The following is a 115,343-nucleotide window of genomic DNA, read 5'->3' on the forward strand; positions in this document are numbered from 1 at the left end:
CTTTGCCGGCTTCAACGAGAAGATCCGCGTGCCGGGCGGCTTCCGCCTGCGCAACACCGCATCCGAACGGGTGTGGAGCACGCCGTCGGGCAAGGCGGAATTCCACACGCACGCCGTGCCGACCGACACGCCAGTCCATCGCGCCCGCGAGCGCCATGCGGATACGACGGTCTTCACGCTGGCCACAATCCGCTCGCACGACCAGTACAACACCACGATCTACGGCATGGACGACCGCTACCGCGGCGTGTTCGGCCAGCGCCGCGTTGTCTTCATCAACAAGGAAGACCTGCACACGATCCGCATGAAAGACGGCGAGTGGGTCGACATGGTGACGCTGTCAGACGACGGCACCACGCGCCGCGCCGATGGCTTCCGTCTGGTGGCGTACGACATTCCGCGCGGGTGTCTGGCGGCGTATTACCCCGAAACCAACCCGCTGGTGCCGCTCTCTTCCGTCGCTGACCAGGCTCGCACGCCGACTTCAAAGTCGATTCCGGTGATGCTGGCGCCGGCCAGGCGCTAAATGCACTGGTCAATTGGACTCCAAGCGATTGGATAGATTGTGTCTCTCTTGTTTGTCTGCCGTTAGCTTAATGGCGACTCAATAGCGCGATCGCTTTATTAAATCGCTTGGTGCACTGAATGAAGAATGCTTCATGGCGGTGAGGCGCGCGTTGTTCAAATAATCTCATCAACGTTCGTTGGCAGGCGATGATCCAATAAACTGATCCGTAGCCATGATTCACGTGCCTCCGTGAAGAGCGGTCAAGAAGCCCCGGGGCGGTTACAAGCGCCTTGGGGCTTTCTTTTTCTTTTTCGATAGGGCGAAAACGAAACAGAATCAGGTGGTGGGTACGCCGTACATTTACTGGCTGGGTGCGACGTTGCGGATCAGGTTATTTGCTTGGTCGGCGATGTACAGATTGCCGTTGGTGTCGACCGCAATCCCGGAGGGCTGATTGAACATCGCGGTGGTGCCAGCGCCGTCGGCGCTTCCAGGGTTGAGGGAACCCGCCAAGGTGGCAACCACGCCCGCCGGGGTCACCATGCGGATCAAGTTGTTGCCGTCGTCGGCGACATAAAGCACGCCGTTGGTACCGATCGCGATGCCCACCGGTAGGGCGAACGTTGCCGCAGTACCCACTCCATCATCACTGCCAGTCGCGCCGGAGCCCGCCAGTGTCGTGACAACACCTGACGATGAGATCTGCCGGATATCGCTGTTGAACCACTCCGTCACATACAGCGTGCCAGACGGAGAGCGCGCGATGCCCGAAGGGCCATTGAAGGTGGCGAGCGCAGCCGCGCCATTGTCGCTGCCAGCTGTTGTTGTGCCGGCCAGCGTGGTCACCACGCCGGCTGGCGTGATCTTGCGGATCATGTTGTTGCTGTAATCCGCCACGTAGACGTTTTCGTTGGCATCCACCGCGATGCCCAGCGGGTTGTTGAACGAAGCGCTTGCGCCGATGCCGTCGGCGCTGCCCGCAGTTGCCGAACCGGCAAGCGTCGTCACGATGCCGCCTGGCGTGATCTTGCGAATATCGTTGCCGTAGAACTCCGACACATAGAGGTTGCCGCTGGCTGCCACCGCAATGCCGACCGGAGTCGCGAACTTGGCACTGCCCGCCATGCCATCGACGTGGCCCGGGCTTCCTGTGCCTGCCAGGGTCGTGACCACGCCGCCCGGTGCGATTTTGCGGATGACGTGGTTGCCGAAATCCGCCACATAAAGGTTGCCTGAGGCGTCTCGCGCAATACCGCTCGGCTGTCGGAACGAGGCCGCCGATCCAGTGCCGTTGACATACCCCGCCGTGGTGGAACCGGCGATGGTGGACACCATTGACTGAGCGACCGCGCAGTTCACGCTCACGTTATTGACGTTACCGTTGGCCAGCCCGCTGCCGTTTGCAACGGAGCAGGATTGCCAAAGCGGTTGGGCGTTGACGGAGACAGCGTAGGCACTGCCCGCCGCTACAGAAATGGAAAAGCTGAAGCTGCCGTCGGCGGCTTGGACGATCGGATCTGCGCCGTTGTTAAGCAGCGTGAGGCTGCCGTAATCGAGCAAGCCCGAGACCGTTCCCGCAATGGTGTAAGTGGCCGGAGCCGTTGGGGCCACCGGGCCGACCGGTGCTCCGATCGGCGCACTCGGCTGCGTTGCACTGGGGGGCGGCGTGGTGGCCGTATCGCCGCCACCGCCGCATGCGGTCAGGATCAGGCAAATCGGGATGGCTTTCAGAAGCGGAGGGCACGCGGAGAACATGGCTTGGTGCTGGGCAAACGTCGATCAGGTTGGATTGGGCCATCGACTCCAGCGATCGGGGGCGCGGCATGTGCCTTTTGCGCCGCCGTATAGACCAGCTCTGATATGACGCCAGACCGGGCGAGGTTGACGCTTCGCTGGAAATGTAAGGGCTCGCCTTAAATCGGCACGTCCTCGTGGAGGTGTAGCGGCGCCTCGAAAAGAAAACGTTTGCGTGCGGGTTTTCACTGCTTAGGCGCCGAATGAGAAAACGCGCCATACATACGATCCTGCACTTGCCGGCCCGCGCAGGCTCGGACATGCGGCAAGTGGCGCAGCCGTAACGGGCTCACGGCGCGCTCGTCTTGCTGCTGAACTTCCTCGCCGTCATCGCTCTACCGTGGTGACACAGTCTGGCTATTGCGCGGGGCGCGAGGGCCGCGCTCGGTCAGCGGATCCGCGTGATCGTGGAATTGGGTATAGATCGCGGCCAGTGCGGACTGCACCTTGCGCATGCGAATGCGGTAGAACATCAACCCGGCCGATAGCACAGCCAGCAGGACGCCTAAGACTGGGCCCATGACGTCGGCGCGCTTCCAGAGCGCTGCATGGTCGGCGGGCGCCGGGCTACGGCTTTCGACCTCGTCCCCTGACGGTGCCGTCGCGGGGGCTGCGGCAGTCTGTGGAGGCACATTCTCCAACGCCGCAAGCCGCCGCATATCGGCCAGATTCCGCTCAACCTGCGCAAGGCGCGATTCGAGTTCACGGATCGCCTGCCTGGCCGCAACCAACTCCTCGTTGAGCTGCTCGACTTTGGCCTGCTCTTGCGCACCCGTGGCGGAAAGGCGCAGCGTGTCCTTGTCCGATGCATTGGCTGGCGCCGAACGCGGCCTGCTGCCGGCGACGGCGTTGGCATTTGCCTCGGGAACAGGCGGCGTGCGGTCGGTAGCGACGGCCTGCGTCAGCATGCGGATCTGGCGTTCGGCCTCACCTCTTGCCACCGCGGTTATTTCGTCTGCCGCTGGCACACGCAACGTTGCGCCGACGCGCAGGCTGTTGATGTTTCCGGCAATAAAGGCGTGCGGATTGCTCCGGTAAAGTGCCAGCGCCGCCTGTGCAGCAGAGGCATCCGCCCGATTCCGCACGGTGCCGAACGCGATCTGTGAGAGGTTGTCGCCCGCTTTGACGGTATAGGGCGCTGCGGCGCGCTCGTCGTCTTCACCCGCAGACGAGGTGGTTGCCGCCGCCGATGGACGCACGCCGTCCGGCTGACTGCTGGCGGTCGCGTTTGCCGCCGGAGTGGAAGCGCCTGCCGCTGCAGGCGTCTGCACCCGTGGTGCCGACGCACCGCTGGACGCCGACACTGCGGAAGCAGGCGCCGGTTTGCGTTGCGTCTGCAGGAACGTGGTGGGGGCGCTTGCCGCGCCTGGCGGGCTGAGCAGCACCGTATATGCCGCCAGCGTGTTTCCACCAGGCCCCGCAAGGCGCACGACGATATCCGCAATGGAGTCCACTTGCGGAACGGTCGAGTACACGCGAACGACATAGCCGCCGTCTTGCCGCTGCACCAGGGTCGTACGCAGCGAAGGCGCGCTTGCGCCGTAAGGCACGCCAGCGGCAAGGTAGCTTTCGCGGTTGCCGGGCTGCAGCACCAGCGCTTGGGCATCGTGGGGCCGCAACCCCGTCAAATCGATTTCCGCATCAAGCGGCTGGCCGATGTTCGAATGCAGATGTAGCACGCCCAGTTCGACTGCATGCCCGGCCGGCATGAATGCCCACAGGGCTGCCGCGGCCGCCGCAGCCAGTGACCTGCGCGCGGGCCGATGCGCAATTCCTCCAGGAAATCGCTTTTTCATGTTGAATGCTCCCCTTGTATTGCTGACACCCGATTTATTGTTTTGGGGGTGGTCGGGAAGGATAGAGCGTTTCGTCAGCGGATCGCCAATGACGACAGGGCAGTTGAGAAAAATTCAGAGTTCGAGCGTCGTGCCTGTTCGGGCCCCGCAATCAATCGATGGCGCGCGGTCTTACCGGCTGAACCGATCCCGCAGGCTTGCACTCTGGTTCAGGCTGGTCAGCATGGCATCGAGCCAGTGTTCATCTCCACCTGCCGTCGGCACGTTCGATGCACGTACATCGTGCTCGGGGGGGCGATCTGCTGCGTGCTTGAGAACGACGGGGCGCATGGGTTTGGCGCCATCCTGCATGGGTTGCGGCGCCGGCTCTTGTGCACGCGTTTGCCCGGCAATCGGCAGGGGCGCGCGTGCTGCAAGCTTGCGGTTGAGAATGCCCTCTACGGCCCGGGCATAGATGCCGTTTTCCCCGGGAGACTCCGAGTGATACGCCCCGATGGCATGCCAGCTGTTGCCGTGCAGTTGCACCTTGCGCGCAAGATGCCACGCAGCCACGTAGGCGCTGACGCACGGGTCATAGAGCATCTGGCGGCCGATACCGTAGCGCGACAGTTCCGGGAGGTGGATGGTGTTGATCTGGAACATGCCCAGGTCTTCACTGCCGTTGCGGTTCCGGTTGTGCGCTTGCGGGTTCAGGTGCGATTCCTGATAGCCGATGGCACGCAGAACCTGGGCATTGACGCCGTGGTATGCGGCGGCATCGTCGATGCAATCGGCCAGGGCTGCAGCAGGCAGGCAGCCCAGCAGTGCAATGGCGAAAACCAGCGCCCGCCGCAGCGCCGCAGCGTACCGGTCACGCCCGCGCATGCTCTTGCCTGCCGGCGCAGGCGCGCGTCATGGGGTGCCGTTGCTGCAGGCGTTGCTGCTGCCAGGTGTGATGCGTTTCGCGGCGCGTGGGCGGTACTGTATGGGTGGCTGCGCGACGCTCCCGCGCAGCCATGATGCGAGACGATGGGGCATGCATTGCGGATCTCCGGTAACGAGCATGCGCGCATCATAGAAATGCGTGCCGGGCGTTGCGCACGCACAGTGCGAATTTGCCTGCCTCGCAGCGAAACCGTATCGACAGCGTGCATGGGCATGACGGTTCGCCGCGGGCGCAACGGGTTCGTCCTGCCACAGGTCATGTTGCGCGGTGGTCCATACGATCAGCAAACAGGCGGAAAGGGCGCGTTGCCCGCCGCCTATTGCCACTTCATCTTCTCTTGGGCCCATCATGCAATCACATTACGGTAGTGCCTCCACGCTGCCCGGTACCGTCGCGCAGAGCCATGCCGACCGGGGTGCGGCGGATGCAGGTGTCTCGGTGACAAACAAGCTGTCGCGCGCATTGCGGCGCGTGCTGCAGCGTGTGCGGACCGGGCACGCCGAGGCGTCGCCGGCCGCCAATCGATTTCACATGCCGCTCTCGCATCACGACCGACAGGCAGCGCCGACGTCTTCGCGCGCACAGCATCAGCAGCGTGCAGGTGCGGCGCGCGATGCATTGCGCATCCAGCAAGCCATGCCACAGGGCCACGGCCTACGAGCCCTCATTCCGCCCACCGATGCCAGCCGCTGGCTGGCCGTATGCGAGGCGGTGGCGGGTTGGCAGCAGGAGATGGCGCGCCGCCTGCACCGCTACAGCGGCCCGTTGCTGACCGACACCGCACGGCCCACGGAGCAAGGCTTGGCCCTGGCGGCCACGCGCATGCTGCTGGCCATGCAGCAGAAAAGCCGACACCTCGTGCTCGACGGTATTCCTGTGATGCGCCTGCCTGCGGCCCTGTGCCTGGCCGAAGAGCTGGAGCGGCTGACCGTCCATGATTGCGATCTCTTTGAGTGGCCGGCGTCCGGTGGTTTGCCGGTCAACCTGAGCGCGCTGCATTTCGCGCGCAACCCGCGGTTGTCAGCGTTGCCGGGGCGGATCGGCAAGCTGTTGCAGTTGCAGGAAATTGTCGTGCTGGATTCGCCGCTGCGCGCGCTGCCGTCATCGTTGTCTCAACTGCCGAAGCTGGAGCGCCTGGTTCTGCAGGGCACGGATCTGCGCATCGTGCCCGTTGAGCTTGGCACGCTGGCCGCATTGCAAACGCTGACGCTGGCATCCAACAAGTTGCTCAGCCAACTGCCGATCAGCCTGGGCCAGCTTGCGCAACTGCGCGAGCTTCACCTGCGCGGCAATCCGCTGCTCTCTGTGTTGCCCGACACGCTGGGCAACCTGGCCGAACTGGAGCGGCTGGACCTGCGCGAGAACACTGCCATGACGACGCTGCCCGGGTCGCTCGGGCGACTGCGCAAGCTGCGTCATCTTGACGTCTCTGGCATGTCGAACCTCGTAGCCGTGCCGGAGGGCATTGGCCATTGCGTGCAACTCCGCACGCTGCGCCTGCGCGATTGCGGATCACTGCGCAGCTTGCCAGCGTCGGTTGGCGACCTGAAGCAGCTGACGCACCTGGATTTGCGCGGCTGCTACGCCTTGGCAGGCCTGCCTGATACGCTGCGCGATCTGCCGCCAGCGTGCCGTGTCGATGTGCCGGCGCACCTGTCTGCTCGGCTGGCTGAGTTGCGGCCCATAGCCGGCGCCATCGCGACGGCCGGTTCTGCCATCGCACCGGATTGGATCGCGCTGCGCCAGGGCTGGCGCGCACGCCTGCAGCCCTATGACGCCGAATATGGCAGCGATGCCTTGTGCATCTGGATGGAGCGCTATATCAACGCCATCGCACCCGACGCCTTGCGTGCATACCGCGATAGCCGCCGTCTCGGCCTGCTGGTGGATGGCCTGTGCGAATTGCCAGCGCTGCGCAGCGCCGTCTTTCAGCGAGCCCAAGAGCGTTATGCGCTCGGTTGCCTGGACGAAGAGGCGCTGTCGCTTGATGCGCTGATGGCGATGCTCCTGAGCGAGCGCCTGCGCGAGCCCGGGTTGCCGGAAGACGCTGCCGCACGGATGGTGCGTGGCGAGGCCTTTGCAGCGTTGCTCGAATATGGCGCCGCGGGTGGGGCGATTGACGAGGTTGTTCAGAAATTCGCAGCTTGGCCGCCGCTGCAGAGTTACGTCGCACGCTACGTCAGGGCTGGCGACGGCCTCGCACAGCGGCACGTTGCTGTCGCGCGCGACTGGCTGCACGCTGGCTAGCACGGCCGTTCAATCGTGTTTCCCATGGGCCGGCTTGATGCCGGCCTTTGTTTTGCCCAATGCAACACGGCCAAAGACGCTTGGAAGCAGGCAAAAAAAGGCCAGCCCGGGCGCTCCTGGGCTGGTGTCAAGGGCGTGAAGTCTGAGGAGACTTATGTCGGCGATTGACTTTCGTCGGCTGGGAAAGCGTTACCAAGCAGCGCTTTGCGGCGCTGAATCTCCTGCTGTGCCTGCTGGCTGATCGGCAGGTTCATGGCAGCGAGTTGCTGCAGATTCGCCAGGTTGGCCTGCTTGATCGATGCTTTGGTCGGTTCCAGGCGTGTGCGCAATTGGCCAATGGTGCCGGACGGTTGCGGCTTGCCGTGCAGGGCGGCCTGGGTTTGGTCGTTCTCGCGTTGCAGCGCCTTCGGGTTGCGCACCAGCGACTGGATGCCGATGTTGCGCTCCTCGGTATGGAACAGCGCAGCCGAGTTGATGGCGCGCGTGTTGCCAATGATCTTCGAGAACGCATCGAGCAGCGGACGGCCCTGGTTGGAGTCGCACAGATAGTCGGCGCGTTCCTCGATGGTCGTCATGGCTTGCAGGCGTGCACGCATCGCCTCCACGTCGAGGTGGCTTACGTCGATCGGCTTGGCCAGCGGTTCGGCAAGCTTGAATAGCTGTTCGCCATTGGCGGTCGAACCCGGAGCGTGCGCAGCCACCTGCGTCGACACCTGTGCCGCACGTGCGAACGGGGTTGCCGCGTGATAGCGCACGAACTCGTTCTTGATTTGGACGGGGCGGTTCTCGGCCGCCGCGGCGTTGATCTCTTGCGTCGCCGCTGCGTACTTGGCCACCACATCGGCCATCAGGTTCGGATTGGCGAGGTAGCGATCGCGTTGCACCGGATTTGCATCGAACGCTTGCCGTAGCGCGGCGTCTTCGCCATGGGCTTCCGCGTCGACGATCTTGGCGAGGAAGGGATGCTGCATGATGAGGTAGCTCGTGTCGGAGCCCATCACCTCGCCCGCGTAGCTCTGTGTGCTGTCCGTATGCGAGACCGACGGCGTGAACGTGCCGTGCGGCGTCGGCACCGTCAACGACAGGCTCATGCCGCTGTTCTTGTTGCGCAGGACGCGCGCATATTGCAGCTCCATCGGGGCGTTCTCCACGTCAGGCGCCTGGCGCAACTTGACGACCAGGCTGGTGCCGTCGGTCACGTTGAGCAGCAGCCCCTGCGTTTGGCGGATCAACTCTTGCGGATCGAACTTGTCGTCCTGCAGCCGCATGTTCGGCGCGAATTTTTCCACGGCCGCTGCAATTGCCTGGTTGAGTATCACGCCGGTAATGGGCGCACCGCCCTGCGAGGTGAACGTGAACTGCCAGAACTTGCCCGTACGGCTGGGGTTGACCTGATGATTGGCGTTCATCAGGCGCGCCTCAGCGGTGAGCGAGACTTGCCCTGCGCTATTGCCCACCGAGATGGAACCCGTGAACGGGCCCAGTTGCACTTTGCTGGTAGACCGGCCGAAGCGGTTGAGGATCGCGTTGAGCGCACTGCTTTGCGCGCCGCCGGAAACCGTCGCCTTCAGTGCCGTATCCCAGCGCTGCCACAGCGATTTGTCTTTCAACGGACCGTTCTTCTGCACGTCGTAGTTCTTGAGCGGCAGGTACGTCTTGTCCAGCATTCCGCGCGCAGTCTTGTACATCGAATCGGCCGTCAGGATGGCTTCGGCGGCGGCCGTGCCGTGCTCCTCACGCTGCGCCATCTGCTGCTTCACGACAGAAATATGCGCGCCCACGCAGCCCAGCGCCAAGCTGATCGCAGCATGGCTCTTTGCCACGAACGCCTCGGGGTTGGCGAGTGCATCCTTTTGCGGATAGCGGCCATGCCACACGGTCGGGTTGATCTGTGCGAAGGCCGCTTCGCGATGCTGGTTCAGCGTATCGCGCTCTTTGGCGGGCATGAACCGATCGTTCCTGGCGAGCACGGCGCCCGCGTGATCCGCAAATTGCAGATAGGTGCCGATGAGATGCTCCAGTTGGTCCGTCGCGTGATTAAGCTGCTCGGGGCTGGCGTGTGTGATGGCGTTGCGGAACTGCGCGGGGATGTTGGCTTCCTCGCCATAGTGCAGGCGCTCGGCGTCGGTGAAGGGCTGCGCAGGGCCCGCATGCAGTTCGTGCGTCAGCGCCTTGCGTGTCTCGTTGTACAGGTGGAGCTGCGCGGGCGGCGGTTCGGCACAGGCTGCATCGAGCTGCTGATGCAGCTTGAACGTGGACTGGTAATCCTTGTGATAGCCCGGGTCCAGCAGCGTGTGCGGTGCGGCCGCGCTTTCCGTGAAGAACTGCGCCACGTTGCCGCGCACGTTCACATCAAAGCTGCCGCCGGCTTCCAGATTGGTGCTGCCATGGGTTTCGTTGCCGACGGTGGCATCTACGCTGCCGGTCACCTGGCGGTAGGCCAGGAAGCGGTCGCCATACGCCACGGAATCGGGCACGTCGCGTCGCGGTTGCGCCGGCATGGGCTGCCCGCTGCCGATGCGATCGGTCAGCACGTCGGCGATTGGCGGGTATGCGGCTTTCATCAGCGTGCCGAAGCGGTCTCCGCCCACTTTCTGGTCGATTGCGCCGGCCAGCAGCGTCATCTTCAAGGTGTTGAAACCCTTGGCAATCTTGACGTCGTTCAGGAAGTAAGGCTTGCCCGGGGCTTCCGTGTAGTTGCGGCCGATGGCGTGAGACACCAGATTGGCCAACGATTCCAACTGCTGCTTCACCTGGCGCGCATGCGGCCCGGCAGACTTGACCCAGGCGCGGTTGGCATCGTGGTTGGCAACGAGCTTGACGAGTTGGCGCAAGTCATCATGTTCGAGGTAGACATTGCCGCCGGACAGGTCCAACCGGCCCGTCAGCTTGGCGGCCCACTCGCCCAGCTTGCCGCCCAGCGCAACTTTGGCGAAGGCCTGTGCCGAGGGCCAGTAGTCGACGTCACCGTCGTCATCGGCAAAGTACAGCCGGCCCTTGCCGCCACCCGCTTCCACCGACACGTGGGCACCCGCATAGCGGTTAGTGGGAAAGCCTGAGATTGACACGCTGCCCGACGTGCCCGTGCTCACGTTGGAGCCGGGCTTGGCCGTGCTGATACCCGGCGCTTTGGCTTCGAGGTTGGCGGTTTCCTTCTCGGCGTAGTGGCTCATGACGTCGTGCGCGCTGCCGCTCAGGTGCGTGCGCTTGAGTTCGTTGAGCAGCGCGGCGATCCCTTTGTAGGCGTCGGCCGGATCATGGTTGCCCAACGATTTGGCAAGCTGGCGCGCGGTCTTGGCCGCCGATGCAAATGCATCACGCACCGCCATGCCAACCTCGTGCGGAGCCTTGCGGGTGTTGTCCGCGGCAATCGTCTGGAGGGTGCCTAACTGATGCTGAAGCTTGGCGCGCAGCCCGTCACTGTGCGGGTGCGAGCGCGTGAGCGCCATCGGCACCGTGGGGAGCGCATCTTTCAGTGCAAGCGCCATCTGGCGCAACTGGGGCTTGTTGAGCGCGCCGGTATCCGGATCGAACACGGGCGCATTCGGCGGCGTGTGGCGGCCTTGCGCGTGCGCGCTGGACGAGGGAGACAACGGCGGCGAGGTGGGTGAGGGCGGCTGCAGCACGATGGCAAGCTCGTGCTGCGTGCCGTGCTCCGCGCTGTGCGTGTGAGCCGTCCCAGACGATTCGGCATGGGGCGGCTCCGTGGGTGCCGGGTTCGGGTTCGCTTGCGTCGGGTTTGCTTGAGCGTGTGAGGTGTGAGCCGGCATAGCGGCTGAACTGCTGGCGTGCCCCTGTGCCTGTGCCTGGGGCGCAGCAGTTTGCGGTTGCGCGGGCTGTTGCGGCGGCCACTGCAGTTTGCCCTCGCGAATACGCTTCTTGGCTTCCCGGTGCACAGCGCGCGTTCCACGCCCGCTCAAGTTGGTATTCGACAGCTCAATCTTGAGCTGTGCGTTGCTGAGCGATTTCGCAGATTCCCTTTGCCGGCCCCCAACCGCCATGTCGGCAAGAGCACGCAGGCCGCTTGGCAACTGCGAAGTCTTGCGCACGCTTGGCATCGATGGCTGCGCGGATTGCGATGCCGGTGCACTGGACGACGTCTGCGCCGGAGGCGTCGCGCTGGAGTGGCGAGAAAATATCTTCATCTTCATGATGGGCGAGGGCTCCGAGGTTGGCATGCCGGGGCAACGCGGTTTCGCCCGAGCACAATTGAACCTTGCAAGCGTAGCCAGCCTCTGTCGGCGAACTTCACGCGTGCCGAAGTGCTGCGTCGGCATCCGAAGCCTCCGCTTTGGCGGCTCAGTACCGCGTGGGCGCGCCGCCGCCGTCCAGCTCCGCCGTGAGCGCAGCGATGGCATCGAGCAAATCGGTCGCTTCGGGGTCGTCGTCCAACGCATAGCGGAAGCGATAGATCATCTGGCCGGTCTGCGGGTGTCGCACGACACTGCCGCGTGCGGCACCGTCCACTTCCAGACAAAGACCGAGCAGCAGGTTGAGCGTCAGCGCGACGTCCAACGTCTCGCGCGGCCCAAGTTCGACGTACGCCGTGAGCATGTCGGGTTCGGCGTAGCTGTCATAAGCCAGCCAGATGTTGCGGGTGCCGATGCGCAGGGCATGCGCGGGCAATGCGTCGACGTCAAACGGGGGGTGGGGCAGTTCTTCGGGGGGCATGGGGGGGCGCCGTGGCGGTTGTCGCTGCAACGAATTGCAGCAACCGGGTTGCACCGCTGAACGATGACAGCAGAGGCATCTGGATGTAGCGGGTCTGCCGAAAAACTGCGATAAAAGCCGAAAAAATGCTCACCTGAAATATCAGCGGTGGTTAGAATCTCGACATCTGGGTGGGGGCTTTCTCAACACCGGATCGGGCCGTTTGCCGGGGAACGGCCAGCACAGATTTTCGCGGAGGGTACCGTGACGCAAACCTGCCAGCCAGTTACCGAACTGGCCTCTGACTGGTTCCGACAACACTATGCATGGCTCGCCCGTCGTATGGGCGGCAAGACGGGCTGTCGCTTTGGCGCTGAAGACATTGCGGCGGAGGCGTTTGTGCAATTGCTGCAAAGGCCCGGGTGGCAAGACATCCGCGAGCCGCGCGCCTTGCTGACAACGATTGCGCAGCGTTTGCTCTATGACCTCTGGCGCCGTCGTGATCTGGAAGACGCCTATATGGCGTGGGCCGCCACGCAACCGCAAGCAACGCTGCCATCCCCGGAAGACCGCGCGTTGATCCTCGAGACCCTCACCTCCATCGATCGTATGCTCGATGGGCTTTCCGCCAAGGCGCGCGCCGCTTTTCTCTACAGCCAGTTGGATGGCCTCACATACCCTGAGATTGCCGAGCGCCTGCAGGTCTCCGTTCGCATGGTGCAGAAATACATGACGCAGGCCATGCGCCTGTGCTATCTGGCCGAATCATCGTGAAGCACGCGCTGGATGATCGGATCGCCGAGCAGGCGATCCAGTGGCTGGTCGTACTGCGCTCGGGCACGGCTTCGGAGATGGAGCGCCAGCGCTTTGCCGCTTGGCAGGAAGCCGATCCCGCGCATGCCGCTGCCGTGCAGCGTTTGCAAGGCGCGTTGGGTTCGATGGCACTGCCGCCCGTGGCAGACCCGCACCGTCGCGCCGCGCGGCGGCTTCTCGATACGCCGTCTTCGCCGACACGGCATGTGCGCCGCGCGCTCATCTTCAGCGGGCTGGGTCTGGGTGTTGCTGCCCTCGTTGACAGAGAGATCCCGCTATCCGACCTGGTTGCCGACATGCGCACGGTCACCTCGGAGCGCCGCGACTTCGCGCTGGCCGGCGGCTATCAACTACGCCTGAACGCGCGCAGCGCGGTGGATGCCTCTGTGGGTGCGCGCGGTTACGACGTGCGACTGCGCAGCGGCAGCGTGCTGGCTGTGGCAGGGTCGCCGTCGGGCCAGTTGCGGTTGTGGTCTGCGGCGGGCACGGTGGAATGCACGGGTGGCATGATTTGCGCAACGCTGGAGCCCAGTGGCGCGATGACGGTTGCCGTGCTCGAAGGCAGCGCGGCGTTGTCGACGCCGACCGGTGCCGTTTCCACGGCGCATGCGGGCGAGGTACGGCGTCTGGGCGACGGTGGCATCGAAAAACTGACGTTGATGGCGCGCAACGTGGCCGCCTGGACGCGCGGCATGGTCGAAGTCGAACACCAGCCGCTGGCGGATGTGATCGACGCATTGCGCCCCTACCACCGTAGCCTGATCGAGCTGCACCCCGAGGTGGCCGACCTGCGCGTGACGGGGCGGTTCCCACTGGAGGGACGTCGAGCCCTTCACATGCTGGCCGAAACGCTGCCTATCCAGGTGAAGGAGCTTGGCGGCGTGTGGGTGCGCATCGGCCCACGCTGAGCGCACGTCGGCCGCGAAATTTTTTCTCGATCGGGGTTCCGGTTTTTCTCCCTCGTTGCACAGAGAGAGTAAGAGGCTGTCGCGGAACCCCATCCGCGCGCGCCACTGCATCCAGATGCATAGCTTCCACAAGAGCGAAGGACGACATGAACGCCCGGGCCCAGAACGACGTGCTGCTACACGCAGACGACAACACGCGAGAAAGCCGGTATTTCTCCCCGCTTCCTGTAGCTGCCGCTTGGCGGGCGCCGGCGGTGCTACCTGTCACGATCACGGTTCGACAGGTGACACGCGCATCCAACGGTGTGATCCTGGTCGACCTGACCGAGCTTGCCGAGGCCGCTGGCGAAGACCCGCCAGCTCAGCCGGTCACGCTGGAGCAGGCGCACGCGATGCTCGGGCGGATGCTGGAATCCACGCGGAAGGCGCCTGTCCCTCCGTCGGACAGAGGGGCTGTGCTCTCCGTGCTGACACCACGGCAGTGCGACATCCTGCGTGAGGCGGCCTCAGGAAAATCCAATGTGGAGATCGCACAGGCGCTGCATATCGGCGTAGAAACCGTGAAATCGCATGTGCGTCAAATCCTGATGCGTTTACAAGCACGCAATCGGACCGAATTGGCAGCGTTATATCAGCAATGTGTGGGTGACGGTCGATCGCGCGAAAGTCATTAACGCGATAACCAATGGCAGGACAGTATGTTTTAAACCGGCACTGAATTTATTAAGCCGGTACTGAAATATATGCCCTGAAGATTTTCATTAAGAAACGCTAAAAAAATTCGCTGTAGGCAGTCGGCCTTACAGCGCGCAATCGTTTGCGCAAAAAGGCCGCTTAAGCGGCCAGAACGGCGTGCGCGTGCGGGCCTGCCGGCTCGTTGCTGGCGACTTGCACGGCCAGCTGATAGCCGCGTGCATAGACGGTCTTGAGTTCCACGCCGGTCTCGGAGCCAAACTGAAGTTTCTTGCGCAGCTTGTAGATGTGCTGCTCGATCGAGCGCTCGACGATGCTGGCGTCTGCGCCCCACACGGCGGATGCGATCTGCTGACGTGACAGGAAAGAGCCTGGCGAAGAGAACAGCAGCCATGCCGTCGCAAACTCCCGAGCGGTCATGCGAACAGGGATGCTGTTGACCGTCGCCGTGCGGGTCAGGCGGCAAAGGCGATACGGCCCCACCACGACGTCGATACCGGCATTCTGTCGCACCGGCTCGGCACGCCGCAATGCCCGTTGCACGCGGGCTTGCAGCTCTTCGGCGCTGAAGTGACCGGTCAACACATCGTCCACCCCGGCATCGAAGGCTGACGCCATGTCCCCCCGGTCGACAAACTGCCCGAACACCAGGGTGGGCCAGCACATGTCGGCATTGCACTCCCGCCACGACAGCACGAGTTGCCCTGCTGTACGGAAGTGCTGAGCGTCGATCATCAACAGATCAAACGTTTCCGTGCGGCGCGCACGCAGCAGCGACAGGGCGTCGTCAAAGCGGACGCACTCCGCCTCTTGCGTGGATAGGCAGCTTGCCACGTAGGCAAAGCTGGACGGGTTGGAGGTCAGTACGGCGAACTTCATAGCGCTTCCCCATTTCAAGCCATCGCGCAGAGGAATCTTTGCAGATGGCGCTTCAAACTGGGGCCAAGCATAACGTTCACAATTTGCTCACACATCCCTATAAAGAGTGAAATCGCGTTTAGATCTGATTGAGTTTTTTTTGTTGAGTCAGCAATCGTCATTTGAGCATGCGAATGCCGCATTCTGTGTGAACGATTATGCGCATATGCACATAAAAAAACCGGCGAAACTGTTAATTCGCCGGCTTATCTGACAACCTGATGAATTGATCTTCAACCGAACTTGATGGCGGCGAGTTCGCGCGTGCCTTCCGCTTCCTTGCTGGCACGTAGCTGTAGCGCGCTGGTCAGGCCACGGCTGCGGCTGGTGGACACCTGTTCGACGATGGCAAGCTTTTCCGGCACGCGGGACGTGGGCGCTTCCAGCAGCGCCTGCGCCAGCGCTTCGGAGGCTTGCGCGTCGGCAGAATTCGGGTCGATGCTTCGGTGCAGGTCCGCCAAGGCCAGGTGGCCCTCGATCTCGCGAGCGACAGACGGCCGAAGCCGATGCCGGTGCAGGTAGCGCTGGTTGGGGCGGGCGTGCTTTTCGACGGTCTCGCAGTAGGCTTCGAACTCGCGTGCGGCTTTTTCCGGCGTGCCGCCGGGCTTGTGGGCAAGCATGTTGATCCACGCATCGCGCTCGCTGCGCACGACAGCCAGGTATTCGCGCACGCTGCGGTATTCGGTGTCGAAGTAGCTGACGCGATCGGCAATCTTGCCGTTCTGGTAAGCCATCTTCACCTTCGTCGTGTGGCCGCCTTCCGACAGCTTCCAGTTGAACCCCAGCGGCATGCCGCCGGTAAACGACTGTGTGAACTTGCCGCTCTCGCCGGCCTTGGCCGAGGCATTGTCGTCGGGGGCTGCCGTGTAGAAGGTACGGCCCACCGAGAATGCCAGGCCGGCGCGCGCGGTCACCTTGTGCCCCGTGGCGACGCTGAACTGCTCGACGCGCATCGTGCCGGTCTTCTCCTGCAGGGTGGCCGTGTTGCTGAGCGTCTTCTCGCCGCGCAGCCGTGCCGACGGGCCGATGCGCACCGGCGTGTGCGGGCTGCTCACACGTACGTTCATGCCAACGCTCGCGTCCATCGACGCGCGCCAGCGCTTCTTGGTCTGGTCGACCCAGCTGATGGAAATGCCGCCGCTGCCACCGCTTTCGCCGCAGTGCTGCGCCAGCGTGTTCCACAGCGTATCGGCATCGGGCCGGTGTTCGGGCGCGGCAGACGCCTGCTCGAACAGCAGGTTGGTGGCCTTGACGATGGCATCCGCCGCGGCTTTGTCGTCGTACTTGATGGGTTCCCAGTCGTCGTGGCCTTCTACGGGGCGCTGCGTGGGCCGTGTGGCACGGATGACCACGCCGCGCGGCTCACCTGTCTCCACATCGAAGGGCGTGACCTTGACGGCGAGCAGATTGGCGCGCAAGCGCTTGCCCCACGTTTTGAGGTCGTAGCCAACAGAGGCACCCACGCCGACCGAGGCGCGCATCGTGCGATCGGTGCCGACGAACACGTCGCGCCCGTGTGCACTGCGCCCGATTTCCACCACGGCCTGGCGGCCTCTGCCGTAATTGGCGTCCAACTGTACAGACACGGGCACCGGCAGCGCCTTGCCGACGTGCGACAAGCCTGTCGATACGCCGGCCGTGCTGCCGCCAATCCAGCCGCCGTTGGACAGGCGCACCTTGTTGCCTGATTCCATGGACGTGAGCAGCGTCTCGATGGTCTTGCGGGCGTCTTCGATGGTGGGCGCCTGCATCTTGAGGTCTTCCGGGTGCTCGAGCTTGTCAGCACGCTCGAGCGCGCTACGGAACGCGGGCGCCTCGGCGGCCTCGCCCGCGTGGGCACTCCAGTAGCGCAACAGCGTGGCCGATGGCTGCAGCCCCACCAGGTATTCCGGCGGCTCGCCCACGAGGCCGGCATGGTCGATGAGCTGCGCCACGTGGGCCTGCGCGGCGTTGACCTGCGGCAGGGTTAGCGTGTTCAACCGGTTTTGCGCCCAGGCCCGGCTGTCTGCATCGTCGGTCAGTCCGGTCAGGGCCACGAATTGCGCGAATTCCTGGTGGGCCGGTGAGCTGCCCGGCGTGCGGGCGACGGCGGTTGGCTCGGCGTTCTCGCGCTGCATGCGGCTGACAGCTGCGCCGACTTCCGGCTGCAGCGCACGCAGCTTCTCTGCCGTGAGTGCGTAGTCGCTCAACGGCGCGTTGGCGGCTGTCAGCTCGGCCCAATGCGCGAGGATCGTGCCGCGCCAAAGATCGCCCGGGTGCGCGATGGTGTGCAGCGAAGGCGTATTGCCAGCCTGCGCGAGCGTGTCGATCATCGTCCGCAGCGCCGCCGTATAGGTGTCCATTTCCTTGACGAGCCCAGGCCGCTGTGCGCCGTGCATGCCAAGCGCAGCCGATGACAGCGGCGATTTCTTCTTGCCGATCATCTGCCAGAAATGGCTGCCCGTGGTTTGCTTTTCCACCCGCGGAATGGTGCGCCCGACAAACTTCGCCAGGCGTGCCTTGGTGTTGGCCAGATCCGAGCCCGGACCGTCTTCACGAAAGCCTTGGTGCCACGCAAAAAGGACACCGGCCTGTTGCGCGCCGACGGGCTCCCCGCGCAGCTTGAGCGCAGCGGCGTGCATGACGTTGACGGCGAGTGACTCGGCCTGGGTGCCGCCGCCAGCCGGGTGGGCGTGCAACAGGGCGGTGGGGTCGGCCGCCGTGGTGGCGGCCGTATGCACATGGTCGGCCGCTTGCAAGAAGGCGCGTGCGGTGTGCGCCTGCTCCGGTGTGGGCGGGGTTTGCATCAGGCCGGTCAGCGCTTCAAAGCCGTGATAGCTGCGCGAGAGCAACTGCGCCGTGCGCCAGGCCGCGCTTGCCACGCCCGCATCGCTCATGCCTTGCGGCATTGGCGGGACCGTCAGGCTGCGTGAAGAACCACCGGAGCCGCTTGAGCCGTACTGGGCCGACAGGCTGGATTGCCGGGAGAGCGAACGCGGGCTTTCCTGATCAACCGTCCCGCTACCGCTGGCTTCGGCACCATGTGCCGACGTTTCGTCCGCACCGAACAGATGCGACAAGCCCAGGTCAGACGCGCTGGAGCGGTGCGACGACGTTGCCGATTCGGCCTCGTTGAACAGGCGGCCCATGCCCAACGAAGAGCTGCCCGTGGAATGTGTTGAGCCGTCATGGCTCGGTGTCGGTACAGGTGTGGCAAAGGCGGCAGCGTCGAAGTGCACCGCATGCGAAACGTGCTGCAGCACCCGCAGCGCATCGGCTGCATTGCCGCCGCTGGTGGCCGCCAGCGCGCGTGCCGCCAACATCGGCCCAATGTAGTTGCCTGCTGCGGACGATGTGCCCTGCGCTGGAGCCGCCAAGACGCCGAGCCGATCGGCCAGCAGCTCACGTTCGCTTGCGCTGCCCGCCGTGCGGAACAACTGCGCAATGCTCTGGCGGAACGCTTCGGCCGTGGCCGGAACCGTCAGCGCAGCGGTCGATGTTGCCGCTTGGGGCGTCGGCGGCTTTCCGCGTTGGCGCAGGCGCTGCGCACCCTGTTCGGCGCGCTGCATCATGGTCGAAGTCTTGCGCTGGGAACGTGCCGCGCGGCGCGTCTCGTGATGTTCCGGAACCTGCGGTGTGGCAGGGTGCGGTGTGCCTTCGGCCGCCTGCGGTGTTGCCTCGGGCGTGGTCGTCAACGTGCCGCGCGTGGGCGCCTTGTAGTTGTCCACCGTATTGAACGACGCGCCGGAGCGCTTGCGGTCGCTTAGCAACGTGGCCAGTTCTGTCTCGTCGCTCTTGGGCAGCTTCTCGCGCACGCGCGATTTCAGGTTGCCGAGCCAGCCACCTTTCTTGCGAGGCTGCGGAGCAGCGCTGCCCTCAGGCGGGGGCGATGGTGTGCGCGCAGCGAAGTCGTGGAGTGTCTCGTACTCCGACGGCGATGTCGGCACGTTGACGGGCAACAGGCGTGAAGGTGGCATGGCTCGGAATGCTCAGGCACTGGCGTGGTCAATCGGCATACCACTTTGATGCGGCCGAATGACAAACACGTGTGCAATGCGAACGGGGTGTGACGGTGGCGAAGTTGCATGCCACCGGCCCACGCGCAATCCGTCAGTGCACCGACCACTTTGAGACCGATATGGCAGATGCTGCAAGCCCGCTCATTGCGTCAACCAGCAGAGCGCCCGTCGGGTCTTCGTGAAGCGTGTAAGGAAAGCGATAGACCAGCGTACCGGTGTGCGCCTGCTGCGCCACCACGCCCCGCGACGAAGCAGGCAGGCCGAGGCAGAGCCCGAGGATCACGTGCAGTGCTTCGTCAACGTTGATCTCGAGCGGCTTGCCGAGGTCGATACAAACCGTGACCGACTCAGGGTCGGCGTCTGCATCACACGTGAACCAGAGCTGATATGTGCCGATGTGGATGGGGTGCGCAGCGAACGGGAAGAACTCATCGGCGCGCAGAAGCGGGACGTCTAGGGGCGGAAGATACGGTGTGCGTGAGGCAGACATGAACGTGGATTGGCGATGCCCAGGCAGCCGACGCGTCAGCTTCAACGAGCACCTTCGCAGGTAATGCCGCGAGCGTACGGCGTTATATGACAGCGGACGTTCGCGTTCACGAAATCATCACGGACGCTGCGAAGCCGCTCGGGTGGAAGCGTTGTCGTTCGCCTCACGCATTGCGCGTTACGCACGAATCCACACGTAAGTACCGTTCGAGAGGTTCTCGAACATGTCGTCGGTCGTCTGCAGGATGTTGTCGCGCCAGTATCGGCCGTGCTCGGCATAGTGGCCCAGCAGTTCGGCCAGCTGTTCACCGTCGATGTCGGGGTCGTACGCCACGCGCACGATCAAGATGATGCCGCCCGTATCGCCATCCAGCCCGAGCTGGGCATGGTCTTGCGCATAGATGGTGACGTTGGCTTCGAGCATGAGGCGGAACACGCGCAGCGTGCGGCCGCCTGTGACGATGCCGTAGTCGAAGTTCAGGTAGAACGCATCGAGGTCCTCCTCGACCGCATCGATGATGACTTCGAAGCCCTCCACCGTGAGCCTGCCGGCGGCGATGATGGCATCGGCATCCGGAATCTGCAGATGCATGCACATGTCGCGGATGAGGCTGTCGCGCCGTTCGATGCTCATGCTTTACACCAGCAGGTCTTTGGCCGCTTTCGGGCCGGCTTCCATCAGCTTGGCGAATGCTTGCGTGCGGTTCAGTACATCTTCCAGATGGGCTGCGTTCAGCATGTCTTGCGTGCCGGCGGATACCACGGCTTGCAACGTGCCGGATGCGCGCGCACCTGTATGGGCGTGTACAGGGCGCGATGCGGATTGGTCCGGCGCAGGGGTTGCAGGCGCTGCGGAAACGTTGCGGTGGATCGGTGTCATGTCGGGATCGCGGTAGCAGGTCGGATTCAGTGAATCGGGCGGCGGCGCGATGGGCCGAGTACAGAGAACAGCAGAAGCGCGCGGTGCGGTGTGTTGAAAAACCGCTCGGGAACGGCGCGGCCCCGTTCCCGAACGTTGGCGGCACAAGGTGTGCCGTCCAGAACCGACCATTACGAGATCAGGTCCTTGGCGGCCTTCGGGCCCGCTTCCATCAGCTTGGCGAACATGTTGGTGCGGTTCAGTTCGTTTTGCAGCTTGGCTGCGTTCAGCATGTCTTGCTCGCCTTCCTTGGTGATGGCTTCGTTTTGAGCGTTGAACGACACGTCGCTAGCGGCATCGCGCACGCCTGCGGTAACGGTTTGAACGGTCATGGCAAACTCCTTTTCAGTGGATGAGTGGTCTCGGGTGAGAGCCGGGTTTTTCAACAACACCCCGGTATGGGATGTCGCTGATTCGGTTTAGCGAACGTGCTGCTGTTGTGTTCGCCGTGAAGTCATCATCGTGGATTTCGCTGCGCTGGACTGGCGAAGAGGCGAAATGTGATGTCGTCTCGCGAAGCCCGTCTGCGCGGTGCGCGTGTTATGCCGGGATCAACCCCGAGCACACTTGTGCCGCGCTGGAAAAACCATGCGACAGCACGCGAAGCTGCTCGCGGTTGTTGACGTCCGTCGCACGAATGGCGCGCTGTTCCATATCCATGGCGGTGTGTTTGAGCGCGTCGATGGCCTTGTTCAGCGGGCCGAAATCCTTTGGTCCTTCCTGCTTGGCAAAAGCCTGAATGCCGTCAAACGTTTCGATGATGTCGAGCGTGAAGTGGTCAAACATGGGTGTCTCCAGAAGAGGGGAATGGCAAGAACGTACAGGCGCCTTAACGCCGCGCAGCGAGAAAATCTTTGGTGCCGTCGGAGCTTTCGATGTAGCTCAGTTCATCCACCGAAAGTGCGGACGTGGCATCGGCTTTGGGGTCACGCACGCGTGCCTGCGTGATATCCAGGGCGATGTCCTTGATGTTGCCGCCCAGGTCGCTGCGCACATGGTCCGCCGTTGCACGAACCCGTTCCGGGTGCATGGCTGGCCCTGTGATGGAGAACCGGTTGCTGCCCAGATAGCTGATGCGCAGCCCCGGTTCCTGCAGCGATTCACGCAGGTTTTCAATGACCTCCTGCGCGATTGAAAGATCGGTGTGGACGGACGCTGACACCGCGCGCAGATCGCGCAGTGTGGCGAGCTCTTCGGCGGCTGAAGTCACGATGCCGTGCACGACGATCTCGTTATCGTGCTGCTCGATCTGCAAGCCGTCGATACGGTGCAGCGCTAGGCATGTGCGCACACGTTCCAGCAGCGGTATCGGTGCCGTGGCTGCGGAATGCGCGGCGGAGGATGTTTCGCGCGTCGATGCCAGCAGAAGTGCGCACGGTGTCAGCAGCGCGACTGCCGTCACGCCCATCCAGCCTTTGCGTGCACGGGGCCGGGCGGGCGTAGGTGTGTCGGAAGCAGGAGCTTGCGCGGCGGCAACGCTGTGAGTGCCAGCCTCTGCGGCTGCGGGCGATAGCACGCGCTCCAGCAATGCAAGGTCGGATGGCCATGCCTCACCGGCCGGTCCGACGCACAGAATGATCTCGCCAAAGCGGCGGGGGGTCAGGTCGGCCCAGGTGCTGCCGCCATCGTCGGATTCGATCAGGACGCCGTGTTCTGTATCGACAAGCAGCGCGAGCGGATCGCCCGCCCAATCAGAGATGCGGATGCTGGCTTGTGCGTCGGGGCCTACCGTCCAGCGGCCCGGAGTCAGGTCGAGGCATGCGCCGGCATGCGCGCCTGCCAACACGCGAATGTGCTTGTTCATGGTGATTGCGGGGAAGGATCAGGAAGCGGAGGCAGGGCCAGACCCAGCCCCGCCCGGTAAGACCAGATTTCAGTTGTCCAGCGGCGCGCGACGGCGCTGCTGCGTGCGATGCTTTCGCCGCGCCCGCGGCCAATGCGCGGCCGCGATGGACTCAGCAGCAAGAGCGGAAACAGCAGGTTGAATGTCTTTTCGCGGTCGGTCAGTGCGCTGGCGGCTGCGTGTTGTGGCGTGGTGGTTGCCAGCAGCCGGTCTTTCACGGCGGCCAGCGTGCCTGGCATGCCTTCAATAGGCGCTTGTTTCAGATAGCTGCGCAGGATGTCGAACGCCATGCGCAGCGGCATCGGGTGGCCCGTATGCATGGCGTGCCGTACGGCAAGCAACTCCTGTTCAAGCCGCTGGTAGCTGGACGACTCCAGCTCGGACAGCGGCGTGTCGGCCGGTAACGCGCCGGTCGCGGCGGCCCCGGCTTTCTGCGGGGAGGCGGAATCGGTCTCGGCGGCTTGTTCCTGCAAGTACTGCAGCAACAGGGCACGGCGGCCCTGGGCGCTGCGGTGGTCTCGCGACTGTTCGTCATCGCCGTCGCGCTGGTCCTGCCGGGATGACAGCCCAATCACCATGGGCTCGACCTTGCGCGCATGCTCCTCCAGCATCAGGAGCAATTCTTCGAACGTGCTGTCGGTGATCGGCTCTTCGGGCGAGCCCGCACCGCTGCGCTTGCCCGTGCGGGGCCGGCGCACGCGTTTTGCGACCTGCGCGATGTGCTTGTGATGGTGCAGTTGCTCTTCGACCAACTGCTCGGCCGCATGGTGGTGTCCATGCACGCCATGCCGATGGTGCTTGCGATGGTGCGGAGCAGCCGTGTTCGGCGGTTGTGCCGGTGCCGGATCGGGCAGAGAGAAAACGTTGGGCGTCGAAGCGGAGATACGTGTCATGACATCCCCTATTGGAAGAGCGATTGCAGGATCGTGTTGCCGAACTGCAGGATCGACGCCGCTCCCCAGGGCGCAGCCACCACAATCACCACCGATACGATGATGAGCTTCAGACCGTGCGAGATGCTGCTGTCCTGCAGCGAGGTCACGGCCTGCACGAACGAAATCAGCAGCCCGGCAATGGCGGACACCGCCACGGCGGGCAAAGACACCAGCAGGCACAGCATGAGCGCCGTGCTGGTCAGACGCGTGATGTTGTCGTAGTCCATGGCGGCCCCATTAACGATACGTGTTGACCAGGCCGTGAATCAGCACAGACCAGCCGTCCATCACCACGAAGAGCAGCAGCTTGAACGGAATGGCGACGTTGCTGGGCGTCACCTGCGAGAGCCCCAGCGCCATCAGCAGGTTGGCGATCACGAGGTCGATCACGATGAAGACCAGATACAGCAGGAAGCCGATGCGAAACGCCGCCGTCAGCTCCGTCAGCGTGAAGGCGGGCGCGAGGATGATGAGGTCGTCTTCCTTGAGCTGCGCGGCTTTGGCGGGGGGCCACAGCTGCTGCGCAGAGCGCATGAAGAACGCTTTCTCGCGTGCGTTGGTGTGCTTGTCCAGGAACTGCCGGAACGGCTCGCGCGCTGCGTCGAGCAGCGGCATGACCTGGCTGACGTTCGCGCTGGAATCATTGAGCTGCATGTGGGCGCGCTGCATCGCCTCCATGCCGACCGGGGCCATCACGAAGCACGACACGATCATCGCAATGCCGTTGAGCACCATGCTGGGCGGCACCTGTTGCACGCCCAGCGCGTTGCGCAGCAGGCCGAGCACGACCACGATCTTGGTGTACGACGTGACCACCATGGCGGCAAACGGCAACAGTGCAATGGCAACCGCCGCAATGATGAGCGAGGCGAATTCAATGTTCTGCATGGCGCGCGCTCATGGCGGAGATCTGCAAGCCGAGGTGTTCGCCCACTGCCACGAGCTGGCCGTGGCCCAGCGTCTGGCCATGGCAGACCAGGCGTACCGTGGCATCCCGCAGCAGGACGGGCAACTGCAAGACATGGCTGGGTGCCAGCGCAGCCAGCTCGGCCAGCGGCAGGCTCATCACGGCCACCTCAAGATGTACCGGCACTTCCAATGCTCCTACTGCGATGCCGTCAGTGCTGTCGGGTGTGGTGTCGTGCGCGGCGATGGTGTCGTCGTCAGCGAGCGTGGGAACATCGAGGATCGTCACGGTGCCTTCCTTGTAGTGACCATGGGCAGTGAAGTGGGCGCGTCGGCTGTCGCCGCATGTCAGGCGTACGGCGCCTGCATCGGTGTCGGGGCAATAGGCGTGCTGTCCCCAGCCGAGCAGAACGTCGCCGGCTGCAAGCGAAGAGAGGGTGTGCGTTGCGCATCGACGGCTGGCGATACGCACGCCCACCGGCAGACCGACAACACCAAGTTGCGCAATCACAGCGTTGCGATCGGCCATGGGTGGTGCGGGCGGGGCGGCATGCCAATCCAGCGTGGCGATGCGGCATGGCGTTTCACCATGTGGCCCATCCAGCCGCATCGGCAGTTCAGGCCGATCGCTACGTTGCGCATCGTTGTGTTCGGGTGCGAACGTCGCGAGGGCGGCATCTCCCAACCCGGCGGCAGACAGCGTGTCGAGCATCGGCGTCAGCCAAAGCCCGGCAAGCGCCGCGCGGCGTTGCGCATCGGCTTCGTGCGCGATGGCGTGGAGCGCGGGGTGGTTGGCGCCTTCAACCACAACGTCGACCGCGCACAGCGATGAGCGGATGCCCATTCGCACGGGCGCCTGCATGGGCGGCGCGTTTTCTACGGCGCGCAGTTGCCAGTGGCGACCATCGTCATCCGGAAACGGCGTGCCGATCAGCCGTGTCAACGCGGCCTGGGCTGGCGTGAAGGCACGCAGATGCGCATCGAGCGGGGATGGCGTAAGCCCGGTGTCCATAGCGAGTCGGCGGGAGGTGTCGGGTGGGGTGTGGCAACGGTCACCACACTTCGAGTTCGATATCGATGCGCTGCTCCAGCAAAACGTGGATGCGTTGGCGCAGCGCATCGCCATGCTCGGAGAGTAAGTCGCGCGCCCGTGGGTGTGCCGCCAGGAAGCGAAGCCATAGCGTGTGGGGCGAAAGGCGCAGGGTGAGGCGGGTGTCAGGCAGCACACGGGGGTCGAGATCGAGCGTGACTTCCCAGCATTCGCTGTTGGCTTTCACAACGCGGGAGCCGCAGAACCTGGAGAGCAGCTGCGCGAGATGCTCCGTCACGGTGCTCCCCACGCTGATCTCGGAGCACGTGCGCACCAGGCGGCTGGCCATGGCCGAGGTGTGCAGCGGCGGGGTCTCGGGCTGCGCTTCATCGGGCTGCGCGTCGGCGTGGTCTTGCGTGGGCGGTTCGTGCTCGGCGGTGTCTTCGCATGCAGCGTCGCCGTACGCATCGAGCGGTATCCAGCTGGCACTTTCAACCGCGCAGGGTTCGGCCGGTATGCCGGCGCGCCCGTCTGCGCTGCGTTGCGCTGCGGGCCGCCGGACGGGCGTGGTCGGGTGGACGATGGGTGGGGCTCGCCACAGGCGTACGGGCGTGGTCATGGCGGCTTACAGCGTGAGCTTGCCCACGGGCTGCAGATCAACGTACGCGCCCAGCTCCTGGAACGAATACACGTTCAGCGCCTGCAATCGCGGCTCGATCATGCGGCGGACATAGCGGCGGATGTCCATGGACGTGACGATGGCAAGCGCCCCCGCAGGCGTTGCTCCCGATTGTGGCGCGCTGCGGCTCATGTGTTCCAGCCGCGTGACGATGGTGTCGACCTGCTGCGGATCGAGCGTCAGGAAGTTCCCTGCTGGCGTGGGTTTGATCGCCTGGCGCACCGTCTGCTCCACCGATTGGTCCAGCAGAATGGCGGGCATCTTGCGTGAGCCACACGTGGCCTGGTGCGCGATCTGCCGCCCCAGATCGCCGCGCACGTACTCCACCAGCATCAACGTGTCTTTTTCTTTCGGGCCCCAGATGACAAGGCTTTCCAGGATGGCGCGCATGTTGCGGATGGGCACCTGCTCTTCCAGCAGGCGGCGCAGCACGTCGGCCATACGCTGTGCGGGCACGGCCTTCTGCGCCTCAGTGACCAGGCCGGGGTATTCGGTGGTCACGCGTTCCATGATCCACTGTGTTTCCTGCAGGCCGATGAACAGATGCGCGTGCTTGCGCAGCACGTGCACGACGTGGTCTGCAATCACCTGTTCAGCGTGGGGCGCGGTATCGGGGGCCGCCTCCAGTTGTGCGCGCATTGGTTCCGGCAGGTCGGATACCGATACCTTGCCGTCGGACACCGCCACCGGCTGGCCCGGGATGTCGTGCACCAGCACTTCATAGGCATCTTCGGGTTGCGCGGCGCTTTTCCATACGGCAATGCCGGGGAAGGGCAGGCCTAGCTCTTCAGCCAATGCGTGCCGCCCGCTTTGGAATGCAGCATCGAGTTTGGGAATGTCGAGTCCCTCTGCCAGCCGCGTGCCCAGACGAACCCCCAGGGGCGCCGTGAACGACGGGGCCTTGTCGGCAATCGTCGGTGCTTTGTCTTTCGACCCCTCGCGCAGCAGCGCGGGCAGGGTATCGCTGTCGGTCGTGCTCCCGGTGTTCAGGCGCTTGCGCAGCGTGTAGCCAAAGGCGAAGACCGCACCTGCCAGCGCGACAAACAGAAACGACGGAAACCCCGGCACCAGCGCAAAGCCGGCCAGCAACGCGCTGGCGGTGAACATGGCCCGCGCGCTGGTTGAAAGCTGCCGCACGATCTCCTTGCCGAGCGAGCTTGGCTTGGCGCCGTGGTCATCGTCAGACACGCGCGTGATCATCACGCCGGCCGCGACCGAGATCAGCAGTGACGGAATTTGCGACACCATGGCGTCGCCGATCGACAGCACGGCAAAGCGGTTGGCAGCTTCACCGGCCGTCATGCCGTGATACGTGATCCCGATCACGATGCCGGCCAGGATGTTGACCAGCGTGATGACCAAGCCGGCAATCGCATCGCCCTTGACGAACTTCATGGCGCCGTCCATGCCGCCGTGCAACTGGCTTTCCATGGCAAGCAGCGCGCGGCGCTTGCGGGCTTCGTCTGCGCTCAGGTGGCCGGCGCGCAGGTCGGCGTCAATGCTCATCTGCTTGCCGGGCATGGCATCGAGCGTGAAACGCGCACCGACTTCGGCCACACGCTCCGAGCCCTTGGCAATCACGATGAACTGCACAGTGGTGATGATCAGGAATACCACCATACCCACCACCAGGTTGCCGCCCACCACGAGCTTGCCGAAGCTCTCGATGATGTGGCCGGCGTCTGCATGCAGCAGGATCGATTTGGTCGACGCGATGTTCAGCGAGAGCCGCAGCAGTGTGGTGAATAAAAGCAACGATGGAAATGCCGACAGCGATGTCGCCGCAGGGATGTACATAGTCACCATCAGCAGCACGACCGACAGCGTGATGTTCAGCCCCAGCAGTGAATCGATCAGGACGGTGGGCAGCGGCAGCACCATCAACGCGATGACGGCAACCACCAACGCGGCGATGCCGATTTCGCCGCTGAATTCAGAGACGGCGGTCTTCTTGGCCATATCGGATGCCTCAGTTCAAGATGGAAGGGCTTGCGCCGGTGTGTCTGGCGCTGGTGTCTTTCGCGCCGATCTCGCCCACCCAGGCCAGCACCTCGGCCACGGTTTCGAACAGCGCTTCGGGCACGGGGTCGTTCAGCTTCACGAGGTACAGGGCACGTGCCAGCGGTGGGTTGCCGATGATCGGAATGCCCAGCGCCTGCGCTTCTTCGCGCAACCTCAGGGCTTCGTCGTCGACGCCCTTGGCGGTGATGCACGGCAGGCCGCACTCTTCAGGTGCGTAGCGAATTGCGACGGCGTAGTGCGTGGGGTTGACGATCACGGCTTGCGCGCCGGCCACGCTCTGTTTGGGCTTGGCCTCGTCCACCATCTGGCGTGCCAGCTGCTTGCGCTGGCCCTTGATGTGCGGATCGCCTTCGCTGTTCTTGTGCTCGCGCTTGACTTCGTCCTTGCTCATGCGGTGGTCGCGGATGAAGAGCCAGCGCTGGATGCCAAAGTCCACCGCGCCGAGCAGCAGGAACAGCAGACCGCCTGCGCCCAGCAGCTTCACCAGCATCGACATGCCAATCTGCGCGATATCCATGACTGGCTGATACGGCGTGCCTACGATGGTTGGCAGCAGCATCAGGACCAGCTTCCACAGCGCGGCCCCAACGGCGAGCGCTTTCACCAGCATCTTGAGCAGGTCGATCATCGAGCGCATGGAGAAGATGCGTTTCAGACCCGACGCGGGGTTGATGGCGCTCATCTTTAGTTCGAGCGGCTTGGTCGAGAGCACGATGCCCGTCTGCCCCCAAGTGGCAATCCATGCGACCAGCGCAAACACCAGGCTCAGCGGCAGCGTCATCAGCGCCAGCTGAAGCGCGACGTGGCCGAGTGTCTGTTTGAGCGTCATGGCCGGGTGCCGGCTGTTGTTCACATCCAGCGCAAGTTCGACCAGCGCGCGCCAGCGGTCGCCCAGCAGCGATGCCGTCATGGCAAGCAGCAGGCAGCCCGCCAGCAGCACGACGGCGGCGATCAGGTCGGCGCTCTTGGCGGTTTCGCCGTCTCTGTGCGCATCTCTGAGTTTCTTGTCTGTGGGCTCTTCGGTTTTTTCGTCCGACATGGCGGTGCCCTGGGTGTCGACGGAGGAGGCCGCGGCGTACGGTGCCGTAGCGATGCGACGCATTGTGCAGATGCGGGCGCGACGCGCTTGGCCGCTGAGCGAAGGCGGATGCGTCGTTCCGAAACCAGGGAAAGGACAAGGAGGAGGGCAAGGGCGGGGCGAGGCGAAAGTCGGCGGTCTTGCGTTGTGCGTACTGACGCACAGGGCCTGGCTAACTTCGGGGTCGGGCGCTCTTTTTCGGGGCGGCTGGCCGGCGCGCGGCATGCGGGCGTCTATGGTTCCACCCGAGGTCGGCCGGTGCACCCATGCCGGCATCGACATGACCCGACACGGAGAACCCTGCGATATGGAACCGATTCAATGTAGCAACCGCCTGCTGGGCGGGCTGCTCGAAGTCCTGATGTATGCAACGCGCAGCGGCCAGTTCGACAACGCGCAAACGCTGCTGACTGCGCTGCGCACGCTGCGCCCGAATTTTCGCGAACTCGACTTGGTGGAAGGCTGGCTGCTGGTGGGCCGCCATCAATACGCCGACGCCGCACGCATCCTGCGTGAACTGCACAACGGCGAGCGCGCCGAGAGCGTGGTGCCGTTTGCCTCGGCCATGATGGCCCTGTGTCTGAATGCCCTGGGCGATCAGGAGTGGCACGTATATGCCAACGAGGTGCTCGCGCGCGACGAAGACCCCGATTCCGTCGCGCTGGTGCGCACGCTGATCGGTGTGCAGGAAGAAATGGATGCCGGCACGTTCGGCACCCCCACCGCGGCGCCCGCCGCAGAGAGTGTGGATTTGAGCGCTTACCACAGCGCGCATTACTTCACCCGCGCCTAACCATCCTCCCGGAGTCCACCATGATCCAAGGTCCGACCGCCATTCCGCCGGTGACTGCCGGCACGCCGGGTACCGGCATCGCCCCGGCTGAAGCTGCCACGCCAGCGCCCGAGCTTGTCGCTCGCTTCGAATCCATGCTGCAGAACGCCAAGCACGGCCAGCACCACAGCAAGGCGCCTTCGGCCGTGGGCGAACTGGTCAAAAAGGAAGATGCCGCCGTGCAGGCGTCGATGGCGCGTGTGGAGGCCATGACCGAGGCCGAACGCGGCATGTCGGTGCAGGAAGTGGTGGCCGAAGGCGTGCGCGTGCAAATGGAGTGCGCGGCCACCATGACGAAGATCCATCTGGGCAGCACCATTGCGCATTCCGGCAAGAACGCCGTGCAGACCTTGATGCGGAACCAATGATGCGGACCGCGCTTCCATCCGGCCGCATGCGGCGCGGCGCGCTGGCACTGCTGTTTGTGCTGACTGCGTTGCTGGCGGGCTGCAACAAGCAGCTCTTTGCGCAGCTGAGCGAGGCTGACGCCAACGACATGCTGACCGTGCTGCTGCAGGCCGGCATCGACGCGCAAAAAAATTCGCCCGACGACGGCAAGACCTGGACGGTGATGGTCGACCAGGATGCCTTCGCCCGCGCGATGGAAGTCCTGCACAGCCACGGCCTGCCGCATGAAAAGTACGCGAGCCTGGGCGACATCTTCAAGAAGGACGGGCTCATCTCTACGCCCACGGAAGAGCGGGTGCGCTTCATTTACGGCGTATCACAGCAGCTTTCGCAAACGCTCTCGCGCATTGATGGCGTGGCCGTGGCCAACGTACAGATCGTGCTGCCCAACAACGATCCGTTGGCCACCGTGGTCAAGCCTTCCAGCGCGTCGGTGTTCATCAAATACCGCCCGAGCGCCAACGTATCTTCGCTGGTCCCCAGCATCAAGAACCTGGTCGTGCACAGCGTGGAGGGGCTCACCTATGAGAACGTCAGTGTCACGCTGGTGCCAGGCACCGTAGATGCGCCTAGCACCGATGCCGCCAGCCGCGCGCCTGCCGGCGTGTCGTGGGCCACGCTCGCGGCCGTGGTGGGTGCGCTGGGCGTGATCGTCCTGCTGTGGCGTGCCGCGACCCGGCTGTCTGCTGTGCGGACACGGCTTGACGCAGCGCGCGCGCGCTTGGAAGACAAGTTGCCGGCACGCTGGAAGAAGCGCGCGACAGCATGAACCGCACGAACGCCGCACCCGATCCGGCCGCCGCCATGATCCTGCGCATGTTGCACGCGTATCAAGAGCGGCTGCATGGGCTTGCGCACGTGCGCGATGCATCGGTGCTGGCCGTGCAAGGAGCCGATGTGCCGGCGGCAGCAGCCAAAGACTGGCGCCAGGTGTGCATCGCGCTGGGTGTGGGCCAGGTGGGCTTGCCGACATTGCTTTCGCATGCGCATCGCCTGGCGGTGCTGGAGAAGGACGATCTCCAGCGCGTGCTGGCTGCCCGCATGCTGATCGGCCGGCGCGCCGCGTTGGCGCGATGCATCGACGGTGCCTACCTCGCCGGCCTTGCCGGTCTGTTGGGGGAGGCAGCCCTCACCGCTTTGACGCAACGCGAGCACTGGGCGCCAGACGCCGGTGGGCCGCTGCCGGCGCTCGACTTGGCGCAGCTTGCCGAAGCGGGCCTGCATGCCCTGATTGCCGACGGTACGGTGTCGGATCCGTCGCTCGCGCAATTGATGCGCCTGACGATCGGCATGCAAGCGCCGGTACCGCCGTGCGCCGGCACTCCCACCGCTGAAACGCAAGCCGAAGCCTTCATGGCAACGTTGCCCGTTCTCTTTCCGGAGTTGTCATGGTTATTTGGTTGAGGCGCGATGCCCCGCTCGGCGTCAGCTCGGACGTGATCCGTGCGGAAGACTACGGGCACGTGGTCGAGCTGGATGCCGCGTGGCGGGCCGTGGAAGAGGCGCGCGAGGCCGCATTGGCGCAGGCTCACGCCCAGGCTGAAGCCGTCGTCGCACAAGCCCAGGCCAATGCCGACGAGTTGCTCAGGCAAGCCGAACAGCGCGCGCAGCGCAGCGCCAAGCTTGGCTATGCCGCCGGCCAGCGGCGTGCGTTGGAGGATTTTCACGCGACCATGGCCGCGCGCGCGTACGACGATGACGAGGCCACGCGCCGCGAGGAAGACCGCCTGATCGCCACGGTCATGCAGGCGGTCGAGCATGTGGTGCTGGAATCCGATCGCCAGGCGTTGTTCGCGCGCGTGGCCGCCACGCTCGGCCGCGTGCTGCAAAGCCAGGCGCGCCTGACGGTGCGCGTGTGCTCAGACGAGATCGAACCGGCTCGCGCCGCCTTCGCCAAGGCCGTGCAGACGGGCTCGCTCAACGCTGCCTTCGAGGTGCTGGGCGACGACCGCGCGGAGCCCGGGCATTGCCAATGCGAATGGGACCACGGCGTGGCCGACGCGAGCCTGCGTGTGCAATTGGCGGCGCTGCGACAGGCGCTTTCAGCGCGCAGGCGCAAGCCTCTCGAACATGCCGATCCGCACGCAGGCTTCGCAGATGACGACGGCGGCTTTGACGAGGATGCGGCATGACCAAGGCCGCGCTGATCGACGCCATGGACGAGGCGATCCGTAGCGTGGCGCCCGTCCAGCGGCTAGGCAAGGTCGTGGAAGTGACGGGCACGCTCCTGCGTGTGGGCGGCGTGGACGTCAAGCTTGGCGAACTGTGCACGTTGACCACACCGGATGGCACGGAGCTTCAGCAAGGCGAGGTGGTCGGCTTTAGCGAGCACTTTGCACTGCTGGCGCCCTTTGGCGGCGTGGTGGGCTTATCGCGCTCGACCCGCGTGGTGCCCAGCGGGCGCACGCTTTCGGTCGGAATCGGGCCTGGCTTGCTCGGCCGCGTCCTCGATGGCCTGGGCCGACCGGCCGACGGCGGCCCGCCACTGGATGTGTACGACTACGTGCCGGTGTTTGCGCAGGCGCCTGACCCGATGTCGCGCCGCTTGGTGGAGCAGTCGCTGGCCACTGGTGTGCGCGTGATCGACGGATTGGCCACCTTGGCGGAAGGGCAGCGCATGGGCATCTTTGCGCCGGCCGGTGTGGGTAAGAGCACGCTGCTCGGCATGCTGGCGCGCGGCACCGAATGCGACGTCAACGTGATTGTGCTGATTGGCGAGCGCGGCCGCGAGGTGCGCGAATTCATCGAGCAGATCCTGGGCGAGGAAGGCATGCGCCGCTCCGTGCTGGTGTGTGCAACGTCCGATCGATCGTCCGTGGAGCGCGCCAAGGCTGCGCATGTGGGCACCGCCATCGCCGAGTATTTCCGCGACCAGGGCCTGCGTGTGCTGCTGATGATGGACTCGCTCACGCGCTTTGCCCGCGCACAGCGCGAGATCGGCCTTGCCGCGGGCGAGCCGCCCACGCGGCGCGGCTTTCCGCCGTCGGTGTTTGCCGAGTTGCCGCGCCTGCTCGAGCGGGCCGGCATGAGCGCCACGGGTTCCATCACCGCGCTGTACACCGTGCTGGCCGAAGACGAATCCGGTAACGACCCCGTGGCCGAAGAAGTGCGGGGCATTCTGGATGGCCACTTGATCCTGTCGCGCGACATTGCGGCGCGCAATCGCTATCCGGCCATCGACATCTTGAACAGCCTGAGCCGTGTGATGACGCAAGTCGCGCCGGCCGACCATTGCGCCTCTGCTGGCCGCATGCGCCAATTGCTCGCCAAGTACAACGAAGTCGAGACCCTGCTGCAGATGGGCGAGTACAAGGAAGGCAGCGATGCCGTGGCCGACACCGCCGTGCAATGGAACGGATGGATGGAAGACTTCCTGCGCCAACGCACCGACGAGTGGTGCAGCCCCGATGAGACATATCGGCTGCTGAGTGAGGTGGGCCAGACATGAAGCGCAAGCGCTCCGCGGTATGGCACACGCTGATCGAAGCCAAAACGCGCCAGCGCCGTCGTGTCGAAGCGGAAATCGCTATCGCACAGCAAGCCGTGGCGGATGCACAAGCCGCCGCGCAAGACAGCGAAGCCGCGTGCGAGCGCGCGCACGAGCGGCTGCGCGGCCATATCGGCCGCATGGATGAGCTGATTGCCGCCCCCGTGCTGCTGGCCGACGCATACCTGCGCTACGACGCGTTTCGCGGCGAGCTGGACGACGCGGTCGTGCAGGCCGAGCACGACGTGGCGGCCGCGCACGCCGCCGTAGCCGAACGCGAAGCCGAACTCAAGGCGCGCCGCCAGGCCCTGGCGCGGCTCGATGCCATGCTCGACCAATGCCGCAAGACCGCAGAGCGGATCGACCAGCAGGAAGCCACCGAGCGCGAGCTTGCCACCGAGGAAGAGGCCGTGGAGGCCATCCTGGCGCGTCCGCGCCCACGCGCAGCGGCTTGATGACGAAACATTCTGACGATATTCACGCCCGCATATGGAAGCCATCGATACCGTTCTGCACGCCTGGTTTGATCTTGATGAAAGCGCGGAGGTCATCCTTGCGCTGCTCGCGCTGTCGTGCGTGCGCATCATGACCATCTTCGCGATCCTGCCGGCCACGAGCGATCAGTCTGTGCCCGGCACCGCACGCAATGGCGTGGTCTACACGCTCGCCATCATCGTGGCGACGGCGCAGCCACCCGCCGTGGCGGAACATTTGAGCGCGGCCCGGTGGTTCCTGCTGGCGGGCAAGGAGATTTTCCTGGGCGCGTGCTTAGGCTACGCGGCGTCCACGGTGTTCTGGGTTGCGCAGACGGCAGGCACGATCGTCGACAACATGGCGGGTTTCAACAACGTGCAGATGAGCAACCCGTTGCAGGGTGATCAGAACACGCCCATCGGCAACACATTGCTGAATCTGGCCGTGACGTTGTTCTATGCAGCGGGTGGCATGCTGTTTCTGCTGGGCGTGGTGTTCGAGTCGTTCCACTGGTGGCCGCTGGGCGCGACGCTGCCTGACATGAGCGCGGTGGCCGAGAGTTTTCTGCTGCAGCAAACCGATTCCATCTTCTCTACGGCCGTCAAGCTGGCCGCGCCGGTGATGATGACGTTGTTCCTCATCGACGCTGGCATCGGGCTGCTTTCGCGCGCGGCAGACAAGCTCGAGCCCGCGTCGCTGGGCCAGCCCATCAAGGGCGCGGTGGCCATCCTCATGGTCACGGCGCTGGTGGTGGCGATGTCCAGCCAGGTGCGGGACACGCTCACATACAGCCAGTTGCTGCAGCGGGTCAAGAACGGACTGGTGGGCGACGGCACGTCGCCAAAACCGAAAAATCTGCAGTGAGTATTGTTCAGCGCCTGACGAAGCTTTGTTGAGATTGTCGGTGCAGCGATTTCTTAGGATGTCCTTAGGAAATCAACACCAAGCGGCCCGCCCCTCGCGAGCTGCAATCTCTGACACGGGAGCGTCGACATGCTGGGAAACATCTACTTTGCTTTGGCCTCCGGATTGGCAGCACGCGAGCGCCTGCCGGACTATGCGAAGGCCGTCTTCGCGGAGGATTTCGACCGCGCGTATCAACTGGTCGATGAGCATGGCGGCCTGCACGGCAAGGAGGCGGGGGACTACGCCGGGGTGCTGGCCATGGCCGATGCATCGATGCTGCTGGAGTGCGATGAAGACGCCGAAGAAGCGTTCCGCACCGCGCAGCGTCTGATCCGCCATTCGGATGATCAACTGCGCGTGGTCTCGTGCCGCAACATGGGCTGGCAATCGCTGCTGCGCGATCGATATTCGGCCGCGGCAGGCTGCTTCTCCCGAATGGCCGACGATGACGGCGCGACATGGCTGCAGCGCGTCGAAGGCATGATGGGCCTGGCCCTTGTGCATCACCAGCTTGGTCAGCAGGACGCAGCAGACGAGGCGCTGCAATCGGCTCGCGCCATTGCAACGGAGCGTAATGATGCCGGCTGGCTTGCTACGCTGGATCTTGTCGTGTACGAGTTTGCGGTGCAGGCGGGCATCCGCTGCTCCAACCGCCTGCTGGAACACGCGTTCTGGCAGTCCGCCGAAGTGGGCGCCGCGATGCTGCACCACCAGGGCGGGCGCGACGGGTGGCCCGCCAACGGCAAGCACGATGCGAATGTGCCCGCGATGATCCATCGCCGCGCCGAGTACCTGAGCCTGCTGCGTCGCATCGCCGATGGCGATCGTGCGGCAATCGACCCGCTCATGGCGATCATCGGGCAATCGCGCCGCATGGGAAGTCGCCTGTTGATGCAGACGAAGGTGGAGGTTGTGCTGGCAGCGCTCAGCGGAGAGCAGCACGACGTGGCCGGCAAGGTGTATGACCAGATCTGCAATCGCGATACGTCTTTCGGCGCGCGCCGCTGGAATTTCGACTACCTCTACTGCCGCGCCAAGATGGCCGCGCAGCGTGGCGACGCAGCCGGCGCGCTCAAGTACTACACCGCCTATATGCAGGACGCCTTGCGCTGCCTGCGCACCGAATCGCCCGGCGTGCGCCGCGTCAGCCAGACCACGCCCGCCGCGTCACGTGCATCGGATGACGTGAGCGCGCGGCTGTCTGCCAAGTACCGCCGCGCCTATCACTACATCCTCGACAACATTGAGCGCTGTGACCTGACCACGCGTGAGGTGGCCGCGCACATCAACGTGACCGAGCGCGCGCTGCAGCTCGCGTTCAAGAGCGCGGTAGGCATGTCGCCCAGCTCGGTTATCCGGCGCCTGCGTCTGGAGGGCATCCGCTCCGATTTGCTGGACGAGGGGCGCGGGCCATCGAACATCATCGATACGGCATCGCGTTGGGGCATTCGCAGCCGCTCCGCGCTGGTCAAGGGGTATCGCAAGCAGTTCAACGAAGCGCCATCGGAAACCATCTGGCGTTAAGCCGCGGGCGCTGTATCGCCTGACCGCGCGCCGGTGCGGTCTGTCTTCTTCATTCTCACGAGTGCAACCATGCATCTGACTCGAATTGCGGGCCGGAAGGGGCGCGTGCTGGCCGCTTGCCGGTGCTTGATGGCTGCGGCCATCGCGGTGCTGTCGCTGGCCGGAAGTGCGGCTGCGGCGGTGATCCCGTGGCAGTCGCAAAAATTTGAATACGTGGCCGACCGCAAAGACGTGAAGGATGTCTTGCGAGACCTCGGCGCCAGCCAGCATGTCATGACCTGGATTTCGCCGCAGGTCGAGGGCAGCGTGACGGGCAACTTCAATGAAACGCCGCAGCGGTTTCTCGATCGCATGGCTGCCACGTTCGGCTTTGCCTGGTACTACGACGGCGCCGTGCTGCGTGTGACGGGCGCCAACGAAGCGCAGAGCGCCACCATCGCGCTGCAGCGCGCGTCCACCGCGCAGGTCAAGCGTGCGCTGACGCGCCTGGGCGTGACCGACCCGCGTTTTCCGGTGCTGTACGACGACGAAACGGGCAGCGTAGTCGTATCCGGGCCGCCGCGCCTGGTCGAGCTCGTGCAGGACATCGCACGCCTGATCGATCGTGGCCGCGAGGATGCCAACCGCACCGTCGTGCGTACCTTCCCGCTGCGCTATGCCTGGGCCACGGATCACACCATGCTGGTGGACGGCCAGTCCATCACCATTCGTGGTGTCGCATCCATCCTGAACAGTATGTACGGCAACAACGCACCGAGCACGGAGAACACGCCGCAGCGCGGCGGTGACCGCCGTGTCGACAGCGTCGCCCCTGGCGAGGCCAACGCAGGCCGTGGTGGTACGCGCGCGCTTTCAGGCCTGGGCGGCACGGATCGCAGTGGCGGCAAAGCGCCGCTGCCGCCAGGCGGTATCGGCCAATATGCCGGCGGCGGTTCTGTGGCGCCCCTGCCCAGCGGCGAAGGCCGCGGCCGCACGGATGCCTTCCAGGAAGACGGCGGCAGCGCCCCGATCATCCATGCAGACCCACGCAGCAATTCGGTGCTCGTGCGAGACCGCGCAGACCGCATGGCGGCCCATCAATCGTTGATTGAATCGCTGGACACGCGCCCGGCTGTGCTGGAGATCAGCGCCAGCATCATCGAGATCAGTGAGAGCGCATTGGAAGACCTCGGTGTCGACTGGCGTCTGCACAACAGCCACGTCGACATGCAAACCGGTTACGGCACCAACACGCAATTGGCCAATCCGGGCTCGCTCGATGCGGTATCCACAACAGCCAACGCCGCCGCCGCCATTGCCGCTACGCCGACGGGTGGTGTGTTGACCGCCGTGATCGGTGGGGCATCGCGTTACCTGATGGCGCGTATCAGCGCGCTGCAGCAGACCAACCAGGCGCACATTACCGCGAGCCCCAAGGTGGCCACACTCGACAACACCGAGGCCATCATGGACAGCAAGCAGAATTTCTACGTGCCGGTTGCGGGGTATCAGTCGGCGGATCTGTACAGCATTTCGGCGGGCGTGTCGCTGCGCGTGTTGCCGATGGTGGTGACCGATGGCGGCACCTCGCGCATTCGCATGAACATCCATATTGAGGATGGCCAGATCACCAGTCAGATGGTCGGCAACCTGCCGGTGGTCAACAAGAGCGAGATCAACACACAGGCGCTCATCAACGAAGGCGAAAGCCTGCTGATTGCCGGCTACTCGGTAGACCAGCAGACCAAGGGTGTGGATGCGGTGCCCGGGCTTTCGAAGATCCCGTTGTTGGGGGCGCTGTTCCGGCATGACCAGACGACGGGCCAGCGGTTTCAGCGGCTGTTTCTGCTGACACCGCGTGTGGTGGCGCTGTAGCGCTTTTGCCAATGTAGTCACGACAAGGCCTCCGTACGGGAGGCCTTGTCGTTCGTGCTCGCCGGCAATCCGGTCAGCGGCGGTTTGACAGCCCGGTGGCGTCTTACTGCACAAACGTATCCCACTCTGGTGCTGTGCGATGGGAAGCCGGTTGGGTCGTGCGCAATCCGCGTGGCCAATTGCGCCAGAAGACGCCTGTGCGTACCCGTTCCCTTGGCGCTCTCCGCCATCTTGCTGAGGTCCAACTCGAATCTGTGGCCGGCCCCTGACGCCAGCCGCGGTTTCAGTTCACTGTGCAGCGGTCCACAACTGCTGAACGCGCAGGCGTCTGCGAAGGGCGGCGGAATGGGTGGATCGAAGAGATTGAAGTTCGAGGCGAGGGGTGCACGACGGTGGCATCGCACCGACAGTGGAAAACAACGGCCCCACGCAAACATCGCGCGGGGCCGAGGTGAAACAAACGCAAGCAGTGGCTTATGCAGCCTTCTTATGCGTCGACGTGCTGGCGTGGGTGCCGGCGCTGACGCTAGCGTTCACCTGGCTCGAGCCGGAGGACTGCGGCGCCGATACGGGGGCCTTGGAGGTGACGTCGTCGCCATCGTCATCATCGTCGTCGTTGCCGTTCGACTTGATGGCGTTCAGCATGCGTTGATGCGCGGACTGCTGTTGCAGGAGTTGCAGCTCCAGAAGCGCATCCTGCCCGGTGGGGTCGGCGCCGTTGGGTTGAGCCTTGTTGTTGCCGTTGCCGTTGCCGTTGCCGTTGCTGGAGTCGACTTCGGCCTCGTGCTTCTTCTTGCCCTTGCGGCTCGCGTCTTCGTGGCCTTCCGCGACGGCTTGATGTTGCGTGCCGGTGTGGTGGGCTTCGGGTTGCGTAGCGTGACGTGTCTTGCGCGACGCGTGGAAATCTCCTGCTACGCCAGCGCCCGCAGCAGCAGCGCCGAGCAGCATGCCGCCGGTGCCATTGCCATCGCCGTTGCCGCTCACCTTGTCGAACAGTTTCTGTGCCTGTACGCCGGCCTCGGCCTTGGTGCCTTCCTTGGCAGCAAGCTTGACCGCATCCTTCAGGCCGCTGCGGCCGCCGGTCAGGGCGCCTTCCACCACAGAGTCGACCACCGTACCGCCCAGGTGCGTCTTCTGCAGTGTTGCCACGGCGGCGCTGGCAGCGAGGCCCTCGGGTGTCAGATCCGAGGCCAACTGGGCGGCGTTGCCAGCGGCTGAGCCGATATCGCCCAGCGCTTCACCAAAGCGACCATGCGCAGCCGCTTTGGCGGCGGCAATGCTGCTGTCCGCGAAACCGTTGACGCTGTCACCGATGCCCTTGACCGTGCGGTCGGCGATGTCGTTGACGAAACCGCGGGCCTTGTCGACCTTGCTCAGGGCCTTGTCCAGCCCCTTGCTCAGATGGGCGTTTTCCAGCGATTTTTCAGCCACGTCGAAGGCCGCGGTATTCAGATCCCGCAGGCCCTTGAAGGTGGCTTCGCCAACGCCCACGGCGTCGTGCAGCGCTTTTTGAATGCGCAGATGCACCAAGTCGTTGGTCAGGGCTGCGGTTTGCTTGGCGACGGCTTCCACGTCGTGGACGAGGTTCTTGCCTACGCTCTCGGCGGCGTGGGCGATGCCCTTGCCGACCTTGGCGATGTCATCGCCCAAGTGCTGAAAGGCGTGCTTGATTTTGCTGAAGATACTCATGGTGAGTCTCCTTGCTTGGGATAGCAAAAATGACGGCCGTTGCCGGCCGTTGGATTGACGAGCCTGGCCTTAGGCGCCTTGCACGTGGTTTTGCTGCTGTTGCGCGCCGCCGGCCTTTTGGGCTTGCAGTTGCTCCAGCACCTTGATCATGTCTTTGAGCAGTGTCTCGAGCTGGGCCATGGGGCTGTTGGCGCCATTGCTGGTGCCGTCTGCGCCGTTTGCGCCATCCGTCGCGGAGGTGTTCGGCGTGCCGGATGCACCGGACGCGCCGTTTGCCCCGCCGGCTGCCGTGCCGCCCGCTGCGCCACCTGCACCGTTTGCACCACCGGCCGCACCAGCGTTGCCTGCGCCACCCACACCAGCGCCGCCGCCTTGCGTTTGGTCACCGCCAAGCGCCTGTTGCTGTTGTTGGGCCAGCATCTTCAGTAGATCGTCCAACACCTTCAGGAGTTGTTCGATCATGGAGTCGTTGCTCTTCTGGCCACTGGCCTCGGCACCATTGGCGTTGTCTGCACCCGATGCGCCATCGGCTGCGCTGGAGCCGTCGGCGCCGTTTGCACCGCTGGCATCGCCCGTGCTGTCAGCGCCGTCTGCGCCACCGGCATCGCCTGCGCTGGTGGAGCCGTCAGCACCACTGGCATCGCCCGTGCTGTCGGAGCCGTTAGCGCCGCCGGCATCGCCTGTGCTGTTGGAGCCGTCGGCACCACCAGCGTCGCCGGCACCGGCGCCAGCATCAGCGCCACCTGCTGCGCCTGCGCCGGCACCGCCATCAGCCCCGCCGAACGCGTTCGACATCATCTGCTGCTGCATCAGTTGCAACGCGTCGTCGAGCATCTGGAGCATGTCGTCCATATTGAGGCCCTTGCCGCCGTTGGCACCACCTGCGCCGTCGACGCCCTTGGCGCCTTCGCCGGTGTCGAGCGTGTGCTGCATCTGCTCGCTGAGCTTCATGAACTTCAGCAGGTCTTCCAGCAGCTTCATGAGCGCTTGCATCGGGTCTTGGCTGCTGGAGTCGTCCCCGTTGTCATCGCCAACTTGCTGACCCTTGCTGGCACCCTGCGCGCCTTGCGAACCTTGGGCGCCTTGCGCACCTTGGCTTGCAGAAGGGCCATGCGCAGCACCCGCGCCCTGGGCGCCACCGCCGGCTGCGCCACCCGAGCCGCCGCCCGCACCCGCATTGGCGCCGCCTTGTGCGGTGGCGTTGCGCAGCATGGCTTCAAGCACCTTCAGGATGTCTTGAACGAGATGCTGCAGCGGGCTTTCGGCCTGGTTCTGTTTGCCGGGCTGATCCAGTTGGAGCTGGGTCGAGATATTCAGTGAAGCGTTGTCTTGGACCTTCATATTCATGTGTCACCTCAGTGGGCAGGCGTGATGCATGGCACCGTCCAGGCCGCTGACTGGACGCATGCCGATACAGAGAGGAGAGAAACGCCGCGCGACCGACGTCTGCAGACAAACGCCGGCACGGCAATCGCTTCCGATTCCGGTTCGGGTCGCGGGGCCGACATGGCCTGCGCGTTCTGCCCGTGCCGGGCCGCGCAGCCCTGGGCAGCCGCGTGCCGGCACGCCGATCGCAAAGCGAAATGGCATGTCGGGCGACTTTGGTGGAACGTTAGGGAATGTCGGCCATCAGACGATGCAGCAAGGCCGAAGCGCTGATCACCGAGACGAAATCGCAGGCCAGATGAAGGCCCACCGAAGCAAATTCACGTGCGCGCCGCCGTGTCAGGTCATGCGCCGAGTGAATCGAAGTCGGACATCAGAAGTTGTGCGTGAGGCGCAGCGCGAGCGTGCGGCCGGGCAGGATCGGGATGTAGCTGCTGCTGAGCGTGTTGCCGTACGTGTGCACGTTGAAGAGGTTGCGGGCAAAGAGGTCGATGCGCCAGCGCTTCCGGTGCCAGAAGAGGCTGCTGTCGACGCGCACGGCGCCGGGCACCCGAAACGACACATCACCATGCGCGTCGGCTCGGCCCTGCGCGCTGATGCCAAGCCCCACGCCGGCGCCTGCGAGCACGCCGCTTTGTATGGTGTACGTTGTCCAGAGCGCGGCGTTTCGGGCTGGCACGCCTGGTACGTAGCCGCCCGGTAGCCTCGCCGACATGCGAGAGGCCGACAACCACAACGACGCCTCCCAGCCGCGCACCACCGTGCCCTGCATCGACAGTTCCACGCCCTGGTTGGTTTGTTCGGCCAGTTGCGTGTAGTAGCCCGGGTGCGACACGTCTGCCAGGCTCACGTTCTTTGCGTCGATCCGGTAGAGCGCTGCCTGTGCCGTCAGCGTGTGGTGGGCGTTTTCCCACCGCAGGCCGGTTTCGACCTGGCGGCTGCGCTCGGGTTGCATGCCGGTGCCGTCATAGAAGTATCCCGTGTTGATCTGGAAGCCGCGCATGTAGTCGGCAAACCACGCTGTGCTTGGGGTGAGTTTGTAAAGCACGCCCACGGCAGGCGTCCAGACCACCCCTTTCAGTTGCGTATGAGGCAGCACAGCGACGTAGTTGTTCGCGCGGATGGAACCTGACACCTCCCACCGATCGCTAATGGAGACATGATCGCGCAGCCGGAAGATCGATTGCCTCAACGTTTGCGACAACCGGTTGCCCGGAATGAATGTCGCCGCTGGCAGCGGTACGGGCGCAAACGGGTCTTGCGTGGCTTGTGCGATGAACCCCGGCTTGGTCAGGTTCTGCCGCTCCTGGATCTCTTCCCAGCCGAGGGTGAATGTGTGGCGCACCGCGTTGTGCGACAGGCTGCCCGTCAGCTCGTTCGACATGGCCCAGAGGTGGCTCTCTGTTTGGCGTAGCCCGCAGATCGTGTTGTTGGGCATGGCGTTATATGACGAAGCCGAGCCGAGGTCCCACTGGGCGGATTCCTCTCTTACAGATTCATAGCTCGCCCGCGAATGGATGGCCCAGTCATCGCTCAGGTTGCGCGAGGCCGTGTAGTAGACCCGCGTGCCGCTGCCTTCCACGCGGTCGTCTACGTTGCCGAAGGGAAGCTGCATGGGCACGCGGGCAGGTGCGCCGCCCAGCGCGAACGTGGCGGGCGGCACGGGCTGCCGGCTGGTGAGCGATTCGATGCCGGCGATAATGCTTGTTGCGCTGTCGTTCCAGCCCAGCGCGGCGTGGACGTAGCTGACGCGGTGGCCCGCGTATCCGGCATCGCTGTCGGCCGTCGTGTCATTGAGCCCAACGAAGCGGTAAGACAACCCGTTGCCTCCGAAACCGCCGGCCAGGTCGGCTACCACCTTACGCCCGGTGTGCGAGCTGATCTCCATGGCGATGCTGCGCTGCGCGACGGCGGTTGGCGCCTTCAGGCTGGCATTGATGGCGCCGCCAGCCATGGTGACGCTCGCCACGTCTGCATTCGGCCCTTTGATGACGTCGATCTCTTCCAGTGCGTCTACCGGCCGCAGCGAAGCAAGCTTGTCGGGCAAGCCATCCACCGAAATTGTGTTGGTCAGATAGCCGCGGATGGCGTAGAGGGGCGGTGCCGTCGGGTCAGCCAATACCGATGCCACGCCAGCCTGCGCCAGCGCTGCATTCAGTGAGGGCGGCTGTTGGCTGGCCAAGAGCCCGCGCGTGACTGTATTGATGGCGTGCGGCATGCTCGTCATCGGCATTTCAACGCGGGTGATGGCACTGCTGGAGAGCACCGCGAACCCTGTATCGCCAACGCCATGGACTTCCGATGGTGGCAGCGCGCCGATGTCGCGCGGCTGCGCGTCGGGGGTGCCAGCGCTGCCGGCCGCCACGACGGTGAGCGTGCCGTCGGGCAGCACGGAGAGCGCGAGCCCGCTGTTTTGCAGCGCCAGCCGGGCAGCGTCTGCTGCCGTCATCGTGCCGTCGATGGGGCCCGCCCAGCGGTCTTTCACGAGACTGGATGCGAATGACACCGGCTGGCCGCTCAACCGCGTGATTTCCATCAGGACATGCTCGAGCGTCGATCGCTCGATATGCAATCGCTGGGGCTCGTCCGCAGCCACGGCATGCGCCTGCTGCGCCATCGACAGCACGATCAGCACGGCAGCCAGGCCAAGAGGGCGGGGCAAGGCACAAGGCGAGGATGTTATGAGGGACAGCGCTGTCACCGTACGACGAAGGTCTGGAGAAACGGGAACAAAAGTTTCCAAGGCGTTCTGCTGCTTCGCAGGAACGGGCGGACCTGACGGCTAAGCGAACTCCCGAGGGCAGTGGTCCACCGCCGACCCGTTGCGTTTGATGCTCAAGGCGCCACGATGGATGCGCAAGCCGTCGAGCAGGCCATCGCAGCTCGGGTCACGGCTCTACCGCGATTTGCTTGGAAAGAAGTTTTGGATTGAGCGAGGCCCGCCCGCGGTGTTGCTAGGCGTGTGCGTCAGACAATGGCCGGCACGGATCCGGAGGTCGAAGATGCGTACTCCGACTTGCGTGCTGTGCCAGTACACCCATGCCGAACTGGCGCTCGCATTTCGCTAGCGCGATCGACGGGATCCGCTTCTCGTTCATACCCCACCCGTATTTTTATTGTCGTGAAACGAGCGCTGATTACGCAGGAACCGTGCCATGTTTCCCCTCTGGAGTAGGGGGTGGATTTCTTCCGCGCCACTTGACGGAGTTACTCGGCACAGCCCAACGCTGTGACAGATCGGACGAGCTTTTTCTTTTGCGAAAGGAATTCGATTGGCGAGACCCGCTTCGCCTTGCAACGGCTCGTTTCGCCCTGTGGCACCGCCTTGCAGCGGCCGCCCGCTATGGTTATCGCCGTACGTGACTCGTTCTTCCGCCGTGGTGCTTATGCTGTCCTCAACGTCTTGCTTTGCCGATGCGCTGGTCGATCGTATTCGCTTGTCGCTCCAGCGGGCAGCCGAGACGAGCGGACTCGCAGCGCGGCACGAACGCTTTTACGAAGCCGCTCAGGCGCTGCGCTCCGAAATTCTGGAATTGGTGTCCGAAGAACCGGACGATCGCGCCGTGCTGAAGTGTGCTCAGGCCTTTCGAGAAGAGACGCAGGCATTCAAGCAGGCGCATGCCATTGTGCGACTCACGTATTCGCCCGAGGTCGATCAGCGCTATCCGTTTCGCGATGAAATGGAGCAGCCCATTCTCATCACCACGCTGGAGCCGACCGGGCGCGCCAGAGACCGCTTCGAGCGTTACCCGTCGGACGCCGTATGGCCGTATCTGCAAGCCGATGTGGCGCCCAGGGTGCGTGGCGCGCTGTACCAACACACGCTTGTGTGCCGGCGGCTGCTGCGCGCTGATCTACGTGACATGCACGAGGAAGCGCTCATTGGCGAGCGCGGCGTATTTGCCGCGCGGGACATTGCCGTGGGCGAATGCCTCGGCGTCTACGGCGGCCGGCTTCTGACGCCCGCCACTTATTACACCTGCCTGGACGATTCGTTCGTGCTGAGCACCAGCGCCGGCGGTATCGATTCGTGGGTCGACGGTGAAAACATCCTGGCGATGGCCAATACCATCTTTACCTACGAACGTGGAGAGGCCGATCGGCAGGCGGAGTCCGGCTACAACATGGAGGCCGCAGTGTTTGAGGCGACGTCACGTTGCGGACGACGCTTTTCCATCCGCGCCTTCTTTGCGACCGAGCGCGTGGCCGCCGGTGCCGAGTTGCGCTGGAACTATCGATATGCTCCGGAGCTGATTCGCCAACGGTTTGGTGGCCAGGCTGCGGTTTAGACGCTCCACGAATGTGTGTCCGAGCTGACGCACGGCCAGGCGTTCGAATTCAACGCGCGCAGCAGATCGCAGCTCGATAACCAAGCTGATCCCCATCTGCATACGAGACTTAAAATAATTTCAGATCGGAAATTTTTGCGCCGCCAAGATTCAAAAAAGCTCAAATCTGGTGCGCCTTCATTCGCTTCGTTTTGATCAGATGTGCCGCCACGCCAGTCCTGGCGCCATACGGCTCATGAGCGGCAACGTGTGCACGCGGTCGCATGCACAGGTTTGAAGCACGCTGCGGCATCTGCGTCGCATTCAAGATTCCTTGTGTGATGCCGTCATTTTCCGTCGAAGCAGCCTGGGCAATCTTGTAGCGCGACGGCTTTGAAGATCGGTCAACGACAGCCGCACATGTCTTCAAGATTCTCCTGCTTCAACGCATGCACCTGAGCGCATCGCCAGTTGGCCCCGGCGATGGCGTTGCGCAGGTCATGACGTCTCTCTCTGACGCCGCTGAAACAGGAATGAAGCAAATGAGACTCTCGGATATGAAGATCGGGGTGCGCCTCGGTGCAGCGTTCGCACTTGTCGTGGCGCTGCTGATCGGGACTGCCGCGGTCGGCATCCAACGGCTGGACGACAACAACACGAAGATGGGCCGGATCGTCAGCGAGCGCTATTCGCTCATCGCGCTGAGCAATCAGATCAAGAACAACGGCTACAAGGCCAACGGGATCCTCAGCAATCTGCTGCTGGCAACGTCGGCCGACCAGAAAGCGAAGTACATGAGCGACTACGCGGCCATCCGCCAAGCCAACGGACAAGCGTATGGGCGGCTGGAGAAGATGCTGAAGACCGATGCGGGCAAGGCGCTCTTCAAGGAACAGTTCGACGCGCGATCGGCTTACGGTGCCGGCGTGCGCAAGTTCTTCGAGCTGGTCGATGCCAACAAGCCCGAAGATGCACGCGTTCTGTACCAGGGTGACATGAGCCGCCTGCAAGACCAGTACTACGTGCTGGTCGACAAGATGGTGGACCACCAAGCCAGCGAGATGGAACACGACGTGGGCGAAGCCGCCGCGCAAGGCGCCAACGCGAAGATCCAGATGATCGTGCTGGCCGTGCTGGCCACCCTGCTTGCCATTGCCACCGGTGGTTTCATTACCCGCACGATCACCGGCCCGATCAACCGTGCCGTACATCTGGCCGAAGCCGTGGCGCAGGGCAACCTGACGCATCGTCTGGAGGTTGGCGCGCAAGACGAGATCGGCCGTTTGCTGGCCGCGCTCAAGCGCATGACCGAGAACCTGCACGGGATCGTCGGCCGTGTGCGAGTCGGTACGGACACCATCGCGCGCGCATCGCGCGAGGTGGCCAGCGGCAACATCGATCTCTCCAGCCGGACCGAGCAACAGGCCAGCTCACTGGAAGAAACGGCGGCGGCCATGGAGCAGCTCACCTCCACCGTCAAGCAGAACGCCGACAACGCGCATGAAGCCAGCCGGCTGGCATCCAATGCATCGCTGGTGGCCAGCAAGGGCGGCGATGCCGTTGGCGAGGCGATCGAAACCATGAGCACCATCAATGCGTCGTCACGCAAGATCGTCGACATCATCGGCGTGATCGACAGCATCGCGTTTCAGACGAACATCCTCGCGCTCAATGCCGCGGTGGAAGCTGCCCGCGCCGGCGAGCAGGGCCGAGGCTTTGCCGTGGTGGCCGGCGAGGTGCGCAGCCTGGCGCAGCGTAGCGCGGCAGCGGCCAAGGAGATCAAGGCGCTGATCGAAGACTCGGTCAGCCATGTCGGCACCGGCACCGCCAAGGTGGAAGAGGCCGGCCAGATCATCCGCGACGTGGTGGCGGGTATCCAGAACGTGACGAACATCGTTTCCGAGATCAGCGCATCGAGCCGCGAGCAGAGCGAAGGCATCGAGCAGATCAACGAGGCCATCACCCAGATGGACAAGGTCACGCAGGAAAACGCGTCGCTGGTGGAGGAAAGCGCGACATCGGCGCAGGCGCTGCAGGACCAGGCCGATCAGCTGGCCGATATGGTCAGCGCCTTCACGCTGCATGGCGACATGCAGGGCCCAGCGCATGGCACGCAGGCCGACGCGGCGCCCCTGGCACATGCTGGCTGGGCGCGAACACAAACACTTTCGTAACTCGTCGTTGTCGTTGTTGTTGTCGCAGTGATGTTGCAGTCAGCAGTCCAACGGAGGAGGCACGGGCCGTCGCCAGACGGCTCGTCACAGAAGGAATCGACGTAGCGCCTGCCTTGGCGTTTCGAACGGTCCCGCCATTTGCCGAACAGGTGTCTGCTGCGCAACCGCTGTGCTGGTCGGGGGATTGCGCGCGCGTGCGCCGGAGTGCCGATGGCGGGGTCAACCCACGGTGTCTCTTATCTCCTGAAAAACCATGTCTTCGCACGCTCCTCAAATGGCCGACCCGGGTTCGGCCGCAGCGTTTGACCCATCTAACACGTTGACTGGCACTGCCGCGGCGGCGCCCCCAACCACCCCTGTCACGCAGTTGATCGATGCCTATCGCGAGCACGGGCACCGTCGCGCGCGCCTGGACCCGCTCGCACGCGTGCCCCTGCCCGAAGTGCCCGAGCTTCGCCTGCGGTTTCACGGCCTGGACCCTGCGCAGAAGCGCGAGCCGGCAAGCACGGTCCTGCCCACTGCGGCGACGATGCAGGCGCTCGAATGGCAGCTCAAGCGCGTGTACTGCGGAACGATCGGTCTCGATTGCAGCAGCGTGCGCAAGCGCCAGCGCCGCGCGTGGCTCTATGCCCGCATGGAGGCGGAATTGCTGGCGCCGCCGCTTGCCCCGGACCAGAAGCGTTGGCTGCTGCGCAGGCTGGTGGCGGCAGAGATGTGGGAGCGTCTTGCTGCCGGCACGTTCGCGCATGCCAAGCGCTTCTCTCTTGAGGGCTGCGAGAGCCTGGTGCCGCTGCTCGATACGCTGGTTGAGGCGGGCGCCGGACATGGCGTGCGGCAGGTATTTCTCGGCTTGCCGCATCGTGGACGCTTGAACACGCTCGTCAACGTGATGGGCGTAGATGCGCGGGGCATGCTCGATCGGCTCGATCCGGATTCGGAAGTCGCTTTCAGCCAGCGGGATCTGCCGTATCACCTTGGTGGCGTTGCGCGCCGGATGGTTGCCGACAATGAGGTCACGCTGGTGCTGGCACCCAATCCATCGCATCTGCAGAGCGTGTACCCGGTCGTGTGTGGCATGGCCCGCGCGCATGTGGACGAGCATCCCGGCACGCCGTGCCTGCCGGTGATAGTGCATGGCGATGCGGCGTTCGCCGGGCAGGGTGTCGTCATGGAGACACTGAACCTGACGCGCCGCAGCGGCTACACGGCGGGCGGCGTCGTGCACGTGATCGTCAATAACCAGATCGGTTTTACGACACCCAACGTGATGGACGTGCGTGCCAGCGACTACTGCACCGACGTGACACGCATGGTCGATGCGCCGGTGCTTCACGTCAATGCAGACGGCCCCGAAGCCGTCCTGCGCGCCGCGCGCATTGCCATCGAATACCGCATGGAGCATGGCGCCGATATCGTCATCGATCTGGTCGGCTATCGCCGCCTCGGACACTCGGAGCACGACACGCCTACCGTGACGCAGCCTGCGCTGCACGCGGCCATTGGCGCACACCCGACCGTCACGGAGCTGTATCACGCCGCCAGCGCAGAACTCGCGCGCCTGGCGGATCTGCGTGACGCGGCCGTGCGCGACTTGCACGCAGGCCCCCAGGCTGCGCCGCATGCAGCCGATGTTTCGCTGCCACACGGCGTTGCGCGCCGCCCGCTCCAGCCGGTGTCATTGCAGCGCGTGCAGGCATTGACGCAGACGCTCACCACACCGCCCGACGACGTGCTCCTGCACGATGTGGTGCGCGGACTTTGCGAGCGGTGGCGTACTGCGGTCTCGAGCAATGCACACACGGTCGACTGGTGCCTGGCTGAAAACCTCGCCCATGCCACGCTGCTGGAAGACGGGCACAGTATCCGGCTGTCCGGCATGGACGTTGGGCGCGGCACCTTCATGCATCGGCACGCGGTGTGGCACTCGCAGGCGATGCTGTCCGACGAGGGCGACCGATACGTTCCGCTGCAGCACGTGGCGTCGTGTCAGGGCGCGTTCGATGTCGTCAACTCGCCGTTGTCGGAAGAAGCCGCGTTGGGCTTCGAGTACGGCTACAGCGTACAGACCCGTACACGGCTCACGCTGTGGGAGGCGCAGTTCGGCGATTTCGTCAACGGCGCCCAGGTCTTTATCGACCAGTACATCGCTTCGGGTGAATACAAGTGGGGTTGCCAGTCTGCATTGGCGATGTTGCTGCCGCACGGCCACGAGGGCGTCGGACCGGAACATTCCAGCGGATTCCTGGGGCGCTTTCTCCAGCTTTGCGCGGATGACAACATGCGCGTGGTCATGCCGTCGACGTCGGGCCAATGGTTCCATTTGCTGCGCGACCAAGCCACGCTGGCAACGCCCAAGCCGCTGATCGTTATGTCGCCCAAGACGGAACTGCACGGCAACGGGCGTTCGCATTCGCGCGTGCAGGAGGTGATCGACGGATGCTTCATGCCCGTGCTGGCCGATGCCTGGGTGACCGACACGCAAACCATCACGCGTGTGGTGCTGTGCAGCGGCAAGTTCTTCTACGAACTGCATGCGCAGCGCGAGCGCGATGCCTGCGCAGATGTGGCGTTGGTGCGCGTTGAGCAGCTCTACCCGTTTCCGCAGGAGCCACTTGTGGTTGCGCTGCGGGCATTTCCGAACGTGAAGGAAATCGTCTGGGCGCAGGAGGAGGACGCCAACCAGGGCGCATGGCGCTTCGTGCGCGACGCGCTGGAGTTGTGTCTACCGGAGGGGAGCCGACTGGCCAATGTGTGCCGCAGCGCAACGCCGTCGGGCGCGCATGCGTCGGTGCGCGCGCATCAAGCGGAGCAGCGTCGCCTGGTTGCTGCTGCGTTTGGCGTGCTGCGTTACGGACGCTGATGCAGAAAGCTCGGCCGCGACCGCCGTTTGAGACATCGGTGGTCGCGGTACGGGCTTGTGGTTGAAGCGCGAGCCGCGATTAAGGCTCGTGGCGCAGATACCCTTCCTTGCTCGGGTCTGGCATGAAGTACGTCACGACGAAAGACACCGCGCACAGCGCCGTCACGTACCAGTAGAACGTCGATTCGGTGCCGGCCTGCTTGAACCACAGCGCCACGTATTCCGCCGAACCACCGAACACCGCGTTGGCGATCGCATACGACAGGCCGACGCCCATTGCACGCACTTCCGGCGGGAACATCTCGGCCTTGATCAGCCCGCTGATCGACGTATAGAAGCTGACGATGGCCAGCGCCAGGGTGATGAGACCAAACGCCGCGAGCGGGGTCGACACCGTGGCGAGCGCCTTCATGAGCGGCACAGTGCCCAGCACAGAAAGGGCCCCGAACAACAGCATCGAATTGCGTCGACCGATGCGGTCGGACAGCGCGCCAAACACCGGCTGCAGCACCATGTAGACGAACAGCGCACCCGTCATCACATTGGAGGCAGTCTTGGTGTCCATGTGCGCCGTGTTGACGAGGTACTTCTGCATGTACGTCGTGAACGTGTAGAAGATCAGCGAGCCGCCGGCGGTAAAGCCGAGCACGCGCAGGAACGCCCCCTTGTGCTGCCAGGCGCCGCGGATCGTGCCCGCGTGCTCGGCCTTGCGCGCCGAGGTGGTCTGCGTTTCGTGCAGCGATTTACGCAGGTACAGGGCGATCAGCGCCGTCAGCGCGCCAACCACGAATGGAATCCGCCAGCCCCAGGCTTTCAGCTCGGGCGTCGTCAGCAGTTGCTGCAGGATCACCAGCACGAGCACCGCGCACAACTGGCCGCCGATCAGCGTCACATACTGGAACGAGGCAAAGAAGCCGCGGCGCCCTTGCAGCGCCACCTCGCTCATGTAGGTCGCGCTGGTGCCGTATTCCCCGCCCACCGACAGGCCCTGGAAGAGCCGCGCCACGAGCAGCAGGAATGGGGCCAGCGCACCGATCTGAGCGTACGTCGGCAGTACCGCGATCAGCAGTGAGCCGCCGCACATCATCAGCACCGAGATCATCATTGCCGTGCGCCGGCCGCGCTTGTCGGCAATGCGGCCGAATAGCCAGCCGCCAATCGGTCGCATCAGGAAGCCAGCCGCAAACACGCCTGCCGTGTTCAGCAATTGCGTCGTGCGGTCGCCGCTGGGGAAGAACGCCGGCGCGAAGTACAGCGAGCTGAACGCGTAGACGTAAAAGTCGAACCATTCGACGAGGTTGCCCGACGACGCGCCGACGATGGCAAAGATGCGGCGGCGTGTGTCGTGCGGGTCAACCGCGTGCGGGGTGGCAGTGCTATCCATGAGGGCGTCTCGGTGTGGTTGTTCTGTGGGCAGCCTAAGCTGACCCTCAGAATTGTAGCGACATGTCGCAGATTGTCGCGCCCCGGAGTTGCCCCGATGGATGAGATGGTGTGTTGCGGGAGGTGTGGAACGGGCGTAGTGAGGTTACGCAGAAACGGGTACGCTCGATGCGCGTCCCCATCCGATTTCGCTTACCGAGCCCCCTGCCGCGTGTTGAACACCACGCGCAACCCGAGCGCCACCAGCGCCGCCGCCGTGCAGAACGCCATCAGTCCCGTCCAGCGCGCGCTTGTCCACGCAAGGCTCGCGCCATATGCGCCCAACGACATGCCGATGAACAGCGCCGTCATGAATACCGCGTTGATGCGGCTGCGCGCTTCGGGTGCGAGCGCATAGATGATGGTCTGGTGCGACACGAGCGCTGCCTGCACGCCCACGTCAAAGATGAGCGTGCCGATCACGATGGCGATGAGCGATTGCGGGAACAGCGCCATTGCGGCAAATGTCACCGCCATGAGCAACGCGCCACCCGCTGCGATGTGGCCCGGCGCAACGCGGCCCGACAATCGACCGGCAATGCTCGCACCCAGCGCGCCTGCTGCGCCGGCCAGGCCAAGCAGACCTGCCTGGCCCGTCGACAGCCCGAGCGAACCCGTCAGATGTAGCGCCACGGTCGACCAGAAGCCCGAGAACGCGATGCCGATGAACGCCTGCGTGATGGCCGACGCGCGCAGCCGCGGGTGCTGGGCGAACAGCGTGCCAAGAGAGCGCAGCAGCGTGAGGTACGGTTGCCGCATGGTCGCGGGCGGCGCCACGCCAAAGTGGGCGGCGCGCACGGCAATCGCCAGCCCGACAATCGCCACCGCCGACACGCCAAATGCCGCGCGCCAGCCGAAGTGGTCCGCCACAATGCCGCTGAACACGCGTGAGCTGACGATGCCGATCAGCAGCCCCGTCATCACCGTGCCGATGTTGCGGTTGCGGTTCTGGTCGGTGCTGATGGCGGCCGCGCTGGGCACGAAGTCCTGCGCGATGGTGGCCGACAGCCCCACTGCAAAGCCTGCCGCAGCCAACACGGGCAGGCTGGGCGCAAGGCAACTGGCGATGAGCGCCAGCGTGAGCAGCACCGCCTTCCACAGGATGACGATGCGACGGTCGTAACGGTCACCCAGCGGGCCGAAGAAAAAGATGCCGCTGGCATAGCCCGCCGCCGTCAGCGTGGGCAGGACGCCCAACGCGTGTGGTGCGATGGCGAGGTCGCGGCCGATCAGGCCCAGTAGCGGGTGGTTCAGATAGATGCACGCCACACTGATGCCCGCACCGGCCGTGAGCAGGCGGATCAACCCTTGGGTGTCAGGTGCGGCAGGGGTGGTGGTAGCGGTGGCTGGCGTTGGGGACGCAGGCGAGGTCGACATGGAAACCTCATGTAGGAAATTGCTGCATCGCAGCGAAGCGGCGATGCTAACAACTTTCATCCAGACCTGCTGACGGCCAATAACCTTGCCGGCGGTGGTGTCAGGCGCGCTGGCCGGTGGGCGGAGCGGCTGAGGTGGGCGCCTCTTCCACGTCTTCGCTGTGGCCGCCCTGCACGTCATGGCCGGCGTTGTCGATCCACAGGCGAGCGCGGTCTTCGCCCACGCGCGACAGCTCCATGCGGTATTCGTAGCGGTCGGGTCGATAGAGGCCCTGCAGCAGTTGCACGGGCCGCCCGCTCATCTCGCGCACGATGCGCTGAACGGACAGCAGCGGCGCGCCCACTGCCACATCCAGATATTGCGCCGTCGCCACATCGGCCAACCGTGCCGACACCACCTGCGATGCACGATCGATCCGCACGCCCGAGCCCTCGATCAGCCGCAGCAGCGACTGGTTTGCCAGGCGATCGAGCGTCAGCTTGCTCGTCACGTCCAGCGGCAGCCACGTGGTGATGAGCGCCATGGGCGTGTCTTCCAGGTGGCGCACGCGCACGAGTTTCTTGATTGGCGTGCCGGGCGGGATTTCCAGGCACTTGGCCTCGTCGGGCGGGGCCAGCACGTCTTCAAATTCGACGACGACGGCGGAGGTGCGCTCGCCCACGTCGATGATGTTCTGCAGCAGCGTCTGGGCGCCGCCGCCCATCGTCAACGGGTCATCGGGCTTGACGACAAACGTGCCCATGCCGCGATGGCGGCGCACCAGACCTTCCTTGACCAGGTAGTCGAACACGCGCCGCATCGTGACGCGCGAGGCGCCGAACTGGCGGGCCAGCTCGATCTCGCCCGGCATCGGGCCGTCACTGAACCGGCCCTCAAGAATCTGTTGGCGCAGGACGACGTAGATCTGGTGGTAGAGCGGTACCACGGCATCAGGCATGGCGGTCGTGGTTCCGGGCGTGAGCAGCGAGGTCGAGGGCGAAATCAGGAGGGGCGGCCATCAAGCGATGGGGCAACGCGCAGGATGCGTTGGAAAGCCGGGCCAAACGCGGCCATTTGCCCATTCATCCGCGACGATAGGGCGTTTTTCCGGGCCTGTAAAGTTGTGTGTTACCCGTTGGCTGGCGGCGTATCGTTGGCCGCGGCGGCAGTATTTTCCCTCTGCCCATAACGCGGATTGCGCTCGCGCATCGAGTTCTTGGGCGCAACAGGCTCGCCCAGCGCATTGACGAGCGCCACGTGGATTGGTGTGCCGCTTTCGCGGTCGCGCAACAGCATGGGGCCCTCACCGTCGGGCGTGAGGTAGCGGTCCCCCCATTGCATCAGCGCGACGATGGCGGGCAGCAGGTCGACGCCCGCCCGCGTCAGCCGGTAGGCGTCGCGCACGCGGTCGCCCGGCTCCTGGTACGGCACGCGGCGCAGGATGCCGTACGTCACCAGCGCCTTGAGCCGCGACGACAGGATCGCCGACGAGCACCCCGTGCGGCGCAAAAACTCATCGAAACGCGTCACGCCGGAAAACGCTTCGCGCAGCACGAGCAACGTCCATTTCTCGCCGACGATCGACACGGCGGCCGCGATGGAGCAGGGCTCTTCCATCGACGTCACAAGCTCCGACGCCGCTGGGACGGGGAAGGGTTCCGGAATTCTCATGGCAAAAGCATAGTCAATTCTGACTTTACTTGCAAAAGTCAGGGTTTCTGCTAATCTAGCTTCAAATTAGAAAGTCAGGCGGTGATCCCGTGCTGGCGGTCAATAACAACGATCCATCGCGTGAGGAGATCCCCATGCTTTACACCATCCACCGTTACCCCGCCGAATGGATCGACCGCTGGACCATGCACGACGGCTCCATCGCCACCGTGCGCCCGATTCTGCCGCAAGACGCGCCCCTTGAGGCTGCCCTGGTCGAGGGGCTGTCGTCGGAGTCGCGCTATGCGCGGTTTCTGGTGGGCGGGGGCCGTCTGACCGACGAGATGCTCGCCGCCTACACGCAGATCGATTACGTCAACCACATGGCGCTGGTCGTGAGTGTGGCGCGCCCTGACGGCACCGGCGAAGACCTGATCGCCGATGGCCGCTTCGTCGTGGAAGACGGCGTGGCCGAATTTGCAATGCTGGTGGCCGATGCGTGGCAGGGCAAGGGCGTCGGGCGACGTTTGTTTGCCACGCTGGTCCGCGCAGCGCGGGTGTCCGGCGCGCGGGAGGTCTTCGGTGAGGTGCTGTCCATCAACCGCCGCATGATCAGCCTGGCGCGCGATGCGGGTTTTCGCGTTGCGAATGTGCCGGGCGATGCCACCGTCTGCACCGTGCGCCTGCCCTTGGCCGATGTTGAAGCGGTCATGACGCCGTTCGTTTTCGCCTGAATCGTCCAAGTTTTGCGTGTCTGCACCCCTGCAGACGCGCCTACCGTGTGTCTCTTTCGCCGCCATTGAGCGGCGTCTTTTTTGGTCAATTCATCGATATTGATGGCGCTCAGCGCAAAAAATCATCGCTTTTGTGGATGAATGGATGCGCATAGACTCATCTGCGTGGCCTGGTGCGTGGGTGCCCCCCACCTGCGTGCCGGCGCCGCCTTGTTCAATTACTGCCGCCTTTGCCCCCACCATGAGCGACGTCACGCCTGTGCTTGCCCCATTCCACCTTGCCTTCCCTGTTCATGACATTGCCGCGGCGCGCGCCTTCTACGGCGACATCCTCGGTTGTCCGGAGGGGCGCAGTTCGCCAGACTGGGTCGATTTCAATTTCTACGGCCACCAGATCGTCGCCCATCTCGCGCCGGACGAAATCGGCCACCGCAAGACCAGCGCCGTCGACGGCGACAACGTGCCCGTGCGCCACTTCGGCGTGGTGCTTTCCATGCCCGAATGGGAAGCGGCAGCCGACAGGCTGCGCGCAGCCGGCATCGAGTTCATCATCGAGCCGCACATCCGCTTCAAGGGTGAAGTGGGCGAGCAGGCCACGATGTTCTTCCTCGACCCCTCGGGCAATGCCATGGAGATCAAGGCGTTTGCCAATATGGCGTCGCTGTTTGCCAAGTGAGCCGGCGCGGCGCGCGTATCCTTGCGCTTCTCCACTGATGCGCGCGCTCCATGCTTCGAGAACTCAAGACCTTCATCGCCGTTGCCCGGCACGGCACCTTTGCGGGCGCGGGCGATCGCATCGGCCTGACGCAGTCGGCGGTGAGCGCGCAGATCCAGCGTCTGGAAGCGTCGCTCGGCTTCCCGCTCTTTGATCGCACGGGCCGCTCGGCCACGCTCAACGCCGCGGGGCGCGACGCGCTGGCGCTGGCCGAACACATCGTCACGCTGTATGACCGTCTGGGCGACCAGGCCGGCGGCAATGAGCAGCGCGGCCTGGTGCGCGTCGGCGCGATTGCCTCCGTGCAGACGTCGTTCCTGGTAGACGCGCTGGTGCAGTTTCGCAGTGAATTCCCGCATTGCCGTGCGCGCATCGTGCCGGGTGTCTCGCTTGACCTGCTCGGCCTGGTGGACGCTGGCGAGATCGACCTCGCCGTGCTCATCCGCCCGCCGTTTGCGGTGCCGGCCGATCTGGAATGGCGCACGCTGGTGGCCGAGCCCTTCGTGCTGCTGGTGCCCGCCAGCGTGCCCGGCGACGACTGGCGCGCGCTGCTCGCACATCAACCGTTCATCCGCTATGACCGCCGCTCATTCGGCGGCCGCCGCGTCGACCAGTTCCTGCGCGACCAGCGCATCACCACGCACGACGTGATCGAACTCGACGAGCTGCAAGGCATGACGCAACTCGTGGCGCGCGGGCAGGGCGTCGCACTTGCCCCGCAGACCGCCGCGCAAGCCACCTGGCCGCCAGGCACACGTGCCATCAGCCTGGGCGACGACACCTTCTACCGCGAGATCGGCCTGATCGAACGCCCCCGCCACAGCCGCCAGCCCATTGCCGGGCGGCTGGCCGATTGCATTGACGAAGCCGCGCGTCCGCATCAGTGATGCGGTGTGCCGCAGGCACGCGACCGATCAAAAGCTCAGGGCCTGTTCGATTTCCTGAACCTTGCGCCGCGCCAGCGCCAGATTCGATTTGTTCTTGTCGAGCACGACATAGAGGAACAGTCCGGGCTTGCTCCCGACGGGGCGAATGATGTGGTACTGCTTGCTGAGCGTAATCAGCATGTCGTCAATGACATCGTCAAGCTTGAGTGCCTGCATGGTCTTGAGCTTGGCGCGGACCACCTCGGTATTGCCCGCCGCGGCGAGTTCGAGGTCGATCCCATCGCCTGCCGATGCGAGGATCATGCCGCTGGCGCTGTCGACCAACATGGCGCACATCGCACCGTCGAAGGTCGCGAGATGGGTAATGGAACTGTTGAGATTGCTCATGATTTGATTCCCCCGATGGTGTGAGTAGGTTGTGGCGATGAAATCAGTGCGACCGCGGCTGGTGCGGCTAGGCGGGTCGGTGCAGCAAAGACATGGCGGGCAGCGCAGCGAGTTCTTCTGCGATGCGCTTGGCCTCCCATAGGGCGCGCCCGAGCACAGCATCGTGCCGGTTCGCCATGCACACCTGCACGATCGCGGACTGGCGGACGGGCTGGAACACCATGGTCCCCATGTCGGTTTCAAGCACCATCCGGTGGCAGGTGCTGAAGCGCATTTCGCGCCCCAGTGCACGGACCACTGACATGACCGTGCTTGTCATGGCCGAGAGGCGCGCCGCGCTGTAGCGCGTTGGGTCCAGCGCAGAGGCAATCGTGAAGCCGTCGAGCGTACAGAGCGTCGCGGCGGACAGGTCGGGTAGCGCATCGGCGTACCTGGTCAGCACTGCGGTTGCGGCTTGTGTGAGTTCGGCTGGAACGGGGGATGCTGCTGCGTTCATGTTTGCAGGGTGTAGAGCATGATTTCGACGATATCGAGCATCTGTGCCCGCTCGCGGACATCGGCCATCACCACCGGAATGGCCCGCCCCAGCACTTGGCTGAGGTGGGCGGAGAACGCATCGACCCGAGCGGGCGTGGCCGGCCGCGCCACAAGCACCAGCGTGGATGGCTGCGAGGGTTCCGAGGCGACGCGACGCAGCAGGGGAATGCAACGCTCGCCCACGTCGGGCGCGTTGACGTCAACCATGACGATCGCGCCGGCGATGACGGAGATGAGCCAATCCCGCAGGAAATCGAAACGGTCCTGTCCGGGGCTGCCGTAGATCTGCAGCAGTTCGCCATTGCCCAGGTCCACCTCGCCGAAGTCGACGCCAACCGTTGTGGTGGCCTTGGCAGATGCGTGGCGATCAAGGTTGGGTACGTCGCAATCGATAGTCACGTCACCGCACAGCGTGCGAATGGCCGTTGTCTTGCCGATGCCCATCGGGCCGAAGATGCCAATGCGATGCATTCAGGGTCGGCCTTGTAGCTGATGGCGAGACGTTCGCAGCCAGCGCCCGACGACGTCGAAGAAGCGGCTGTGCGAAACACTTGCGTTGTCGGGCGCGGTTGCCAACGGGGCGTCGCGGTGTACGTCGATCTGCAGAGCACCCAGCCGGTTCAGCGTACGCAGCAGCAGGCGGGCCTCTTCGTGTTCGAGTCCGCCATCCGTCGTCAGCCAACGCAGGCTGACCGCGCGATTGGTCATGGTCGCCATCGCTCGCCGGAAACGAAGCGCCTGCAAATGCATCTCGAGCGTGACCCAGCGCAGCAGGCGGTAGGTCGGCTCGGGGCTCGCATCGGTTATTCGCGCGGGGAGGGATTGGACGGGTGCGGGGCTCGGACGCGCGGGTTTGTCCATCAGGCGCAGCGCGACGCGATCCAGGATCACCCAGAGGTCGTGCATGCTGAAGGCAAATGGCAAGTGGAACGCGTCGTCGCCGTGGCTGGATTGTGGTGTCTCGTCGAGCCAGATCTTGATGGGGGCTGCAGCGGCAGCATCGACTGACCCGGAAGCGAGCACCACAACATCGGCCTGGTCGGGCAGGGCTTCATCCCATTGATAAAGCGAGCGGCCGACAAGCGCGTTGATTCCCGCGCGCAGCCGGCGCTGCAGACCTTCATCAAGATGCTGCAATGAGATGCGGCCACGTCGGTGATCCACGCGCGCGTGGCCCGGTGCGAGCGGCTCCATGCCTGTTCCCCCCAATCCAGATATCCCGAACCACGAGAACGGCCGGCGCATTGCTCGGTACTTCTGCGTGGAGTGCGGCATGCATGCCGGGGCTTGTTCAAGCCACTGGTGCGCTGCCTGCTGTTGTTTGCGTCTCGATTCCGGCGCTGTTCTGGCGCCCGTCTATCGGTGAGCGAGAGGCTAGCATCGTCATTGCCGCCTTTGCGCAAGCCTGAGGAATCTTGAGTTTTGCTCATGAATCGCTGATGCGTCCGGGGCGGTAGCGAGGTGGCAAGACTCGGTTCGGCCTCGGTGATACCGGACATATGTCATGGCGCATTGACCGAGCGTTATATCGACTCGTATATTACGACCGGTCATTCATCCACTTTTCCCGGGTTCTTCATGCAACGCTTCTCGTTGCGCGCGCACGTGCGCGCCATTGGTCTGGTCGCTGCGCTGTCGCTGGGTTTGGCAGCGCCCGCACATGCGGCGGACCTGGTTGTTTCGGCGGCCGCCAGCCTGACCAACGCCTTCAAGACGATCGCGCAGCAGTACGAAGTGCTGCACCCGGATACCAAGGTCGTGCTCAACTTCGGCGCGTCCGACGTGCTGATGCAGCAGATCGTGAAGGGCGCCCCCGCTGACGTGTTTGCCTCCGCCGATCAGGAGGCGATGAACAAGGCCGTGGCCGAGAAAGTCATCAAGGCCGAGACGCGCCACGACTTTGTTGCCAACCAGCTCGTGCTGATCGTGCCCGCCACGGGCACGGTGCCCGTGCATGCGCTGGCCGATCTCATGAGGCCCGACGTGAAGCGTGTGGCGATCGGGAATCCGGCGTCGGTGCCGGTGGGCCGCTATGCCAAGCGTGCGCTGGAAGCGGCCAAACTGTGGGAGCCGGTGGAGGCCAAGGCGGTGCTGGCGCAGAACGTGCGGCAGGCGCTGGACTATGTGTCGCGCGGCGAGGTTGAGGCCGGCCTGGTGTTCTCCACCGATGCCGCCATCGCCGCCGACAAGGTGAAGGTGGCGAGCCCCGTGCCGCTGAATGTACCGCTCACGTACCCGATCGCTGTGACCTCGGGCACGAAGCAGCCGCAACCGGCGGCCGACTTCGTGGCGTATGTGTTGTCGCCCCCCGGCCAGGCGGTGCTGGCCAAGTACGGTTTTCTGAAACCTTGATTACGCGGTAGCCGGTTGGCCCGCGCGCTCGGCATCTTGCTTGGGCGTGCGGTGAATGCGCAGCACGAGGAAGGCGCCAGCCACGCACAGCCCGCCCGAAATCATGGAAGCGAGCGTGTAGTTGCCCAGCGAGGCGCGCATCATGCCCGCACCCAGCGTGGCGAATGCCGCGCCCAATTGATGCCCCGCGACGATCCAGCCGAACACGATGGGCGCTGCGGCCTTGCCAAACACGTCGTTGGTCAGGCGCACGGTGGGCGGTACGGTGGCAATCCAATCCAGGCCGTAGAAGATCGCGAACACCGGCAGGCCGAAGAACTCGAAGCCGAACGCATACGGCAGGTAGATCAGCGACAGCCCGCGCAGGCCGTAGTACCAGAACAGGAGCACGCGGCTGTTGTAGCGGTCGGACAGCCAACCCGACAGCGTGGTGCCCACCAGATCGAAAATCCCCATCGCGGCAAGCAGGCTCGCGCCCTTCACTTCAGAGAACCCGTGGTCTGCGCACATGGCGATGAAGTGCGTGCCGATGTAGCCGTTGGTGCTCGCACCGCAGATGAAGAAGCTGGCAAACAGCAACCAGAAATCGCGCTTGCGTGCGGCCTGCACGAGCGTTCGCATGGCGAGGACGATGGGGTTGGCGCGGGGGCCTTGATCGACTTCCGGCGCATCGGCGGGTTCGCCATAGGTGCGCAGACCGACGCTCTTGGGCGATTCCGGCAGCAGCAGCCACACGACCGGCAACAGCAGCGCCAGCGCGCCGGCCACGATCAGCACCACCGGGCGCCAGCCGTAGCTCTCGACCACTGCGGCCATCATCGGCAGGAACACGAGCTGCCCCGTGGCCGAACTGGCCGTCAAGATGCCCATGGCCAGCCCGCGATGCGAGGTGAACCAGCGATTGACCACCGTTGCGCCCAGCGTGATGGCGGCCACACCCGTGCCGCCGCCCACCATCACGCCCCACAGCAGCACCATCTGCCACGGCTCGTGCATCATCGCCGAGAGTGCCGTGCCCGACACCAGCACCGCCAGCGCACCGAGCACCGTGGGGCGGATGCCGAAATACTGCATCGACGCCGCTGCAAACGGCCCCGTCAGCCCATACAGGGCAATACCGATCGAGATGGCCAGCGAGATCGTGCTGCGGCTCCAGCCGAATTCGTGCTCGAGCGGCAGCATCATCACGCTGGGCGTGGCGCGCGTGCCGGCCGCGCATAGCAGGATCAGGAACACCACCGCCAGCGCAAGCCAGCTGTAGTGGAAACGTGGGGCGATGAGGCGGGCAAGTCGCTGCATGGGCTGTCCGATTCTTTCGATTCTTGATTCTTGTTGGGGCGATAATATCGCATTCGTTACCGGTCGGTAACAACGTGGTTGCGATAGTAGGTACCGATCGGTAACATGTCAAGCAGCCTTCGAATGACACCGGCGTGGCTGGGGGTTTGTGCCCCCACCGCGCTTGCAGGAGCAACACCATGGCCACTCTTAACCGCCGCGGCCCGCGCGCGCTGTCCACCGTTGATCAACCCAAGCCGACGCCGCGTCGCATCAGCGGCGAGGATGCCCACGCGAGCCTGCTCGAGGCAGCTCGTCAACTGTTTTACTACGAAGGCGTGCGGGCCGTGGGCGTCGAGGCCGTGGTGGAGAAGGCGGGCGTCAACAAGATGAGCCTGTACCGCCAGTTCAAGTCGAAGGACGATCTCGTCATCGCTTACCTGGAGCGCAGCGACGAGAGCTTCTGGGGCTACTTCAACGCGAGCGTGGCCAAGCACCCGGACGACGCGCGCGCGCAACTGCTGCAGTTCTTCATCGATGTCTCCGAACGCGCTTCGCGCCCCGGCTACCGGGGCTGCCCGTTTGTGAATGTGGCGGCGGAGTTCCCGGACCCGACGCATCCGGCGCGGCAGTTTGTCCAGCGCAACAAGGCGCTGCTGCTCACCCGCCTGCGTGACCGCGCCCAAGCCGCTGGTGCGACCGATCCCGATGCGCTGGCCGACGACTTGGCCTTCCTGATCGAAGGCGCCTACGCCGCCAGCCAGACCTTCGGCACCGATGCACCGCGCCTCATCAAGAGCCTGCCGCGCACGGCACGCGTGTTGCTCGACTCGGCTATCCCCGCGCGCAAACCGGACTGATGTTGTAGCGCACTCACGCACACGAAACATGGGCGCGCGGGTGTCGTGCGATGCCGCTACACTCGCTGGCATTGTTGCTTCGGCCGCACCTTGATGACGCCTAACCAAGTCCCGCTTTCTCCCGTTCGTACAGCGCCCGCTACGCCGCTGACCTTGCCGGCCGCGTTGTCGCAGGCGCAACGCGCGCTCGATCGCATCGTGCTCGGCAAGCCGCTGCAGATCCGCCTGGCGCTGGCGTGTCTGCTGGCCCGCGGGCATCTGCTGCTGGAAGACCTGCCGGGCGTGGGCAAGACCACGCTGGCGCATGCGCTGGCCCGCACGCTCGGCCTGCAATATCAGCGCGTGCAGTTCACGAGCGACTTGCTGCCGACTGACCTGATCGGCGTGTCGATCTACGTGAAAGAAAAGGGCGCCTTCGAATTCCACCCGGGGCCGCTGTTCGCGCAGGTTGTGCTGGCGGACGAGATCAACCGCGCCACGCCCAAGGCGCAAAGCGCACTGCTCGAAGCCATGGCCGAAGGGCAGGTCACGCATGACGGGGCGACGTATCCGCTGCCCGAGCCGTTCTTCGTGATTGCCACGCAGAACCCGCTGAACCAGATCGGCACGCATCCGCTGCCGGAATCGCAGTTGGATCGCTTTACGATGCGGCTGTCGCTGGGTTACCCCGATCAAAGTTCGGAACGTGCGCTGTACCTCGGCGGCGGTGCGCCGCAAGACATCGAGCCGGTGCTGACCGCCGCGCAGGTCATCGCCTTGCAGACTGCCGCCGATGCCGTCCACGTGGCGCCGGCGCTGGTCGACTACGTGCTCGCGCTGGTGAACGCCACGCGCACCGACGCACAGGTGCAGATGGGCCTGTCGCCGCGCGCCGGTCTGGCACTGCTGGCGGCGGCGCGTGCCTGGGCGCTCATCGATGACCGCGATGCAGTGCTGCCCGAAGACGTACAAGCCGTATTCAAGGCCGTGGCCGCGCACCGCTTGCTGCCCACGGGTGGCACGCTGTCGGCAACCGCGCTGGCGCAGCGGCTGCTCGACACGGTCGCCATTCCCTGAGTACGCGGCGCCATGGCGCGATTGCGTTCTCTGCTGCTCGCGCCATTGCGTCTGCTCGGTGCGGGCCTGGCGATGCTGCCCGGCGTGCGCTTTGCACGGGCGCGTGTGCAACGCTTTCTGCAACGGCCGCGCACGCCGCGCGAAGGCCGCATCCGCCTGGACCGCAACCACGTCTACATCCTGCCCACCGCAGCCGGTGCCGGCTTTGCGCTGCTGCTGTTAGTGATGCTGCTCACCTCGCTCAACTACAACGTCAGCCTGGGCTTTCTGCTGACCTTCGTGCTGGCCGGCGTGGCAGCGTCCGCCATGTGGCAGACACATCGCAACCTCGTTGATCTGGAAGTACGCGGCGCGGCGGGCGATGCCGTGTTTGCCGGGCATGCGTTGAATGTTGGCGTGGCATTGGCCAATGTCACACCATGGGCGCGTGTGGGTGTGGATGTGAGCGCCGCGCAAGCCGCTGCCGTGGAAACCTCGCTCGACGCGCAGGACGCCATCGTGGCCGCGTTGTCTTTCGCCGATCAGCCGCGCGGTTGGTTCAAGTTGCCGCGCCTGACGGTGTCGACGCGTTTCCCGCTCGGCCTGTTTCGCGCGTGGAGCTACGCCGATGCGCCGCTGACATTGCTCGTCTATCCGGCACCGGAACCCTCCGCGCCGCCGCTGCCCGCCAGCTTTGCCCCCGAACCTGGCGAAGAAGACGACACGCGCGCCGCCCGCACCCATGTCGAAGAAGCCGCAGACCAACTGCGCACCTACCGCCCCGGCGACGCACTGCGCAGCATTGCCTGGAAGCACAGCGCGCGGCTCGACACGTGGATGAGCCGCACCGGCCAGCAAGTGCGCCACGCGCAATGTGTGCTCGCGTGGGAAGCGCTGCCGCCCTCGATGAACGTGGAACAACGCCTGTCGCGCCTGTGCGCCTGGGTGCTGGCCGCCGAGCACGCCCCCGCCGGCGATGAACCCGAATACACGCTGAGCCTGCCGGGCACTGTCATTGGCCCGGCGCGGGGTGTTGCGCATCGGGACGCATGTCTGCGTGCATTAGCGTTGTGGGGTAAGCCTGCGATGCCGGAAGCGGAAGGCGAAGCCACATGACCACTGCCACCATCGGCACCGAAGCGGCCGCCTTCGGCTCGGCCCGGGCCCTGACGCACCGCGAACATGGCTGGCTGATCGCACAGCTTGCCGTCGTGCTCGCGCCGCTGCTGCGTGCGCTGCCGCTGGTGACGTGCGCTGTGTTCGGCGTGCTGCTGCTCTGGCGCGCGCTGCTGTGGGTGCGGCGCGCGCCGTTGCCCGGCAAGTGGCCGCTGGGGCTGACGGGCGTGGCCACGCTTATCGTGACGCTGGCACTCGCCATGCGCACCGGCGGAAACATCGGGCGGGACTTGTCGGTCGCGCTGCTTGGCGCGTTTCTCGTGCTCAAGCTGATGGAATCGCACACCGTGCGCAACGGCGTGCTCGTCACGCAGTTGTGCTGTTTCCTGCTGCTCTCGCAGGTGCTGTTTGACCAGCCACCCTGGTTGGCCGCGACCATGCTGGGGACCGTGGCGTTGCTCTTGCGCAACTGGCTGTTGCTGCTGCATCCGCAGGCGCGTGCGCGCGTATCCCCCGCGCGTGTGCTGGCGCGTTTGGTGCTCATGGGGTTGCCGTGCGCGGCGGTGCTGTTCCTGTTGTTTCCGCGGCTGGATCATCCGCTGTGGCGCCTGCCGCAAACCGCCGACACCGCCGTCAGCGGCCTGTCCGACCGCATGGCGCCCGGCTCCGTCGGCCAGTTGATCCTCTCCGACGATCTGGCCTTCCGCGTCGATTTTGCCGGCGTGCCGCCACCGCTCGATACGCTCTACTGGCGCGGCATGGTGCTGTGGCGTTTCGATGGCCAGACGTGGACGGCCGCGTCGATGCGGCAACGTCCCGCAGCGGAAAGCGTACCCAATTCTGCGGACGCAATTAGCGGCGCGCCGGGCGTATTCGATTACAACATCACACTGGAACCGACGCGCCAGCGCTGGCTGTTTGCGCTTGATCGCGGCCAGTCGATCGAGGCGCGAGACGGCACCGGCCGCAGCATCGACGGCGAATTCATCAGCACGCAACCGCTCGAGCAGCGCGTGCGGTATCACGCGCGCTCGCGGCTGCCAGAGCGCAATCGCGCGGACGACGCTCGCCCGCTCGACCCACTTACGCAGCAGATGGCGCTGGCGTTGCCGGCGGGCAACGGCCAAGCGCGTGCGCTGGCAGCGCAATGGGCAGAGCTGCCGCCGCCTGAGCGCGTATCGGCGGCGCTCAAGCTGTTTGGCCGCGCACCGTTTGCCTACACGCTTGAACCGGAACCGCTGCAGGATCAGCAGATCGACGATTTTCTTTTCCGCACGCACCGTGGCTTCTGCGAGCACTACGCGGGCAGCTTCGTCTTTTTGATGCGCGCGGCAGGCGTGCCGGCGCGTGTGGTGGTGGGCTACCTCGGCGGCGAGGTGAACGCCATGAGCGGCGACATCATCGTGCGCCAGTCCGATGCACACGCCTGGGCTGAGGTGTGGCTCGACGGACGCGGCTGGGTGCGTGTGGACCCAACTGCCGCCGTGGCGCCGCAACGTGTCGAACGTGGCTTGGCTGCCGCCGTGCCCGCCAGTGAATTCCGCTCGCGCCGTGCAGAAGAACCTGGCTGGCTGCGCAGCGTGCGCTGGGGGCTCGATGGCCTCATCAGCGGCTGGAACAGTTGGGTGCTTGGCTACGACCGCAGCCGCCAAGCGCGCCTGTTCGCGTGGCTGGGGCTGGATGCAGCAGACCCTCGCGCGGTGCTGTGGGGTGTGTCGGGTTTGTTCCTGCTCGCTGCGCTGCCGCTCCTCTGGCAGCAACGCAAGCCCAAACCTGACCCGGTGCAGGCCCTGTGGCAGCGGTTGTGTGACCGGCTGGCGCGACATGGTTGCACGCGGGGCCCGGCAGAGGGCCCGATGGCGTATGCCGAGCGTGCCGCCGCGCAGTTTCCGCACGCGGCGCAGGCGTTGCGCAATGCAGCCGCCGGCTACGTTGCCCTGCGCTACGGACGCGAGGATGGCGATGCGCAAGCGCGTGCCCAGCGGTTCACGCAATGGCGCGAAGCGGTTGCGCAAGTTCGCCTGGGTTAACGCGCAAGCTGTTGATCGGCTTAGAAAACGTGCCCCAAATGCGGGCGCCCGCGCGGTTGATCCAGCGCGCGAGTCATTCACCTGTGATGGAATATTTTCCGATCCAGGGTTTAAATATTTCGGATAGATAACTCGGGCAATGCAATAACTGCACGCAGTTTCCCGATTGCAGATAATGGGTGCGACACAGTTACGCAGGGCGTGCGCATTATCGGTGCATATTTGATCCGATTTGGCGTCGATACCTTCACTGGCACAGCGGGAACCTTTCTCATACGATGGTTTTCGTAACGTTTCCGCTGCACTGCAATGTTGCCGAGAACACCCGCCCAACTGGGGTTTCGGCCTGCAGCGGTCTCGCAGATTCCGCAGGAGCCATACCAATGCATCGACCGAAACGCATGCTTGTCGAGAATGTCGCGTGGGCGCACGAAACTGCCGCACGTGATCCCGGATTCTTTTCGCGTTTGGCCCAAGGCCAACAACCCCAGGTGTTATGGATCGGCTGTGCAGATAGCCGCGTGCCCGCTGAAACCATTACACATTCCAACCCGGGCGATTTATTCGTCCATCGCAATATCGCCAATCTTGTTTGCCCGGCGGACGACAACACGATGAGCGTGCTGGAATATGCGGTGCGCGTGCTCAAGGTCGCGCACGTGATCGTGTGCGGGCATGACGGCTGTGGTGGCGTGCGCGCGTCGCTGCTGCCACCGCCCGACGGTTTGCCGCACGTGGCGCGCCGCATTGCGCCGCTGTGCGCGCTGGCCGGCCGCCACCGTACAGAACTTGACGCCGTGTCTGATCTGGACGCACGCGTCAATCGCCTGGCGGAACTCAACGTGCTCGAACAGGTGCGCTGCCTGCGCGAGAGCGCCATCGTGCGCGAGGCAGAACGCCCGCCGCGCGTGCACGGCTGGATATTCGGCCTGGCCGATGGACACATCCGCGTGCTGGCTTCGGGCGATCCGGATGCGGAACACGCCACCCGCGGCGACATCCTGGTGCCCGCCGAGGCCATCGCTTAACCCGATCGGCGGCGGCGTTTGTGGCTGCTGCCGTTTCCCGACGTTTTCTCTCCTCACGCATGCCGGCGGTGCCCCCGCCCGCAGGCAGGCGTTCGCGCGTGCGCAGTTCATACAACTCCAACAACCATGCAGACACCAACCTCTCCGGCGTTCTTCCCGCGCGACATGCTCGCCGGGGTCATCGTGTTCTTTGTCGCCCTGCCGCTGTGCCTGGGTATTGCCAATGCATCGGGCGTTGACCCGCTTGCCGGGCTGCTCTCCGGCATGATCGGTGGCCTGGTGGTGGCGCTGCTCAGCGGCTCGCAACTGAGCGTGAGCGGCCCGGCGGCGGGCCTCGTCGTGATCGTCGTGGACGGCATTGCCAAGCTGGGCGGTTTCCCGGCATTTCTGGTGGCCGTGGCGCTGGCGGGCGCACTGCAGTTTGTGTTCGGCATGCTCCGCGCCGGTCGCTTTGCGGCATATGTACCGTCGTCCGTCATCAAGGGCATGCTCGCGGCGATCGGGCTGCTGCTGATCATCAAGCAGGTGCCGCTCGCGCTTGGGATGGCAAGCGGAGATGCCGCTGCCGGCGCCGGCACGCTCGCCACACCGTTTGGCGCGTTCTCGGTCACGGCGATGCTGGTGACGCTGCTCTCCGCCGCCGTGCTCATCGGCTGGGATACACCGATGCTGCGACGATTCATGCTGGTCCGCGCGCTGCCTTCGCCGCTTGTTGTGGTGGCACTCGGCATTGGCGTGACCTTGCTCCTTGAGGTGGTGGCACCGGGCATTGCAGTGCCGGCTGAGCATCGTGTTGGTCTGCCGTCGCTCGCGTCGTTCGGGGCGTTTCTCGATGCGCTTGAGTCGCCCACGCTCGGGGCTCTGGGCAATCCGGATGTCTGGCGCGTAGCGATGGCGCTGGCCATCGTCGCCAGTCTCGAGACGCTGCTGTGCCTGGAGGCCGTCGAGCAGATCGACCCAAAGAAACGTGCCGCATCGCCGGATCGCGAGCTGAAGGCGCAAGGCGTGGGCAATTTGGTGGCGGGCCTGCTGGGCGGGCTTCCCATCACCTCCGTCATCGTGCGCAGCTCGGCCAACGTGCACGCCGGCGCGCAGAGCCGCTGGTCGGCCGTCGTGCATGGCGCGCTGCTGCTGGCGAGCGTGTTTGCGCTCACCGCCATCGTCAATCTGATTCCGCTGGCGTGCCTGGCCACCATCCTGATCTTCACCGGCTACAAGCTGGCCAAGCCGTCGCTGTTCGTGGCGGTGGCGCGGCAGGGGTGGGATCGCTTTGCACCCTTCATCGCCACCATCGTCGGGGTGCTGCTGACGGACTTGCTGATCGGCATCGTGATCGGCATTGCGCTGAGCATCGCGCTGGCGATCCGCGCCAACCTGCGCCGCACGATTGTCATGGCGCGCCATCACGACCACTTCCTGCTGTCGTTCCGCAAGGACGTGTCGTTCATGGGCAAGGTGCCACTCAAGCGCTATCTGGCACAGGTGCCGGACCACGCCACGCTCATCGTCGACGGCGCCCGAGCGGATTACATCGACCCCGACGTGCGCGAGATGGTCGAGCACTTCATCGAGGGGGCGCCGGCGCGCGGCATCGTTATCGAGCGCCATCACTTTGATGCGTCGGTGCCACAGCGCGCTCCAGGGCTACGCATGCCACGCCTGCCATTTGTGCGGACGGCCACCAGATAACGTGTGTCTGGAGGTTTAACCCATTTTGGGTAATTTTGAGTGTTCCCTCCAAACATAATCCCGAAAGCTTGTCGGAGGGTGAACGTTTGCGCCACGGTGGCACTTCGTCTGGTAGTGATGTCCTGGGTCCGGTTGGCGTGATGACGGGCGTTGCCGGCGTTTGACAATGTTTGCAATTGCCATCGACTCGGTTAATAGACTGAATTTGAACGCGTTATCGAGTGATTCGGATGGCGCACCGATAAAGTATCGAATCAGGCAAAAGTGCGCATTATCAAGCGCATTTTTAAACGGGAGGCAGACATGAAGACATTGCAACGAGGGACCCTGGTTTCGGCGGCCTTGGTCGGCCTGCTTGTGCTGGGCGGTTGTGCCAGCTCCGGCTCGGGCGACATGAGCGGTACGTCCGGCAGCGACGGCAGCTCCGCCAACAACGGTGGTGGCTCCGGTTCCAACGGCTCGGGCGGCACGACCACCACCGCATCCACCACGCCCACCGGCGAAGTGGCGAACAAGAGCGGCGGCGTACTGACGGCCACGGGCGGTGCCGTCAGCGGGCTCGGTTCGACCATCGGCGGGAGCAATCTGCCAGGCGCATCGGCGCTGGGCAATGTGGTCGACAACGTAGGCAACACAGTGTCGGCCCTCGGCACGGGCGTGCAGTCCGGCCTGGGCAGCATCGGCACCAACCCGAACCCGATCGGGACCACGGTATCGAACACCGGCAACGTGGTGACGCAGGTCGGGAACACCGTCGACGCAACAGGTGGCCTTGTGAGCAGTCTGGGCACAGGACCGCTGCAGCCGCTGTCGCCGGTCACGTCACCGGTGGGCGGCGCGGTCTCGCAGGTTGGGCAGGCGGTGGCGGGCGCGGGCGGCACGCTCGGCACGGCCTTGTCGACCGGGCCGGTGGAGCAGGTCACGCAGCAGGTCAGTTCTGCTGTGGTGCCGCTCACCTCGCAGGTGACCACCGCCACGCAGACGCTGGGTAACACAACAGGCCTGGGCGCTCCGGCAACCAATCTGCTGCAGACCGTGGGCGACGGGGTGGCGAATGTGGGTACCTCGCTGACGGCGACGAACGCGCCAGTCGTGTCCGGCCTGGGTGGTGTGGTGACGGCCACGGGCAACACGGTGGCCGCGTTGGGCGGCGTGACCTCCACGCCGGGCGGGGCGACTTCGGCAAATCCGCTGGCGCCGATTACCGGCGCGTTGGGCGGCGCCACGGGCGGCAGCAATCCGCTTGGTGCGGTGACGGGTGCCTTGGGCGGTGCGACCGGCGGCGGCACGTCGGCTACGGGCGCGACGGCGCCGGTTGGTTCGCTCGTCACCAGCGTCGGCACGTCGCTCACGTCCACGGGGGCGACGACGCCGCTTGCGCCCGTCACAGGTGCTGTGGGTGGCGCACTGACCACCGTGGGCGGGGCGCTGCACCATTGAGCGCATGACCCGTCATCGAGCCGTTCCCGTTGCGTGCGGAACGGCTCGTACGCGTGTTCGTATGAGGCGGCCCGCCGCTTTCGGCATACAGTACGCCTGACCGCGCATGCCCCTTCAGCGCGGTATCAGGAGACCGAAATGATCAAGCACGCATTATTTGCCCGGCTCATTGCCAAACCGGGCAAGGAGCAGGCAGTGGCCGATTTTCTTTCGGCCGGCCTGCAAATGGCCAACCAGGAAGCCACCACGCCAATCTGGTTTGCGCTGCGCATTGCGCCCAACGTATTCGGCATCTTCGACGCCTTTGCCAGCGAGCAGGATCGCCAGACGCATCTCGACGGCCCGATTGCCAAGGCGCTCATGGCGAATGCGGCCGAGTTGCTGGCCTCACCGCCTGAGATTGCACCGATCGAGGTGCTCGGCATGAAGAACACCGGCGCAAGCTGAGTTTCGAGAGAAAAAAAGAAACCGCCGCATCCAGCCGTCAGCCGGATGCGGCGGTTTTGCTTTGCGTGCGTCCGTCGGCGGGTCAGCCCGGCACGCGCACCCAGCCTTCCATCAACACGCGCGCGCTGCGGCTCATGATGGCCTTGGTGACCGTCCATTCGCCGTCAACGAGCTTGGCCTCCGCGCCCACGCGCAGCGTGCCGGACGGATGCCCAAATCGCACAGCATTAGGCGCCGCACCACGTTCTCCGCCGCCGGCTGCCAGGTTGACGAGCGTGCCCGGAATGGCCGCTGCCGTGCCGATGGCGACCGCAGCCGTGCCCATCATGGCGTGGTGCAGCTTGCCCATCGACAGCGCGCGCACGAGCAGATCCACATCGCCCGCGCCGACCTTCTTGCCGCTCGACGCAACATAGTCCTTTGGCGGCGCAACGAATGCCACCTTGGGCGTGTGCTGTCGTGTGGCGGCTTCATCGATGCTCTTGATCAGGCCCATGCGCACCGCGCCGTGCGCGCGAATGGTCTCGAACATCGCCAGCGCTTTCGCATCGCCGTTGATGGCGTCCTGCAGCTCGGCGCCGGTGTAGCCGATGGCCTCTGCGTTGATGAAGATCGTCGGGATGCCCGCGTTGATCATCGTCGCCTTGAGCGTGCCCACGCCGGGCACATCCAGGTCGTCGACGAGGTTGCCGGTGGGGAACATCGCGCCGCCGCCGTCACCGTCTTCCTCGGCTGCGGGATCGAGGAATTCGAGCTGCACTTCCGCCGCCGGAAACGTCACGCCGTCGAGTTCAAAGTCGCCCGTCTCCTGCACCGCGCCGTTGGTGATGGGCACGTGCGCGATGATGGTCTTGCCGATGTTGGCCTGCCAGATGCGGATGACGGCGACGCCGTTTTGCGGCACTCGGCTCGCGTCGACGAGGCCGTTGCTGATGGCGAACGGCCCAACCGCTGCGGAGAGGTTGCCGCAGTTGCCCGACCAGTCGACAAACGGCTTGTCGATGGAGACCTGGCCAAACAGGTAGTCCACGTCATGGTCCGGGCGCGTGCTTTTGCTGAGGATCACCGTCTTGCTGGTGCTCGACGTGGCGCCGCCCATGCCGTCGATCTGCTTGCCGTACGGGTCGGGGCTGCCGATCACGCGCATCAGCAGCGCATCGCGCGCGGCTCCCGGCTCCTGCGCGGGCAGCGGCAAGTCTTGCAGACGGAAGAACACGCCCTTGCTGGTGCCGCCACGGATGTAGGTGGCGGGTATTTTGATTTGAGCGGGATGGCTCATGCCGCCTCCTTGTTCGATTCCAAAAAGTCCTGCGCAAAGCGCTGCAGCACGCCGCCGGCTTCGTAGATCGACACTTCCTCATCGCTGTCCAGGCGGCACGTGACGGGCACTTCCACGCGTTCGCCGTTCTTGCGGTGGACGACGAGCGTGAGGTCCGCGCGCGGTTTGCGCTCGCCGATCACGTCAAAGGTTTCGGTGCCGTCAATGCCGAGCGTGAGGCGCGTGGTGCCCGGCTTGAACTCCAGCGGCAGCACGCCCATGCCGATCAGGTTCGTGCGGTGGATGCGTTCGAAGCCTTCGGCCACGATGGCTTCCACGCCCGCCAGGCGCACGCCCTTGGCGGCCCAGTCGCGCGAGCTGCCCTGGCCGTAGTCGGCGCCGGCAATCACGATCAGCGGTTGCTTGCGGTCCATGTAGGTTTCGATGGCTTCCCACATGCGCGTGACCTTGCCTTCCGGCTCGATGCGCGTGAGCGATCCCTTCTTCACGGTGCCATCGACCACGGCCATCTCGTTGATGAGCGTCGGGTTGGCAAACGTCGCGCGTTGTGCGGTCAGGTGGTCGCCGCGGTGCGTGGCGTACGAGTTGAAGTCCTCTTCCGGCAGGCCCATCTTGGCCAGGTATTCACCCGCAGCACTGCTGGCCAGAATGGCGTTGGAAGGCGAGAGGTGATCGGTCGTGATGTTGTCGCCCAGCACGGCCAGCGGGCGCAGGCCCTGGAGCGTGCGCTCGCCGGCCAGCGCACCTTCCCAATATGGCGGGCGGCGGATGTAGGTGCTCTGCGGGCGCCATTCGTACAGCGGGCTCACATTGGCAACCGACGCGCTGCGCTGCTCGAACATCGGGATGTACACCTTGCGGAACTGTTCCGGCTTGACCGACGCACGCACGATGGCGTCGATCTCTTCGTCGGTCGGCCACAGGTCTTTCAGCAGGATCGGCTTGCCGTTGGCATCCGTGCCGAAGCTGTCGCGTTCGATATCGAAACGCACGGTGCCGGCAATCGCATAGGCCACCACCAGCGGCGGCGATGCGAGGAACGCCTGCTTGGCATACGGGTGAATGCGGCCGTCAAAGTTGCGGTTGCCCGACAGCACGGCCGTGGCGTACAGGTCGCGGTCGATGATCTCTTGCTGGATCTTCGGGTCCAGCGCGCCGCTCATGCCGTTGCAGGTGGTGCAGGCAAACGCGACGATGCCAAAGCCCAGCTTTTCCAGTTCGTGCTTCAGGCCGGCTTCTTCCAGATACAGCTCAACGGCCTTGGAGCCCGGCGCCAGCGAGCTTTTCACCCACGGCTTGCGGGTCAGGCCCAGGCGATTGGCATTGCGCGCCAGCAGCGCCGCGGCAATCACGTTGCGCGGGTTGCTGGTGTTCGTGCAGCTCGTGATGGCCGCGATGATGACCGCGCCATCGGGCATCTGGCCCGGCGTTTCTTCCCACTTGGCGGCGATGCCCTTGGCGGCCAGGTCGGTCGTTGCCACACGTGCGTGCGGGTTGGACGGGCCGGCCATGTTGCGCACCACGCTCGACAGGTCGAAGCGCAGCACGCGTTCGTATTCGGCGTTCTTGAGCGTGTCGGACCACAGGCCCGCGGTCCTGGCATACGTTTCGACCAGCTTGACCTGCTCGTCGGTGCGGCCGGTGAGGCGCAGGTAGTCGAGCGTGTTGTCGTCAATCGAGAACATCGCCGCGGTGGCGCCGTACTCGGGGGCCATGTTCGAGATGGTGGCGCGGTCGCCCAGCGTCAGCTTGGATGCGCCTTCGCCGTAGAACTCGAGGTATGCGCCCACCACCTTCTGCTTGCGCAGGAATTCGGTCAGTGCCAGCACGATGTCGGTGGCGGTGATGCCGGGTTGGCGCTGGCCGGTCAGTTCCACGCCAACGATGTCCGGCAGGCGCATCCACGAGGCACGCCCGAGCATCACATTCTCGGCTTCCAGGCCGCCCACGCCGATGGCGATCACGCCGAGTGCGTCGACGTGGGGCGTGTGGCTGTCGGTGCCGACGCAGGTGTCGGGGTAGGCCACGCCGTCGTGCGCCTGGATGACGGGCGACATCTTCTCCAGGTTGATCTGGTGCATGATGCCGTTGCCCGCCGGGATCACGTCTACGTTCTTGAACGCAAGCTTCGTCCAGTCGATGAAGTGGAAGCGGTCTTCGTTGCGGCGGTCTTCAATGGCGCGGTTCTTGGCGAAAGCGTCGGGGTCGAAGCCACCGCATTCCACCGCCAGCGAGTGGTCGACGATCAACTGCACCGGCACCACCGGGTTGACCTTGGCGGGGTCGCCGCCCTGGTCGGCAATGGCGTCGCGCAGGCCGGCGAGATCGACCAGCGCGGTCTGGCCCAGGATGTCATGGCACACCACGCGCGCCGGGAACCACGGGAAATCCAGGTCGCGCTTGCGTTCGATGAGTTGCTTGAGAGAATCGGTGAGCGTGGCAGGGTCGCAGCGGCGTACCAGATTCTCGGCGAGGACGCGGGAGGTGTACGGGAGCTTGTCGTAGGCGCCGGCCTGGATGGCTTCGACGGCTTCTCTGGCGTCGAAGTAGTCGAGGTTTGTGCCGGGGAGGGGTTTGCGGTGTGCTGTGTTCATGGTGTGGGTGCATCCCTTGTTTCATCCCCTGTCGGGGGCGGGCGGTTGTGGTCCATCCCGGGTATCGTCCCCTGCCGGGGCCGACTCACTTTTCTTTGTCTTGCCAAAGAAAAGTAAGCAAAAGAAAGGCGCGCCCGAGATGGCGACTTCCCCTTGAATTTCTGTAACCGGGCGGAGACGGGAAAAACTCGCTTCGCTCAGACAGTTTCCCGTCTTTTTTCCGCCCGCTTACAGAAATTCAAGGCGCCATCTAGGGCAGGAACGTCAACGGCCACACCGTCGGTGGGTTTGCGTTGACGTTCCTTTCTTCTTTCCTACTTCTTACGGGCGCTTGCCGATGGGTACGAACTTCAGGTCGTCGGGGCCGGTGTAGTTGGCGCTCGGGCGGATGATCTTGTTGTCGATGCGTTGCTCGATGATGTGCGCTGCCCAGCCGGACGTACGCGCGATCACGAACAGGGGGGTGAACATCGCGGTCGGCACGCCCATCATGTGGTACGACACGGCGCTGAACCAGTCCAGGTTCGGGAACATCTTCTTGATGTCCCACATCACGGTTTCCAGGCGCTCGGCAATGTCGAACATCTTGGTGTTGCTGGCTTCCTTCGACAGCTTGCGCGCCACTTCCTTGATGACCTTATTGCGCGGGTCTGACACGGTGTACACCGGGTGGCCGAAACCGATCACGACTTCCTTGGCCTCCACGCGGCGGCGGATGTCGGCTTCGGCCTCGTCCGGCGTGTCGTAGCGTTTCTGGATTTCGAAGGCGACTTCATTGGCGCCGCCGTGCTTCGGGCCGCGCAGCGCGCCGATCGCGCCGGTGATGGCCGAGTAGATGTCCGAGCCCGTGCCGGCAATCACGCGGCCGGTAAACGTCGATGCGTTGAACTCGTGCTCGGCATACAGGTTGAGCGAGACGTGCATGGCGTCAACCCACGACTTCGGCGGCTCCACACCGTGCAGCAGGTGCAGGAAGTGGCCGCCGATGGAGTCGTCGTCCGTTTCCACTTCGATGCGCTTGCCGTTGTGGCTGTAGTGATACCAATACAGCAGCATCGAGCCGAGCGATGCCATCAGGCGGTCGGCGATGTCGCGTGCACCGGGGGTGGCGTGGTCGTCCTTCTCGGGCAGCACGGTGCCCAGCACCGACACACCCGTGCGCATCACGTCCATCGGGTGGGCGGAGGCGGGCACCCACTCCAGGGCGGCCTTCACGTTGGCGGGCAGGCCGCGCAGCGCCTTCAGCTTGGTCTTGTAGGCAGCCAGCTCAGCCTTGTTGGGCAGCTTGCCGTGCACCAGCAGGTGGGCGACTTCTTCAAACTCGCACGCGCCGGCCAGGTCGAGGATGTCGTAGCCGCGGTAGTGCAGGTCATTGCCAGTGCGGCCAACGGTACACAGCGCGGTGTTGCCGGCGGTGACGCCCGACAGCGCCACGGATTTCTTCGGCTTGAAAGCGCCAGCGTTCGGCGTGCTGTTATCGGCTTCGCTCATGGTGTGGTCTCCTTGGATGCGTTGAATTGGTTTGGATGCGGAGGCGTTATTTCTGTGCGGCAAACAGCGCGTCGAGCTTGTCTTCGTACGCGTGGTAGCCGAGATATTGGTACAGATCGGCGCGCGACTGCATGGTTTCCACGGCTGCCTTCTGCGTGCCGTCACGCATCACGGTCTGATAGAAGTTGAGCGCCGCTGCGTTCATCGCACGATAGGCGCCGCAGCAGTACAGCGCGATATCCACGTTGGCGCTGCGCAGTTCGTCGGTGGTAAAGAGCGGTGTGCTGCCGAACTCGGTCAGGTTGGCCAGGATGGGCACCTTCACGGCGGCCTTGAAGCGGCGGTAGTCGTCCAGCGTCTTCATCGCCTCTGGAAAGATCATGTCGGCGCCCGCTTCCACGTACGCGACGGCGCGCTCGATGGCAGCGTCGATGCCTTCGGAGGCGGCTGCGTCGGTGCGGGCCATGATGACGAAATCATCATCGGTGCGCGCATCCACGGCGGCCTTCACGCGGTCGACCATCTCGTCGGTGGAAACGACTTCCTTGCCCGGGCGATGGCCGCAGCGCTTCTGGCCGACCTGGTCTTCGAGGTGCACGGCGGCCACACCGGCCTTGATGAACGAACGAATGGTACGTGCGATGTTGAAGGCGCCGCCCCAGCCCGTGTCGATGTCGACCATCAGCGGAATCTGTACGGCATCGGTGATGCGGCGGGCGTCGATCAGCACGTCTTCCATCGTGCTGATGCCCAGATCCGGAATGCCCAGCGAGTTGGCAGCCACGCCGCCGCCCGACAGGTACACGGCTTTGAAGCCGGTCTGCTCGGCCATCTTGGCAGCGTAGGCGGTGATGGCGCCCACCACTTGCAGCGGTTGGGATTCAGCCACGGCGGCACGGAATTTAGCGCCGGCGCTGGCGGGTTTTCGTTGGGTTGTGCTCATGAGGGCTCCAGAAAGAACGGCCTAAAAGAGCAGGAAGCGGGCCACCCGTGCGAAGCGACGTAACCCCTTGATTCTTATGGATGTGACGTTGCCGTCCGCGTGCACTCTGTTTCAGAAATGAAATTTGCAATTTCAATATGGAAACGCTCGGCGCATAATGTCGAGACTGCTGTTTTCCTGGCCGCACCGCACCATGAGCCCCACTGCAACCGACCCAGCCGACCGCCCCCGCATCTGGGCCTGCGGCATCAGCCGCCTGAGCGATCTCTTCCTCGACATTGCTGCCGAGTACAACGACCGCGCCGAGCTGCGCGTCATCACGCGCGGCTTTGAAGACATCGTGCGCGAGATCGAGGCCGCAGGCACCGAGCGACCCGACGTGGTAGTGGCGGGCGGGTCCAACGGCGCGTATCTCAAACCGCGCTTGTCGCTGCCCGTGGTCGTCATCAATCCGACGGGTTTTGACGTGATGCACGCGCTGGCCCGCGCCCGGCGCGATGCGGAATCGGTGGCGCTCGTCACCCACGGCGACACGCCCGAGGAAGTGCGCCGCTTTGTCGCCGCCTATGGCATGGATGTGGTGTTTGCTTCGTACACCTCGCGCCAGGGCGCGGAGAGCTGCGTGCTGGACCTGCGCGACCGTGGCGTTGGCGTGGTGGTCGGCCCCGGCCTGGTGACGGACCTGGCAACGCAGGCGGGCATGAACGCCGTGTTCCTGTATTCGCGTGACTCCGTGCGTGCCGCGTTCGATACCGCGCTGGAAGTCGTGCAGGCCACGCGCCGCGAAACGCTGCGCCGCCAGCGGCTGGACAACCTGCTGCAGCATTTGCGTGACGGTGTGGTCGCGCTGGATGCGCAGGGCCGCGTGGAGGCCATCAACCAGCGGCTGGCCACGGCGTTGGGCATCGAGGCCAAGCAGGCCATCGGGCAACCGCTGCTCAGCATCGCCCCCAACCTGCTGGGCCTGCTGCCCGATAGTGATGGCGACACGCTGGGCACGGTGCGGGGCGTGAACTACGTCATCCACCGCGGTCCTCTGGCGAGCGCCGGCGCGGGCGCCGCCGAAGGCACGGTCTTCACCTTCCAGGAATCCCGCGCGGTGGAGCGGCTGGACCGCACGTTGCGCTCACGCCAGCGCCCGCAGCAGTTCAGCGCGCGCTACCGGCTGGAAGACCTCGTGGGCGAGTCGCTGCCGATGGAGCGCGTGCGCACGCTGGTGCGTCGCTATGCCAAATCGGACGCCACCGTGCTCGTGTTGGGCGAATCCGGCACGGGCAAGGAGATGGTCGCGCAGGGCATGCATCAGCTCAGCGCGCGGCGCGATTTTCCATTTGTCGCCATCAACTGCGGCGCATTTCCCGAGGCGCTGCTGGAGAGTGAACTGTTCGGCTACGAGGAGGGCGCTTTCACGGGCGCGCGCAAGGGCGGCAAGACCGGGCTGATTGAAGCCGCGCACCGCGGCACGCTGTTCCTCGATGAAATCGGCGAGATGCCGCTGCCGCTGCAAAGCCGCTTGCTGCGCGTGCTGCAGGAGCGCGAGGTGGTGCGACTGGGCTCCACGGAGCCCACACGCGTCGACATCCGCGTGATGGCCGCCACGCACCGCGCGCTGACGGACGCGGTAGAGGCCGGCACTTTCCGCGCAGACCTTTACTACCGACTCAACATCCTCAGCATTGCGCTGCCCCCGCTGCGCGAACGGCCTGACGATGTGATGCCCCTGGCCGCTGAACTGCTCGTGCAAGCCGCGCGCCGCGAACCGCGCCTGCTGCTGCGCATTGCTGATACCGAGGAGGCAGCCCGCGTGCTGGCCGGCGTTGCCGAGCCGCTGCGGCGCTACGCCTGGGCCGGCAACGTGCGCGAATTGCAGAGCGTGGTCGAACGGATCGCCGTGGAGCTGGCATACACCGAAGACGCCAGCGCCGTCACACACGACGTGTTGCGGCTGATTGCGCCGGAAGTGTTTTCCCACGCCACGCCAGGCAAGCCGGCGGCATTGACGCTGCGCGAGCGCAGCCGGGGCGTGGAAGCCGAAGAGATACGCGTGGCGCTGGCGGCCCACGGCGGCGATCGCGACGCCGTATGTGCAGCATTGGGCATCAGCAAGACGACGTTGTGGCGGCGGTTGCAGATGGGGTAGATCAAAAATGTCCGGGGTGGGTGGTTGCGGTCGACTGGCGCCCTGACTATCGTGCAATGCTCCATCGGGCCTCACCGCGCGCCGACCAGCGCGCTACCAAGAAAGTCAACACCATGGCACAACAAAGCCGCCCCCACATCATCCTCGCCAGCCTGACGCTTGCTGGCGGGTCGCGCTATCCGTCGGCTCTGGGCCATCTGCTCCGGACGGCCGCTGTTGCGGCGTATCTGGCAAACGTTTTGGAGCTCGACGACGTCGAGCAGCGGCACATCTACCTTGTGGCTCCCGTGCACGACATCGGCAAGTTGGGCATTCCGGATGACGTGCTGCTCAAGCCCGCATCCCTGACCGATGCAGAGCACGAGATCATGCAACGGCACTCGGACATCGGTGCCGACCTGCTTGCCGGAACGCCCGACCCGATCCTGCAAATGGCGGCGAGCGTTGCGCGCCATCATCACGAGCACTTTGACGGCAGCGGGTATCCCGCCGGCCTTGCGGGCGAAGATGTCCCGCTTGCCGCCCGCATCGTGGCCATCGCAGATGCGTTCGACGCCATGCTGGAGCCGCGCGTCTACCGCCGAGCGATGCCGGAAGACGATGCACTCGATGCGCTGGCAGACCGGAGCGGCCAGTACTTTGACCCGACGCTGGTGGAGCGCTTTCTGAACAAGGTGCCAGAGGTTCGACGCGTTCGTGCTGCTGCAGAAGGCCTGATACGGCGGTACGGCGACGTGTCGGGCGTCATCCGGTTCTACGGCGCACGAGATAAATCCCCTGCATTCCTGAGGCATATCCAGACGCTTTGATGGCGGCGCGCGACGCAGGGCATCATTGCTGGCGGCGCGCGCCGGGGCGGGGAAACGCCGTGCGCGGCGATCCTGCCAAACGGGGTCACGCTCTTCGCGTAGATGCTTGCCGCGACACCCAATTTGGCGAGCTTTAGCCGTGCAGCGCAAAGCCCACATAACCCTTTGGACGGCTTTTCGGTCGGGCCGGAACCGTGGAGAATCGCGCTCCAACCCTGCTCGCCAACCTGTAGTTCGGAATGACAGAAAACAATCCCTCGGAGACTGCCCGGCATGCCCTCAGGCTGCTGGCCTCACGCAGGTTGGCGCCCACGCCAGACAACTTTGCCTCGATCTATTACGAGATCGCTGGCAGCAAGCCAAACGGAGACGCTTCAGACGCCGAACGGATGGCGCTGGTACGGGAGTTGTGCGAACAGCTCGCGCGCACGGTGGAATGCTGCCTTCCGGTGCTCGGTGAAGACGATGCCAGCATCGGCCCCGCCGCCTGGGCGCTGATCCGGGCCTGTCGCTCCGAATTCGAAAGCCTTGCCAACCTGACCGCCAAGCTCTCGACGTTCAACCACCGGCTGTCGCTCGCGGCCGAAGACCAGAGCGAGATCCGCCGGGCGTTGCTGGGCCTGCTGCAACTGGTGTTCGAGAACATCGGCGAGCTGTCATTGGACGACCGCTGGCTGCGCGGCCAGATCGAAGCCCTGATGAAAGCCAGCGAAGCCCCCGTGAGCCTGCGCCGGCTGGATGACCTGCGGCGCCGCCTCATGGAGGTGATCCAGAAGCAAAGCTCGCTGAAGTCGAAATCGATCGAAGCCCAGGAAGAGATGAAGCGACTGCTGGCCGCCTTCATGGAGCGCCTGTCGGCCGCCGCCGAAACCTCGGGCGAGCACCACCGCCAGATGGAAGCCTGCGCCAAGAAGATCGAATCGGCCAACAGCATCGCAGAGATCGCGCCGGCCATTCAGGATGCGCTGTCGGCCACCCGCTGGATGTCGGTGGAGTCGGCTCGCAATCGCGATGTGCTGTCGGCGATGAAGGTCAAGGCCGAAGAGGCCGCCGCCGAGGTGGCGCAACTGCGCAAGGCGCTCGACATGGCATCGGCTTCAGCGCGCCACGACCTGCTGACCGGCGCGCTCAACCGCAAAGGTCTGGAAGAGGCGCTGGAGCGCGAAGTTGCCCGGGCCGCGCGCCAGAACACCACACTCTCCATTGCGTTTCTCGACATCGACGACTTCAAGTCGATCAACGACACGCACGGCCACAGCTTTGGCGACGATGCGCTGTCGCACCTGGCCCAGGTGGCCCGCGAGTCGATGCGCCCGCAAGACACGCTCGCCCGCTTTGGCGGCGAGGAGTTCGTGATCCTGATGCCGGACACGCCGCTGGAAGAGGGCGTGCAGACCATCGTCCGTCTGCAGCGGGCGCTCACGCAGCGCTTCTTTGCGGCGGGTGACACGCGGCTGTTCATCACCTTCTCTGCCGGCGTGGCGGAAGTCGGCAAGGACGAACCACCCATGGCGGCCATCCACCGCGCCGACCGCGGCATGTATCAGGCCAAGCGCGCCGGCAAGAACAAGGTGGTCAGCACCTGAGGCACGCTAAAAAACGCTGTGATTACTCCAGCAGCGACAACGCATCTGCCAGCGAAAGCACTGTCGTGCGCGATTCAAACGCCGTCGCAAAAAGACGGTCATGCACGATCGGATCCGGGTCGTAGCAGCAATCCTTCACGGTGAACAGGCGGTAGTCCGCATCGCTCGCGTGAGCAATGGACGACAGCATCACGCCCGTCGACGCAACGCCCACCATGATCAAGGTATCAATGCCCCTGGCGGATAACCGCACCTGCAGATCGGTGCCGTAGAACACGCTGGCGCGGTGCGCGATGATGACCGGCTCATCAGGCTGCCGGCCGAGTTCCGGCGAGATGCGATCTTCAACGAACAGCCCCAGTTGCTTGACGCCTTGCCCGTTCTTGTTCAACGGGCTGACTTCCGGATAGCCGGGGCTGAAGTGGAACTTCGCAAAATAGACGCTGACGCCCTTGGCTCGCGCAGCGTCGCACAGCGTGCGGGTGTTGGAGAGCAGCGTGGGCGCGACCGATGGAAACAACGCCATGATGTCGGTCTGGTAGTGCATGACCAACAACGCCGTTTGCTTGGGGACAAGCGCGAATGTCGACATAGGGCTACACGATCAGGGACGGGATGGCGGTCGACTCTATCATGCGCACCTGTGTCAATTGGGCACAGCCGAGCGTGCCTCCCATTGCTGCCCGCCAGCCGCAGCGCTACATTACGACCTTGTCGAAAAAGGCAGACTTGGTTTGGTAAGCCCAAGTCCTTCCCTGCACTTGCATTGCGCGCAGCGGAAGCTCTGGCCGTGCCGCGTGCACTAGTCCCCCGACGAACATCGGACGCCATTCCGGCGCCATTGTTCGTCCGTGCGGTTCTAGATGGAGACACGACGAGCCGCTCCGGTCGAACGACCACACAGGAGTAGTTCATGCACGACGCAACTGTCTACGACGTTGTCATTGCCGGTGCCGGCCCGGTTGGTTTGTTCCTCGCCTGCGAGCTGCGCCTCGCCCGTCTCTCGGTGCTGGTGCTTGAGCAAGCCGAAACCCCGCACTCACCCTTGAAGCAGCTCCCGTTCGGGATGCGCGGGCTGGCATCTCCCTCCATCGAAGCGTTCTACCGTCGCGGTTTGCTGGCCGACATTGCGGCGCAGCCTCGCGCGCAAGATGCGCATAGCCGCCGCAACGCGTCGACCGCGCATTGGATGCAACACCAGCGCCGCCCAGGCGGCCACTTTGCGGGCATCCAGTTTTTCCACGACAAGATCGATATCGATAGCGCGCGCTGGCCGTATCGCTTACCAAGTCCGGCCGACACCCATATGGCCAGCGACATGGCACACATCGAATCCGTGCTGGCCGCGCGCGCCAACGCAATGGGCGCAGAGATCCGGCGTGGCGCCGGTGTGACCGGCTTCGAGCAGACCGGCGACGCTGTGACCATCCATGCGGGCGGTGAGACCTGCCGTGCACGCTGGCTGGTCGGATGCGATGGCGGCCGCAGCACGGTACGCAAAGCGGGTGGTTTCGAATTTGCCGGCACGGACCCGGAGTTCACCGGTTATTCCGCTGAAGTTGAACTGGCAGCGCCGCATACGCTCGCACCCGGCCGTCACTACACGCCGACCGGCATGTTCACTTACCAACCGCCCGGCACCATCGCCATGGTCGACTTTGATGGCGGCGCGTTTCATCGCACGCAGCCGGTCACGCTGGAACACGTGCAAGCGGTGTTACGGCGGGTTTCCGGCGCGGATGTCACCGTCGCGGCGCTCAAGCTTGTGACCACCTGGACGGACCGCGCGTTTCAAGCGGCCAGCTACCGCAACGGGCGCGTGCTGCTCGCTGGCGATGCAGCGCACACGCATTCACCGCTGGGTGGCCAGGGGCTGAACCTCGGCCTGGGCGATGCCATGAATCTTGGGTGGAAGCTCGCCGCCACCATTCGTGGCGACGCGCCCGACGGCTTGCTCGACAGCTACACGCTGGAACGGCACCCCGTGGGCGCGCAGATTCTCGATTGGTCGCGCGCGCAGGTTGCGCTCATGCGGCCAAGCCCCAGCACGCGCGCGCTCGCAGCGATCATCCGAGACCTGATCGAGACGCGCGACGGGGCGACCTATTTTGCAAGCCGCGTCTGGGGTCTCTCGCTGCGTTATGACCTGGGCGACGGCCACCCGCTGGCTGGCCGCAGCGCGCCCGACTTTGCGCTGGCCGACGGCACCCGCCTTGGCGAGCGCCTGCGCAATGGCAGAGGCCTGTTGCTGGACTTTACCGCAGGCGCGTCGCTGCAAACGCTGGCAGACGGGTGGAATGATCGCCTCGTCTATGTCGCTGGCGACGCAACCGACGCGCAGGGCCTGAGCGCTGTGCTGGTGCGACCAGACGGCATCGTCGCGTGGGCGGCCGAGGGAGCAGTGAGCCAGGCGGAGTTGGCTCAAGCCGCCATGCGCTGGTTTGGCGAGCCTGTCTGACCATGCATCATGAAACACCCAGATTCAATTCAAAATGATGCGGTGCTTTTAGCCTTTTAATTCAAAGTTTCGACATCAGAATCTCGTAAGAATCGTAAGAAAACGCTTTAAAAACAGGCTGAATAAGGTGTTCGCAAGGGAAAAGCAACACGCAGGTTAAAGACGAAAACATCATGGTCGATGAGCGGATGGCGATGCCGTGAGGTCGACTCCGAAGTCTTTAACGCAAGCAGGCCGTTTCAACTGGCTGGCCCGCAGAACGGCGGTACAACTTTCCAAGCGAGAACATCATGGGATTCCAACAAGGGCTGAGCGGCCTGAATGCCGCGTCCAAATCGCTAGACACCATCGGCAGCAACATCGCCAATGCCAACACCGTCGGCTACAAGAAAGCGACCACCGTGTTTGGCGACGTGTATGCACGCTCGCTGGTGGGCGCGTCGGACAACCAGATCGGGCAGGGCGTGAACGTGACCCGCGTGTCGCAGTCTTTCACCCAGGGCAATGTCACGCGGACGGGCAATCCGCTGGACATCGCTATTAATGGCACGGGGTTTTACCGCATGGTGGACCCGAGCAGCGGGCAGGTTTCATTCACGCGCAACGGCCAGTTTCATACCGACAAGAACGGCTACATCGTTTCCGCCACGGGCCAGAACCTGACCGGCTACGGCGTGGATGCAACGGGCAAGGTCAACACGGCTGCGCTGGTCAACCTGCAGATTCCCGTGAACGATCTGGCGCCGCTGGCCACCACCAGCACCGTGTTTGGCGTCAATCTGGATGCGGGTGCCAAGGTGCCCGCCACCACGCCGTTCTCGGCCACCAACTCGGCCACGTTCAGCCACTCGGTGTCGCAGCAGGTGTACGACGGCACGGGCAAAGCTCATACGCTCACCAATTACTACGTGCGCACCGCCACGGGGTGGGACGTTCACGCCATGGTGGATGGCGCGGCACCCACGGGCGGCAACCCGATCAGTACGCTCACCTTCAACGGCAGCGGGCAATTGACCTCCACGCCTGCCAAGGTCAACGTGGCGTTTGCCGGCATGAGCATCGGCAGTATCGACATGACTGGCACCACGCAATACGGCGGTGGCTATAACGACACTGCGCCGGGCGTCTCGCAGGATGGCTACGCCACCGGGCGCCTTGCCAGCTACGCCGTGGGCAACGATGGCACGGTGATGGCGCGTTACTCCAACGGCCGCACGGCCGTGCTGGGCCAGTTTGCGATGGCCAACTTCAAGGCCCCGGACGGCCTGCAGAACATCGGCGGTAACCAGTGGGTGGAGACGGTCGATTCGGGCGCGGCCAATCTCGGCACGCCGGGCATGGGGTCATTCGGCTTGTTGCAATCGCAATCTGCGGAGCAGTCGAACGTGGATCTGTCTGCCGAGCTGGTCAACATGATCGTTGCGCAACGCTCGTATCAGGCCAACGCACAGACCATCAAGACGCAGGACACGATCCTGCAGACGCTGGTCAGCCTGCGTTGATCGCCCACGTTGCTGATTCTGACTCTGACGAGGCCACCAATTGATCCGCTCCCTGTGGATTTCCAAGACCGGGATGGACGCCCAGCAAACACAGCTGGACGTCGTGTCCAACAACCTGGCGAACGTCAACACGACGGGCTTCAAGCGTTCGCGCGCCGTATTCGAAGACTTGCTGTATCAGAACGTGCGCGAGCCGGGTGCGCAGTCATCGCAGCAGACCACGTTGCCCTCCGGTCTGCAGATCGGCACCGGCACGCGCATCGTCGCCACCGAGCGTCTGCACACGCAGGGCAACCTGACCAAAACCGGAAATTCCACCGACGTGGCCATCAACGGCAACGGCTTCTTCCAGGTGCAGATGCCCGACGGCACGCTGGCCTATACGCGTGACGGCAGCTTCCAGATCAACGCGCAGGGGCAGCTTGTGACCTCCAGCGGCTACCCGGTCCAGCCGGCCGTGACGGTGCCGCAGAACGCCACCAGCCTGACCATCGGCAAGGACGGCGTTGTGACGGTCACTACGCCGGGCACGGTCAACAACACGCAGGTGGGCACGTTCCAGCTGGCCAACTTCATCAACCCGGCCGGCCTGCGCAGCATGGGCGAAAACCTGTACGCCGAAACCGAAGCGTCGGGCACGGCCAACCTGGCCAACCCGGGCTCGAACGGCGTGGGCGCGCTCAATCAGAACTACGTTGAAACGTCCAACGTGAACGTGGTGGAAGAAATGGTCAACATGATCCAGACGCAGCGCGCGTATGAGATCAACAGCAAGGCCGTGCAGACAGCCGACCGCATGCTGGAGAAGATTGCGCAACTCAAGTAATGAGGTGATGCAGGTGCACATATGAGTTCCTCTCTTCTGAACATTGGCGCATCGGGCTTGCGCACGGCGGGCATTCACCTGCAGGTGACGGGCAACAATATCGCCAACGCCAACACGCCCGGGTACTCGCGCCAGGAAGCGGTGCAGGCGCAGAACATTCCGCTGCAAACGGGCGTCGGCTTTCTGGGCCAGGGCGCCAACGTGGCCACCGTCAAGCGTATCTATGACCAGTTTCTGACCACGCAGGTGCAGAACGGCCAGGCGGCCACCAGCGCCGCAAGCCAGCTCAGCAGCCTGCTCACGGGTCTGGACAAATATCTGGCAGACCCGAACAGCGGGCTGAGTTCAGCGCTCACGGGTTTCTTCAACGCCGCGGATGGCTTGGCTTCCAAACCGTCGGATACCACCGCGCGGCAGGTCTTTATGAACGCCGTCTCGGGCCTGCAAAGCCGCTTCAATGCGGTGGCGGGGCAGATGACGGCGCTGACGAACCAGGTCAACACGCAGGTGCAGATGCACATCAGCACCGTCAACAGCGCAGCCAAACAGCTCGCCGCACTCAACGAGCAGATCGCCAAGGCAGAAAGCGCCACCGGCCAGCCAGCGAATGACTTGCGTGACCAGCGCGACCAGCTTGTGCAGACGCTCAACAAGTCGATCAAGGCCAGTGCAGTGCAGACGAGCGACGGCCAGTACAACGTCTACGTCGGCAACGGGCAGGCCCTGGTGCAGGGCAACCAGAGTTTCGAATTGACGGCGGTCTCGTCGCCGTATGATCCGACGCAACTGTCGGTGGGCTACAAGAGCCCTGCCGGCACGGTCGGCATGGACGACAGCCAGCTCGGCGGCGGCGCGCTGGGTGGCCTGATGGAGTTTCGCCGCAACACGCTTATCCCTGCGCAGAACAGCCTGGGGCGTCTGGCGGCCGCCGTGTCGGCCAGTGTGAATGCACAGAACAGGCTTGGCATGGACGCCAACGGCAAGCTGGGTGCAGATGTGTTCTCCGTGGCCGGACCCCGCGTCGCACCCAGCACCAGCAACACCGGCAGCGGCGCGCTCACCGCCAGCATCACCAACGCCAATGCGGGGCAGGGTTACGACTATCAGGTGAAGTTTCAGGGCGGCGCTTATACGGTGTCGCGCTATCCGGACGGCAGCGGCGCGGTCACGGTAACGAGCTGGCCGACCACCGTGGATGGCGTCACGCTCAACCTGAGCGGCACGATGAACAACGGTGATTCGTTCCTCGTGCGCCCGACGGCCGATGCCGCGTCGAGCATGAAGACGCTGACGAGCGATCCGCGCGCCATTGCCGCCGCATCGCCCGTGGTGGCAGACGTGGGCAGCAACAACAAGGGCAGCGGGGCGGTTACGGCCGTGGGCGTGAATGCGGGCTATGCGAGTGCGCCGCTCGCAGCACCCGTCACGCTCAGCTACAACGCCGCGAGCGGCGGTTCGCTCTCGGGCTTTCCGGGCAGCGTGACTGTCACCGTCAACGGCACGTCGACTACGTACACCGGCACGGCGCCCTACGCCCAGGGTGCAACGTACGCGTTCAACGGCGTGCAGATGACGATGACGGGCACACCCGCCAACGGCGATACCTTCAAGCTCTCGCCCAACGTTGCCAACAGCACCGACAACGGCAACGCCAGCGCATTTGCCAAGCTGCGCAATGCCACGCTGCTCGATGGCGGTACCACGTCGATGGGCTCGGCATGGAACAACCTCGTCACGCAGGTGGGCGTGCAGACCCACCAGGCCAGCGGCAACCTCACCTCGCAGACGGCGCTGCTGGCAGGCTCAACGCGGCAGCAGCAATCGGTGTCGGGCGTGAGCCTCGATGAAGAAGCAATGAACCTGATGCGGTATCAGCAGGCCTACCAGGCATCAGCCAAGGTGATGCAGGCAGCAAACAGCTTGTTCGATTCGCTGCTGTCGATTGCAGGGCGTTAGCGGTAACCGCACGGAGGCCGTCTCGCGTCGGGTCCTATAATCTCCGCTTCACGGACTCGACGCCCAAACCTCCATGTTTTCTCCTCTCCACATCGCCGATCGATCAGCGCGTCGAGCCAGGAGACTCTGGGCAAACTACGGCATCTTCTGGCTTGGTGCCGTTCTCGTGGGTCTGGTATCCGTCGCTTACGCCAAGCTCATCGATGTTGGCTTCGAGCTTTTTCGAGGCATGGTGTCGCACGCGTTCTGGCTGCCGATCATCATTACACCGGTTGGTGCGGCGCTTGCCATCTGTCTGACGCGCCAGTTTTTTCGTGGTGCCGAGGGCAGTGGCATTCCGCAGGTCATTGCGACGCTGGAAGACGGGCGGCTATCCAGTGCGCTGCTCTCCGTGCGCATCATGTTCGGCAAGATCGTGGTCTCGTTCCTGGGCATCCTCTGTGGCTTCACGATCGGCCGGGAGGGGCCGACGGTGCAGATCGGGGCATCGCTCATGTACGCCATGCGGCGGGGCTATCGTCGAAGCAGCACGCACATCGAGCGACAACTCGCGCTCGCGGGCGCAGCGGCGGGGCTTGCGGCTGCATTCAATACGCCGCTGGCAGGCGTCGTGTTTGCCATTGAAGAGCTGACGCGCAGTTTCGTGGCCCGCAACAGCGGCACGCTCATTACGGCCATCATTTTTTCCGGCGTGGTCGCCCTGGGCCTGCAAGGCAACTACCTGTACTTCGGGCGCATCCAGGCCATTGGGCAGTTTCATCTGGCGTTGGTGCCTGTGGTGATTGCCGCGAGCGTCATCTCGGGCGTGGCCGGCGGCGCGTTCTGCTGGCTGCTGCTTAACATACCCCGCTGGATGCCCGCGCGGCTGGTTGATATCCGACAAGCGCAACCGGTGTGGTTCGCTTTTCTGTGCGGTGTCGCCATCGCGCTGATTGGCCTGGTTTCAGGCGGCACCACGTTCGGCAGCGGGTATGCAGAAGCGCGGGGCTTGCTGGAGACCCATCAGGCGCTTTCGCCGTTCTATGCGGTGCTCAAGTTTTGCGCGCTGATCGCGTCGTATCTGTCCGGTATTCCGGGCGGCATCTTCGCGCCGTCGCTGGCAATTGGCGCGGGGCTGGGCAACGTCATGTCGCTCGTAACATCGGCGATACCGCTGCCCAGTCTTGCCGCGCTCTGCATGGTCGGCTACCTGGCGGCGGTCACGCAATCGCCCATCACGTCGTTTGTAATCGTGATGGAGATGATCGACGGCCACGAGATGGTCTTGCCGCTCATGGCGGTGGCGTTGTTGTCCAGCCAGGTGTCCAAGGCGCTGACGCCGTCGTTCTATCACACGCTTGCGCATCGGTTTCGTGCATCAATGCCGCGCCCAGCCGCGCAGTGAAAGTGAAAACACTCGTCTAACGGCACAAATGCATCAAACGCACGCCGCCGGTGCAGCGGCAGTCCAAATCCCCTAATGTGTGCGCGATAAAAAAGCGGCACGCCCCGATATGAGGCGAGCCGCTTTTTTTTCGTTCTTTGCGCAACGTTTTCTTTGAAGTGAAACCGTCGATATTAACCACTGCGTGAGCGTGGATTTAGTCGTCGATATCGGCAGAATATTTCAATACGTTAACAATGGCGCATGACTAAGTATGTCTAAACCAACGCATACGCAGAAATGCGCATGGGTGGTGGTTCGAATTGTAAAAACCCCGCGTTTCTTAGTACTAAATATCTAGACACAATATTCAAACTCGACTATTTTTCTTCGGTATTTGAAGTTTTTCCCTCTGCGCCTATCTCAGCCCCTGCACATCAAGACGGGTCTGTGCACGAGATAGCGCTCCTTCGTCAATAAGAAAGCCGCACTGCCGGGGGTACGGTAGCAATGAATACGACGAGCTACACGGTCAGGGCAAACGTTTGGGCAAATACAAGGCACCTGCGACGTGTCGATCCATGCCCAGCCCACGCCATTCATGTCGCTATCAAGTGGCCCTTTGATCCTCCCTGATTTCCTGTGCCCTTCACGGGCCAAGCCGTTGACCACTAAACGTTAGGCTCGGCGGACCAACACCCAACTCGTGTTGTATTGAAGACGCTTCCAAAGGGAGTGCTGAGTTGCTGCGTCCGTTTTAAAGCCGCGTGGTCATCGTCCATTGATTTTCTGGCAGTTCCAATCAATCGGGAACCCGCTGCCTTGCGGGTGCCAAGGGGGCGCTCGTCCTTATGGTTTGCGCCGCGCGATGGCTCCCCCCGTTTTTTCTATTTCTTTCTTGAGCTCACGGCGAGCACGATGGAATCAATATGAACAAATCATATAAAACGATTTGGAATGAGGCGCTGGGCGCTTGGGTGGCGGCGTCGGAGCTGGACCGGGCAAAAGGAAAGGGCGGCACGGTCGTCCGGCGCGCTTGCCATAACTCGGCCGGCGGCGCGATGACCTTGGTTGCAGCCGCCGTGGCGCTCCTGGGTTCTGTTCTTCCTGGGCAGGCATATGCGCAGGTGAACTGCTCCACGGCGCCGTACAACTTTTACAGCGGTAGCACGACGTGCGTCGGTTTCATGTCGATCGCCACGCAAGGCGGGGCGACGGCGGTCGGTTATGGCGCCAACAGTACTGGGCTTAACGCAATAGCAGTCGGCTTTCAAGCTGTTGCCTCCGGGACCAATTCCATCAATGTGGGTGCGCGCACCGCCCCGGGCACGGGTGCAACTGCCGATTCGACGATCGGTATCGGTACGGACGTCACTGCCAGCGGCACGGCGGGCATTGGTATTGGCGTCCAAAGCGTTGCCAGCGGCAACTTGGCGACGGCCGTCGGGTCTTTGGCAAAGGCAACCGCAGACAACGCCGTCGCGCTTGGCGCAAATGCCCAGGCGACGAATGCCGCCGCCACCGCTGTCGGTAACGGCGCTAAAGCCAGCGGCAACACGGCACTTGCAATCGGCGGACAGGCGTTCGCCATCGGCGACGGCACCGTTGCGGCGGGTCAGGGCGCCGGCGCGGGCTCGACCACGGGCAACACCGGCTCGGTGGCCGTCGGTATCGCCACCGGCACGCTCGTGAGTGGCGCGCAGAACACCGCAGTCGGCGGCGGTATCGCGAGCGCGATGCGCGGCGCGGGGTCTGGCGTCACCGGCACGCGCAACGTCGCGTTCGGCACGGGCGACGGCACGGTCACGTATGACGGTACGTTGGCCGCTTCCGCAGGTAACTTGGTATCCGGCAACGACAACGTCGCGATCGGCACGAACGCGGGCATCGGCGTGACAGCAAACGGCACCACCTCGGTCGGCCTGAACGCCAAGGCATCCGCCACCGGATCGATCGCCATCGGCGTTCAGTCGACGGCCGCGGGCGGTTTTGGCGTGGCGGTGGGCAACGCGTCGGTGGCTTCGCAAAGTGGTGCAACTGCCATGGGCAGCGGTGCAACGGCGTCGGGTGTATCAGGCACGGCCATCGGAAACAACGCGGTGGCCTCCGGCACGAACGCCGTGGCGATGGGTCTGGGCGCGCGGGCTACGGCCACCAACAGCGTGAGCATCGGCACAAACAACGTCGTCAGCGGTGCGAACTCAGGCGCCATCGGCGATCCGAGCACCATCACGGGCTCGGGTTCGTATTCGCTCGGTAACAACAACACGATCAATGCGAACAACGCGTTCGTCGTGGGCAACGGCGTGACGGTAGCCGGCGGTCTGGACGGCGCGGTCGTCCTCGGTAATGCGTCGACGGTGTCGGCCGCCGTGCAGACGCCGAACGCCACGATCGCAGGGACGACCTATACGTTCGCGGGCGGTGCGCCGGCGGCGGGCGATGTCGTCAGTGTGGGCTCGGCTGCCGCGCCGCGGCAGATCCAGAATGTCGCAGCCGGACGGATTAGCAGTAGCTCGACCGACGCGGTCAACGGCTCGCAGTTGTTTGCGACCAACCAAGCGGTGAATGGCGTCTCCACCACGGTCAACAACATCCAGAACGGCGCCGGCATCAAGTACTTCCACGCCAACTCCACAGCGGCGGATAGTCAGGCCACCGGCGCGGACAGCGTCGCCGTGGGCCCGCTCGCGGTCGCCAGTGGGGCGAACAGCGTTGCGACGGGTAACGGAGCCCAGGCGCAGGCCGCCAACGCGCTGGCACTCGGCGCCACTGCACGTGCAACCAATGCAGGAGATGTGGCACTGGGCTCCGGCTCCGTTACCGCCGCATCCAACCCGACAGGGAGCGCGGTGGTTGCCGGTGTCACGCGCAACTTTGCGGGTGCGACCCCGACCAGCGTCGTGAGCGTCGGTGCGCTCGGCGCAGAGCGTCAGATCACCAACGTCGCGGCCGGGCGCCTGAGTAATTCGAGCACCGATGCCGTCAACGGCTCGCAACTCTTTGCGACCAACCAGGCTATCGATGGTGTTTCCACCACCGTCAACAACATCCAGAGCGGCGCGGGTATCAAATACTTCCACGCCAACTCCACGGCGGCGGATAGCCAAGCCACCGGCACGGACAGCGTCGCCGTGGGGCCGCTCGCGGTCGCCAGTGGGGTGAACAGCGTGGCAGCCGGCAACGGTGCGCAAGCGCAAGCCGCCAGCGCGCTGGCACTCGGCGCGACTGCACGGGCAACCAACGCAGGGGATGTGGCACTCGGCTCCGGCTCCGTTACCGCCGCATCCAACCCGACAGCGAGCGCGGTGGTTGCCGGCGCCACGCGCAATTTCGCAGGGACCAACCCGACCAGCGTTGTGAGCGTCGGTGCGCTCGGCGCAGAGCGTCAGATCACCAACGTCGCCGCGGGCCGCCTCAGCAACTCGAGCACCGATGCGGTCAACGGCTCGCAACTCTTCGCGACCAATCAGGCGGTGGACGGCATCTTCACCACCGTCAACAACATCCAGAGCGGCGCGGGCATCAAGTACTTCCACGCCAATTCCACGGCGGCGGATAGCCAAGCCACCGGCACGGATAGCGTCGCCGTGGGGCCGCTCGCGGTCGCCAGCGGGGCGAACAGCGTTGCGACGGGTAACGGTGCCCAGGCACAGGCCGCGAACGCGCTTGCGCTTGGTGCGACTGCACGGGCAACCAATGCAGGGGATGTGGCACTCGGCTCCGGCTCCGTTACGGCTGCATCCAACCCAACAGCGAGCGCGGTGGTTGCCGGCGCCACGCGCAATTTCGCAGGGACCAACCCGACCAGCGTTGTGAGCGTCGGTGCGTTGGGCGCAGAGCGTCAGATCACGAACGTCGCGGCCGGGCGCCTGAACAATTCGAGCACCGATGCCGTCAACGGCTCGCAACTCTTCGCGACCAACCAGGCGGTGGACGGCATCTTCACCACGGTCAACAACATCCAGAACGGCGGGGGCATCAAGTACTTCCACGCCAATTCCACGGCGGCGGATAGCCAGGCCACCGGCACGGACAGCGTGGCCGTGGGGCCGCTCGCGGTGGCCAGCGGTGCGAACAGCGTGGCCATGGGCAATGGCGCACAGGCAACGGCCGCCAACTCCGTCGCACTCGGCGCCAATTCCACCACCACCGCCAACCTGGGCGCCGCCGCGTACAACCCCGGCACGGCAGCGCTGGCAGGCACCTCGCCGGTGGGCGAGGTCTCGGTGGGTTCGGCCGGCAACGAGCGCCGCATCACCAACGTGGCTGCAGGCTCGGCGGCAACGGATGCCGTGAACGTGAGCCAGTTGCAGTCGGTGCAAACCGAGCTGACGCAGACGAAGAACGACGCGCTGCTGTGGGACCCGACCGCCAACGGCGGCACGGGCGCCTTCAGTGCCAACCACGGCGGCACGGGCCCGAACATCATCACCAACGTTGCACCGGGCGCGTTGAATGCCACCAGCACGGATGCGGTGAATGGCTCGCAGCTCTTCGCGACCAACCAGAACGTGACCAACCTGGGCAACTCGATCACCAATATCCAGAACGGCGGCGGCATCAAGTACTTCCACGCCAACTCAACGGCGGCTGACAGCCAGGTCACCGGCACCGACAGCGTGGCCATTGGGCCGCTGGCGGTTGCAACCGGCGCCACAAGCCTTGCAGCGGGCAATGGCGCGCAGGCGCAAACGGCCAACGCGCTCGCGCTCGGTTCGCTGTCGACGGTGTCGGTGGCAGGCGGTGTTGCGATCGGCTCTGGCGCGATCTCTGACCGCCCCATTGCTTCTGGTATCGGGGCGATTCCCGCAGGGAGTCAGGCCGTGCCGTTCAACACGTCCGACGGGACACTGCTGGGCGCCGTGTCGTTTGGTAGCGCGGCAGGCAATACGTACCGCCAGTTGACCAACGTGGCCGACGGCACGGGCCAGCACGATGCGGCAACGATCCGCCAGTTGACCGGCGCGCTGCAATCCTTCGCGGTCACGCCCACGCTGTACTTCCACGCCAACTCGACAGCGGCCGATTCGCTCGCGGTCGGCTCGCAGTCGGTGGCCGTTGGGCCGACGACGGTGGTCAACGGTGACAACGGTGTCGGCATCGGCAACGGCGCGATCGTCCAGCAAACCGCGCCTGGCGGTATCGCCATTGGTCAGGCATCGACTTCCGGCCAAGCCGATGCCATTGCGTTGGGCAGCGGATCGACGGCCAACGGTGCGCAGTCCATCGCGCAAGGTGCCAACGCAAATGCCGCATTGGCGGGTGGCATCGCCATTGGCTCCGGTGCGAAGAGCAACGCGGTGGATGCAGTGGCCCTGGGCTCTGGCGCCAACGCCACCTTTGCCAACAGCGTTGCGCTGGGCGCCGGTTCGCTCACCTCCGTGGGCGCGTTGACCAACTACATGGCATTCGGGCTGACGGCGCCGCAAACGTCGTCGGGTGAGCTGAACGTTGGCAACCGCCAGATCACGGGCGTGGCTGCCGGTCGCCTGGGTACGGATGCGGTGAACGTGTCGCAGTTGCAGGCCGTCCAGCAGCAGCTCTCAACGATCATCAGCAACAACGGTGGCCCGTTCACCTCGACCTCGCCCAACGGCACCACCAACAACACGCCGCCGACCACGCCGGGGCCGAACTCCTCGGCGGGGGGCACGGGTTCGGTGGCGTCGGGCAGCAATAGCACGGCGCTGGGCAACAGCTCACAGGCAACCGGCAACAACACCACCGCCGTTGGTACCGGCGCAGTGGCCACGGGCAGCGGGTCAACCGCCATTGGCGCAGGCAGCAATGACGGCGGCCGCACGGATGTCGTCTCGGTGGGCTCCTCCACCTTGTCGCGGCAGGTCATCAACGTGGCCGCCGGCACGGCACCCACCGATGCCGTCAACGTGTCACAGCTGAACAACGCCGTGACGCAAGCCAACAACTACACCGACAACCAGGTCGCGGGCTTGCGCAACAGCATCGATTCGTATCGGCGCGATGCTGAAGGCGGCACCGCCATGGCCATGGCAATGGCGGGCCTGCCGCAACCCACGGGCCCCGGCAAGAGCATGGTCGCGGTGGCAGGCAGTGTTTACAACGGCCAATCGGGGCAGGCGCTCGGTATCTCAACGGTGTCAGAAAACAACCGCTGGATCTACAAGGCCGCCGTCTCCACCAACACGCGCGGCACGTATGGCGCCGTGGTTGGTGCCGGGTATCAGTGGTGAGGCCAGCCGCAGCACAGCAACCACCGCAACGTGACACTTTCGGATTCCTGATATGAACAAGCGCTCAATCCCAGCCTGCATCGCAACGCTCTCGTGCATCTTCGCCCTTGCGGCATGCGCGGGCCCTGGCCCCACCGATACCGCGTTCCCAACACTGGACACGGCGATGACGCCCGAGGGTTCGTTCCCCAACGTTGACCACCTGCGCATGGTCGAGCCCGGCATGACGAAGGGCCAAGTCTATGACCTGATCGGCGTGCCGCATTTTCATGAGAGCGTGTTTCGCGTGCGCGTGTGGAACTACCTGTTCCACTTCCGCAGCGCAGACAAGCCTGTCGCGTGTCAGTACCAGATCCAGTTTGACGACGACAACCGCGTGACCAAGACGCGATGGGCCGACCCGCAGTGCGAAACCTTTGCCCCGGCAAAGCCCGCGCAGTAACCAGACAGATTCGAAGGAGAGTGGTTGATGAAACGTTTTAACGGCGCATTCAAGGTGGTTGCGGCGTGCGCCCTTGCCGCCGCTTCCGTGCTGGCACACGGCGCAGAAGCGGGCGACTCCGCAGATGAGTTGCTCGGCAACGCTGCGCTCGCGCTCAAGCGCATCGACGCGGGCGACTACACCGCGCTCTGGCAGCAGACGGCGCCTTTCGTACGCGGGTTCTACACGCCGGATCGCTTTGCCAGCGGGCTCACGCAAGCGCGCAAATCTGTGGGGGCTGTCAGCGAGCGCGGCTGGGCTTCGGTTACGCGGCTCACCTATACGAAGGTCAAGGAGGTTCCAGATGGGCTGTATGCAAACGTCGACTTCGCGACGCGGCTGACCGATGGCCGCGTTGTCTACGAGAAGGTGAGTTTCCAGCTAGGAGCAGACGGGCATTGGTACTTCACCGGGTACGATCCGCGCCAGAACCAGGGGGCCGGCACGCAGGCGCAGAAGTGACCGCGCGGTTTTGCCAAACCAGCGCGGCCTGATCAACGCATTGGTCTGCAATGCCGAGTCGCTGGCGCTCGGCAATGCAGATGCGGCAACCGGTGAACTTAGCCGCGCCGCGCCGCCTCGATCGTGGCGATGTCGATCTTGCCCATCGTCATCATCGCGTCAAAGGCGCGCTTGGCCGCTGCGCGGTCCGGGTCGGTAAAGGCCGCGGTGAGCGCGCGTGGCGTGATCTGCCACGACAGCCCCCATTTGTCTTTGCACCAGCCGCACGCGCTTTCCTGCCCACCGTTGCTGACGATGGCGTTCCACAGCCGATCGGTTTCGGCCTGGTCGTCGGTCGCAATCTGGAACGAAAACGCCTCGCTGTGCTTGAACTGCGGGCCGCCGTTCAGCCCCAGGCACGGAATGCCCGCCACGGTGAACTCCACCGTCAGCACATCGCCTTCCTGGCCGGCGGGGTAGTTGCCGGGCGCACGGTGCACGGCGGTGACTTTGCTGTCTGGGAAGGTCTTGGCGTAGAAGTTGGCCGCATCCAGCGCATCGCGGTCGTACCACAGACAGATCGTGTTCTTGCTGACCATGCATGTCTCCTCAATGGGCGGGCATCGGCATTTGCGGTCGAGGCATTCCACTGCGTGCGCGTGCCCGTGATGTGACGTGGATGCCATTGCCGTGGCTTGCACTCTCTCACACTCCACCGGCAGCAGCGGGTACTGTTTCTCGTAGGTTTTGACGCATCTGTCATGCCGGCTCGGGCAGCTTCGCGATCACCTTGATCTCGAACTGAAAGCCGTAGAGCCACGTCACGCCAATGCCCGTGAGCGTGGGGTAGGGCGCCTCACCCCAATGCTCTCCGACCACCTTCCAGATGGGCTCGAACTGCGTTTCCGGGTTCACGATAAAGACCGTCACATCAATCACGTCCTGGAACGTGCACCCGGCAGCAGACAGGATCGCGTTCAGGTTGTCGAAAGCCAGCCTGACCTGCTTCTGAAGATCGGGCTCGGGCGAACCGTCTGGCCGGCTGCCCACCTGGCCCGACACAAACAGAAAACCGTTGGAGCGGATGGCCGGTGAATAGCGGTTTTGCTCATACAGGGCTTGGCGCGCGGCCGGAAACACAACATCGCGTGCAGACATGAATCGCTTCCTTGCAGGGGTGAATAGGGCGTTGGCTAGTTGGGCTGCGCAGCCAGGGCACTGTAAGCATTCCCACCGCGTGAATAAACCGCCCATGCCTACAATCACTGTTTGTGGTTGCCAAACAATCTTCCCGGGGCAGGAGCCAACGTGGACCGTTTCGATGCACTGCAGGCCTTCGTTCGCGTGGTCGAGGCCGGCAGCTTTACCAAGGCCGCGCAGACCCTCCAGATCAGCAAGACCACCGTCACACAACTGGTTCAGCAATTGGAGGCGCGGTTGCGCGTCAAGCTGCTGAACCGCACCACGCGGCAGGTCAACGTCACCGAAGATGGCGCTGCCTATTACGAGCGCGCCGTGCGCTTGCTGGCTGACCTTGAAGACGCCGACACCAGCCTGTCCACCGCATCCGCCGCACCGCGCGGGCGCCTGCGCGTGGATGTGCCCACCCCGTTTGCAAGGTTGATCCTCGCCCCCGCCTTGCCCGAATTCCACGCGCGGTATCCCGACATCCAGCTTCACATTGGCGCGAGCGACCGCATGGTCGACGTGATTGGCGACAACGTCGATTGCGTGCTGCGCGGCGGCGACCTTGCCGACTCTTCCCTACAGGCCCGCCGCGTGGGCGCATTGCGGCTTGGCGTATATGCGGCACCGGGCTATCTGGACCAGGCCGGTACGCCCCTGCACCCCAGCGAGTTGGAAGACCCGCGCCACCGCATCGTCGGTTTTCTGAGCACGCTCAGCGGCAAGCTCCGGCCGCTCACGCTGCAGCGTGACAACGAAACCTTCAACGTGAGGGCGCGCTATGTGGTTGCACTGGATGACGGCAATGCCTACCTGGCGGCCGGCGTGGCCGGGATGGGCGTGATCTGGTTGCCGCACTACATGGGCGAGCCGCACGTGGGGCGCGGCGAACTGGTGCCGCTTTTCACTGATTGGCACCTCACCCCAATGCCGATGTATCTGGTGTTTCCGCCCAACCGGCATGTCAGCGCAAAGCTGCGTGCGTTCATGGGGTGGGTCGATGAGCTGATGGCGCGCCATGCACCGTTGGTGGGTTGAGTACGGCTCGGTCAAGAACCGAATGAGATACGGCGGCGAAAAGTCAGCTTCCTGTGCCTTTGGCCCGTGCAATGGCTCTGCGCGGCCTACAGGACAATACCGTGCGCTGCTGCCGGTTCGACGACATCGCTCTTCTCGCCAAGCATGTCCATGAGTTCGCGTTCGATCTTCCTGCAGATCCGGGCCATGGGCACGTCATTCGGGTTGCCTTCGAATGGGTTCTCCGTGCTTTCGCCCACTTGCTCCAGCGCTAGGTACATCCACGAGATCATGGTGCTGAAGGGAATGACGAGCCAGATCATGTGGCCATGCATGACACCTGTCACGCTGGCATTGAGCTTTTCGAACTCAGTCAGAATGCCGAAAGGCAGCAGCAGACAAAAGGTACTGACAAAGAGCTTGTTGATGACCTCATATTGCCTGGGATACGGGTACTCCTTGACGCGCTCCGCCCGCCCTTGCTGCACGAACAGGCTTCGTATCACGCCTCCCAACTCCAGGTAGAAGGCATTGCTGATCTCGTCGGTGGTAAGCAACCGCTTGAATTCCGCCGCTTGCGTCGCGAGCAACCGGGTTGTCCTGTTCTCGGCATGCAGTACCGAGTCGAGAGCGGCTTGCGGCAGATATCGTGAAAGCGCCTGTTCCAATGAGGTTTCCCACTCGGGCACCTGGTAGTACTTCCGGTACTCCATGTTGGCTGCCTTGCCGGTGTTTTCCCACACTCGTGGGCTTCTCAATTGATAGCGAAGTGCCGTCAACCATGCGCAATGCCGGAGAACCAGTTCTCGCCCGGCGGCTGGCGCTGCCGGAAAGTCTCGCGCCATGACACCCAGGCCTCGGCTGAGGCTCAGGATTTCCGTCCAGATTTGCTGTGCTTCCAAGGCTCTGCCGTAGGTCTGCACATTCCTGAAACCGACGATGAATGACGTGGCCGTGCCCAGCAGCACCACAACCGACACCGGAATCGACAGCCATTTCAACCCGAGGAACTGGTAGAGGAGAACGGGCAGCGAACCACATGCCAGAGAGGCATAGAGCTGCCGTCTCGACCAGAGCGTGAACTCGAACAGTGAGTACGATTTCCCCAGGTGCATGGTGTGCCTCTCTCAACGGTGCGGCAGAACGGCGATGCCTGCGTAGAAGACTCGGCTACTTCACCGGCGTCAGGACCGGCGCACCTTTCTTCTTGATCAGGAACACCACAAACCTCGCCGGCTGCGTCGCACTGGCATTGCGCCCGACGGTATGGACGTCGTTGGGGCCTTCGTGGAACGTATCGCCAGCCTTGAGTGTGACCTCCTTGCCGCCGTTCAGACTCATGACGATGCTGCCTTCGAGCACATAGACAAAGGCGTGCGCGTCATGGCGATGCACGGGGTCGACCGAGCCGGGCGGATAGTCCACGACGATCATCTGAACCTCTTTGCCTGCGTACTCCGGCAACGATTCCGTGCGCAGGGGCGTCACGCTCGCTTCCGGCGCAGCCTTGACCAACTGCGCCATCAGCAGGCACGAGCACACCACGGCTGCAGCAAAGGACACTGGATTTTTCATGGCATCACTCCAGATGGGCCTTGTCGAGCCCGAACGCCTTGTCGGATGACCCGGGCACCATGCGGAACGCCACGTTCAGGCGGTTCCAGCTGTTGATCGCGCCCACAAGGAACGTCAGATCGGCCAGCTCTTTTTCGGAGTACTGGGCACGCACGCTGTCGTAGATTTCGTCTGACACGCCCAAGGCGGGAATCTGGGTCAGCACCTCAGCCCATGCCAGCGCGGCGCGTTCGCGCGGCGAGAACAGCGTCGATTCGCGCCAGATCGCCACGTGGTAAAGGCGCAGTTCACGCTCGCCGTGGATCTTCGCCATCTTGACGTGCATATCGACGCAGAAGGCGCAGCCATTGATTTGCGACACGCGTAGCTCGACAAGCTCGCGGATGTGCGTCTCGATGGTCGTTTTCTGAAGCAGCGTGTTGAGCTCCACGAGCTTCTTGCTCAGTTCGGGAGATTGCTGAAAGTAGTTGAGGCGTTGCGTCATGATGCGCTCCTGATGAGATGACCGCGTGGCGGTGCCCGGCAACGGCGTGATGCGCGGCCCCGGACCTGGTGGGATGTGTGAGTCGGTGGTCAGTGGCCTTTTGCCTGTGCGTCGAGCCACTGGTCGAGACTGATGCGGCCGATTCGAGCGTCGCCGAGCGGCACGAGCGACAGTTCCTCGACCAGGCCGCCGTAGTACCGTGCGTCGGGATCCGTCACGACCTGGCGCGTATCGCCGATCGATTTCAAATAGCGCGCGATGATCTGGGCGAAGGGCGCGCGGTCCGGTCCGGCAATGTCGATCGTGCCGTTCAGCGGTGCCGCGACTGCCACCTGCGCGAGGATCGCCGCAATATCGTCGGCCGCGATCGGCTGGAACAAACCGTCACCGACGCGCACCGTGCCTGCGACCGTGCTGAAGTCGGCAATGCCCCCGATGAACTCCATGAACTGAGTCGCACGCACAATCGTGTACGGCACACCGGCCGCTTCGATCGCCTCTTCCTGCGCAACTTTGGCGGTGAAATAGGCGTTGTCCGCCATCCGATCCGTGCCAACGATGGACAGCGCGACGTGATGGCGCACCCCCGCGGCGACCTCTGCCTTGCCAAGATTGCGCGCCGAGCTGCGGAAGAACTCGAGCACTGCTTGCGGCTCCCACGACGGCGCATTCGTCACATCCACAACAACATCAGCGTCCGTGAGTGCATTGCTCAGGCCCTCGCCCGTCACGGAATTCACACCGTTGCGCGGCGAGGCGGCAAGCACCGTATGACCGGCTTCGCTTAGCAGCGTGACAACACGTGAGCCGATCAGGCCCGAACCACCGATTACGACGATCTTCATGGCAGATTCTCCGAATGAGAGTCAGTGAATGCACAAGGTGCTGGGGGGGCGCGGCGCCGTCTGAACATGTCGCTGTCGTCGCATCGCTTGAGACCAGTGTGGAACAATCACGCCCTATAAATAAGGGCCAAGAATTGTCGAAATGACTAGTCCAAGTCGTTTGCGCCTCTCTTGCCGACGAGACCGCCATGACCGCCCCCACACCCGCACTGACCATCGAAATCGACCGGCAACAGGCATTGCCGATCTATCTGCAGATTTGTGAGCGGTTCAGAACGGCGATCGCGGCCGGGCATCTGCGTCCCGGCGATCGGGTGCCTGCATTGCGGGGCCTGGCGGCGCAACTGAACACGGCGCGCGGCACCGTCGAGCTGGCCTACACGATCCTTGTGGATGAGGGCTACCTGCAGATGCGCGGGGCGGCAGGCACGTTTGTGTCGCCGTCGCTGCCGGCATCGGTGGTGCGTTCGTCGCGCCGGGAAGCGCCTGAAGCCGCAGGAAGCAAGCGTGGCGCTGGGAAAAGGCGGGAACACAAGACCTCGGACACATCAGATCGGATACCGCCGACCCCCGCGCGCCCGTTGACAATCGCCGTAGCCATGAGCGGCGAGCCCCGGCCGTTGCAGCCAGGTCTGCCCGCCCTCGACGCCTTTCCGCGCAAGGTATGGAATCGGCTCATTTCGCGCCACGCGCGCAGCGGCGAACGTGCCGTGCTTGCGTACCCAGACCCGGCTGGCTACCGGCCGCTGCGCGAACACATCGCCACCTATCTCGGGCTGGCACGCGGTGTCACCTGTTTGCCGGAGCAGGTGTTTGTAACCGGCGGCTATCGCGCAACGCTGGAACTCGTCTTGCGCAGCCTCGCCCAGCCGAACGACCACGTATGGTTTGAAGACCCGGGCTACCTGCTCGCGCGCAGCTTTCTGGCCGAGACGGGCATGCAGCTCGTACCGGTGCCGGTGGATGAAGAAGGGCTCAACGTCGAGCGCGGTATCGAACTGGATACGCAGGCGCGCTTTGCCTTGGTCACGCCGTCTCATCAGAGCCCGCTGGGGCACACACTTTCGCTCGCAAGACGCATGGCGCTTCTGGATTGGGCAGAGAAGGGGTCTCGCTGGATCGTCGAAGACGACTACGACAGCGAGTTCCGCTATCAGGGGCGGCCGTTGCCCGCGTTGAAGAGCCTCGACCGGCATGATCACGTCATCTATTGCGGCACGTTCAGCAAGATGATGTTCCCGGGTTTGCGGCTCGCGTATGCGGTCGTGCCTGAGCGCGCCATCGAGCGCGTCACGCGGGTGGCATGCAGCATGAACGCCGGCTCGCCAACGCTGTTGCAGGCGGCGGTTGCAGACTTCATGGACGAAGGACATTTCGCGCGCCACGTAAAGCGAATGCGCGCGTTGTATGGGCAGCGGCGCATGCTGATCGCGCACGCGCTGGAGCGTGCGTTTGGCGACCGATTGCATGTCGAGTTGCCGCCCGGTGGCGTCCAGTTCGCTGTGCAGTTCACTGAAGGGGCAGACGGCCCTGTCAACGATGTTGCCGTTGCCGCGCGTGCCCGTGAGGCAGGGCTCGCCGTGCTGCCACTTTCGATCTGGTATGCAAATGCCCGAATGTTGCACGCGCCACGCGGCCTTGTGATCGGCTTCGCCAACATTGCGGATGCGAGTGAGGCGGCCCGTCTCGCACGAACGTTGCGCACGTGCTTGCCTGACTGACACCCGCAGAATCCAGAAGCGCTCCAATACAGCGCCCCAACAAAAAAGCCGCCCCAAAGGCGGCTTTCTTTTTATGTAGCGGCAATCGACGCGTGCATCGCGCTTAGCTTGCGCCGCCTGTTGTCGAACTCGCCGGTTCAGACGTGGGCGCGGTGTTCGGCGCCGGGGTCGTTACTGCCGGGGCCGATGCCGGTGCAGCTTCAACCGGCGCCTTCGAGGCCGGCGCAACCACAGGCGCCGCCGCAGGCGCGGAAGCCGGCGCAGCAGCCGGAGCCGAAGCCGGCGCCACCACCGGCACAGGCGGCGCGGCGGGTGTGGGCACCACCGGCGTGGTCATCTTCATCGGCTCGCCCTGCGGCGTGGGTGCGGGCTCGGGCAGCGGGGCCACGTGTTCCTTCTCCGCTGCCTTGGCGACCTTGCGGTCATGGCGGGCGGGGTCGATCTTCAGGAAGTGGTCAACCAGGTTGAAGTAGCGCTCGTAAAACACCCCGGCCGGAATCGTCTCGCTTGCCACCTTCACCATCGAATCGTCACCCGAGCCGATGGGCAGCGACACCGAGCCCAGGATGCTCAAGCCCACGCTTGCCGACGTGCTCGTCTTCTTGAGCGTGTAGCGGTCTTGCACCGCGTTCACATAGGCCGTGCTCGACGTGCCCTCGGTATTGGCCTCTGCGCACACCACGTGGAACGAGATCACCACGTGCGAATCGTTGCTCGGCTGGAAGTTCTTGCTGCCGTCGATCGTGTCGGGGCGGGGCGAGCTCGACACATACCCCTGGCTCAGCAGCGCCCGGCGTGCCGCCTCGCACGTCGCGTCAGATTTGGCGTGGAAGGTGCGCGCATAGGGGCTTGCCGCCGCATCAAACTGCTCCTGCTGATAGAGCGGCGTGGGCGCAGAGCTGCACGCAGCCAAAGCGGCAGCGATGCTGGCAGCAGCGCACAAAACGGACAACGGACGGAAGCGATAGGGCATGGCGTTGGGCAAAAGGGCTCGGCCGGGTGATGGTGCGGCGGCGGCGCCACTGCGTATGCAGCGCAAGTTTTGTGCGCGGCAGGCGGTGGCGGCGTAGGCGGGTGGCCGGGCGACATTATAAGTTTGTCTGGTGACACGTCACCCGCAGCGTGCGCCCATTCAGCGCGCACCACCAGGGCGCTCCAGTCTGCACGCAAAGCCAGCGCCATCAGTCGGTTCCGGCCCAACTCTCAAGAAAACTCATATTGCGTTGACCCATGCCGGCGCGCGGTGTCTTATCGCCCCCAGTGCGCGACACCCCACTTTAGTAGGGGGTGGCAAGCACCAGCAGCGACCGCGCTCTCAGCCAAACGCACGAGCTACCGCAGCGCTGCAGAGTTCGCCCGTCCGTCTGGCCTATCGATCAATCGAACAATCGAAGTCTTGAGACCCCCGATGAATAGAAATTGCAACGTCCTCATCCCGGCCTTGCTGGCCGCTCTTCTGGCCGGCTGCGGCGGCGACGGAAGCAGCGTCGCCGGTAGCGGCGGCACGGCTACACCGGCCACAACCGCAACCACAGGCACCGTCGTCTCGCCCAGCGGCAACCAGCCGGGAACCACCTGGACCAGCGTCAAGTGGGGCGGCGGCGGGTATGTCACCGGCCTCATCTACCACCCGAGCAACGCGGGCCTGCTGTATGCACGCACTGACGTTGGCGGCGCTTACCGTTGGGACACGGCCAGCTCCACCTGGACGCCCATCACAGACGGCATCGGTTTTGGCGCAGGCGAGGGCGATTTCCACGGCGTTGAAAGCATCGCGCTCGACCCGAACAACGACCAGCTCGTCTACATGATGACGGGCATTACCGTGACGCAGGGTCACAACGGCCGCATCTATATCTCCAGCGACCGCGGCAACACCTGGACGCACTACGATCTGCCGTTCCCGGTGGGCGGCAACGACAACGGACGCGGCACCGGCGAGCGCCTGCAGGTGGACCCGAACAACCCCACAACGCTGTTCTACGGCTCGCGCACGGCCGGCCTGTGGAAGAGCACGGATTCCGGCCACACCTGGGCGCAAGTCACAGGCCTGTCTTCCACCACTATCAACGGCGGCAGCTCCCCTATTGGCGTGGAGCAGGTGATTTTTGATACGTCGGGCAAGGGCGGCGGCCAGCCGACGTGGATCATGTGGGCCACCGTTGCGCCCGACTACGCCAACGCGGCGGGCCTGACGTCCACCCTGTACAGATCCACCAACGGCGGGTTTTCGTGGAGCCCGGTGTCCGTTCCGCAGGCGGTGTCGGGCTACTACATCCCGCACGTGGTACGCACGTCTGACGGCAACTTCTACGTGGTGTTCAACGCAGGCGTTGGCCAGGGCATCAACGGCCCGAGCTACCTCTACAAGTTCGGGGGCAGTAACGACAGCAACTGGACGCAGCTCAAAAGCTCCACCAGCAACGGCTTTGGCGGCTTGTCCGTCTCTGGTCTTGGCGCGTCTGCCCGCATCGCCCTTGGCATGACGGGCTGGAGCGACACCAGCAAGACCATCCAGCTATCTGACGACGGCGGCAGCACCTGGCGAGAAATCGAAGCCGGCATGCCGCACACCGGCCTTGCCTCAGGTGGCTGCGCTGGCTGGGTCGAGAGCGTCGTGATTGACCCAGCCAACCGCGATCACATCATGCACGTGCACGGTGGCGGCGTTTGCGAAACCATGAACGCCTCGTCGCCAGCGCCCACCTGGAGCGCCAAGGTCGACAACCTTGAAGAGACCGCCACCCTCGCGCTCGTGACGGCGCCGCCCGGTGCTTCGTACAACTTCATCAACAGCGCAGGCGACATCGGCACGTGGGTCAATACAGACCTCACGACGCGGCCGACCAAAGGCCCGTTGAACACGTGGAGCAGCGGCAACTCCGCCGACATGTCGTGGGCAGACCCGACGTACATTGCCGCCGCAGGTGTGGACAACGCCAACGGCCATGTCACCAAGGGCTTCTGGTCTGGCGATAGCGGCAATAGCTGGTCGACGTTTGCATCGCTGCCCAATGGCGCCGCCGCAAGCCAGAGCAACGTAGGCAACCTGGTCGTGCCGTCACGCAACAACGTGACCTGGGCACCGCCCGACTCGGTGCCGTCGTACACCACCAACAATGGCGCGAGCTGGACGGCCACCAACCTGCCGGCGTTCAGCGCCACCTGGAACGGCTACGCCCGTGGCTACCGCCTGGCCGCAGACCGCAAGAACCCCAACAAGGTCTACGCCTACGACTCCGGCGGCGCACCGTGGAGCTGGCAGCGCGGCAAGGTCTACGTCTCGAACGATGGCGGCCACACCTTCACGCTCAGCCAGGGCTCCGTCAACGCAAACATGGCCTGGAACTCGTGGTGGGATACATCGATGGCAGTCAACCCCAACGCCGAGGGCGACATCTGGCTGGCTGACGGCACAGCCGTGTACCACTCGGTGGATTCCGGCGCCACGTGGACAAAGCTCAACGCCTTTGCATCCGCCAACGGCACGATGGGCGCCACCGTGCTCACCTTGGGCAAGGCACAAGCGGGCGCGCCGTACTCCGCTGCCATCTACGTAGAAGGCACGCTCAACGGCGTCTGGGGCATCTACCGCTCTGACGACGGCGGCGCAACGTGGTCGCGCTTTAACGACGACGCACACCAGTTTGGCGGCTCCGGCGTGATGGCGGGCGACTGGAACACGTACGGCCGCATCTACGTCAATGGCGCCGCGCGTGGGCTGATCTATAGCAATTGATGTGGGGAGGACTGGTCGATCAACGATCCGTCGATCAGTCATTACGTCACCCGAAAGCTGGTTGTCGGCTTTCGGGTTTTTTTATAAGCGATCGAGAATGGGCGGCTTGAAGAATCGCTTCGGGATCGTGCCCATACCTTCGCTACGGTTGCCATGCCTGCCCCAGCGCGCGACAACAATGGAGTTCATCGCTAACCAAACACTCCGATCACTATGGGCGGCTGCATCTCTAAAACGGGCGGGGCGCGCGGTCCCGTCACGTACGGTTCCGATGGATATGAATCGGACGTCGAAACACGAAACAACCGCGCCACGTCGTCACAGGGCTCGCGTCCTGATGCAGCGCTGAGCGGCCTGGTCCCGTTGGCAAGACGTGTGTACGAAGACAGCACGCTTTACCATGGCACCAAGCGCGAGCACGTGCCATCGATCCGCAAAAACGGCTTCCAGAAGGAACGCAAAAGCGACGGAGCGACGGAAGGCGGCGGTGGCAACTTCATGATGCGATTCAGTAGTGGCGGCGTCACCGCTTCCAGCGAACACCACTACCTATCAAGCAGCCGTCAGATGGCGAAAGACTTCGCCATGTATGCCGACCCGGATCGGCCCGCGCTCGTGCGCACTATTGGCGTTGCAAACAACGTCCATCTGGAGAGCGACCCCTACTCCGAGGGGCCGGCGCTGCGCACCAGGGACTCGATTCCCCCGGCGTACGTGCTGGGTTCGAAGCGAAGCCCAGCAGGCGCCAACGCAAAAGTCTTTCGCGACGAAATGCAGAAGGCCGGTCACGATGTATCAACAAAGCAGGCCGGGCAACTGCTGAGGGAGGTGCAGTCCGATTCCGAGGACGATGCCTACCCATCCCACGACGAATTCATCATGCGCCATTTGCGCGGCTGAAGAAGGCGTTGATTGAGTCGGTCGCCCTGGGTGCCGGATGCGTTGGGCCCTGGGTCTGGCGCAGTTGTTGTCAGAGCTGCGCCAACAACGTTTCAGCGATCGCTCTGCCGTGCAACGCCGAACGCCAGCGCTTCGGAATCGCGTCTTCCCCGTACACCAGCCCAGCCAACCCGCCGGCAATACATGCCGTGGTGTCCGTATCGTTGCCCAGCGCGACCGCACGCTTAACGCAGTCCTCATAGCTGTGCGTTGACAGCACGCAGTGGATTGCCGACCAGAAGCTGTCCACCACATAGCCTGACCCTTGCGGTGCATCGAAGCGGCCGTCCAGTGCGATCTTCAGTTCGGTGTCGTCCGTGGTGCCGGCATGGCGTTCGAGCAGTTCGTCCTCCGCGGCGCGTACCGCATCGGCGGCGGACTGACCTTCCAGAATGCCCATCGCAGTCAGGCAGTAGAGCGCGCAACAGAGTTGAGAACGGATGTGGCCATGCGTGGGCAGACTCTGCTTGCGCGCAAGGTGGATCGCCTCGTCCCGAGAGGCCGCCACCATGACAACGGGCAGGCAACGCATGAGTGATCCGTTGCCGTTGTCGCGTTCGCCGCTCGGCCCCGACGTGGACGGGCTGGCGCCAGCCGCTATGGCGTAGAAAGCCTGCCGCGTTTGCAAGCCGATATCGAAGACATTCCCGTCGGGTGTGAAGGCCCCTTGCTGGAACCAGTTCAGCAGGTTCGCCGCAAATGCGTCGAGATCCAGTGTTGGATCGCGAACCAAGGCATCGAGCAGGGCGAGTGCCTGAGCACCGTCGTCGCTCCACGTGCCGGGCAGTACGCCCGCGTGAGCGCGGTTAAAGCCCGCTGGCGGCGTCATATCGATCTCTGCGGCGGGCGGGATCGAGGCTGCGTCGTGAAACTCGTACGGGACGCCCAGCGCATCACCGACCAGGAGGCCAAGCAGGCCGCCGCGCAGGCGGGCTTGGCGGGATGGGGTTGTCATGTGCTTGTTGTGGTTTGTAACGGCCTACTTTTTTGCGGCCCTCTCGTACGGCGCTACGTACGTCTCATACGACGTAAAAATGTCTTCGATGAGGGCAAAGTCCGGCACGAAGACATAGCCGATGATGCCAAGGATGCAGCGGACGACAATGCCCGTGTGTTCCCAGATCATGTAGAACGCGAACGCAAACACGACCCACGCCACCAGCATCCACACGACGCGCCATCGATACGCCGTGTACTGCTCGCGCGTCATCTTGGGCATCGCGGGCAACGGTTTCAATAGGTCGTTGAGCATGTCTAGCCCCGTGGGTCCACCTTGCCAGTGCGCAACGCAACCGCCCAATCCGGCCGGCCCCGCTGCTCCGCAATTGCCGCCGCATCATCCCACGCGTATTCAACCGCACGGAATTCCGCACTCCATTCACCCGCCTGTTCAGTCACGATGGCATAGCGCGCATGCGGGCTGCCGGTTTCAATCGAGTGGGGGAAAGGATAGGCATCGCTGTAAGCCTGCAGGCCGACACTGCCCGGGTTGACGATCAAGCGGCCATCCACCAACTTCATCGCGCGCGGCATATGGGTGTGGCCGCACAGCACGAGCTTGGCTTCGGCATCTTCGGCGCGGGAGAGCACTTCATCGTGCGTGGCTGCGCGGCACTCTTTCTCAGCAAGCGATTCCAGAAAGTAGGTCTGGTCGTGCTGGGCAGACCCGTGAACGAGCAGCACATCGTCGTCGATATACCGAAGCACCGGCAGGCTGGCAAACCATGCGAGCTGATCCGGCCGCAATTGCTCAAACGCATACTGATCTGACGCGCCCATGCGTGATGGATCACCCGCAAGAACCTGCCTTTCGTGATTGCCGCGAATGGTCGGCAGGTTCAGTGCCATCAACCGATCCACCGTTTCGCGCGGTTGCAGCGGGCCAGACGCAATATCGCCCAGGTTCACGATCAGATCGACGCCCTGGGCCTGAATGTCTTCCAGCACTGCGTCCAACGCGGCCAGATTGCCGTGAATATCGGAGAGGGCGGCGATTCTCATGGGGCGTGAGAGCCATGACGATATGGGAAATAGGTGCCGAATCGTACCGGAGAGTCTTTGCGTGAGTAAGTGAAAAAAGGACCGGCACCCGCAGCCACGCAGCGCCGCGCGCCACCACAGCCCCAAGATATGCCCAATTCTTAATTCAGATTTTCACCAAACATAAATCAGCATCCCGCATTCGATCTTTATCAACCCCCGCCCAAAAAACCTCCAAAGACCCCACCAACGGGGGCAGCGCAATCCCGATGCATCGCCTATGCTGTTTCCCAATTAAAAACCGGCGCCCTGATTTGAATCGGATTATCAGAGAAAGCGCCTAGTCCTAAATATCTAAAAGCATTAGGCCGGGGGCAGTAAATGGGGCGGAGGAGAAAACAAGCATCCACCAGCGACGTGCTGTTGGCGCTGCCGTGGTGGATGCTGGCGATTGGCTCGGCAGCCAGTTACCTGATTTTTCACAACATCCTCCCAGCCGCGTTTGCGGCCAACCCCATCTTGAGCAGTCTGGGGATGCTGGCGCGGGGGCTGGCCTGGATGCCCGCGCTGCTGCTCGCCTTCTTTGCCGTGCTGTCGTACCTGCGGGAGCGCAGCCAACAGGCCGATGCCCGGCTCGGCCCCCCGCGCACTGAACCGACTGGGCGCGCCCGCCCGCCGAAGGCGCCGCCCCAGCCCGCCGGCAACGCCACGGGCAGCAACACGCCCAACCCCGCACGCAACACCACCACACCCCCGCAAGCCCCCACACCGGCAGAACCCGCCACGCCCCAGAGCTGGACGCTGGAGGCCATCCAGTCGCTTGAGTGGAAGCGGTTTGAGCTGCTGTGCGTGCAGTACTACGAACAGATGGGGTTTGCGGTGAAGACGGTGCCGCACGGCGCAGACGGCGGCATTGACGCCACGCTGTACAAGGCCGGCCAGGACGCGCCCGTGGCGGTGGTCCAGTGCAAGGCGTGGTCCAAGCCCGTGAAGGTGGAACAGGTGCGGGCGCTGGGCGGCTCCATGCTGGCGCACAAGGTCAAGCGGGGCGTGTTCTGGTCTTTGTCGGGTTATGTCGGCAACCCGGTGCAGGAGTATTCCGGGCTTGCCGGTATCCAGCTATTGGACGGGCCGGCGGTGCTTGAGCGCATCCGCGCGCTGGCCGAAGACAAGCAGGCCGCGCTGCTGGCGAAGGTGTTTGATGGGGATTACCGGACGCCTTCGTGCCCGGCTTGCGGGGTGAAGCTGGTGGCGCGGAATGGGAGGAGTGGGGCGTTTTGGGGGTGTAGCAATTACCGGAGGGGGTGTCGGTATACGTTGCAGATGGGAAAGTAAAGTGCGCGCATCTAGCCGACGCGCTCGACTTGTTGAGCGTATGGTCCCTTTGCACTATTAAGCAGCTTGAACTTTACCTTTGCTCCTTCAAAAACATCCGATTCTTCGCGTACGTCTCGAAAGTAGAAAAAAACGTCTTTCCCTTTCTCTCTGCTAATAAAGCCGAATCCCTTAAACGGATAGTAGGCCTTCACGATGCCGTACTCTGTGTTTTCAGATTGGCTCGTCATATAATGCCTCGTCGGATTGATTAATTGGTTTGCAGGTTGCTAATTTTTCCCTAAGGCGACGCGCTAGTCGCGGATCGCTGCGCGCGACAATATTAATTCTCTGCATTGTTTTGAAATAATTCAAATTGAAGGCGTATTCCTCCCTGTCAGATTCAGATGATCGGCTGAGAACATTGACGATGTTTATTGTCTTTGTAAGTTCATTTGCGTCATAAAGCGGAAGAATGTCTGCAAGTGTTTTCCTGAATCTCTCGGCTTCAGCATGGCCAACGTGGTTCAGCATTGCGACTTTTCCTGAGACACTTGCATGTGCCTTGTGATAGCTCTGGCTCGTTCGGCTAGTCATCGCAGCGACGGCGCACTGATGGACCTCCGTGCGAATCTTTCGACGATTATCAGTGCTGACCCTGGGGCTGCCTCTATTAAGCCAGAGGCCTGTAACTTCCATTAATATCTTCGGGTTGCTCCGTGACGAAATTCTCGTCTTTTTGTTTTTTAGCTTTAAGCCCTTTTCTCGAAGCATTCTCGCTACCATATCGATGAGCTTGGAGATTCTCTGCTCAGATAATGGTTTTGTCGAGGATATCGTTATGTCATCAAGGAGTCTCGTGTATATGAGTCCAGCGTTTTCGCAGTACTGGGCTAGATGATACTCGGTGTCATGTAAAACGAGATTGGCCAAGTGAGAGCTGGTGGCTGCGCCTTGGGGGAGCTTATTCTGAAATGTCGTAAGTTTGGCGAGCAGCTCGGAAACTTCCGGGCTAAACTTGAAGAAATATTGAAATATGTTCAGAACGCGGTGAAACGATATTGATGGATAAAAATCCTTTACGTCCAACGCAATGACTACATGAGCCGAACGATGCGCACTGGCATTCCGTACGTAATCTTTCCCCTCAATGCCACCATACAGATAGGGAGGGTAGACAATATTCGAAAATATCTCCCGATTGATGCGCTTCTGGAGCGTCTTAAGGTGAAGGCTGGGAATGACGATGGCGCGTACTTTTCCGTCCGCTTTCGGTATTTCGTATGGTGTGTAGTGTTTTTCTATATTTCTTGCCGTATGCATAAGCACAGGCTCGGCCGCGCGAAGTGCAGCAGATAAGGATGAAACTGTGCCAATCGGCTTTTTTGTATAGTATGGCCGCATAAGCTAAAAAAAAGTAGGCACCTACTCTACTTCAGATGATGATGAAGATAATCCCAAGGTAGAGATTCCAACAAAAACCAACACTTGGAAACCAAGGTGGCAATGCCGAACCAGCGGTTAGCGCTGTCTATAATGTTGGTCTGCTCCCGCTTTGCAACATTCGTTTTCTTGGCAGCGCGAGCGCCGCCTTTCGTAGTGCTTGTTTTACGCTTTCGCATAAATTCTCCTTTATTCAGATTACGCCGGATCAAAGATCCGACTGCTCATCACCGAATAAAGGAACGGAAACAAAAAACTCACCGCTGGCTCAGGTGCCTACGCATTTTGCTCATCAACCGTAGTTAGATGCAGTCATCAATTTATTGACGCGACGGCAAACACCGCGCACCCCATTGATGGGCCGTCATCCCGGTCATGTTCTGACTTTAGAAAGACAAACCAGAACGTCTCATGCGAGACTTAGATTTTCCGTTCAAGCGAACAACGATTTTTCGAAAACAGACAACCTAGGCGATACGCCTAGTTGGCACAAATTTAAATGGTCTTCGCTAGAAATTCTACCCGCCGAAAGTTGGGGTGACAGTGTGGTTAAGCGCTGAAAATTTGCCTTGGTAGTGAGTCTTATAAGCGAAGAGGGCTAGTCATTTTGTATGGGCGAGAGTTTGCTGCCTGCGTTTCCAATGGGAGAAAACGCCATCCTTCTTACCCAACTTGATTCACTTACTTCGAACCGGCTAAACTCCCCCCGCTGCGGCAACAACCGCAGCCGGGACTGCAATCCCGAACAAGTATTTCCCGTGAGTGCCGATACAGCCCTCGCGTGTCGTCGTTCGCCCTACGGGCGGGCCTCGGCAGGGAGGGCCTCGGCCCTGCCGGTTCTTGGAAACACTTGTCGGTATTGCAGACCTTGTCGTGTGCCCGCCCACCCTCACCGGTGGGTGGCTCCTCACTCAACCAGAGGCAAGACAATGGATCAACCGACCCAAGCTGTACCCATCCCACGCGGGCATCGCCCCGCAAACTGTTACTTCACCTGCATCGTGCAGCGTCCTCCGTCAGGAGGTGCCCGATGAGCCTTGA

96 protein-coding genes (1 of these 96 running past the window's edge) are annotated in these 115,343 nt (G+C 64.0%); 47 read left to right on the top strand and 49 right to left on the bottom strand.

Annotated features, from left to right (window positions below):
* Positions 1-526: molybdopterin dinucleotide binding domain-containing protein (locus BM136_RS19620; protein WP_302848170.1), on the top strand; the 526-nt coding region annotated here is incomplete at its 5' end.
* Between the two features lie 342 nt (positions 527-868).
* Here the strand turns inward: BM136_RS19620 and BM136_RS19625 are convergent.
* From BM136_RS19625 to BM136_RS19635, 3 genes are all read right to left on the bottom strand, one after another.
* Entirely contained in the window at positions 869-2,263 is a 1,395-nt protein-coding gene (locus BM136_RS19625) for an NHL repeat-containing protein (RefSeq protein WP_092974528.1), read from the bottom strand.
* A 374-nt stretch (positions 2,264-2,637) separates the two neighbouring features.
* Positions 2,638-4,098, bottom strand: a complete 1,461-nt coding sequence (locus BM136_RS19630; protein ID WP_092974530.1) for a type IV pilus assembly protein FimV — start codon at positions 4,096-4,098, stop codon at positions 2,638-2,640.
* A 171-nt stretch (positions 4,099-4,269) separates the two neighbouring features.
* Positions 4,270-4,962, bottom strand: a complete 693-nt coding sequence (locus BM136_RS19635) for a lytic transglycosylase domain-containing protein (RefSeq protein ID WP_092974533.1) — start codon at positions 4,960-4,962, stop codon at positions 4,270-4,272.
* Positions 4,963-5,371: 409 nt separating this feature from the next.
* Between BM136_RS19635 and BM136_RS19640 the strand changes: the two genes are divergently transcribed.
* The gene (locus tag BM136_RS19640; RefSeq protein ID WP_092974536.1) at positions 5,372-7,270 is read left to right on the top strand and encodes a leucine-rich repeat domain-containing protein; all 1,899 of its coding nucleotides are present in this window, start codon (positions 5,372-5,374) and stop codon (positions 7,268-7,270) included.
* A 152-nt stretch (positions 7,271-7,422) separates the two neighbouring features.
* Here BM136_RS19640 and BM136_RS19645 read toward each other — a convergent pair whose 3' ends face one another.
* Positions 7,423-11,421: a type III effector protein gene (locus tag BM136_RS19645; RefSeq protein ID WP_254775700.1), complete on the bottom strand. Its 3,999-nt coding sequence runs from the start codon at positions 11,419-11,421 to the stop codon at positions 7,423-7,425.
* Between the two features lie 148 nt (positions 11,422-11,569).
* On the bottom strand, positions 11,570-11,941 hold the full coding sequence (locus BM136_RS19650) for a type III secretion system chaperone family protein (protein ID WP_092974542.1): 372 nt from the start codon (positions 11,939-11,941) through the stop codon (positions 11,570-11,572).
* A 243-nt stretch (positions 11,942-12,184) separates the two neighbouring features.
* Between BM136_RS19650 and BM136_RS19655 the strand changes: the two genes are divergently transcribed.
* The 3 genes from BM136_RS19655 to BM136_RS25420 all read left to right on the top strand — a co-directional run bounded on the left by BM136_RS19655 (position 12,185) and on the right by BM136_RS25420 (position 14,315).
* On the top strand, positions 12,185-12,694 hold the full coding sequence (locus BM136_RS19655) for a sigma-70 family RNA polymerase sigma factor (protein WP_092974545.1): 510 nt from the start codon (positions 12,185-12,187) through the stop codon (positions 12,692-12,694).
* A complete protein-coding gene (locus BM136_RS19660; RefSeq protein WP_092974548.1) occupies positions 12,691-13,641 on the top strand; it encodes a DUF4880 domain-containing protein in 951 nt (316 codons plus the stop codon). The genes BM136_RS19655 and BM136_RS19660 overlap by 4 nt, the downstream gene beginning before the upstream one ends.
* A 146-nt stretch (positions 13,642-13,787) precedes the next feature.
* Positions 13,788-14,315, top strand: coding sequence for a helix-turn-helix transcriptional regulator (locus BM136_RS25420; protein ID WP_175537176.1), 528 nt, complete (start codon positions 13,788-13,790; stop codon positions 14,313-14,315).
* A gap of 160 nt (positions 14,316-14,475) precedes the next feature.
* Here BM136_RS25420 and BM136_RS19670 read toward each other — a convergent pair whose 3' ends face one another.
* The 15 genes from BM136_RS19670 to sctU form a co-directional block, all read right to left on the bottom strand.
* Positions 14,476-15,213, bottom strand: coding sequence for a response regulator transcription factor (locus BM136_RS19670; RefSeq protein WP_092974551.1), 738 nt, complete (start codon positions 15,211-15,213; stop codon positions 14,476-14,478).
* A gap of 272 nt (positions 15,214-15,485) precedes the next feature.
* Positions 15,486-19,208 (bottom strand): hypothetical protein, encoded by a 3,723-nt coding sequence (locus BM136_RS19675; RefSeq protein ID WP_092974555.1) that lies wholly within the window; start codon positions 19,206-19,208, stop codon positions 15,486-15,488.
* A gap of 133 nt (positions 19,209-19,341) precedes the next feature.
* A complete protein-coding gene (locus tag BM136_RS19680) occupies positions 19,342-19,740 on the bottom strand; it encodes a type III secretion system chaperone family protein (RefSeq protein ID WP_139219385.1) in 399 nt (132 codons plus the stop codon).
* Positions 19,741-19,917: 177 nt separating this feature from the next.
* Complete coding sequence (locus BM136_RS19685; protein WP_092974561.1) at positions 19,918-20,373, bottom strand: type III secretion system chaperone family protein; 456 nt, start codon at positions 20,371-20,373, stop codon at positions 19,918-19,920.
* A 3-nt stretch (positions 20,374-20,376) separates the two neighbouring features.
* Positions 20,377-20,619 (bottom strand): hypothetical protein, encoded by a 243-nt coding sequence (locus tag BM136_RS19690; RefSeq protein ID WP_092974564.1) that lies wholly within the window; start codon positions 20,617-20,619, stop codon positions 20,377-20,379.
* Positions 20,620-20,789: 170 nt separating this feature from the next.
* The gene (locus BM136_RS19695) at positions 20,790-20,990 is read right to left on the bottom strand and encodes a serine kinase/phosphatase (protein WP_092974567.1); all 201 of its coding nucleotides are present in this window, start codon (positions 20,988-20,990) and stop codon (positions 20,790-20,792) included.
* Between the two features lie 208 nt (positions 20,991-21,198).
* Positions 21,199-21,444, bottom strand: a complete 246-nt coding sequence (locus BM136_RS19700) for a type III secretion protein HrpX (protein WP_092974569.1) — start codon at positions 21,442-21,444, stop codon at positions 21,199-21,201.
* A gap of 43 nt (positions 21,445-21,487) precedes the next feature.
* Positions 21,488-22,462 (bottom strand): HrpD5 family protein, encoded by a 975-nt coding sequence (gene hrpD5, locus BM136_RS19705; RefSeq protein ID WP_092974572.1) that lies wholly within the window; start codon positions 22,460-22,462, stop codon positions 21,488-21,490.
* On the bottom strand, positions 22,459-23,394 hold the full coding sequence (locus tag BM136_RS19710; protein WP_092974574.1) for a hypothetical protein: 936 nt from the start codon (positions 23,392-23,394) through the stop codon (positions 22,459-22,461). Before BM136_RS19710 ends, hrpD5 begins: the two co-directional genes overlap by 4 nt.
* Positions 23,395-23,402: 8 nt before the next feature.
* On the bottom strand, positions 23,403-23,663 hold the full coding sequence (gene sctS / locus BM136_RS19715; protein ID WP_024978147.1) for a type III secretion system export apparatus subunit SctS: 261 nt from the start codon (positions 23,661-23,663) through the stop codon (positions 23,403-23,405).
* Between the two features lie 10 nt (positions 23,664-23,673).
* Positions 23,674-24,324 carry a type III secretion system export apparatus subunit SctR gene (gene sctR / locus BM136_RS19720; protein WP_045205537.1) on the bottom strand — a complete coding sequence of 217 codons (651 nt, stop codon included), beginning with the start codon at positions 24,322-24,324 and terminating at the stop codon, positions 23,674-23,676.
* On the bottom strand, positions 24,311-25,354 hold the full coding sequence (gene sctQ / locus BM136_RS19725) for a type III secretion system cytoplasmic ring protein SctQ (protein ID WP_092974577.1): 1,044 nt from the start codon (positions 25,352-25,354) through the stop codon (positions 24,311-24,313). Before sctQ ends, sctR begins: the two co-directional genes overlap by 14 nt.
* A 40-nt stretch (positions 25,355-25,394) precedes the next feature.
* Positions 25,395-25,991 carry a type III secretion system protein SctP gene (sctP, locus tag BM136_RS19730; RefSeq protein ID WP_092974580.1) on the bottom strand — a complete coding sequence of 199 codons (597 nt, stop codon included), beginning with the start codon at positions 25,989-25,991 and terminating at the stop codon, positions 25,395-25,397.
* Positions 25,992-25,997: 6 nt separating this feature from the next.
* Entirely contained in the window at positions 25,998-28,010 is a 2,013-nt protein-coding gene (locus BM136_RS19735) for an FHIPEP family type III secretion protein (protein ID WP_092974583.1), read from the bottom strand.
* A gap of 10 nt (positions 28,011-28,020) precedes the next feature.
* Positions 28,021-29,175: a type III secretion system export apparatus subunit SctU gene (gene sctU / locus BM136_RS19740; protein ID WP_254775701.1), complete on the bottom strand. Its 1,155-nt coding sequence runs from the start codon at positions 29,173-29,175 to the stop codon at positions 28,021-28,023.
* 283 nt (positions 29,176-29,458) lie between these two features.
* Here sctU and BM136_RS19745 point away from each other — a divergent pair, with 283 nt between their 5' ends.
* The 10 genes from BM136_RS19745 to sctC all read left to right on the top strand — a co-directional run bounded on the left by BM136_RS19745 (position 29,459) and on the right by sctC (position 38,636).
* Positions 29,459-29,944: an HrpB1 family type III secretion system apparatus protein gene (locus BM136_RS19745; RefSeq protein ID WP_092974586.1), complete on the top strand. Its 486-nt coding sequence runs from the start codon at positions 29,459-29,461 to the stop codon at positions 29,942-29,944.
* 20 nt (positions 29,945-29,964) lie between these two features.
* Complete coding sequence (locus BM136_RS19750) at positions 29,965-30,351, top strand: type III secretion protein HrpB2 (RefSeq protein WP_024978154.1); 387 nt, start codon at positions 29,965-29,967, stop codon at positions 30,349-30,351.
* 26 nt (positions 30,352-30,377) lie between these two features.
* Positions 30,378-31,160, top strand: a complete 783-nt coding sequence (gene sctJ / locus BM136_RS19755) for a type III secretion system inner membrane ring lipoprotein SctJ (RefSeq protein WP_254775709.1) — start codon at positions 30,378-30,380, stop codon at positions 31,158-31,160.
* Positions 31,157-31,795 carry a type III secretion protein HrpB4 gene (locus tag BM136_RS19760; protein ID WP_092974592.1) on the top strand — a complete coding sequence of 213 codons (639 nt, stop codon included), beginning with the start codon at positions 31,157-31,159 and terminating at the stop codon, positions 31,793-31,795. Before sctJ ends, BM136_RS19760 begins: the two co-directional genes overlap by 4 nt.
* Complete coding sequence (gene sctL, locus BM136_RS19765; RefSeq protein ID WP_092974595.1) at positions 31,780-32,523, top strand: type III secretion system stator protein SctL; 744 nt, start codon at positions 31,780-31,782, stop codon at positions 32,521-32,523. Before BM136_RS19760 ends, sctL begins: the two co-directional genes overlap by 16 nt.
* A complete protein-coding gene (sctN, locus tag BM136_RS19770; protein WP_092974598.1) occupies positions 32,520-33,839 on the top strand; it encodes a type III secretion system ATPase SctN in 1,320 nt (439 codons plus the stop codon). Before sctL ends, sctN begins: the two co-directional genes overlap by 4 nt.
* A complete protein-coding gene (locus BM136_RS19775; RefSeq protein WP_092974601.1) occupies positions 33,836-34,333 on the top strand; it encodes a flagellar FliJ family protein in 498 nt (165 codons plus the stop codon). The genes sctN and BM136_RS19775 overlap by 4 nt, the downstream gene beginning before the upstream one ends.
* Positions 34,334-34,367: 34 nt before the next feature.
* On the top strand, positions 34,368-35,216 hold the full coding sequence (sctT, locus tag BM136_RS19780; RefSeq protein ID WP_092974604.1) for a type III secretion system export apparatus subunit SctT: 849 nt from the start codon (positions 34,368-34,370) through the stop codon (positions 35,214-35,216).
* 129 nt (positions 35,217-35,345) lie between these two features.
* Complete coding sequence (locus BM136_RS19785; RefSeq protein WP_092974607.1) at positions 35,346-36,782, top strand: transcriptional regulator HrpB; 1,437 nt, start codon at positions 35,346-35,348, stop codon at positions 36,780-36,782.
* A 69-nt stretch (positions 36,783-36,851) separates the two neighbouring features.
* On the top strand, positions 36,852-38,636 hold the full coding sequence (gene sctC, locus BM136_RS19790; RefSeq protein WP_254775702.1) for a type III secretion system outer membrane ring subunit SctC: 1,785 nt from the start codon (positions 36,852-36,854) through the stop codon (positions 38,634-38,636).
* Between the two features lie 474 nt (positions 38,637-39,110).
* Here sctC and BM136_RS19795 read toward each other — a convergent pair whose 3' ends face one another.
* The 3 genes from BM136_RS19795 to BM136_RS19805 all read right to left on the bottom strand — a co-directional run bounded on the left by BM136_RS19795 (position 39,111) and on the right by BM136_RS19805 (position 44,373).
* Positions 39,111-40,325: a hypothetical protein gene (locus BM136_RS19795; RefSeq protein WP_092974613.1), complete on the bottom strand. Its 1,215-nt coding sequence runs from the start codon at positions 40,323-40,325 to the stop codon at positions 39,111-39,113.
* A 69-nt stretch (positions 40,326-40,394) separates the two neighbouring features.
* The gene (locus BM136_RS19800; RefSeq protein ID WP_092974616.1) at positions 40,395-41,672 is read right to left on the bottom strand and encodes a hypothetical protein; all 1,278 of its coding nucleotides are present in this window, start codon (positions 41,670-41,672) and stop codon (positions 40,395-40,397) included.
* 412 nt (positions 41,673-42,084) lie between these two features.
* A complete protein-coding gene (locus BM136_RS19805) occupies positions 42,085-44,373 on the bottom strand; it encodes a TonB-dependent receptor domain-containing protein (RefSeq protein WP_368073445.1) in 2,289 nt (762 codons plus the stop codon).
* Positions 44,374-45,070: 697 nt separating this feature from the next.
* Here BM136_RS19805 and BM136_RS19810 point away from each other — a divergent pair.
* From BM136_RS19810 to BM136_RS19825, 3 genes are all read left to right on the top strand, one after another.
* Positions 45,071-46,000: an SET domain-containing protein gene (locus tag BM136_RS19810; RefSeq protein ID WP_254775703.1), complete on the top strand. Its 930-nt coding sequence runs from the start codon at positions 45,071-45,073 to the stop codon at positions 45,998-46,000.
* A 521-nt stretch (positions 46,001-46,521) separates the two neighbouring features.
* Positions 46,522-48,153 (top strand): methyl-accepting chemotaxis protein, encoded by a 1,632-nt coding sequence (locus tag BM136_RS19820; protein ID WP_092975059.1) that lies wholly within the window; start codon positions 46,522-46,524, stop codon positions 48,151-48,153.
* 253 nt (positions 48,154-48,406) lie between these two features.
* The gene (locus BM136_RS19825; RefSeq protein WP_254775704.1) at positions 48,407-51,013 is read left to right on the top strand and encodes a 2-oxoglutarate dehydrogenase E1 component; all 2,607 of its coding nucleotides are present in this window, start codon (positions 48,407-48,409) and stop codon (positions 51,011-51,013) included.
* Positions 51,014-51,092: 79 nt separating this feature from the next.
* Here the strand turns inward: BM136_RS19825 and BM136_RS19830 are convergent, their stop codons facing one another.
* The 4 genes from BM136_RS19830 to BM136_RS19845 form a co-directional block, all read right to left on the bottom strand.
* Entirely contained in the window at positions 51,093-52,397 is a 1,305-nt protein-coding gene (locus BM136_RS19830; RefSeq protein ID WP_092974628.1) for an MFS family transporter, read from the bottom strand.
* Positions 52,398-52,588: 191 nt separating this feature from the next.
* Positions 52,589-53,812, bottom strand: a complete 1,224-nt coding sequence (locus BM136_RS19835; protein ID WP_092974631.1) for an MFS transporter — start codon at positions 53,810-53,812, stop codon at positions 52,589-52,591.
* Positions 53,813-53,912: 100 nt separating this feature from the next.
* On the bottom strand, positions 53,913-54,749 hold the full coding sequence (locus tag BM136_RS19840) for a GntR family transcriptional regulator (RefSeq protein ID WP_092974634.1): 837 nt from the start codon (positions 54,747-54,749) through the stop codon (positions 53,913-53,915).
* A gap of 170 nt (positions 54,750-54,919) precedes the next feature.
* Positions 54,920-55,462, bottom strand: coding sequence for a winged helix-turn-helix transcriptional regulator (locus BM136_RS19845; RefSeq protein ID WP_092974637.1), 543 nt, complete (start codon positions 55,460-55,462; stop codon positions 54,920-54,922).
* Between the two features lie 134 nt (positions 55,463-55,596).
* On the opposite strand from BM136_RS19845, the gene BM136_RS19850 reads away from it, so the two are divergent.
* From BM136_RS19850 to BM136_RS19860, 3 genes are all read left to right on the top strand, one after another.
* Entirely contained in the window at positions 55,597-56,175 is a 579-nt protein-coding gene (locus tag BM136_RS19850) for a GNAT family N-acetyltransferase (protein WP_024978173.1), read from the top strand.
* 241 nt (positions 56,176-56,416) lie between these two features.
* The gene (locus BM136_RS19855; protein WP_092974640.1) at positions 56,417-56,851 is read left to right on the top strand and encodes a VOC family protein; all 435 of its coding nucleotides are present in this window, start codon (positions 56,417-56,419) and stop codon (positions 56,849-56,851) included.
* 50 nt (positions 56,852-56,901) lie between these two features.
* On the top strand, positions 56,902-57,777 hold the full coding sequence (locus BM136_RS19860) for a LysR family transcriptional regulator (RefSeq protein WP_092974643.1): 876 nt from the start codon (positions 56,902-56,904) through the stop codon (positions 57,775-57,777).
* A gap of 27 nt (positions 57,778-57,804) precedes the next feature.
* Here BM136_RS19860 and BM136_RS19865 read toward each other — a convergent pair whose 3' ends face one another.
* The 4 genes from BM136_RS19865 to BM136_RS19880 all read right to left on the bottom strand — a co-directional run bounded on the left by BM136_RS19865 (position 57,805) and on the right by BM136_RS19880 (position 59,895).
* Entirely contained in the window at positions 57,805-58,164 is a 360-nt protein-coding gene (locus BM136_RS19865; protein WP_092974646.1) for a hypothetical protein, read from the bottom strand.
* Between the two features lie 67 nt (positions 58,165-58,231).
* Positions 58,232-58,660: a roadblock/LC7 domain-containing protein gene (locus BM136_RS19870; protein ID WP_092974649.1), complete on the bottom strand. Its 429-nt coding sequence runs from the start codon at positions 58,658-58,660 to the stop codon at positions 58,232-58,234.
* Positions 58,657-59,172, bottom strand: coding sequence for a GTP-binding protein (locus BM136_RS19875; protein WP_092974652.1), 516 nt, complete (start codon positions 59,170-59,172; stop codon positions 58,657-58,659). The genes BM136_RS19870 and BM136_RS19875 overlap by 4 nt, the downstream gene beginning before the upstream one ends.
* Positions 59,173-59,895, bottom strand: coding sequence for a hypothetical protein (locus BM136_RS19880; protein ID WP_092974655.1), 723 nt, complete (start codon positions 59,893-59,895; stop codon positions 59,173-59,175).
* A 384-nt stretch (positions 59,896-60,279) separates the two neighbouring features.
* On the opposite strand from BM136_RS19880, the gene modA reads away from it, so the two are divergent.
* The gene (modA, locus tag BM136_RS19885) at positions 60,280-61,053 is read left to right on the top strand and encodes a molybdate ABC transporter substrate-binding protein (protein ID WP_092975062.1); all 774 of its coding nucleotides are present in this window, start codon (positions 60,280-60,282) and stop codon (positions 61,051-61,053) included.
* On the opposite strand, the gene BM136_RS19890 is transcribed toward modA, so the two are convergent.
* The gene (locus BM136_RS19890) at positions 61,054-62,352 is read right to left on the bottom strand and encodes an MFS transporter (protein WP_092974658.1); all 1,299 of its coding nucleotides are present in this window, start codon (positions 62,350-62,352) and stop codon (positions 61,054-61,056) included.
* Positions 62,353-62,531: 179 nt separating this feature from the next.
* Between BM136_RS19890 and BM136_RS19895 the strand changes: the two genes are divergently transcribed.
* The 8 genes from BM136_RS19895 (at position 62,532) to BM136_RS19930 (ending at position 71,976) form a co-directional block, all read left to right on the top strand.
* Entirely contained in the window at positions 62,532-63,191 is a 660-nt protein-coding gene (locus tag BM136_RS19895) for a TetR/AcrR family transcriptional regulator (protein WP_092974662.1), read from the top strand.
* A 93-nt stretch (positions 63,192-63,284) separates the two neighbouring features.
* Entirely contained in the window at positions 63,285-64,247 is a 963-nt protein-coding gene (locus BM136_RS19900) for an AAA family ATPase (RefSeq protein ID WP_092974665.1), read from the top strand.
* A 12-nt stretch (positions 64,248-64,259) separates the two neighbouring features.
* Positions 64,260-65,342 carry a DUF58 domain-containing protein gene (locus BM136_RS19905; RefSeq protein ID WP_092974667.1) on the top strand — a complete coding sequence of 361 codons (1,083 nt, stop codon included), beginning with the start codon at positions 64,260-64,262 and terminating at the stop codon, positions 65,340-65,342.
* Positions 65,339-67,372 (top strand): transglutaminase TgpA family protein, encoded by a 2,034-nt coding sequence (locus BM136_RS19910; protein WP_092974670.1) that lies wholly within the window; start codon positions 65,339-65,341, stop codon positions 67,370-67,372. Before BM136_RS19905 ends, BM136_RS19910 begins: the two co-directional genes overlap by 4 nt.
* A gap of 383 nt (positions 67,373-67,755) precedes the next feature.
* Positions 67,756-68,400, top strand: a complete 645-nt coding sequence (locus tag BM136_RS19915) for a carbonic anhydrase (protein ID WP_092974673.1) — start codon at positions 67,756-67,758, stop codon at positions 68,398-68,400.
* Positions 68,401-68,526: 126 nt separating this feature from the next.
* The gene (locus BM136_RS19920) at positions 68,527-70,089 is read left to right on the top strand and encodes a SulP family inorganic anion transporter (RefSeq protein WP_092974676.1); all 1,563 of its coding nucleotides are present in this window, start codon (positions 68,527-68,529) and stop codon (positions 70,087-70,089) included.
* Positions 70,090-70,392: 303 nt separating this feature from the next.
* Positions 70,393-71,529 (top strand): collagen-like triple helix repeat-containing protein, encoded by a 1,137-nt coding sequence (locus BM136_RS19925; protein WP_092974679.1) that lies wholly within the window; start codon positions 70,393-70,395, stop codon positions 71,527-71,529.
* 138 nt (positions 71,530-71,667) lie between these two features.
* Positions 71,668-71,976 (top strand): putative quinol monooxygenase, encoded by a 309-nt coding sequence (locus BM136_RS19930; protein ID WP_092974682.1) that lies wholly within the window; start codon positions 71,668-71,670, stop codon positions 71,974-71,976.
* 82 nt (positions 71,977-72,058) lie between these two features.
* On the opposite strand, the gene prpF is transcribed toward BM136_RS19930, so the two are convergent.
* From prpF to prpB, 4 genes are all read right to left on the bottom strand, one after another.
* Positions 72,059-73,255, bottom strand: a complete 1,197-nt coding sequence (gene prpF / locus BM136_RS19935) for a 2-methylaconitate cis-trans isomerase PrpF (RefSeq protein ID WP_092974685.1) — start codon at positions 73,253-73,255, stop codon at positions 72,059-72,061.
* A complete protein-coding gene (acnD, locus tag BM136_RS19940; protein WP_092974688.1) occupies positions 73,252-75,849 on the bottom strand; it encodes a Fe/S-dependent 2-methylisocitrate dehydratase AcnD in 2,598 nt (865 codons plus the stop codon). Before acnD ends, prpF begins: the two co-directional genes overlap by 4 nt.
* Positions 75,850-76,170: 321 nt before the next feature.
* Entirely contained in the window at positions 76,171-77,340 is a 1,170-nt protein-coding gene (gene prpC / locus BM136_RS19950) for a bifunctional 2-methylcitrate synthase/citrate synthase (protein ID WP_092974691.1), read from the bottom strand.
* 46 nt (positions 77,341-77,386) lie between these two features.
* Positions 77,387-78,283 (bottom strand): methylisocitrate lyase, encoded by an 897-nt coding sequence (prpB, locus tag BM136_RS19955; RefSeq protein ID WP_092974694.1) that lies wholly within the window; start codon positions 78,281-78,283, stop codon positions 77,387-77,389.
* A 193-nt stretch (positions 78,284-78,476) separates the two neighbouring features.
* On the opposite strand from prpB, the gene prpR reads away from it, so the two are divergent.
* The 3 genes from prpR to BM136_RS19970 all read left to right on the top strand — a co-directional run bounded on the left by prpR (position 78,477) and on the right by BM136_RS19970 (position 82,818).
* Positions 78,477-80,423, top strand: a complete 1,947-nt coding sequence (prpR, locus tag BM136_RS19960; RefSeq protein ID WP_092975065.1) for a propionate catabolism operon regulatory protein PrpR — start codon at positions 78,477-78,479, stop codon at positions 80,421-80,423.
* Positions 80,424-80,536: 113 nt separating this feature from the next.
* Positions 80,537-81,232, top strand: a complete 696-nt coding sequence (locus BM136_RS19965; protein ID WP_092975067.1) for an HD-GYP domain-containing protein — start codon at positions 80,537-80,539, stop codon at positions 81,230-81,232.
* A 239-nt stretch (positions 81,233-81,471) separates the two neighbouring features.
* Positions 81,472-82,818 carry a GGDEF domain-containing protein gene (locus BM136_RS19970; RefSeq protein WP_092974697.1) on the top strand — a complete coding sequence of 449 codons (1,347 nt, stop codon included), beginning with the start codon at positions 81,472-81,474 and terminating at the stop codon, positions 82,816-82,818.
* A 22-nt stretch (positions 82,819-82,840) separates the two neighbouring features.
* On the opposite strand, the gene BM136_RS19975 is transcribed toward BM136_RS19970, so the two are convergent.
* Entirely contained in the window at positions 82,841-83,410 is a 570-nt protein-coding gene (locus tag BM136_RS19975) for a cysteine hydrolase family protein (protein ID WP_092974700.1), read from the bottom strand.
* Positions 83,411-83,731: 321 nt separating this feature from the next.
* Here BM136_RS19975 and BM136_RS19980 point away from each other — a divergent pair, with 321 nt between their 5' ends.
* The 8 genes from BM136_RS19980 to BM136_RS20015 all read left to right on the top strand — a co-directional run bounded on the left by BM136_RS19980 (position 83,732) and on the right by BM136_RS20015 (position 98,081).
* The gene (locus BM136_RS19980) at positions 83,732-85,276 is read left to right on the top strand and encodes an FAD-dependent oxidoreductase (RefSeq protein WP_092974703.1); all 1,545 of its coding nucleotides are present in this window, start codon (positions 83,732-83,734) and stop codon (positions 85,274-85,276) included.
* A gap of 290 nt (positions 85,277-85,566) precedes the next feature.
* On the top strand, positions 85,567-86,778 hold the full coding sequence (flgE, locus tag BM136_RS19985) for a flagellar hook protein FlgE (RefSeq protein WP_092974706.1): 1,212 nt from the start codon (positions 85,567-85,569) through the stop codon (positions 86,776-86,778).
* Between the two features lie 40 nt (positions 86,779-86,818).
* On the top strand, positions 86,819-87,604 hold the full coding sequence (flgG, locus tag BM136_RS19990; protein WP_092974709.1) for a flagellar basal-body rod protein FlgG: 786 nt from the start codon (positions 86,819-86,821) through the stop codon (positions 87,602-87,604).
* Positions 87,605-87,625: 21 nt separating this feature from the next.
* Positions 87,626-89,560, top strand: a complete 1,935-nt coding sequence (gene flgK, locus BM136_RS19995) for a flagellar hook-associated protein FlgK (protein WP_092974712.1) — start codon at positions 87,626-87,628, stop codon at positions 89,558-89,560.
* A 73-nt stretch (positions 89,561-89,633) separates the two neighbouring features.
* Complete coding sequence (locus BM136_RS20000) at positions 89,634-90,944, top strand: chloride channel protein (protein ID WP_092974715.1); 1,311 nt, start codon at positions 89,634-89,636, stop codon at positions 90,942-90,944.
* 908 nt (positions 90,945-91,852) lie between these two features.
* Positions 91,853-97,138 (top strand): YadA-like family protein, encoded by a 5,286-nt coding sequence (locus BM136_RS20005; protein WP_092974718.1) that lies wholly within the window; start codon positions 91,853-91,855, stop codon positions 97,136-97,138.
* A gap of 52 nt (positions 97,139-97,190) precedes the next feature.
* Complete coding sequence (locus BM136_RS20010) at positions 97,191-97,580, top strand: outer membrane protein assembly factor BamE (RefSeq protein ID WP_092974721.1); 390 nt, start codon at positions 97,191-97,193, stop codon at positions 97,578-97,580.
* A gap of 27 nt (positions 97,581-97,607) precedes the next feature.
* Positions 97,608-98,081, top strand: coding sequence for a DUF4019 domain-containing protein (locus BM136_RS20015; protein WP_092974724.1), 474 nt, complete (start codon positions 97,608-97,610; stop codon positions 98,079-98,081).
* Positions 98,082-98,179: 98 nt separating this feature from the next.
* Here BM136_RS20015 and BM136_RS20020 read toward each other — a convergent pair whose 3' ends face one another.
* Positions 98,180-98,659 (bottom strand): VOC family protein, encoded by a 480-nt coding sequence (locus BM136_RS20020; protein ID WP_092974727.1) that lies wholly within the window; start codon positions 98,657-98,659, stop codon positions 98,180-98,182.
* Between the two features lie 160 nt (positions 98,660-98,819).
* Positions 98,820-99,218: a RidA family protein gene (locus BM136_RS20025; RefSeq protein WP_027679525.1), complete on the bottom strand. Its 399-nt coding sequence runs from the start codon at positions 99,216-99,218 to the stop codon at positions 98,820-98,822.
* A gap of 150 nt (positions 99,219-99,368) precedes the next feature.
* On the opposite strand from BM136_RS20025, the gene BM136_RS20030 reads away from it, so the two are divergent.
* A complete protein-coding gene (locus BM136_RS20030) occupies positions 99,369-100,283 on the top strand; it encodes a LysR family transcriptional regulator (protein ID WP_092974730.1) in 915 nt (304 codons plus the stop codon).
* Between the two features lie 86 nt (positions 100,284-100,369).
* Here the strand turns inward: BM136_RS20030 and BM136_RS20035 are convergent, their stop codons facing one another.
* From BM136_RS20035 to BM136_RS20050, 4 genes are all read right to left on the bottom strand, one after another.
* Positions 100,370-101,377, bottom strand: coding sequence for a bestrophin family protein (locus BM136_RS20035; protein WP_092974733.1), 1,008 nt, complete (start codon positions 101,375-101,377; stop codon positions 100,370-100,372).
* A 55-nt stretch (positions 101,378-101,432) separates the two neighbouring features.
* Complete coding sequence (locus tag BM136_RS20040; RefSeq protein WP_092974735.1) at positions 101,433-101,837, bottom strand: cupin domain-containing protein; 405 nt, start codon at positions 101,835-101,837, stop codon at positions 101,433-101,435.
* 4 nt (positions 101,838-101,841) lie between these two features.
* Positions 101,842-102,321 (bottom strand): carboxymuconolactone decarboxylase family protein, encoded by a 480-nt coding sequence (locus BM136_RS20045; protein ID WP_092974738.1) that lies wholly within the window; start codon positions 102,319-102,321, stop codon positions 101,842-101,844.
* Positions 102,322-102,410: 89 nt separating this feature from the next.
* Entirely contained in the window at positions 102,411-103,166 is a 756-nt protein-coding gene (locus BM136_RS20050) for an SDR family oxidoreductase (protein ID WP_092974741.1), read from the bottom strand.
* A 188-nt stretch (positions 103,167-103,354) separates the two neighbouring features.
* Here BM136_RS20050 and BM136_RS20055 point away from each other — a divergent pair, with 188 nt between their 5' ends.
* Entirely contained in the window at positions 103,355-104,887 is a 1,533-nt protein-coding gene (locus BM136_RS20055) for a MocR-like pyridoxine biosynthesis transcription factor PdxR (protein WP_092974744.1), read from the top strand.
* Between the two features lie 103 nt (positions 104,888-104,990).
* Here BM136_RS20055 and BM136_RS20060 read toward each other — a convergent pair whose 3' ends face one another.
* Positions 104,991-105,860: a DUF2242 domain-containing protein gene (locus BM136_RS20060; RefSeq protein WP_092975070.1), complete on the bottom strand. Its 870-nt coding sequence runs from the start codon at positions 105,858-105,860 to the stop codon at positions 104,991-104,993.
* Between the two features lie 435 nt (positions 105,861-106,295).
* Between BM136_RS20060 and BM136_RS20065 the strand changes: the two genes are divergently transcribed.
* The gene (locus BM136_RS20065) at positions 106,296-108,626 is read left to right on the top strand and encodes a sialidase family protein (RefSeq protein ID WP_092974747.1); all 2,331 of its coding nucleotides are present in this window, start codon (positions 106,296-106,298) and stop codon (positions 108,624-108,626) included.
* A 213-nt stretch (positions 108,627-108,839) separates the two neighbouring features.
* Complete coding sequence (locus tag BM136_RS25515; RefSeq protein WP_217649364.1) at positions 108,840-109,526, top strand: hypothetical protein; 687 nt, start codon at positions 108,840-108,842, stop codon at positions 109,524-109,526.
* Positions 109,527-109,596: 70 nt separating this feature from the next.
* Here the strand turns inward: BM136_RS25515 and BM136_RS20075 are convergent, their stop codons facing one another.
* Genes BM136_RS20075 through BM136_RS20085 form a run of 3 tightly spaced genes read right to left on the bottom strand, consistent with a single transcriptional unit; the run spans position 109,597 to position 111,566 of the window.
* Positions 109,597-110,520, bottom strand: a complete 924-nt coding sequence (locus BM136_RS20075) for an ADP-ribosylglycohydrolase family protein (RefSeq protein WP_092974749.1) — start codon at positions 110,518-110,520, stop codon at positions 109,597-109,599.
* Positions 110,521-110,544: 24 nt separating this feature from the next.
* Positions 110,545-110,817 (bottom strand): hypothetical protein, encoded by a 273-nt coding sequence (locus BM136_RS20080; protein WP_092974751.1) that lies wholly within the window; start codon positions 110,815-110,817, stop codon positions 110,545-110,547.
* A 2-nt stretch (positions 110,818-110,819) separates the two neighbouring features.
* Positions 110,820-111,566 carry a metallophosphoesterase family protein gene (locus BM136_RS20085; protein WP_092974754.1) on the bottom strand — a complete coding sequence of 249 codons (747 nt, stop codon included), beginning with the start codon at positions 111,564-111,566 and terminating at the stop codon, positions 110,820-110,822.
* Positions 111,567-111,926: 360 nt separating this feature from the next.
* On the opposite strand from BM136_RS20085, the gene BM136_RS20090 reads away from it, so the two are divergent.
* Complete coding sequence (locus tag BM136_RS20090; RefSeq protein ID WP_092974757.1) at positions 111,927-112,880, top strand: restriction endonuclease; 954 nt, start codon at positions 111,927-111,929, stop codon at positions 112,878-112,880.
* Positions 112,881-112,891: 11 nt separating this feature from the next.
* On the opposite strand, the gene BM136_RS25765 is transcribed toward BM136_RS20090, so the two are convergent.
* The gene (locus BM136_RS25765; RefSeq protein ID WP_092974760.1) at positions 112,892-113,110 is read right to left on the bottom strand and encodes a retron Se72 family effector protein; all 219 of its coding nucleotides are present in this window, start codon (positions 113,108-113,110) and stop codon (positions 112,892-112,894) included.
* On the bottom strand, positions 113,094-114,182 hold the full coding sequence (locus tag BM136_RS20100) for a reverse transcriptase family protein (protein ID WP_175537177.1): 1,089 nt from the start codon (positions 114,180-114,182) through the stop codon (positions 113,094-113,096). The genes BM136_RS25765 and BM136_RS20100 overlap by 17 nt, the downstream gene beginning before the upstream one ends.
* A gap of 1,150 nt (positions 114,183-115,332) precedes the next feature.
* On the opposite strand from BM136_RS20100, the gene BM136_RS20105 reads away from it, so the two are divergent.
* On the top strand, positions 115,333-115,343 hold the start of the coding sequence (locus BM136_RS20105; RefSeq protein ID WP_092974765.1) for a hypothetical protein. Its footprint extends 268 nt past the window's final position; the window shows 11 of its 279 coding nt (coding positions 1-11); its start codon is at positions 115,333-115,335; its stop codon lies off the right edge, out of view.

It is taken from the genome of Ralstonia sp. NFACC01 (genome assembly GCF_900115545.1).
Taxonomy (GTDB): domain Bacteria; phylum Pseudomonadota; class Gammaproteobacteria; order Burkholderiales; family Burkholderiaceae; genus Ralstonia; species Ralstonia mojiangensis.

Coding starts and splice junctions, on each gene's coding strand:
- BM136_RS19920 (WP_092974676.1), top strand. CDS start 68,527: ATGCAGACACCAACCTCTCCGGCGTTCTTCCCGCGCGACATGCTCGCC.
- BM136_RS19690 (WP_092974564.1), bottom strand. CDS start 20,619: ATGACACCGATCCACCGCAACGTTTCCGCAGCGCCTGCAACCCCTGCG.
- BM136_RS19795 (WP_092974613.1), bottom strand. CDS start 40,325: ATGAGTATCTTCAGCAAAATCAAGCACGCCTTTCAGCACTTGGGCGAT.
- BM136_RS25765 (WP_092974760.1), bottom strand. CDS start 113,110: ATGACGAGCCAATCTGAAAACACAGAGTACGGCATCGTGAAGGCCTAC.
- BM136_RS19905 (WP_092974667.1), top strand. CDS start 64,260: ATGGCGCGATTGCGTTCTCTGCTGCTCGCGCCATTGCGTCTGCTCGGT.
- sctN (WP_092974598.1), top strand. CDS start 32,520: ATGACCAAGGCCGCGCTGATCGACGCCATGGACGAGGCGATCCGTAGC.
- sctS (WP_024978147.1), bottom strand. CDS start 23,663: ATGGACTACGACAACATCACGCGTCTGACCAGCACGGCGCTCATGCTG.
- sctU (WP_254775701.1), bottom strand. CDS start 29,175: ATGCGTCGCATCGCTACGGCACCGTACGCCGCGGCCTCCTCCGTCGAC.
- BM136_RS19980 (WP_092974703.1), top strand. CDS start 83,732: ATGCACGACGCAACTGTCTACGACGTTGTCATTGCCGGTGCCGGCCCG.
- acnD (WP_092974688.1), bottom strand. CDS start 75,849: ATGAACACAGCACACCGCAAACCCCTCCCCGGCACAAACCTCGACTAC.
- BM136_RS20020 (WP_092974727.1), bottom strand. CDS start 98,659: ATGGTCAGCAAGAACACGATCTGTCTGTGGTACGACCGCGATGCGCTG.
- BM136_RS19860 (WP_092974643.1), top strand. CDS start 56,902: ATGCTTCGAGAACTCAAGACCTTCATCGCCGTTGCCCGGCACGGCACC.
- flgK (WP_092974712.1), top strand. CDS start 87,626: ATGAGTTCCTCTCTTCTGAACATTGGCGCATCGGGCTTGCGCACGGCG.
- flgE (WP_092974706.1), top strand. CDS start 85,567: ATGGGATTCCAACAAGGGCTGAGCGGCCTGAATGCCGCGTCCAAATCG.
- BM136_RS20080 (WP_092974751.1), bottom strand. CDS start 110,817: ATGCTCAACGACCTATTGAAACCGTTGCCCGCGATGCCCAAGATGACG.
- sctT (WP_092974604.1), top strand. CDS start 34,368: ATGGAAGCCATCGATACCGTTCTGCACGCCTGGTTTGATCTTGATGAA.
- BM136_RS19975 (WP_092974700.1), bottom strand. CDS start 83,410: ATGTCGACATTCGCGCTTGTCCCCAAGCAAACGGCGTTGTTGGTCATG.
- BM136_RS19915 (WP_092974673.1), top strand. CDS start 67,756: ATGCATCGACCGAAACGCATGCTTGTCGAGAATGTCGCGTGGGCGCAC.
- BM136_RS19965 (WP_092975067.1), top strand. CDS start 80,537: ATGGCACAACAAAGCCGCCCCCACATCATCCTCGCCAGCCTGACGCTT.
- BM136_RS20010 (WP_092974721.1), top strand. CDS start 97,191: ATGAACAAGCGCTCAATCCCAGCCTGCATCGCAACGCTCTCGTGCATC.
- BM136_RS19870 (WP_092974649.1), bottom strand. CDS start 58,660: ATGAACGCAGCAGCATCCCCCGTTCCAGCCGAACTCACACAAGCCGCA.
- BM136_RS19640 (WP_092974536.1), top strand. CDS start 5,372: ATGCAATCACATTACGGTAGTGCCTCCACGCTGCCCGGTACCGTCGCG.
- sctQ (WP_092974577.1), bottom strand. CDS start 25,354: ATGGACACCGGGCTTACGCCATCCCCGCTCGATGCGCATCTGCGTGCC.
- BM136_RS20040 (WP_092974735.1), bottom strand. CDS start 101,837: ATGAAAAATCCAGTGTCCTTTGCTGCAGCCGTGGTGTGCTCGTGCCTG.
- hrpD5 (WP_092974572.1), bottom strand. CDS start 22,462: ATGAACAAGCACATTCGCGTGTTGGCAGGCGCGCATGCCGGCGCATGC.
- BM136_RS19970 (WP_092974697.1), top strand. CDS start 81,472: ATGACAGAAAACAATCCCTCGGAGACTGCCCGGCATGCCCTCAGGCTG.
- BM136_RS19850 (WP_024978173.1), top strand. CDS start 55,597: ATGCTTTACACCATCCACCGTTACCCCGCCGAATGGATCGACCGCTGG.
- BM136_RS19925 (WP_092974679.1), top strand. CDS start 70,393: ATGAAGACATTGCAACGAGGGACCCTGGTTTCGGCGGCCTTGGTCGGC.
- sctR (WP_045205537.1), bottom strand. CDS start 24,324: ATGCAGAACATTGAATTCGCCTCGCTCATCATTGCGGCGGTTGCCATT.
- BM136_RS19840 (WP_092974634.1), bottom strand. CDS start 54,749: ATGCCTGATGCCGTGGTACCGCTCTACCACCAGATCTACGTCGTCCTG.
- BM136_RS19855 (WP_092974640.1), top strand. CDS start 56,417: ATGAGCGACGTCACGCCTGTGCTTGCCCCATTCCACCTTGCCTTCCCT.
- BM136_RS19760 (WP_092974592.1), top strand. CDS start 31,157: ATGAACCGCACGAACGCCGCACCCGATCCGGCCGCCGCCATGATCCTG.
- BM136_RS19895 (WP_092974662.1), top strand. CDS start 62,532: ATGGCCACTCTTAACCGCCGCGGCCCGCGCGCGCTGTCCACCGTTGAT.
- BM136_RS19875 (WP_092974652.1), bottom strand. CDS start 59,172: ATGCATCGCATTGGCATCTTCGGCCCGATGGGCATCGGCAAGACAACG.
- BM136_RS19910 (WP_092974670.1), top strand. CDS start 65,339: ATGACCACTGCCACCATCGGCACCGAAGCGGCCGCCTTCGGCTCGGCC.
- BM136_RS19670 (WP_092974551.1), bottom strand. CDS start 15,213: ATGAAGTTCGCCGTACTGACCTCCAACCCGTCCAGCTTTGCCTACGTG.
- BM136_RS20025 (WP_027679525.1), bottom strand. CDS start 99,218: ATGTCTGCACGCGATGTTGTGTTTCCGGCCGCGCGCCAAGCCCTGTAT.
- BM136_RS19645 (WP_254775700.1), bottom strand. CDS start 11,421: ATGAAGATGAAGATATTTTCTCGCCACTCCAGCGCGACGCCTCCGGCG.
- BM136_RS19675 (WP_092974555.1), bottom strand. CDS start 19,208: ATGCCACCTTCACGCCTGTTGCCCGTCAACGTGCCGACATCGCCGTCG.
- BM136_RS19800 (WP_092974616.1), bottom strand. CDS start 41,672: ATGAATATGAAGGTCCAAGACAACGCTTCACTGAATATCTCGACCCAG.
- sctC (WP_254775702.1), top strand. CDS start 36,852: ATGCATCTGACTCGAATTGCGGGCCGGAAGGGGCGCGTGCTGGCCGCT.
- BM136_RS19745 (WP_092974586.1), top strand. CDS start 29,459: ATGGAACCGATTCAATGTAGCAACCGCCTGCTGGGCGGGCTGCTCGAA.
- BM136_RS19650 (WP_092974542.1), bottom strand. CDS start 11,941: ATGCCCCCCGAAGAACTGCCCCACCCCCCGTTTGACGTCGACGCATTG.
- BM136_RS19680 (WP_139219385.1), bottom strand. CDS start 19,740: ATGTCTGCCTCACGCACACCGTATCTTCCGCCCCTAGACGTCCCGCTT.
- BM136_RS19775 (WP_092974601.1), top strand. CDS start 33,836: ATGAAGCGCAAGCGCTCCGCGGTATGGCACACGCTGATCGAAGCCAAA.
- BM136_RS20060 (WP_092975070.1), bottom strand. CDS start 105,860: ATGCCCTATCGCTTCCGTCCGTTGTCCGTTTTGTGCGCTGCTGCCAGC.
- BM136_RS20055 (WP_092974744.1), top strand. CDS start 103,355: ATGACCGCCCCCACACCCGCACTGACCATCGAAATCGACCGGCAACAG.
- BM136_RS19700 (WP_092974569.1), bottom strand. CDS start 21,444: ATGTTTGACCACTTCACGCTCGACATCATCGAAACGTTTGACGGCATT.
- BM136_RS19880 (WP_092974655.1), bottom strand. CDS start 59,895: ATGGAGCCGCTCGCACCGGGCCACGCGCGCGTGGATCACCGACGTGGC.
- BM136_RS19710 (WP_092974574.1), bottom strand. CDS start 23,394: ATGACACGTATCTCCGCTTCGACGCCCAACGTTTTCTCTCTGCCCGAT.
- BM136_RS19835 (WP_092974631.1), bottom strand. CDS start 53,812: ATGTCGACCTCGCCTGCGTCCCCAACGCCAGCCACCGCTACCACCACC.
- BM136_RS20015 (WP_092974724.1), top strand. CDS start 97,608: ATGAAACGTTTTAACGGCGCATTCAAGGTGGTTGCGGCGTGCGCCCTT.
- BM136_RS19685 (WP_092974561.1), bottom strand. CDS start 20,373: ATGAGCATCGAACGGCGCGACAGCCTCATCCGCGACATGTGCATGCAT.
- BM136_RS19735 (WP_092974583.1), bottom strand. CDS start 28,010: ATGGCCAAGAAGACCGCCGTCTCTGAATTCAGCGGCGAAATCGGCATC.
- BM136_RS19635 (WP_092974533.1), bottom strand. CDS start 4,962: ATGCGCGGGCGTGACCGGTACGCTGCGGCGCTGCGGCGGGCGCTGGTT.
- BM136_RS19845 (WP_092974637.1), bottom strand. CDS start 55,462: ATGAGAATTCCGGAACCCTTCCCCGTCCCAGCGGCGTCGGAGCTTGTG.
- BM136_RS19630 (WP_092974530.1), bottom strand. CDS start 4,098: ATGAAAAAGCGATTTCCTGGAGGAATTGCGCATCGGCCCGCGCGCAGG.
- BM136_RS25515 (WP_217649364.1), top strand. CDS start 108,840: ATGGGCGGCTGCATCTCTAAAACGGGCGGGGCGCGCGGTCCCGTCACG.
- prpC (WP_092974691.1), bottom strand. CDS start 77,340: ATGAGCGAAGCCGATAACAGCACGCCGAACGCTGGCGCTTTCAAGCCG.
- BM136_RS19750 (WP_024978154.1), top strand. CDS start 29,965: ATGATCCAAGGTCCGACCGCCATTCCGCCGGTGACTGCCGGCACGCCG.
- prpR (WP_092975065.1), top strand. CDS start 78,477: ATGAGCCCCACTGCAACCGACCCAGCCGACCGCCCCCGCATCTGGGCC.
- BM136_RS20090 (WP_092974757.1), top strand. CDS start 111,927: ATGGGGCGGAGGAGAAAACAAGCATCCACCAGCGACGTGCTGTTGGCG.
- BM136_RS20065 (WP_092974747.1), top strand. CDS start 106,296: ATGAATAGAAATTGCAACGTCCTCATCCCGGCCTTGCTGGCCGCTCTT.
- BM136_RS20005 (WP_092974718.1), top strand. CDS start 91,853: ATGAACAAATCATATAAAACGATTTGGAATGAGGCGCTGGGCGCTTGG.
- BM136_RS20035 (WP_092974733.1), bottom strand. CDS start 101,377: ATGCACCTGGGGAAATCGTACTCACTGTTCGAGTTCACGCTCTGGTCG.
- sctL (WP_092974595.1), top strand. CDS start 31,780: ATGGTTATTTGGTTGAGGCGCGATGCCCCGCTCGGCGTCAGCTCGGAC.
- BM136_RS19865 (WP_092974646.1), bottom strand. CDS start 58,164: ATGAGCAATCTCAACAGTTCCATTACCCATCTCGCGACCTTCGACGGT.
- BM136_RS19830 (WP_092974628.1), bottom strand. CDS start 52,397: ATGGATAGCACTGCCACCCCGCACGCGGTTGACCCGCACGACACACGC.
- sctJ (WP_254775709.1), top strand. CDS start 30,378: ATGCGGCGCGGCGCGCTGGCACTGCTGTTTGTGCTGACTGCGTTGCTG.
- BM136_RS19900 (WP_092974665.1), top strand. CDS start 63,285: ATGACGCCTAACCAAGTCCCGCTTTCTCCCGTTCGTACAGCGCCCGCT.
- BM136_RS20075 (WP_092974749.1), bottom strand. CDS start 110,520: ATGACAACCCCATCCCGCCAAGCCCGCCTGCGCGGCGGCCTGCTTGGC.
- BM136_RS20000 (WP_092974715.1), top strand. CDS start 89,634: ATGTTTTCTCCTCTCCACATCGCCGATCGATCAGCGCGTCGAGCCAGG.
- BM136_RS19930 (WP_092974682.1), top strand. CDS start 71,668: ATGATCAAGCACGCATTATTTGCCCGGCTCATTGCCAAACCGGGCAAG.
- BM136_RS19785 (WP_092974607.1), top strand. CDS start 35,346: ATGCTGGGAAACATCTACTTTGCTTTGGCCTCCGGATTGGCAGCACGC.
- BM136_RS19625 (WP_092974528.1), bottom strand. CDS start 2,263: ATGTTCTCCGCGTGCCCTCCGCTTCTGAAAGCCATCCCGATTTGCCTG.
- BM136_RS20100 (WP_175537177.1), bottom strand. CDS start 114,182: ATGCATACGGCAAGAAATATAGAAAAACACTACACACCATACGAAATA.
- BM136_RS19695 (WP_092974567.1), bottom strand. CDS start 20,990: ATGACCGTTCAAACCGTTACCGCAGGCGTGCGCGATGCCGCTAGCGAC.
- BM136_RS19820 (WP_092975059.1), top strand. CDS start 46,522: ATGAGACTCTCGGATATGAAGATCGGGGTGCGCCTCGGTGCAGCGTTC.
- BM136_RS20050 (WP_092974741.1), bottom strand. CDS start 103,166: ATGAAGATCGTCGTAATCGGTGGTTCGGGCCTGATCGGCTCACGTGTT.
- BM136_RS25420 (WP_175537176.1), top strand. CDS start 13,788: ATGAACGCCCGGGCCCAGAACGACGTGCTGCTACACGCAGACGACAAC.
- BM136_RS19890 (WP_092974658.1), bottom strand. CDS start 62,352: ATGCAGCGACTTGCCCGCCTCATCGCCCCACGTTTCCACTACAGCTGG.
- modA (WP_092975062.1), top strand. CDS start 60,280: ATGCAACGCTTCTCGTTGCGCGCGCACGTGCGCGCCATTGGTCTGGTC.
- prpF (WP_092974685.1), bottom strand. CDS start 73,255: ATGAGCCATCCCGCTCAAATCAAAATACCCGCCACCTACATCCGTGGC.
- BM136_RS19825 (WP_254775704.1), top strand. CDS start 48,407: ATGTCTTCGCACGCTCCTCAAATGGCCGACCCGGGTTCGGCCGCAGCG.
- BM136_RS20085 (WP_092974754.1), bottom strand. CDS start 111,566: ATGAGAATCGCCGCCCTCTCCGATATTCACGGCAATCTGGCCGCGTTG.
- sctP (WP_092974580.1), bottom strand. CDS start 25,991: ATGACCACGCCCGTACGCCTGTGGCGAGCCCCACCCATCGTCCACCCG.
- BM136_RS20045 (WP_092974738.1), bottom strand. CDS start 102,321: ATGACGCAACGCCTCAACTACTTTCAGCAATCTCCCGAACTGAGCAAG.
- prpB (WP_092974694.1), bottom strand. CDS start 78,283: ATGAGCACAACCCAACGAAAACCCGCCAGCGCCGGCGCTAAATTCCGT.